Source organism: Streptomonospora salina (assembly GCF_014204715.1).
GTDB lineage: Bacteria > Actinomycetota > Actinomycetes > Streptosporangiales > Streptosporangiaceae > Streptomonospora > Streptomonospora salina.
In genome coordinates, this window is sequence record NZ_JACHLY010000001.1 from 1135945 (window position 1) to 1250156 (window position 114212).

Annotated in this window: 103 protein-coding genes, 1 tRNA gene and 1 pseudogene (2 of these 105 only partly in view); 45 read left to right on the top strand and 60 right to left on the bottom strand. The window is 72.0% G+C overall.

What is annotated here, in order from left to right:
• Positions 1-134 carry the beginning of a mechanosensitive ion channel family protein gene (locus HNR25_RS05155; RefSeq protein ID WP_184633577.1) on the bottom strand. Its footprint begins 853 nt before the window's first position, so only the first 134 of its 987 coding nucleotides appear in the window; its start codon is at positions 132-134; the stop codon falls past the left edge of the window.
• A gap of 403 nt (positions 135-537) precedes the next feature.
• On the opposite strand from HNR25_RS05155, the gene HNR25_RS05160 reads away from it, so the two are divergent.
• On the top strand, positions 538-2127 hold the full coding sequence (locus HNR25_RS05160; protein WP_184633578.1) for a prolipoprotein diacylglyceryl transferase: 1590 nt from the start codon (positions 538-540) through the stop codon (positions 2125-2127).
• Positions 2128-2349: 222 nt separating this feature from the next.
• Here the strand turns inward: HNR25_RS05160 and HNR25_RS05165 are convergent, their stop codons facing one another.
• The 5 genes from HNR25_RS05165 to HNR25_RS05185 all read right to left on the bottom strand — a co-directional run bounded on the left by HNR25_RS05165 (position 2350) and on the right by HNR25_RS05185 (position 7911).
• On the bottom strand, positions 2350-3444 hold the full coding sequence (locus HNR25_RS05165; RefSeq protein WP_184633579.1) for a hypothetical protein: 1095 nt from the start codon (positions 3442-3444) through the stop codon (positions 2350-2352).
• 502 nt (positions 3445-3946) lie between these two features.
• Positions 3947-5155 (bottom strand): C40 family peptidase, encoded by a 1209-nt coding sequence (locus tag HNR25_RS05170; RefSeq protein WP_184633580.1) that lies wholly within the window; start codon positions 5153-5155, stop codon positions 3947-3949.
• A 298-nt stretch (positions 5156-5453) separates the two neighbouring features.
• Positions 5454-6368 (bottom strand): 2-hydroxyacid dehydrogenase, encoded by a 915-nt coding sequence (locus HNR25_RS05175; protein ID WP_184633581.1) that lies wholly within the window; start codon positions 6366-6368, stop codon positions 5454-5456.
• Between the two features lie 126 nt (positions 6369-6494).
• Entirely contained in the window at positions 6495-7307 is an 813-nt protein-coding gene (locus HNR25_RS05180; protein WP_184633582.1) for a TrmH family RNA methyltransferase, read from the bottom strand.
• A 67-nt stretch (positions 7308-7374) separates the two neighbouring features.
• Positions 7375-7911, bottom strand: coding sequence for a hypothetical protein (locus HNR25_RS05185; protein WP_184633583.1), 537 nt, complete (start codon positions 7909-7911; stop codon positions 7375-7377).
• Between the two features lie 337 nt (positions 7912-8248).
• Between HNR25_RS05185 and HNR25_RS05190 the strand changes: the two genes are divergently transcribed.
• From HNR25_RS05190 to HNR25_RS05285, 20 genes are all read left to right on the top strand, one after another.
• Entirely contained in the window at positions 8249-9958 is a 1710-nt protein-coding gene (locus HNR25_RS05190; protein WP_184633584.1) for a substrate-binding and VWA domain-containing protein, read from the top strand.
• A 275-nt stretch (positions 9959-10233) separates the two neighbouring features.
• Positions 10234-12027: a substrate-binding and VWA domain-containing protein gene (locus tag HNR25_RS05195; protein ID WP_312862373.1), complete on the top strand. Its 1794-nt coding sequence runs from the start codon at positions 10234-10236 to the stop codon at positions 12025-12027.
• A gap of 280 nt (positions 12028-12307) precedes the next feature.
• Complete coding sequence (locus HNR25_RS05200; RefSeq protein WP_184633586.1) at positions 12308-12889, top strand: hypothetical protein; 582 nt, start codon at positions 12308-12310, stop codon at positions 12887-12889.
• A 68-nt stretch (positions 12890-12957) separates the two neighbouring features.
• Complete coding sequence (locus HNR25_RS05205) at positions 12958-14877, top strand: DUF2510 domain-containing protein (protein ID WP_184633587.1); 1920 nt, start codon at positions 12958-12960, stop codon at positions 14875-14877.
• A gap of 225 nt (positions 14878-15102) precedes the next feature.
• Positions 15103-15780, top strand: a complete 678-nt coding sequence (orn, locus tag HNR25_RS05210) for an oligoribonuclease (RefSeq protein WP_184633588.1) — start codon at positions 15103-15105, stop codon at positions 15778-15780.
• A gap of 74 nt (positions 15781-15854) precedes the next feature.
• Positions 15855-15927 (top strand) — tRNA-His (locus tag HNR25_RS05215).
• An 802-nt stretch (positions 15928-16729) separates the two neighbouring features.
• On the top strand, positions 16730-17881 hold the full coding sequence (locus HNR25_RS05220) for a hypothetical protein (RefSeq protein ID WP_184633589.1): 1152 nt from the start codon (positions 16730-16732) through the stop codon (positions 17879-17881).
• Between the two features lie 76 nt (positions 17882-17957).
• Positions 17958-18788: a Flp pilus assembly protein CpaB gene (gene cpaB, locus HNR25_RS05225; protein WP_184633590.1), complete on the top strand. Its 831-nt coding sequence runs from the start codon at positions 17958-17960 to the stop codon at positions 18786-18788.
• Positions 18788-20512 (top strand): AAA family ATPase, encoded by a 1725-nt coding sequence (locus HNR25_RS05230; protein ID WP_184633591.1) that lies wholly within the window; start codon positions 18788-18790, stop codon positions 20510-20512. The genes cpaB and HNR25_RS05230 overlap by 1 nt, the downstream gene beginning before the upstream one ends.
• The gene (locus HNR25_RS05235) at positions 20505-20930 is read left to right on the top strand and encodes a TadE/TadG family type IV pilus assembly protein (RefSeq protein WP_184633592.1); all 426 of its coding nucleotides are present in this window, start codon (positions 20505-20507) and stop codon (positions 20928-20930) included. The genes HNR25_RS05230 and HNR25_RS05235 overlap by 8 nt, the downstream gene beginning before the upstream one ends.
• A 60-nt stretch (positions 20931-20990) precedes the next feature.
• Positions 20991-22343 carry a TadA family conjugal transfer-associated ATPase gene (locus tag HNR25_RS05240; RefSeq protein WP_184633593.1) on the top strand — a complete coding sequence of 451 codons (1353 nt, stop codon included), beginning with the start codon at positions 20991-20993 and terminating at the stop codon, positions 22341-22343.
• Positions 22340-23272 carry a type II secretion system F family protein gene (locus tag HNR25_RS05245; RefSeq protein ID WP_184633594.1) on the top strand — a complete coding sequence of 311 codons (933 nt, stop codon included), beginning with the start codon at positions 22340-22342 and terminating at the stop codon, positions 23270-23272. The genes HNR25_RS05240 and HNR25_RS05245 overlap by 4 nt, the downstream gene beginning before the upstream one ends.
• A 28-nt stretch (positions 23273-23300) precedes the next feature.
• The gene (locus HNR25_RS05250) at positions 23301-24200 is read left to right on the top strand and encodes a type II secretion system F family protein (protein WP_184633595.1); all 900 of its coding nucleotides are present in this window, start codon (positions 23301-23303) and stop codon (positions 24198-24200) included.
• Positions 24201-24307: 107 nt separating this feature from the next.
• The gene (locus HNR25_RS05255) at positions 24308-24529 is read left to right on the top strand and encodes a hypothetical protein (protein ID WP_184633596.1); all 222 of its coding nucleotides are present in this window, start codon (positions 24308-24310) and stop codon (positions 24527-24529) included.
• Positions 24530-24551: 22 nt separating this feature from the next.
• A complete protein-coding gene (locus HNR25_RS05260) occupies positions 24552-25199 on the top strand; it encodes a pilus assembly protein TadG-related protein (RefSeq protein WP_184633597.1) in 648 nt (215 codons plus the stop codon).
• Between the two features lie 36 nt (positions 25200-25235).
• The gene (locus tag HNR25_RS26750) at positions 25236-26294 is read left to right on the top strand and encodes an OmpA family protein (protein WP_312862374.1); all 1059 of its coding nucleotides are present in this window, start codon (positions 25236-25238) and stop codon (positions 26292-26294) included.
• Positions 26295-26341: 47 nt separating this feature from the next.
• On the top strand, positions 26342-26860 hold the full coding sequence (locus HNR25_RS05270; protein ID WP_184633598.1) for a DUF4352 domain-containing protein: 519 nt from the start codon (positions 26342-26344) through the stop codon (positions 26858-26860).
• A 123-nt stretch (positions 26861-26983) separates the two neighbouring features.
• Positions 26984-27565 (top strand): C40 family peptidase, encoded by a 582-nt coding sequence (locus HNR25_RS05275; RefSeq protein ID WP_312862375.1) that lies wholly within the window; start codon positions 26984-26986, stop codon positions 27563-27565.
• 319 nt (positions 27566-27884) lie between these two features.
• Positions 27885-29465: a hypothetical protein gene (locus tag HNR25_RS05280; RefSeq protein ID WP_184633600.1), complete on the top strand. Its 1581-nt coding sequence runs from the start codon at positions 27885-27887 to the stop codon at positions 29463-29465.
• 23 nt (positions 29466-29488) lie between these two features.
• Positions 29489-29974, top strand: coding sequence for a hypothetical protein (locus HNR25_RS05285; protein ID WP_184633601.1), 486 nt, complete (start codon positions 29489-29491; stop codon positions 29972-29974).
• Here the strand turns inward: HNR25_RS05285 and HNR25_RS05290 are convergent.
• Positions 29935-30138, bottom strand: a complete 204-nt coding sequence (locus HNR25_RS05290; RefSeq protein WP_184633602.1) for a hypothetical protein — start codon at positions 30136-30138, stop codon at positions 29935-29937. The genes HNR25_RS05285 and HNR25_RS05290 overlap by 40 nt on opposite strands.
• Before the next feature lie 411 nt (positions 30139-30549).
• Here HNR25_RS05290 and HNR25_RS05295 point away from each other — a divergent pair, with 411 nt between their 5' ends.
• Positions 30550-30798 carry a GntR family transcriptional regulator gene (locus HNR25_RS05295; protein WP_184633603.1) on the top strand — a complete coding sequence of 83 codons (249 nt, stop codon included), beginning with the start codon at positions 30550-30552 and terminating at the stop codon, positions 30796-30798.
• Positions 30799-30979: 181 nt separating this feature from the next.
• Positions 30980-32533 (top strand): hypothetical protein, encoded by a 1554-nt coding sequence (locus tag HNR25_RS05300; RefSeq protein ID WP_184633604.1) that lies wholly within the window; start codon positions 30980-30982, stop codon positions 32531-32533.
• Positions 32534-32552: 19 nt separating this feature from the next.
• Here the strand turns inward: HNR25_RS05300 and HNR25_RS05305 are convergent, their stop codons facing one another.
• The 7 genes from HNR25_RS05305 to HNR25_RS05335 all read right to left on the bottom strand — a co-directional run bounded on the left by HNR25_RS05305 (position 32553) and on the right by HNR25_RS05335 (position 43202).
• Entirely contained in the window at positions 32553-33146 is a 594-nt protein-coding gene (locus HNR25_RS05305; RefSeq protein ID WP_184633605.1) for a hypothetical protein, read from the bottom strand.
• A gap of 327 nt (positions 33147-33473) precedes the next feature.
• On the bottom strand, positions 33474-35189 hold the full coding sequence (locus tag HNR25_RS05310; protein ID WP_312862376.1) for an ABC transporter family substrate-binding protein: 1716 nt from the start codon (positions 35187-35189) through the stop codon (positions 33474-33476).
• 59 nt (positions 35190-35248) lie between these two features.
• Positions 35249-37399 (bottom strand): dipeptide ABC transporter ATP-binding protein, encoded by a 2151-nt coding sequence (locus tag HNR25_RS05315; RefSeq protein ID WP_184633606.1) that lies wholly within the window; start codon positions 37397-37399, stop codon positions 35249-35251.
• 17 nt (positions 37400-37416) lie between these two features.
• On the bottom strand, positions 37417-38319 hold the full coding sequence (locus tag HNR25_RS05320; RefSeq protein ID WP_184633607.1) for an ABC transporter permease: 903 nt from the start codon (positions 38317-38319) through the stop codon (positions 37417-37419).
• Between the two features lie 82 nt (positions 38320-38401).
• The gene (locus tag HNR25_RS05325; RefSeq protein WP_184633608.1) at positions 38402-39385 is read right to left on the bottom strand and encodes an ABC transporter permease; all 984 of its coding nucleotides are present in this window, start codon (positions 39383-39385) and stop codon (positions 38402-38404) included.
• A gap of 529 nt (positions 39386-39914) precedes the next feature.
• The gene (gene mgrA, locus HNR25_RS05330; protein WP_184633609.1) at positions 39915-40994 is read right to left on the bottom strand and encodes an L-glyceraldehyde 3-phosphate reductase; all 1080 of its coding nucleotides are present in this window, start codon (positions 40992-40994) and stop codon (positions 39915-39917) included.
• A gap of 126 nt (positions 40995-41120) precedes the next feature.
• Complete coding sequence (locus HNR25_RS05335) at positions 41121-43202, bottom strand: PhoX family protein (RefSeq protein WP_184633610.1); 2082 nt, start codon at positions 43200-43202, stop codon at positions 41121-41123.
• Positions 43203-43948: 746 nt separating this feature from the next.
• Between HNR25_RS05335 and HNR25_RS05340 the strand changes: the two genes are divergently transcribed.
• Positions 43949-44422: an ATP-binding protein gene (locus tag HNR25_RS05340; RefSeq protein WP_184633611.1), complete on the top strand. Its 474-nt coding sequence runs from the start codon at positions 43949-43951 to the stop codon at positions 44420-44422.
• 223 nt (positions 44423-44645) lie between these two features.
• Here the strand turns inward: HNR25_RS05340 and HNR25_RS05345 are convergent, their stop codons facing one another.
• The 3 genes from HNR25_RS05345 to cmtR all read right to left on the bottom strand — a co-directional run bounded on the left by HNR25_RS05345 (position 44646) and on the right by cmtR (position 49111).
• The gene (locus HNR25_RS05345) at positions 44646-44792 is read right to left on the bottom strand and encodes a hypothetical protein (protein WP_184633612.1); all 147 of its coding nucleotides are present in this window, start codon (positions 44790-44792) and stop codon (positions 44646-44648) included.
• A 212-nt stretch (positions 44793-45004) separates the two neighbouring features.
• The gene (locus tag HNR25_RS05350; protein WP_184633613.1) at positions 45005-48271 is read right to left on the bottom strand and encodes an efflux RND transporter permease subunit; all 3267 of its coding nucleotides are present in this window, start codon (positions 48269-48271) and stop codon (positions 45005-45007) included.
• A gap of 492 nt (positions 48272-48763) precedes the next feature.
• The gene (cmtR, locus tag HNR25_RS05355) at positions 48764-49111 is read right to left on the bottom strand and encodes a Cd(II)/Pb(II)-sensing metalloregulatory transcriptional regulator CmtR (RefSeq protein WP_281387468.1); all 348 of its coding nucleotides are present in this window, start codon (positions 49109-49111) and stop codon (positions 48764-48766) included.
• A gap of 153 nt (positions 49112-49264) precedes the next feature.
• Between cmtR and HNR25_RS05360 the strand changes: the two genes are divergently transcribed.
• From HNR25_RS05360 to HNR25_RS05385, 6 genes are all read left to right on the top strand, one after another.
• Entirely contained in the window at positions 49265-50182 is a 918-nt protein-coding gene (locus tag HNR25_RS05360; protein ID WP_184633615.1) for a cation diffusion facilitator family transporter, read from the top strand.
• A gap of 259 nt (positions 50183-50441) precedes the next feature.
• Positions 50442-51686, top strand: coding sequence for a Na+/H+ antiporter NhaA (nhaA, locus tag HNR25_RS05365; RefSeq protein ID WP_184633616.1), 1245 nt, complete (start codon positions 50442-50444; stop codon positions 51684-51686).
• 274 nt (positions 51687-51960) lie between these two features.
• Positions 51961-53283 carry a TrkH family potassium uptake protein gene (locus HNR25_RS05370; RefSeq protein WP_246463522.1) on the top strand — a complete coding sequence of 441 codons (1323 nt, stop codon included), beginning with the start codon at positions 51961-51963 and terminating at the stop codon, positions 53281-53283.
• A gap of 45 nt (positions 53284-53328) precedes the next feature.
• Positions 53329-54000, top strand: a complete 672-nt coding sequence (locus HNR25_RS05375) for a potassium channel family protein (protein WP_184633618.1) — start codon at positions 53329-53331, stop codon at positions 53998-54000.
• A gap of 163 nt (positions 54001-54163) precedes the next feature.
• A complete protein-coding gene (locus HNR25_RS05380) occupies positions 54164-55186 on the top strand; it encodes a metal ABC transporter substrate-binding protein (protein ID WP_184633619.1) in 1023 nt (340 codons plus the stop codon).
• 226 nt (positions 55187-55412) lie between these two features.
• On the top strand, positions 55413-55646 hold the full coding sequence (locus HNR25_RS05385; protein ID WP_184633620.1) for a DUF397 domain-containing protein: 234 nt from the start codon (positions 55413-55415) through the stop codon (positions 55644-55646).
• Positions 55647-55860: 214 nt separating this feature from the next.
• Here the strand turns inward: HNR25_RS05385 and HNR25_RS05390 are convergent, their stop codons facing one another.
• The 3 genes from HNR25_RS05390 to HNR25_RS05400 form a co-directional block, all read right to left on the bottom strand.
• Complete coding sequence (locus HNR25_RS05390; protein ID WP_512700817.1) at positions 55861-56745, bottom strand: Sco1979 family transcriptional regulator; 885 nt, start codon at positions 56743-56745, stop codon at positions 55861-55863.
• Between the two features lie 208 nt (positions 56746-56953).
• On the bottom strand, positions 56954-57403 hold the full coding sequence (locus HNR25_RS05395; protein WP_246463523.1) for an ATP-binding protein: 450 nt from the start codon (positions 57401-57403) through the stop codon (positions 56954-56956).
• A 462-nt stretch (positions 57404-57865) separates the two neighbouring features.
• Complete coding sequence (locus tag HNR25_RS05400) at positions 57866-58627, bottom strand: amidohydrolase family protein (protein WP_184633623.1); 762 nt, start codon at positions 58625-58627, stop codon at positions 57866-57868.
• Between the two features lie 275 nt (positions 58628-58902).
• On the opposite strand from HNR25_RS05400, the gene fabG reads away from it, so the two are divergent.
• The 3 genes from fabG (at position 58903) to HNR25_RS05415 (ending at position 62121) form a co-directional block, all read left to right on the top strand.
• Positions 58903-59661, top strand: coding sequence for a 3-oxoacyl-ACP reductase FabG (gene fabG / locus HNR25_RS05405; RefSeq protein WP_184633624.1), 759 nt, complete (start codon positions 58903-58905; stop codon positions 59659-59661).
• A 44-nt stretch (positions 59662-59705) separates the two neighbouring features.
• Positions 59706-60911 carry an acyl-CoA dehydrogenase family protein gene (locus HNR25_RS05410; RefSeq protein WP_184633625.1) on the top strand — a complete coding sequence of 402 codons (1206 nt, stop codon included), beginning with the start codon at positions 59706-59708 and terminating at the stop codon, positions 60909-60911.
• Between the two features lie 64 nt (positions 60912-60975).
• On the top strand, positions 60976-62121 hold the full coding sequence (locus HNR25_RS05415; RefSeq protein WP_184633626.1) for an acyl-CoA dehydrogenase family protein: 1146 nt from the start codon (positions 60976-60978) through the stop codon (positions 62119-62121).
• 74 nt (positions 62122-62195) lie between these two features.
• Here HNR25_RS05415 and HNR25_RS05420 read toward each other — a convergent pair whose 3' ends face one another.
• The gene (locus HNR25_RS05420) at positions 62196-63209 is read right to left on the bottom strand and encodes a threonine aldolase family protein (RefSeq protein WP_184633627.1); all 1014 of its coding nucleotides are present in this window, start codon (positions 63207-63209) and stop codon (positions 62196-62198) included.
• A 230-nt stretch (positions 63210-63439) separates the two neighbouring features.
• Between HNR25_RS05420 and HNR25_RS05425 the strand changes: the two genes are divergently transcribed.
• A complete protein-coding gene (locus HNR25_RS05425; RefSeq protein WP_184633628.1) occupies positions 63440-64399 on the top strand; it encodes a phosphotriesterase family protein in 960 nt (319 codons plus the stop codon).
• Positions 64400-64442: 43 nt separating this feature from the next.
• On the opposite strand, the gene HNR25_RS26755 is transcribed toward HNR25_RS05425, so the two are convergent.
• From HNR25_RS26755 to dhaM, 9 genes are all read right to left on the bottom strand, one after another.
• On the bottom strand, positions 64443-65531 hold the full coding sequence (locus tag HNR25_RS26755) for a serine hydrolase (protein WP_184633629.1): 1089 nt from the start codon (positions 65529-65531) through the stop codon (positions 64443-64445).
• A 169-nt stretch (positions 65532-65700) separates the two neighbouring features.
• Positions 65701-66309, bottom strand: coding sequence for an energy-coupling factor transporter transmembrane component T family protein (locus HNR25_RS05435; RefSeq protein ID WP_376767469.1), 609 nt, complete (start codon positions 66307-66309; stop codon positions 65701-65703).
• On the bottom strand, positions 66306-67037 hold the full coding sequence (locus HNR25_RS05440; protein WP_184633630.1) for an energy-coupling factor ABC transporter ATP-binding protein: 732 nt from the start codon (positions 67035-67037) through the stop codon (positions 66306-66308). Before HNR25_RS05440 ends, HNR25_RS05435 begins: the two co-directional genes overlap by 4 nt.
• Positions 67034-67759, bottom strand: coding sequence for a biotin transporter BioY (locus tag HNR25_RS05445; protein ID WP_184633631.1), 726 nt, complete (start codon positions 67757-67759; stop codon positions 67034-67036). Before HNR25_RS05445 ends, HNR25_RS05440 begins: the two co-directional genes overlap by 4 nt.
• Before the next feature lie 374 nt (positions 67760-68133).
• Positions 68134-69255, bottom strand: a complete 1122-nt coding sequence (locus tag HNR25_RS05450) for a baeRF2 domain-containing protein (protein WP_184633632.1) — start codon at positions 69253-69255, stop codon at positions 68134-68136.
• Positions 69256-69348: 93 nt separating this feature from the next.
• Positions 69349-69756 (bottom strand): DUF2267 domain-containing protein, encoded by a 408-nt coding sequence (locus tag HNR25_RS05455; RefSeq protein WP_184633633.1) that lies wholly within the window; start codon positions 69754-69756, stop codon positions 69349-69351.
• Positions 69757-69960: 204 nt separating this feature from the next.
• The gene (locus HNR25_RS05460; protein WP_184633634.1) at positions 69961-71034 is read right to left on the bottom strand and encodes a lactonase family protein; all 1074 of its coding nucleotides are present in this window, start codon (positions 71032-71034) and stop codon (positions 69961-69963) included.
• A 112-nt stretch (positions 71035-71146) separates the two neighbouring features.
• The gene (gene hrpA, locus HNR25_RS05465) at positions 71147-75016 is read right to left on the bottom strand and encodes an ATP-dependent RNA helicase HrpA (protein ID WP_376767540.1); all 3870 of its coding nucleotides are present in this window, start codon (positions 75014-75016) and stop codon (positions 71147-71149) included.
• A 219-nt stretch (positions 75017-75235) separates the two neighbouring features.
• The gene (gene dhaM, locus HNR25_RS05470; RefSeq protein WP_184633636.1) at positions 75236-75643 is read right to left on the bottom strand and encodes a dihydroxyacetone kinase phosphoryl donor subunit DhaM; all 408 of its coding nucleotides are present in this window, start codon (positions 75641-75643) and stop codon (positions 75236-75238) included.
• Positions 75644-75716: 73 nt separating this feature from the next.
• Here dhaM and dhaK point away from each other — a divergent pair, with 73 nt between their 5' ends.
• Entirely contained in the window at positions 75717-76715 is a 999-nt protein-coding gene (dhaK, locus tag HNR25_RS05475; RefSeq protein WP_184633637.1) for a dihydroxyacetone kinase subunit DhaK, read from the top strand.
• Between the two features lie 130 nt (positions 76716-76845).
• Here the strand turns inward: dhaK and HNR25_RS05480 are convergent, their stop codons facing one another.
• Together HNR25_RS05480 and HNR25_RS05485 are read right to left on the bottom strand one after the other, a co-directional pair.
• Positions 76846-77322: a hypothetical protein gene (locus HNR25_RS05480; protein WP_184633638.1), complete on the bottom strand. Its 477-nt coding sequence runs from the start codon at positions 77320-77322 to the stop codon at positions 76846-76848.
• 87 nt (positions 77323-77409) lie between these two features.
• Positions 77410-77829 carry a hypothetical protein gene (locus HNR25_RS05485; RefSeq protein WP_221457439.1) on the bottom strand — a complete coding sequence of 140 codons (420 nt, stop codon included), beginning with the start codon at positions 77827-77829 and terminating at the stop codon, positions 77410-77412.
• Positions 77830-78488: 659 nt separating this feature from the next.
• On the opposite strand from HNR25_RS05485, the gene dhaL reads away from it, so the two are divergent.
• Positions 78489-79115 (top strand): dihydroxyacetone kinase subunit DhaL, encoded by a 627-nt coding sequence (gene dhaL / locus HNR25_RS05490; RefSeq protein ID WP_312862378.1) that lies wholly within the window; start codon positions 78489-78491, stop codon positions 79113-79115.
• A 52-nt stretch (positions 79116-79167) separates the two neighbouring features.
• Here the strand turns inward: dhaL and HNR25_RS05495 are convergent, their stop codons facing one another.
• From HNR25_RS05495 to HNR25_RS05505, 3 genes are all read right to left on the bottom strand, one after another.
• Positions 79168-80181: an LCP family protein gene (locus HNR25_RS05495; RefSeq protein ID WP_184633641.1), complete on the bottom strand. Its 1014-nt coding sequence runs from the start codon at positions 80179-80181 to the stop codon at positions 79168-79170.
• Positions 80182-80430: 249 nt separating this feature from the next.
• Positions 80431-80748 (bottom strand): hypothetical protein, encoded by a 318-nt coding sequence (locus tag HNR25_RS05500; RefSeq protein ID WP_184633642.1) that lies wholly within the window; start codon positions 80746-80748, stop codon positions 80431-80433.
• Positions 80749-80908: 160 nt separating this feature from the next.
• Positions 80909-81337, bottom strand: coding sequence for an Hsp20/alpha crystallin family protein (locus tag HNR25_RS05505; protein ID WP_281387470.1), 429 nt, complete (start codon positions 81335-81337; stop codon positions 80909-80911).
• A 178-nt stretch (positions 81338-81515) separates the two neighbouring features.
• On the opposite strand from HNR25_RS05505, the gene HNR25_RS05510 reads away from it, so the two are divergent.
• Positions 81516-81806 (top strand): MerR family transcriptional regulator, encoded by a 291-nt coding sequence (locus HNR25_RS05510; protein ID WP_184633643.1) that lies wholly within the window; start codon positions 81516-81518, stop codon positions 81804-81806.
• Positions 81807-81827: 21 nt separating this feature from the next.
• Here HNR25_RS05510 and HNR25_RS05515 read toward each other — a convergent pair whose 3' ends face one another.
• From HNR25_RS05515 to HNR25_RS05530, 4 genes are all read right to left on the bottom strand, one after another.
• Positions 81828-83186 (bottom strand): MFS transporter, encoded by a 1359-nt coding sequence (locus HNR25_RS05515; protein ID WP_312862379.1) that lies wholly within the window; start codon positions 83184-83186, stop codon positions 81828-81830.
• A gap of 264 nt (positions 83187-83450) precedes the next feature.
• Complete coding sequence (locus HNR25_RS05520; RefSeq protein ID WP_184633644.1) at positions 83451-83987, bottom strand: NUDIX hydrolase family protein; 537 nt, start codon at positions 83985-83987, stop codon at positions 83451-83453.
• A 17-nt stretch (positions 83988-84004) separates the two neighbouring features.
• The gene (tnpB, locus tag HNR25_RS05525) at positions 84005-85384 is read right to left on the bottom strand and encodes an IS607 family element RNA-guided endonuclease TnpB (protein WP_184633645.1); all 1380 of its coding nucleotides are present in this window, start codon (positions 85382-85384) and stop codon (positions 84005-84007) included.
• A complete protein-coding gene (locus tag HNR25_RS05530) occupies positions 85381-85959 on the bottom strand; it encodes an IS607 family transposase (RefSeq protein WP_184633646.1) in 579 nt (192 codons plus the stop codon). The genes tnpB and HNR25_RS05530 overlap by 4 nt, the downstream gene beginning before the upstream one ends.
• 320 nt (positions 85960-86279) lie before the next feature.
• Here HNR25_RS05530 and HNR25_RS05535 point away from each other — a divergent pair, with 320 nt between their 5' ends.
• Positions 86280-87365 (top strand): S-(hydroxymethyl)mycothiol dehydrogenase, encoded by a 1086-nt coding sequence (locus HNR25_RS05535; RefSeq protein WP_184633647.1) that lies wholly within the window; start codon positions 86280-86282, stop codon positions 87363-87365.
• A 99-nt stretch (positions 87366-87464) separates the two neighbouring features.
• Here HNR25_RS05535 and HNR25_RS05540 read toward each other — a convergent pair whose 3' ends face one another.
• From HNR25_RS05540 to HNR25_RS05555, 4 genes are all read right to left on the bottom strand, one after another.
• Positions 87465-88646 (bottom strand): MalY/PatB family protein, encoded by a 1182-nt coding sequence (locus HNR25_RS05540; protein WP_312862380.1) that lies wholly within the window; start codon positions 88644-88646, stop codon positions 87465-87467.
• Positions 88647-88834: 188 nt separating this feature from the next.
• A complete protein-coding gene (locus tag HNR25_RS05545; protein WP_184633648.1) occupies positions 88835-90034 on the bottom strand; it encodes a glycosyltransferase family 4 protein in 1200 nt (399 codons plus the stop codon).
• Positions 90031-90528 carry a hypothetical protein gene (locus tag HNR25_RS05550; RefSeq protein ID WP_184633649.1) on the bottom strand — a complete coding sequence of 166 codons (498 nt, stop codon included), beginning with the start codon at positions 90526-90528 and terminating at the stop codon, positions 90031-90033. The genes HNR25_RS05545 and HNR25_RS05550 overlap by 4 nt, the downstream gene beginning before the upstream one ends.
• The gene (locus HNR25_RS05555) at positions 90525-91502 is read right to left on the bottom strand and encodes a sulfotransferase family protein (RefSeq protein ID WP_246463524.1); all 978 of its coding nucleotides are present in this window, start codon (positions 91500-91502) and stop codon (positions 90525-90527) included. The genes HNR25_RS05550 and HNR25_RS05555 overlap by 4 nt, the downstream gene beginning before the upstream one ends.
• 577 nt (positions 91503-92079) lie before the next feature.
• Between HNR25_RS05555 and HNR25_RS05560 the strand changes: the two genes are divergently transcribed.
• Positions 92080-92910 (top strand): oxygenase MpaB family protein, encoded by an 831-nt coding sequence (locus tag HNR25_RS05560; protein WP_312862381.1) that lies wholly within the window; start codon positions 92080-92082, stop codon positions 92908-92910.
• A gap of 77 nt (positions 92911-92987) precedes the next feature.
• On the opposite strand, the gene HNR25_RS05565 is transcribed toward HNR25_RS05560, so the two are convergent.
• Entirely contained in the window at positions 92988-93908 is a 921-nt protein-coding gene (locus HNR25_RS05565) for an oxygenase MpaB family protein (RefSeq protein WP_184633651.1), read from the bottom strand.
• Positions 93909-94494: 586 nt separating this feature from the next.
• On the opposite strand from HNR25_RS05565, the gene HNR25_RS05570 reads away from it, so the two are divergent.
• Positions 94495-95739 (top strand): cytochrome P450, encoded by a 1245-nt coding sequence (locus tag HNR25_RS05570; protein WP_184633652.1) that lies wholly within the window; start codon positions 94495-94497, stop codon positions 95737-95739.
• An 87-nt stretch (positions 95740-95826) separates the two neighbouring features.
• Here HNR25_RS05570 and HNR25_RS05575 read toward each other — a convergent pair whose 3' ends face one another.
• From HNR25_RS05575 to HNR25_RS05595, 5 genes are all read right to left on the bottom strand, one after another.
• Entirely contained in the window at positions 95827-97119 is a 1293-nt protein-coding gene (locus tag HNR25_RS05575; RefSeq protein WP_376767470.1) for a cytochrome P450, read from the bottom strand.
• Positions 97116-97751: a GTP-binding protein gene (locus tag HNR25_RS05580; RefSeq protein ID WP_184633653.1), complete on the bottom strand. Its 636-nt coding sequence runs from the start codon at positions 97749-97751 to the stop codon at positions 97116-97118. The genes HNR25_RS05575 and HNR25_RS05580 overlap by 4 nt, the downstream gene beginning before the upstream one ends.
• On the bottom strand, positions 97732-98097 hold the full coding sequence (locus tag HNR25_RS05585; protein ID WP_184633654.1) for a DUF742 domain-containing protein: 366 nt from the start codon (positions 98095-98097) through the stop codon (positions 97732-97734). Before HNR25_RS05585 ends, HNR25_RS05580 begins: the two co-directional genes overlap by 20 nt.
• Entirely contained in the window at positions 98094-98516 is a 423-nt protein-coding gene (locus tag HNR25_RS05590) for a roadblock/LC7 domain-containing protein (RefSeq protein WP_184633655.1), read from the bottom strand. Before HNR25_RS05590 ends, HNR25_RS05585 begins: the two co-directional genes overlap by 4 nt.
• Positions 98517-98642: 126 nt before the next feature.
• On the bottom strand, positions 98643-100142 hold the full coding sequence (locus HNR25_RS05595) for a sensor histidine kinase (protein ID WP_184633656.1): 1500 nt from the start codon (positions 100140-100142) through the stop codon (positions 98643-98645).
• Between the two features lie 878 nt (positions 100143-101020).
• Between HNR25_RS05595 and HNR25_RS05600 the strand changes: the two genes are divergently transcribed.
• From HNR25_RS05600 to HNR25_RS26760, 3 genes are all read left to right on the top strand, one after another.
• Positions 101021-101353 (top strand): hypothetical protein, encoded by a 333-nt coding sequence (locus HNR25_RS05600; RefSeq protein ID WP_221457440.1) that lies wholly within the window; start codon positions 101021-101023, stop codon positions 101351-101353.
• A gap of 464 nt (positions 101354-101817) precedes the next feature.
• Positions 101818-103149, top strand: coding sequence for a cytochrome P450 family protein (locus HNR25_RS05605; RefSeq protein WP_184633658.1), 1332 nt, complete (start codon positions 101818-101820; stop codon positions 103147-103149).
• Complete coding sequence (locus tag HNR25_RS26760; protein WP_184633659.1) at positions 103122-104276, top strand: cytochrome P450; 1155 nt, start codon at positions 103122-103124, stop codon at positions 104274-104276. The genes HNR25_RS05605 and HNR25_RS26760 overlap by 28 nt, the downstream gene beginning before the upstream one ends.
• 241 nt (positions 104277-104517) lie before the next feature.
• Here the strand turns inward: HNR25_RS26760 and HNR25_RS05615 are convergent, their stop codons facing one another.
• Together HNR25_RS05615 and HNR25_RS05620 are read right to left on the bottom strand one after the other, a co-directional pair.
• Positions 104518-104685 carry a hypothetical protein gene (locus HNR25_RS05615; RefSeq protein ID WP_184633660.1) on the bottom strand — a complete coding sequence of 56 codons (168 nt, stop codon included), beginning with the start codon at positions 104683-104685 and terminating at the stop codon, positions 104518-104520.
• A gap of 516 nt (positions 104686-105201) precedes the next feature.
• A complete protein-coding gene (locus HNR25_RS05620) occupies positions 105202-105393 on the bottom strand; it encodes a hypothetical protein (RefSeq protein ID WP_184633661.1) in 192 nt (63 codons plus the stop codon).
• A 291-nt stretch (positions 105394-105684) separates the two neighbouring features.
• Between HNR25_RS05620 and HNR25_RS05625 the strand changes: the two genes are divergently transcribed.
• Positions 105685-105879, top strand: coding sequence for a hypothetical protein (locus HNR25_RS05625; RefSeq protein WP_184633662.1), 195 nt, complete (start codon positions 105685-105687; stop codon positions 105877-105879).
• Positions 105880-105900: 21 nt separating this feature from the next.
• On the opposite strand, the gene HNR25_RS05630 is transcribed toward HNR25_RS05625, so the two are convergent.
• The 5 genes from HNR25_RS05630 to HNR25_RS05650 all read right to left on the bottom strand — a co-directional run bounded on the left by HNR25_RS05630 (position 105901) and on the right by HNR25_RS05650 (position 110735).
• The gene (locus HNR25_RS05630; RefSeq protein ID WP_184633663.1) at positions 105901-108360 is read right to left on the bottom strand and encodes an ATP-binding cassette domain-containing protein; all 2460 of its coding nucleotides are present in this window, start codon (positions 108358-108360) and stop codon (positions 105901-105903) included.
• Positions 108361-108503: 143 nt separating this feature from the next.
• Positions 108504-108920 carry a VOC family protein gene (locus tag HNR25_RS05635; RefSeq protein ID WP_184633664.1) on the bottom strand — a complete coding sequence of 139 codons (417 nt, stop codon included), beginning with the start codon at positions 108918-108920 and terminating at the stop codon, positions 108504-108506.
• A gap of 5 nt (positions 108921-108925) precedes the next feature.
• Positions 108926-109375 carry a helix-turn-helix transcriptional regulator gene (locus HNR25_RS05640; RefSeq protein ID WP_184633665.1) on the bottom strand — a complete coding sequence of 150 codons (450 nt, stop codon included), beginning with the start codon at positions 109373-109375 and terminating at the stop codon, positions 108926-108928.
• Between the two features lie 75 nt (positions 109376-109450).
• Entirely contained in the window at positions 109451-109837 is a 387-nt protein-coding gene (locus HNR25_RS05645; RefSeq protein WP_184633666.1) for an SdpI family protein, read from the bottom strand.
• A gap of 7 nt (positions 109838-109844) precedes the next feature.
• A complete protein-coding gene (locus tag HNR25_RS05650) occupies positions 109845-110735 on the bottom strand; it encodes a VanZ family protein (RefSeq protein ID WP_246464069.1) in 891 nt (296 codons plus the stop codon).
• Positions 110736-111136: 401 nt separating this feature from the next.
• Between HNR25_RS05650 and HNR25_RS05655 the strand changes: the two genes are divergently transcribed.
• A complete protein-coding gene (locus HNR25_RS05655) occupies positions 111137-113041 on the top strand; it encodes a hypothetical protein (protein WP_184633668.1) in 1905 nt (634 codons plus the stop codon).
• Between the two features lie 90 nt (positions 113042-113131).
• Here HNR25_RS05655 and HNR25_RS25670 read toward each other — a convergent pair whose 3' ends face one another.
• From HNR25_RS25670 to HNR25_RS05665, 4 genes and pseudogenes are all read right to left on the bottom strand, one after another.
• Positions 113132-113635 carry a hypothetical protein gene (locus HNR25_RS25670; protein WP_246463525.1) on the bottom strand — a complete coding sequence of 168 codons (504 nt, stop codon included), beginning with the start codon at positions 113633-113635 and terminating at the stop codon, positions 113132-113134.
• 35 nt (positions 113636-113670) lie between these two features.
• A pseudogene (locus HNR25_RS27020) lies at positions 113671-114018 on the bottom strand (N-6 DNA methylase); the annotation flags it as partial.
• A complete protein-coding gene (locus HNR25_RS26410) occupies positions 114002-114124 on the bottom strand; it encodes a hypothetical protein (protein WP_281387474.1) in 123 nt (40 codons plus the stop codon). The pseudogene HNR25_RS27020 and the gene HNR25_RS26410, both read right to left, overlap by 17 nt.
• A gap of 66 nt (positions 114125-114190) precedes the next feature.
• Positions 114191-114212, bottom strand: the 3' end of a protein-coding gene (locus tag HNR25_RS05665) for a hypothetical protein (protein WP_184633670.1). It continues 143 nt past the right edge of the window; 22 of the gene's 165 nt are visible here — the last part of the coding sequence; the start codon falls outside the window, past its right edge — the gene reads right to left on this strand; it ends in the stop codon at positions 114191-114193.

Below are 114212 nucleotides of genomic sequence, written 5' to 3' on the forward strand. Positions count from 1 at the left end.
GAGATGAAGGCTCCGGAGTTCTCGGCGAACCACGAGACCACGGGTCCGGCCCCCTCCAATGCCTGCGCCACGAGGGCAGGAGGCCCGTCCGCGAGGAGCGCCGCCCCCGCATTCCCTGTGTGCTCTCCTGCCATGTTCGCTCCTTCGATCAGCGGGGTTGCGCGGGGCCGCCCGTCCAGCGCACGAGGGGCCGCGCACGGAGGTCGGCCGGGCGACGGGCCGGGCACCGGCGGTCGGGCCCGAGGCATCCTCGGCCATCGTGCCATAAGGCCATCTACCAGCCAAAAGAATGTCACAACCGGGCAAGATCCACCCGTTCCGATCGATTCTTCCGCGTTCGCCGCCTACACGCACCGCCGATTCCGGTCCGAAAAACTCCACTGCGGGTCCGTGTGTGTCGAATCCGGCACCCGACACGCCCAGAAACGCTTTGTGAGCGGATGATCACGCAATGTGCGATTTTATGGAGTGGTGGCATGCAGCGTTCACGCACGGCCACCTGATACGCGCTTGGCGAATCGATGGAGAGGTCCGAGCATGCGCAAGCATCAGAAGCGATGGATCGCGCTGGCCGGTGCCACCACCTTGTCCGTGGCGGGCCTGGTGGCGGGCGGTACACCGGCGACGGCGGAGCACCGACACGGCGACGACCCGCTCGCCTGGCCGGTCGTCCAGCAGAGCGCCTCCACATACCGCCTCGACGGGTTCGAAGTGGCGTACCTGCCGCCGGGTCTGGACCGGTACGGCGTCCACGCCGACTCGTCGACGGGCCGCGCCGGCGAGCGCGTCTCGACGATCACGTGGGTGCAGGGTCCCGACTCGGTCTACGGCAAGGTCGCCGTGATCCGGTCGGAGGACGTCACCGACCTGGAGGACCTGCGCACGGCCCGCTACGGCCGCCTCGACGACGACGCGTTGGAGAGGATCGAGCACAACGGCTCCCCGGCGTATCTGTCGCAGAAGACGGGCGAACTGTTCTGGGTCCCCGAAGAGGGCGTGGGTGTCGAGGCCTACCTGCAGCCCGACCGCTGGGACCCCGACGAACTGGCCTCCATGGCCGAGGGCGTGCGACGGGCGCAGCAGGCCGGATCCGACGGAGCCGCATCCGACGAGGGCGGGGCCGATGAGGCCGCATCCGACGGGGCGGAGTCCGGCGAGGGCGCGCCGGAGGGCGCGGCCGAGGAGGCCGGAGTCCAGGACGAGGCCGGCGCCGGCGAAGCGCCGGAGGCCGCCGAGGAGGCGGCGGACTCCGAGGACGCCCAGAGCCCGGCGTCCGACGGCGCCGGGGAGGCGGCCGGGTCCGGGCAGGATTCCGCGGATTCCGCGGAGGAGGCCGCCGAAGGCGCCCAGGACCAGGAAGCCGCCGAAAACGCCGAAGAGGCGGCCGCAGGCACCGGGCAGGACGCCGAGACCCTGCCGGCGGACACGGAGTCCGAGGCGCCCGAGGACCGGCAGGAGTCCGAGGCGCCCGAGGCCGACGGACCGCAGAGCGGGTCCGGCTCCCAGCAGCAGACCGGCGAGCAGGAGGGCGCGGACCCGGTTCCCGGCGCCCAGGACGACGAGGCCGCCGAGGACGCCGGAGAGGCGGCAGCGGGCACCGGGCAGGACGGCTCGGGCACGGAATCGGGCGAAGAGTCCGATGCCGGGACGCCCGATGCCGAGGCACCGGACGCGCAGGAGGTCGCCGACGGCGTCGAGGGCAGCTTCGTCCCCGGCGTATCGGTCACCGACGTGCGCAGCTGCCTGGCCGAGGAACTGCTGGGTGAGGACGCCCAGGCCCAGCCGGCCGAGGTCGCCGCGGACGACGCCGCGCTCCTCGAACTGTGGCGCACGGCAGACGCCGAGGCCCGCACCGAGGCCGCCCGGACCTGCGGTGAACGGTTCGAGGCGGCTCCGGAACTCGTCGAGGAGATGATGGCCGATCTCGCCGCCGAAGCCGAGGAGGCGGAAGGCGCCGAGGAACCGGCCGAGGCCGCGGACGCCGGCGCCGGCGGCGCGGCGGCGCAGGAGACCGCGGAGGAGTCCGACGCGTCCGGAGCCACCGGGGAGGCCGCCGAGTCCGCGGACTCCGACGACGACCCGTCGGGCCTGTGGGATGCGATCCCGTTGTCTCTGCCCCGGTTGTAGCCGACCGCGGAGGCGGGGCCGCTGCGGCCCCGCCCGACGCCGAAGGAGCGGCGGGGGACTCCGCGGAGTCCCCCGCCGCTCGCATGCGTCCCCGCTTCTTCCGGCGCCCGCGGGTGTGCCCGCTGCGCCTGGTCCGCCGAACCGGGCCCGCCGAAACGACCTCGGGGTGCTCACCGTCCTCCGGCGCGGCGCCGGTACCGGCCGCGCGCTCGGCGACCCCGCTCAGACGTCCCAGGCTCCCGACAGCCCCAAAGCGGCGGCCTCGCGCACGGGATCGCCGGTGTCGCGTGTCGCGTACCCCCGCATCAGGTCGCGGGTGCGCAGCGCGGTCGCCGGATCCAGGCGGTGCGCCAGGCGGGCGAGCCAGCGGGGGTCGGTTCCGGTCAGCAGGTCGGACACGCTCTCGTAGTCGCCGTCCACGACGGCGGCGGTGGCCAGCAGCAGGTTCAGGTAGCCGTACTGTGCGGCGCCGGTGGCGGGATCGAGGCACCCGGCCGCCCCGGGCGGTCCGCCGGCCGCGACGAAGGGCACGTCGCGTTCGACGCAGGCGGTGATGAACGCACCGGCCTCGCGGGGGGCGGGCACGAGTTCGGGCCGGGGGCCGCCGCAGCGGATCTTGGCGCCCAGCGGCCGCGCCCCGCTGAGGACGTCGACGGCGTCGAGCCAGCCCGGCTCGCGGACCGGCTCGAAGTACACGACGCGCCCGGCCGTGCCGAGGTCGCCGCTGCGGAACAGGGAGGCGACCAGCCGCAGGTCGTCGGGGCGGGCGCGGGTCTCGTAGCGGTCGACCTGCACGTCGGGATCGTCCGGGGGCACGACGCCGCCGACACCTTCGGGAGTGTCGAGGACGAGTCCCACCTCGACCGGACCGTCGCCGTCGAGCCGCCGCAGCAGGTCGCCCCAGCGGCCGACCGGGCACAGCATGCGGTGGGACAGCATCGGGTGGCCGACGATGCTGTCGGAACGGTGCCGCTCGACCGCCTGCACGATCCGCAGGGGCGCGTGCTCGGCTCCGCGGGCGGCCTGCCGGGGGACCGCGGGGCGGCCTGCGGCGAGCGGGCCGGGCGGGCAGAGGCCGGCGTCGTCGACGAGCCCGCGCAGCAGGATCTGGGCCGCGGTGTCGGCTTCGGACCGACCCGGTGCCGGGGAGCCGCCGCCCCGGTCGTCGGAGCGGTGGCCCGCGTCCGGTCCGGCCGCGCCGGGCGCGGGTTCGTGCGGGCCGAACCGGGCGGGCCGGCGGCCGGGCGGTGCGTTCTGCGCGCCGGCGCGGGGCCGGCGCGGGGCCGTACCGTCCGGCCCTCCCCTGCGTAGCTTCATGGCCCCTCCTCACGTGCTGCGAGCCGCCGGGACCGGCTCCCCCGCTCGCCCGCGCCGACTTCCGGATCCGGGCTTCGGTCGCGCCCTCTACCGCTACTTCTACCCAGCTTCGGCGGACGACCTCCCATAGCGTGAACTACGGGCGAATTGGACAGAAAATGGCTCTTCTGCCCTGTTTACGGACTTACGCGGGACCGCACACCGCTCTTGCCAAAACGGCCGGGCACTGCTTACCTTGATCCAGAAGTCGACGGGCGCCGCCACGACCGGGCGCCCGCCCACATGGACCATAAGCAGGGCTGGTTTCGCTGGCTCCCCCTCCCTCAGTGACTTGCCCTGCGTCCTCTCCTGCGGAGTCCAGCCACCCCCTCCCGGCTGGTCTTCACGAGCAGGAGGCAAGGGGCGGTGCCGGCGCGGCGCCGCCCCTTCGTCCGTTCGCCTCCCGGTAAGCGGGCGGCCGAGCCCGCGCGCCGGCCGTTCTGCGGCGAGCGCCTCGGGCGGGTCAGCCGTGGACGCGCACGACCCCGGCCATGTTCCGGGTGCGCACGTCGGTGGTGCGCACGCTCAGGCCCGTGCGGGGCGACTCCAGCATGCGGCCGTCGCCGAGGTAGATGGCGACGTGGGAGATGTAGTCGGGCGCCGACGGGTCGTTGCGCCAGAAGACGAGGTCGCCGCGGCGGGCGTCGGCGTAGTCGACCCGCTCGCCGGCGAACCACTGGTCGTGGGTGACACGCGGGACCGAAACCCCCGCCTGCCCGAACGCCCACTGCACGAGCCCCGAGCAGTCGTAACCGCCCTCGGCCATCGACTCTCCGCCCCACACGTAGGGCACGCCGATGCGGGACTCGGCAGCCGCGATCGCGTTCTCCACGACGTCGGCCCCCAGCGCCCGGCCGGAGTCGTCGGCGGGGCGCGGCTCGGGGTCCTCGGCGAGCGGCTGCAGCGAGGCCTCGTCGCCGAGGACCTCCGTGAGCCCCTCCTCCAGTTCCCACAGGTCGGCGTCGGGCGCGGAGACGATCAGCGCGTTGCCGCGGGGGAATCCCAGCCGCTCGGCCAGGTCGCGGGAGATCAGCGCGTCGATCCCGGCGACGCCGGAGGTGGCGTGGGTCCACACCTCGCGGGTGACCTCCCCGCTGGCGCCGGCCAGCTCGACCTCGCTGCCCACGTCCAGCCCGCGCTGCTTGCCCGCGTCGTCGGAGAGGGCGATGCGGCCCTCGGCGACGCCCTGCCAGATGTCGTCGGACTCGGCTGAGGGCTCGGGGGCGTAGTTGCGGAAGCTCGACGGGTCCACCCCCAGCACGGCGGTGCTTTCGCCGCCGACCTGCATACGGGCGGCGTCGACGGTCTCGACCGCGTCGACGCCGTCGAGTTCGGCGGCCTGCTCCGCACGCCGCTCGGGGATCGACTCGGGCAGGACGGCGAAGTACTCGCGGGAGCGGGCCTGCTCGAAGTCGGCGACCTCGGCGTCGGCGCGCAGGTCGGCGGTATCGGCCACGGGGGGCGACGCGGTGCCGCCGGAGGGGTCGGCGCCGCTGCCGGAGGGGCGCGGGCCGGGCGCGTCCTGCGGTGCGCCGGCTCCGGCCGCCCGCTCGTCCGCGGCGGACGGGGTGTCAGGGGCGGGGGCGGCCCAGACGGGAGCGGCGCCGAAGGCCGTGAACGCCACGGCGAACACCGCGGTCGTCCCCGCACACGATCTCCACCGTCGACCCACGCCTGCCCCGCTTTCCTGCTGTCGACTGCCGACCCTCGCCGCCGCGTCCGCCCCGGCCGGCTACAAGCATGATGTTCGCCGCCGAATCATTTCAAGCGCCCGAAAGGTGAACGGTTCCTAGCCGCACGCCGCCTCCGAGGTCAGCGCCCGAATCGCACGGATCACGGTTTCTCCCGCCGTCCCACGATGCGGGAGGCGCCGAAACCGCGCGGGACCGTTGCGGTCCGGGCGGTTCCCGCGGGTGTCCGTTCCCGCGGGTGTCCGTGCGCGGGCGCGCGGAAACGCCGGCGGCGCCGGGCTAGCGCCCACCCGGCCGCACCACGTTGGCCCGCGGTTCTCCCGCCGCCCAGCGGCGCAGCTGGTCGTCGACGAAGCTGCGGGCGCGCGGGTAGAAGGTGTCGGAGCCGCCGGCGACGTGCGGGGTGATGCAGGTGCCCGGCGCCTCCCACAGCGGATGGCCGGCGGGCAGCGGCTCGGGGTCGGTGACGTCCAGCGCAGCGCGGACCCGTCCTTTCTCGGCCAGCAGTGCGGAGGTGTCCAGAAGCGGACCGCGTCCGACGTTGACCACCAGGGAGTCGTCGGGCATCAGCGCCAGCTCGGCGGCTCCGATCAGCCCTTCGGTCTCCGGGGTGTGCGGGGCGGTCAGCACGACGACGGAGGCGCCGGGCAGCAGCCGGTGCAGCGCGCCGACACCGTGTACGCCCTCGTCGGGGCGGGCGCGGCGGGCCACGCGCACGACCTCGCACTCGTTGGGGGCGAGCCGGTCCTCCAGGGCGGCGCCGATGTTGCCGTAGCCGGCGATGAGCACCCGCGTGCCGGCCAGCGAGCGGGTGAAGTGCGGCTGCCAGCGGTGGGCGGCCTGGTCGGCGGCCCAGCGCGGCAGGTCGCGCTGGGCCGCGAGGATCAGCGCCAAGGCGTGCTCGGCGGTGCTGGCGTCGTGCAGGCCGCGGCCGTTGCACAGCTCGACGCCCGCGGGCAGGTACTCCAGGGCGCCCTCGTATCCGGCGGTGAGCAGCTGGACGGCGCGCAGGCCGGGCATGCGCGCCATGAGGTCCAGGCGCTGGTACTGAGGACGGCCGTAGGGCACGACGTAGAAGGCCACCTGCGCGAGGTCGGCGGCGGGTTCGCCGGTGCCGTCGTAGACGTCCCCGCGCACACCGGCCGGTGCGTTCTCCAGGTTCTGCTCCCAGGGCACCAGCACGCGATCGGCCATGTCTCCCCCATTGCTCGTCTGCTCGTCCGGGCCGGCCTCGTTCGGACCGCTCCGGTGCGGACCGCGCCCGCACGCCCACGTGTAGCATGCCCGCGTCGAGCAGCCCCGGCGTACCCGCAGTGCGCATCAGGCCGAGCGCATCAGTTCGTAGCAGGCGATGGCCGCGGCGGCGGTGACGTTGAGCGAGTCCACGTCGCGCCCGGCCATGGGGATGGCCACGCCGGTGTCGGCCTGGCCGAGCCAGCGCGACGACAGGCCGTCGCCCTCGCTGCCGAGCATGAGGGCGACGGGCGCCTCGCCCGCCTGCGCCAAAGCCTCGGGCAGCGGGCGGGTGCCGGGTCCGGGGGTGAGCGCCAGCAGGTGGAAACCGCGCCCGCGCAGTTCCTCCAGCCCGCCGTACCAGTCGCCGAGGCGGCTGAAGGGCTGGGTGAAGACGGCTCCCATGGAGACCTTGATGGAGCGGCGGTAGAGGGGGTCGGCGCAGCGCGGGGCGAGCAGCACGGCGTCCACGCCCAGGCCGGCGGCGCTGCGGAAGATCGCGCCGACGTTGGTGTGGTCGAGGACGTCTTCGAGGACGACGACGCGGCGCGCACCTTCCAGCACGTCGCCGGGGTCGGGCAGGGGGCGGCGGTGGAAGGACGCGAGTGCGCCGCGGTGCACGTCGAATCCGGTCAGCCGCTCGGCGGTGGCGTCGTCGACGACGTAGACGGGGGCGTCGACCGCGGCGGCCAGCTCCGACAGGGCGGCCAAGCGGCGGCGGGTCAGCAGGAGCGAGCGGGGCGTGTAGCCGGCGGTCAGCGCCCGCCGGACGACTTTCTCGCCTTCGGCCATGAACAGCCCGTGCTCGGCCTCGATGCTCTTGCGCAGGTTCACGTCGCGCAGCCGGAAGTAGTCGGCCAGGCGCGGGTCGCCGGGATCGGGCACCTCGATGACGTCCATGGCCACCGATTATCGGCCGTCGGGGCGGGCGGCGCCGACGGGGGCCGGACCGCGCGAGCCGACCGGGTCAGTCCAGGGGTGCGGTCACCGGACGCAGGCGCTGCCAGCGGGCCTCCTGGCAGGAGTCGGAGCGGTCGACCTCGGTTTCGATCTCCTGGCCCTGCCAGGTACCGGTGATCACCGCCTCTTGGGGGCCGTAGGATCGGTCGGTGCACACGGCGTCCGCGGCGACCTCGGCGAAGGGGTTGTCGGCGCTGCCGACACTGGACCCCTCGGCCCATTCCGCGGCCACACGCGCGATCTCGGAGCAGGCGGCGGGATCGGCGCCGGAGTCGCCCCCGCAGGTGAGGTTCTGCACGTAGGCGCGCCCTTGGTCGACGACCTGGATGCGCAGGTCGCCCACCGGAGGTTCGGGCGAGGAGGAACCGGCCTGCTCGCTGACGGTGTTGTCGACCGACGACTCGACGGCCGCTTCGGGGCCGGGTGCCATGAGCGAGCCGCCGACGGCGATGCCGTAGGACAGGGCTCCGCCCAGGCACAGGGTTCCCAGGATCGCGGTCCCGACCGAACCGAGCACCCCGCGCCGGGGGTTGAGCTTCACCATAGTCGCCACTCTAGGAAGTCGACTCACTGCACAGGGCGGCCGCGGGGAAAGCCCCCACCAGGCCCCTGTCTTTCGCGATACCCCCCGATCGCGCCTTTACCACCGGGGAGCCCGACACTCTCCGCCTCCCCGGGCGGTCGCGGGCGACGTCCCCCGCCGCATGGGCGCCCCTGGCACGATACAGGCCGCTCGGTCGGCCACGCATATCAACCATGTCGGATGAGAGCGCCTGATCCGGGCATTCGGTTCGATCCCACCGAAGGGATATGGCACTTCTCTCCCGCGTTACCAACGAGTAGGGTCGCGCCCAAGCACCGCTCCACCCCCCGGAGGCCACGTGCCCTACGGCCGACACCGCATGCCCTCGCCTACCCGCATCGCGCTGGGGTCCCCGTTGGGGATCGCCGCCGCGGCGCTGGTGCTGATCGCCGCGGTCAGCGTCGCGGTCCCCGCCGCGCTGCGCTACGCCGGCTGCGGCGAGACCCGCTACCTGCGCGTCGCCGCGGCGCTGAGCATCGCACCGCCGCTGCAGGAGGCCGCCGACGAATTCAACGCCGACGGCGGCACCTACGGCGGCGTGTGCGTCTTCGCCCAGGCCTCCGAAGTCCCGCCGCACCGCGTGATGACCGCGCTCTCCGGCGGGCGCGGCGGCTCCGCCGTCGCCCCGCACGTGTGGGTGCCCGAATCCTCCGCCTGGGTCGAGCTGGCCCGCATCTCCGAATCGGGCGCACGCACCGTCGACACCGACCCCCGCTCGCTGGCCTCCACGCCGGTCGTGCTCGCCGCGCCCGAGGGCACCGAGGGCCTGCCCGATCCGGATTCCGCCTCCTGGGAGTCGCTGCTTCCCGGACAGCGCCCCGGCGGACCGCGCCCGCTGGTGATGGTCGACCCCAACCGGGGTACGCCCGGCATGGCGGCGATGCACGCCGTGCGCCGGCACCTGGGCAGCGGCGACGACGCCGACACCGCCATGACCGACTTCGTGCGCGACGCCCAGCCCGAGACCGCCTTCGGCGAAACCGACCCGGCGGGGATCTACCCGGTCCCCGCGGGGCGGGCCCCGCTGTCGGTCCTGCCCGAGCAGGCCGTCGCCGAATACAACTCCGCCGACCCGCGCACGCCGCTGCAGGCGCTGTATCCCGACGAGGGCACGGTGAGCCTGGACTATCCCTTCGTGTCCACCAGCGACGATCCGGCCATGCGCAGCGCTGCCGAGGACCTCTGGGAAGTGCTGCGCACCGCCCCCTACCGCGAGCGGCTGCGCGAACTGGGTTTCCGCGATCCCGACGGCACGGCCCCGGACGCGCTCACCGGCCGCGCGGGCATCCGCGCCCCGGCGCCCGAGACCCACGGCGACCTGACCGGCGATGCGCTGCTTTCGTCGGTCGAGGACTGGAACCGGCTGTCGATGCCCACGCGCTCGCTGGTCCTGGCCGACGTCTCGCGGTTCATGCGCGCCGACCTCGGCGGCGGCGACACGACGCGGCTGGAGGTCACCCGCGAGGCCGCGCTGCTGGGCCTGTCGCTGTTTCCCGACGACACCGAGCTGGGGCTGTGGATGATGTCCGGCGCCTACGGCGACTCCGGACGCGACGAGGTCGAAGGGCTGGCGCGGCTGGGCGCCGCCGACCGCGGCGAGCAGACCACCCGCCGCCAGGAGCTGCAGGACATCGCCGAGGGGATCGAGGCCCGGGGCGACGGTCCGCAGCTGTACGACAACATCCTCGCCGCCTACGACCGCGTCTCCTCCTCGTACCGCGAGGACCGCATCAACAGCGTCATCGTGCTCACCTCCGGGCGCGACGGCGGATCCAGCGCGATCTCCGGCGAGGAGCTCGTCGCCGAGCTGCAGGACCGCTTCGACCCCGAGCGACCGGTGACGCTGTTCGTGATCGCCTTCGGGGACCAGCCCGAGCGCGACGCGCTGGCCGACGTCGCCGCCGCCACCAGCGGCACGCTGTCGGTCGCCGACGACCCCGACGAGATCGGCGACATCTTCCTCAGCCTGGTCTCCCGCCGGCTGTGCGTCCCCGACTGCGGCGGCTGAGCCCCCGGTGAACGCCCGGCGACCACCGAGTAACCTCGCGATCGATGACGATCGAATAACGGTGTTACGTGCGGTATCACCTCTTCACCTTGTGCGACGACATGCGGATCCACCGCCGCCATCCCCGGCGCCACGGGGAGATTCGCGCCCGGATGCGGGGTCGACGGACACCCGGAATCGGATTCGGCACCCTTTAGATGCTCTTTAATCCGTGTTCTGGAGTTCAGTACGGTTCGGTCCACACGCCCCACCAGGTACCAGGTACCAGACACCCCGTGAGGAACACTTTGGGACGCCACAGCGGAAACACCGACGACGGTCGGGACCGTCGGGAACACCACCCGGCGCCCGGCCGCAGCCGGCGCCGGCGCCGGCGCGGACGCGCCTTCATCCTGTTCGCCGCCGCCTTCGCGATCATCATCGGGCTGGGCGTCACCGGATGGTACGTACTCGACACCAGCGCCGGCTGCGGCGGCCAGGACGTCCGACTCGACGTCGCCGCCAGCCCCGAGATCGCGCCCGCCCTCCAGGAGGTCGCGGCCGAGTTCAGCGACGCGAACGAAGGCGTCGACGGGCGCTGCGTCACCGCCGAGGTGAGCGAGGCCGAGTCGGCCAGCGTCACCTACGGCATCACCGGCGCCGGCCCCGCTTCGGGCGACGCCGACTCCGACGTGTGGATCCCCGACTCCTCGATGTGGGCCAACCTGGTCAAGAACGACTCCGAGGACGTCGCCTTCTCCGACACCGGCACGTCGGTGGCCTCGTCCCCGCTGGTGCTCGCGCGCCCCTCCGAGGCCGAGATGCCCGACGAACGCCCGTCCTGGGACGCGCTCGTGCCCACCTCCGCCTCCGACCTGGAGGCCGAAGGCGACGAAGTGCACCTGGTCGACCCCGTACGCAGCTCCTCGGGCATGGCCACCCTGTCCCTGGTCGCCGACGCGATCGGCGACGAGGAGGACGACGGCCGGCCCCAGCTCGTCGCGGCGCTGCAGACCCTGCAGGCCTCCTCCTCGCCGGACCAGGCCGCGGCCTTCGAGAACCTGTCCGAGGATCCCGAGGCCTCCCGCCTGCTCGTCCTCTCCGAGCAGGCCACCTGGCGCTACAACCGCGAGCACTCCGACGCGCCCGCCCAGATCAGCTATCCCGAGGGCGGCACGTACACGCTGGACTACCCCTACATCGACCGCAGCAGCGACCCGACGGTCTCGCAGGCGGCCGAACTGTTCCGGGAGAAGCTGACCCGCAGCGCCGCCCAGAAGATCATGCGCAGGAACGGTTTCCGCACCGCCGACGGCGAAGCCGACTCCCAAGTGCTGGCCGAGGACGCCGGCTTCCAGGCGGCGCTGCCCGAGCAGCTGCCCACCCCCTCGGCCGGAGACATCCAGCGGATCACCCAGGCCTGGAACCGCCTCAAGCTCGACTCGCGGCTGCTGACCATCGTCGACGTCTCCGGCTCGATGCTGCAGACGGTGCCCGGCACCGAGATGAACCGGATGCAGCTCACCGCACAGGCGTCCATCCAGGGCCTCGACCTGTTCCCCGAGGGCTCCGAGCTGGGCATGTGGCGGTTCTCCACCACGATCAACGACGACCTCGACTACGAGGAGCTGCTGCCCATCCGGGAGCTGACCGCCGAGGTCGACGGCGGCGCCACCCAGCGGGAAGCCCTGAGGCAGCAGTGGAACTCCGTCGAGCCGGTCTCCGACGGCGACACCGGGCTCTACGACACCTACCTCGCGGCCTACCGGGAGATGTCGCGCACCTACAAAGCCGACCGGGTCAACGCCATCCTGATGCTCACCGACGGCAACAACGACGACGAGAACGGCATCAGCCTGGACGAGCTCGCCACGAAACTGGAGGAGGAGTCCTCGCCCGTCAAACCGATCCCGATCTTCACGATCGCCTTCGGCCCCGACATCGACCCGGAACCGCTGAACCGCATCGCCGAGCTCTCCGGCGGCGCCTCCTACACCACCGAGAACCCCGCGGAGATCGGCGACATCTTCCTGAAGGCGTTCTCCAACCGGCTCCAGCCCGCCGGCGGCGAAAGTGAAGACGAAGGCTGACCTGCACCGACATACGAACGGCGCGTCGGCCCCGCATCCGCATCGCCGCGGGTGCGGGGCCGGCGCGCGCCGCCCGGGTCAAGCGCGACCGATACACCATCCTTGCCCACCGCGCGGACCCTATGGACTTCGCTCTCCGCTTCGCGTACTCAAAGGGGATCGGTACGCGATGGAGCGGTGAGAGGCGGCTGCTGTGGTCGATGCATGGATGCCGGGAGTCAAACGAATCCCCTGCACCAGCCGGGCGGGGGCGCACCTCCAGGGGGGAGCGCCCCGGGCCGTGTGGCTGACGACCGAATCGGACCCGGCGGCCCTGACAGCCAGTTCCGTGGCCAAACGCCTCGTGGGCGAAGGCCGCACCGCCCACCTCGTGTGGAACCCCCGCACCGGCGAGACCGTGCAGCTGCTGCCCGCCACCGCCCCCGCCGGCGGCGAGCTGACACCGAACCTGCCCGACCGTGCCTGCGAAGGACGGGCATGCATCACCATCACGGTGATCGGATGGTCCGATGCCCCCTTTACGGACGCGCCGCTGCGCGAACTCGCGCCGATACTGAGCTGGTTGGACACCTGGGAGGTACCCAGACGCTGGCCGGCGGGCACACCGCCGGCGGGGCTGCCGAGTCCGCGCGAACGCGCCCGGGGCGAGCGCCTGTGGGCGCGCGGCGGACACTTCGGCCATTCCCAAGTCCCCGGGGCGCACGCGACGACGCCCGGCGCCGTCAGCCCCGACGTGCTCCTGGGCCGCGCCGAAGCGCTGCCGGAGCCGGCGCGGTCGGTTCCCGCCCCGCCGCCGGCGCTGCCCGTCGCCGGGTTCGACCCCGACGGGGACCGGCGCTTCGCCGGGGCGGCCAGCGGCTGAACCGGTGGCGCAGGGCGGCCGGGGGACGGCGGTCGGCTCCGGTCCGCGCCGCCGTTAGTCTGTCCGCCATGGGTGGACAGATCGAGCCAGGCTGGTACGCGGATCCGCAGGGCGGACAGGGCCTCGTGCGCTGGTGGAACGGCGACGAGTGGACACAGCATGTCCACTCCATCGCCGAACTCCAGGGGGCCGGTGCGGCCGCGGACGCCGATGACGAGGCGACCGCCGATCTCAGCGGCGCGAACCGCCCGGCGGACGACGAAGCGACAGCGCCCGACCTGGGCCCTTCCGCTCCCTCGGCGGCGGACGACGACCCCAGCACCGTGCGCATCGACCCCGGACAGCGGCCCGGCGCCGCACCGCACGCCGCCGACGACGAGCCCACCGACGACCCCGCCGCCGACGGCTCCACCATGCGTCTCGATCCCGGGGCCGCATCCGGCCACCCCGGCGGCGCACCTCCGCCGCACCGTCCCGCCGACCCCGGTTCCGCCATCGGCGACGACCCCAGCACCGTGCGCATCGACCCCGGACAGCGGCCCGGCGCCGCACCGCACGCCGCCGACGAGGAACCCACCGACGACCTCGCCGCCGACGGCTCCACCATGCGCTTCGCCCCCGGGACCGCATCCGGCCACCCCGCCGACGGCCCCAGCGCTCCCTCGCCCGAAGGAACGGCCCGCCTGGATCCGGAATCCACGGCCGTGGCGGGCGCGGGCGGCGGCGCGCCGCAGGGCGGCCCCGCCGACGGGGTCCCGGAGGCCCCGCCCGCGGGTTCGACCATGCGCATCGACCCGTTCCAGGACAACGACGAGCCCACCGACGACCTGGCGGGCGCGGGGCGCGGCTCCGGCCAGGGCGGCGGCGAGAGCGGCGCGGCGCCCAGCACCGCCGTCTTCGACCCGAACGATCCGGCTTTCACCGCGGCCGCGGGCACCGGGGCGGGGGAAGCCGGCGGTTACCCGGCCGGAGCGGCCGGAACCGCCGGTACGGAGGGCGCCGGCGGCGGAGAGAAGCGCGGCGGCCTCGGCAAGCTCTTCGGCGACCTCAAGGAGGGCTGGTCGGAGATCTCCGAGGAGCGCCGCCAGCGCAAGGAGGAAGAGGAGCGCAAGCGCGCCCAGGAGCAGGCCAAGCAGGCCCAGGAGGAGGCGCGCCGCGCCGCCGAGGCCCCGCAGCAGCAAGCCCGGCAGGAGCAGCGGGCTCCGCAGGACCAGGCCCCGCAGAGCCCGAGCGGGCCCGGTCCCGGCGCCGGCGACGCACCGGCGGGCGCTGCGCCGGGACCGGACGCTCCGGGGACGGCCTCGCCGGAACCGCAGCAGGCTCCGGGGACACCCCCGTCCGGGCCGCAGCAGCGGCCGTCCGGAGCCCAGCCGTCCTGGGGCGCTTCCGGCGGCGCCGCACCGGGCTCCGCCTACCCGCCGCCGTCGCCTCCTTCGGGGCCGCAGCAGGGCTACAACGCTCCTCCGCCGCCCTACGCCGGGCCCTCCGGCCCGCAGCAGTGGGGCGGCCCCCAGCCGGGCGGGCCCCCGAACCAGGGACCGCCTCCGCCGCAGGCCCAGCAGGGACCGCCTCCCGGCTACCCGCCCCAGGGCGCGCAACCGCCGCCCGGACCGTCCGGATCCGGGCGGGACCACCGGCCCGACCAGTACCCGATGCAGCAGGGTTACCAGGGCGGCCGGCAGCCGGCCGGGTACCCGCCGTACGGCCAGCAGCCGCCGCCCGGCCCGGGCGGCTACTCGGCGGGCGGCCCCGGCGGCCCCCAGCAGTGGGGCGGCCCGTCCGGCGGACACCAGCAGCCGTGGGGGCAGCCGCCTCCGCAGCCCCCGCAGCCTCCGCGGCAGAAGCGGAAGAAGAGCGGCTGCGGCGGATGCCTGGGCGGATGCCTGTTCATCGTGCTGCTGCTGATCGTGGCTGTCGGCGCGGCCGGCTACATGCAGTACACCGGTTCCTACGACATCCTCGGCGAGATCTTCGGCATCTACCTGTGAGCCCTGCGGGGCACCGCCCACGGGCGCGCCCCGCAGGAACCCGCCGGGACCCGTCCGGAACGGGCCGCCCCGGAGGCCGCGGCGAAGGGCGGGCCCCGCGACCGGTTCCCGGAGAGTCCCGCAGCCCCCGACGGCGACCGCCCCGCTCGCAACCCGAGCGTGCCCCGGCGGCGAGCAGGCGCCCGCACGGTCGGACGGGCTCGGAAACGACCTAAGCTGGCCGGTATGAACGACTGCTTGGTGTGGATCGACTGTGAGATGACGGGGCTCGACCTCGAGAACGACGCGCTGATCGAGGTGGCCTGCCTGATCACCGACGGCGAGCTGAACCAGCTCGACGAAGGGATCGACGTCGTCGTCAAACCGCCCCAGGCGGCGCTCGACCAGATGGGCGATTTCGTCACCCAGATGCACACCACGTCGGGGCTGCTCGACGCACTCGACGGCGGGGTCACCCTGCAGGAAGCCGAGGACCGCGTGCTGGAGCACATCCAGCGCTACGTGTCGGAGCCGAAGAAGGCGCCGCTGTGCGGCAACTCCATCGCCACCGACCGCGTCTTCCTCGCGCGCGACATGCCGCGCATCGACGACTTCCTGCACTACCGGATGGTCGACGTGTCCAGCATCAAGGAGCTGCTGCGCCGCTGGTACCCGCGTATCTACTTCGCCAGCCCGGAGAAGCACGGCGGCCACCGCGCACTGGCCGACATCACCGAGAGCATCCGTGAGCTGCGTTACTACCGCGCTGCCGCATTCGTCTCCCCGCCCGGCCCCGACAGCGCCACTGCGCGCTCCGTCGCGGCCGACGTCGTCGCAGGCGGGAACGGCCGCCAGGAGCAGCAGAACCCGTCCGGCGACGCCTCCGGCAGGTCCGGCGCAGACGCCTCCGGGACCGGGAACTGACCGGAGCACCCCTGCGCGTGGGCTAGAATCTATTCTGAACGCAGACACGGGACGGATCCCGGTCCGCGCTCATGGTGGGTGTAGCTCAGTCGGCAGAGCACTTGGTTGTGGTCCAAGAAGTCGGGGGTTCAAGTCCCCTCACTCACCCGGAGAGGAAAGGCCCCGTTCCGCGGAACGGGGCCTTTCTCATGCCGCGGGCGGATGCGGGCGCCCGCCCCGGCCGGTCAGCCGGCGGAGCGGTGGCGCACGTGGGGGCCTCCGGGAAGCCCACCACCCGGTTCGGGATCCCGTCGCAGACACGGTGAAGGTCCTGCCCCGGGCGCGGCTCCGGATCCGGCGATGCCGTCCAGGGACATACTCAGGTTGGCGTCGGCCGTACTCGGGGCCGTCCCTGACGTCGTGTCGTCCGGTCCGGCTGCCCGGAGGCAGCCACCGGGGTCGACCTCCGCGCCGCCCGTCCGCCCCTCCCCCGCCGCCTCCCTCCACAGGAGGCCGGCCGCACCGCCGCCGATCGGGGCCGCGCAGCTACGATACGGGGCCGGTCGGATCCGCTCCGCTCGGGCGTGAACCGTCCCGCCCCCGTCCGTCCTGTCGGCGGCACCACCGCGAATCGGAGGGCGGAAAAAACGAAATAGTACGCGCGGAACCGCCGACTCCGCGTTTTATCGCGGTCGAATGGAATCGAACGCGTTCACCGGATGATCATTTCCGGCGGCGCCGCCGCAGGCGGCGGCCGAGGGCGCTCCCGTGATCTCGGGATCCCCTTCGGCGGCGGCGCGACCGCCGATCCACAAGAGAGCGGACTCTTCCCCATTGATCTCAGGTGCACCGTTACTATATGCCGGGACCGTGCCACCGTGACCGTTCACCGTCCCGCGCAGAAATAGCGATCCCGACACCCCCGCCCCCGTCCTCCCCGACCGCCCCCCGCCTCCCGGGAGCATGTCACGTGACCCATGACCAGCCCAGGTCCGCGAGCGTCGTCGCGCTGCTCGCCGATGTCCCGACCACGGGACACCTCGGCGCTGCGCAGGCGCAGCGTTTCACCCTGGACGGTCATGACCCGGCCGAGCGGTCGGGCCCGTTCCTCGACTTCGCCCGCGGCCACGCCGCCCGAGGCACGAAGGTCGTCGCGCTCTACCCGCGCTGGCGCGGAGAACGCGCGCAGCGGGTGGTCGCCTTCGCCCGGGGCGCACTGCGCGAGGACACGGTGGCCGCCGTGGGGGTGGACCTCGCGCCGCTGGCGCTGTCGCTGATCGCGGACCAACTGGCCTACCTGTGCCCCTACCTGCCGCCGGGGGTGGTCGCCGGCCTGGCCGACGAGCTTCCCCGCCACACCCTGGCCGGCGGGTGGCTGCGCACCGTCGCCAACCTCTCCACCATCCCCATTTCGGTGAACCAGCACCTGGGCTCGTTCGCTCCCGGCGTCACCTACCTCGCGCTGTGCTCTCCGGTACCGCAGGTGGTGCGGGCGCCCAAGGGCGAGGCCGGCACCCGGTTTCCGTTCCACCCGCAGGAGCCCGTGCACGTGCTGCACTCCAGCGGCGGCGACGTCGACACCACGGCGTTCGAAGGGCAGGTCCTGCCGGTGCTGCAGGCGGCGGCCGTGCGGCGGCTGCCCGCCCAGCCCCTCGGCCCCCGCTACTGGGGCTCGGCCAAGTACGCCGAGTTCGTGGCTTTCAGCGCCCATCCGCGCGCGCTGACCGAACCCGCCCGCCGGGTGCGGCCCGCCGCCTGCACCTGGTGCGGCGAACCCACGATCGTCGCGGTGTGCCGGTTCTGCGGCGCCGCCAACACGGTGCCCGAACAGCCGGCCCGCGCGGCCGAGCCCGCGCCTCCGCCCACCCCCGCAGCGGCGCCCGCACCCGCACGGCCGCCGGCACCCCCGGAGCGCCCCGCAGCGGCGCAGCCGCAGCCGCCGCCCGCAGCCGACGACGACCCGCCGGTGCCCCAAGAACTGCCGCCGCTGCCCGAGGACTCCGCCCGCCCGGCGCCCGGCCCGGACGCGCCGCCGGGGCCTGCGGGCCCGGCCGGCGCGCCCCCGCCCGGTACCCCCGGGTGGAAGCAGGATGTGCCCTCCGTCCCCCGTTCCCCCGAATGAGCGCCCATGGCCCGCCCCGGCCGGCGCCGACACCCGTAGCGGCCGCGAGGCCCCGTCCGCGTAGAAACGGAGCGCCATGAACCCTCGTCAACGGCGCGGCATCCTGCTCATGATCGTCGCCGCGATCGGCGGTATCGCCGTGTTCCTCACGGTGGTGTCGTACATGAGCATGCTCAACGACGAGCTGGGCAGCTCCCGCACCGCCCTGCGCCTGACCCAGGACGTCCAGCCCTACGACGAGCTCTCGCCGGACATGGTGGAGCAGTACGAGGTCCCCGCGCGGTACTTCGACGCCGAGACGTTCATCGGCGACTTCACCGAGCTCCGCGAGGAGGCCGACCGGCTGCCGGTGGCCTCCAGCGCCCTGCGCGAAGGCGAACTGCTGCAGCACAGCATGGTCATCGCCGCCCCGGACCTCGAAGAGGGCGAACGCGAGATCGCCATCATGGTCGACGCCGAGACCGGTGTGGCCGGCAAGGTCGACCGCCAGTCGCGGGTGGACGTCTACGCCACGTTCAACCCCGGTGAGGGCCAGCCGGAAGCCTGCGCCTACCGCGTGCTGACCGACATCGAGATCCTCGACATCGGCGACGTCGGCTCCACCATCGACGAGAACACCGGCGGCACCAACGACGTGGTGCCGGTGACGTTCCGGCTCAGCCCCGACCAGGCGCTGAACCTCACCTACGCCGAGGCGTTCTCCAGCAGCCTGCGCTTGGCCGCGGTCAGCCCGCAGGGCTCCGGTGACCCCGGCGGCCTGGAGTTCTGCTCCGGCGACCAGCTCGACGCGATCGACGCGCAGTCCGACGGCTCCGGCTCCTCCGAAAACGCCGACTCCTCGGGCCTGCCGGGCGACGCGCAGGAGGACGCCCCGCTCCCGCAGTCCGAGCAGACCGGGGGCGAGTGATGAGCGGCTACCAGGTGATGCTCGGCGTCCCCGCCGGCGAGGTCGAGGACGCGCTGCGGTCGCGCCTGGACGAACTCCTCGACACCGAGGTCGTGGGCGTGCACCGCACCTCCGAGGAGATCGCCGACAGCGTCGGCCAGGTCCCCACACTCGACGTCGTGCTGGTGCACGAGCACATCGGCCCGCAGCCGGTGTTCGACCTGATCCGCGAGCTCTCGCGCAGCCGCCCGCAGCTCGCGGTCATCCTCGTGGTCGACCGGATCGACTCCGACACCTTCACCGACGCCATGGAGGCGGGTGCGCGCAGCGTGCTGCCGGCCCAGGCGGGAGTCGAACAGGTGTCCCAGCGGGTCACCGCCGCCGCCGACTGGTCGCGCACCCTGCGCCGCCACCTGGAGGCGGCGTCGCTGGACGTCCCGATGGACGGCCGCAAGGGCTCCATCGTCACGTTCAGCGGCGCCAAAGGCGGCGTGGGCACCACCACCGCCGCCGTCCACCTGGCGCGCGCGGCGGCCCGGTCGGGGCGCATGGTGTGCCTGGTCGACCTCGACCTGCAGTCGGGCGACATCCCCGGCTACTTCGACCTCAAGCACCGGCGCAGCATCGCCGACCTGGTCGAGGCCGCCGACGACATCAGCGCCTCCATGCTCGCCGACACCCTGTACGTCCACCCCGAGGGCCTGCACATCCTGCTCGCGCCGCACGACGGGGAGCGCGGCGAGGACGTCACCGGCCGGGCCGCCCGCCAGATCCTGGGGGCGCTGCGGTCACGCTACGACCTCGTGCTGGTCGACTGCGGCGCCGCCACCACCGAGGCCGGCGCGATGGCGGTGGAGCTCGCCGACACCGCCGTACTGACGGTGACGCCCGACCTTCCGGCGCTGCGGGCGGCCCAGCGCGTCGTCGCGATGTGGGGCCGGCTGCAGATCCGCGACTCCCACGAGACCACGGCGCTGCTGATGCGCCACAGCCGCAAGAACGAGATCCAACCGGACTTCGCCCGCAAGCTGCTGGCCACCCCGATCCTGCGCACCGCCGTTCCGGCGGCCTACCGGGCGGTGGAGGAGGCGTCCAACACCGGCGACCCCGCGCGCCTGACCGACGAGGGCCTGGTGCGCTCCTTCGCCCAGGCCGCCGCCGAGCTGGGGCTGCTGCAGCGGTCCGAGACCCCCGACGGCCGCGACGGCGCCGCCGAGCCCGGCCCCCCCGGCACACCGGGGGCGGCCACCGGACCCGGCGTGGCCGGTGCGCCGGGCGCGACCGGCCCGCACACCGATACGGGCGCGCGCCGGGGCCGCACCCGGCGGCGGCGCGGCGACTCCGGAGCGCTGTTCGTGGAGTTCGCCGCCACCCTCCCCTTCGTCGGGCTGGCGCTGCTGGTGACCTGGCAGATCCTGCTGGTGGGGCTGACGGGCATGTTCGCTTCGCACGCCGCCAACGAGGGCGCCCGCCAAGCCGCGATCGACGCCTCCGACCACGAAGCCGTCGCCGAACAGGCGGCCAAGCGCGTCAGCCCGCCGTGGAACGCCGACGGCACGCTCGACGTACAGGTCGTCGGCACTGACGCCGGACGGGCGGTGCAGGTCAGCATCGCCACCCCGGTGTTCCTGCCGGGCGTCGACGGCCCGTGGGACATCAGCAGCCGGTCGCTGGTCGTCCCCGAGGACTCCGGCGATCCCGCTGCACAGACCGCGCCGCCGGCCGGGGAGGACGACGATGCCTGAGCCGCGACCGGGCACCGCCCCCGCCCGGCCGCACGGGCGCGCAACGGCGCCCGGCCGGTGCGCGCACCGGCGCCCCCGCAGCGACCGCGGCTCCCAGATCCTGGAGTTCGCTGCCTACTTCCCGCTGTTCATCCTGGTCGCCACGATCGCGCTGGAGACCTTCTTCGCGTTCGTCGCGGCCGAACGCATGGAGCACGCCGCGCGCGCCGCCGCCCGCGCGGCTGGCACCCGGGGCGTCGCCGGCGCCGAGTCCACCGCGCGCGCCGCGCTGCCGTCGTGGCTGTCGGGCGCCGACGTGGCCGTGGGCGGCGACGGCCGAGGCGGCTACTACACCGAGATCACCGTCGACTTCCCCCTGATGTTTCCCACCCCCGGCTTCGACCTCGACCTGTCGCGGCGCGTGGAGATGCCGCTGTGACCGCCCCGACCCCGCGCACGCGCCCCGCCTCACCACCGCCGTCCGACCGCAGGTAGCGCCATGGGACTCAAAGACCGCCTCACCGACGACCACGCCCACGAGCACCAGACCGACCAGATCGCGCACTGGCGCCAGCGGCTGCTGCGCGAGGTCAACCTCGACGACATGGCCACGCTCAGCCTGGACCAGCGCCGCACCCGGTTGGAGAAGGTCGTCGGCCACATCATCTCCCGCGAAGGCCCGGTGCTCAGCGACCGCGAACGCAGCGGCCTGGTGCGCCGCGTCGTCGACGAGGCACTGGGCCTGGGGGTGCTGGAGCCGCTGCTGGCCGACGAGAGCATCACCGAGATCATGGTGAACGGCCCCGACAACGTCTACGTGGAGCAGCGCGGGCGGGTGCACCGCATCGACACCGCCTTCACCAGCGAAGAGCAGCTGATGCAGACGATCGACCGGATCGTGTCGCAGGTGAACCGGCGGATCGACGAGTCCAGCCCGATGGTGGACGCGCGGCTGCCCACCGGCGAGCGCGTCAACGTGATCATTCCGCCGCTGTCGCTGAGCGGGCCGATCATCACCATCCGGCGCTTCCCGAAGCCGTTCACCGTCGAGGAGCTGGTTGCGCGCGGCAGCGTCGACGGCACGACCGCGGTGCTGCTGGCGTCGCTGGTGCGGGCGCGGTTCAACGTGATCATCTCGGGCGGTACCGGCACCGGGAAGACGACGTTCCTCAACGCGCTGTCCAGCTTCGTCCCGACCGACGAGCGGGTGGTCACCATCGAGGACTCCGCGGAGCTGCAACTGCAGCAGGAGCACGTGATCCGGCTGGAGTCGCGCCCGCCCAACATCGAGGGCACCGGCCAGGTCACCATCCGCGACCTGGTGCGCAACTCGCTGCGGATGCGCCCGGACCGGATCATCGTCGGCGAAGTCCGCGGGCAGGAGACGCTGGACATGATGCAGGCGATGAACACCGGCCACGACGGGTCGCTGGCCACGGTGCACGCCAACTCCGCCGAGGACGCGGTGTACCGGCTGCTGACGCTGGCCTCGATGTCGGAGGTGCGGATCCCCTTCGAGGCGCTGCGCGACCAGATCAACGCGGCGGTGGACGTCATCGTGCACCTGAGCCGCTACCCGGACGGATCCCGCCGGGTGTCGCAGGTGGGGGTGGTGGCGTCGCGGCGCGACGAGGAGTTCCGGTTGGAGCCGCTGCTGCGGTTCGTGCCGCCGGCCCCCGAGCACGGCGGAGGCGACACGGCCGAGGGCGAATTCCACCGCTACCCGCTGCCGCACCGGGTGGCCGCGCGCATCCGCGCGGCGGGCGAATCGGTGCCGGCGGCGTTCGGGGTGCAGGCGGACGGCGGCCACCGGCCCGCCCCCGCGCCCACGTCCGGGGAGGTGGCGCCGTGATCTACACGACGGTGATCCTGGTTTCGGCGGCGGTGGTGATCCTCCTGTTCGTCGCCGGGCTGGTGCTGTTCATCGACGGTGCGGTGCAGCGGCGCCAGCTGGCGTCGCGCAGCGCGCTGCACGAGGCCGAGCGCCGCGCCAACACCCCGCTGGCGCGGCTGGACGTGGCGCTGCGGCGCACCGAGCCCGGCCGGCGCGTGGAGAACCGGTTGGCGCGGGCCGGGGTGAAGGTGCGGGTCGCCACGTTCGTGGTGGGGATGGCGGCGGCAGCGGTGCTGGCCGTCGTGTTCGTGTGGCAGGCGCTGGCGCCGGTGTTCGGGCTGGCGGCGGCGTTCGGGGTGGGGTTCGCGTTCTTCGCCTACCTGAAGCGCCAGGAGGAGCGCCGCAAGGAGGTGTTCACCGCCCAGCTGCCGGAGCTGGCGCGGGTGCTGTCCAACGCCACCCAGGCCGGGTTGGCGCTGCCGACGGCGATCGACATGGCGGCCGAGGAGCTCGACGACCCGGCGGGGTCGGAGCTGCGGCGCGTCGCGGAGTCGATGAAGCTGGGTCTGCCGTTCGAAGAGGCCGTGAACGAGCTGCGCGAACGCATGCCGTCCCGGGAGATCGGGGTGCTGATCTCGACGCTGCTGGTGTCGTCGCGGTCGGGCGGTGCGCTGGTGTCGGCGCTGCGGTCGATCTCGCAGACCCTGGAGGAGCGCAAGGAGTCCCGCCGCGAGGTGCAGACCATCCTCACCGAGACCACGTCGACGGCGTGGGCGCTGCTGGCGATGGGAGTGGGGGCGCTGTTCCTGGTCAACATGCTCCAGCCCGACGCCATCCGCACGATGACCGAGAGCGCAGCGGGGACGCTGGTGCTGGCGGTGTCGTGCGGGCTGTTCTTGACCGGGTTCGCGCTGGTCCGGCGCATCACCACGCGCATCGACCTGTGACGGCCGTCCCCCGAGCCTGGGAGCTCTCATGACGTTGGTGTTCATCCTCGCGCTGGGCTTCGGCGGCGCCGCGGCCGTCGCCCTGTTCTGCTGGGGGCTGTACCTGTTCACTCGCACGAGCGAGGTGGCCGGCGACACCGCGCCCGCGGCGCCCCGGCGCAAACGCGAGACGGCGTTCATTCTGAACCGGGTCACCGAGCTGGTCGGGCGGCCGCTCCGGCCGGCGGTGCGCGAACTGGTCAGCGAGGAGCGCCAGGAGTCCATCCAGCTGCGCATCGACGCCGCGGGCCGGCCGGAAGGGCTGACGGTCGACCGGTACTTGCAGCGCAAGACCGGAGAGGTGCTGCTGTACAGCGGCATCGCGCTGCTGCTGGTGGTGCGCGACCAGGCGATGCTGGGCCTGCTGGTGCTGGCGTTCGTGTTGCTCAGCGACGCGGAGCTGCTGCTGAAGAAGCAGAAGCGCCAGGACGACATCCAGCGCCAGCTCCCGGATTTCCTGGATGTGCTGGCGGTGAGTGTGGGGGCGGGGCTGGCGTTCCGCCAGGCGATCGCGCGGGTGTGCGACTCGATGCCGGGCACGCTGTCCGACGAGTTCCGGCTGGTGCTGCGCCAGATGGATCTGGGCACGAGCCGCAAAGACGCCTTCCAGGCGCTGCGCCGACGCAACTCCAATGAAGCCCTGGGCAAATTCGTCACGGCCATCCAGCAATCCGAGGAACTCGGGGCGCCGCTGTCGCACACCCTGCTGACCATCGGCCAGGACATGCGCCGGCAGGACGCCCAGTACATGCGGCGCAAGGCCCAGCGGATCAACCCGCGGGTCACGGGGATCACGGCGGCGACCATGCTGCCGGGGCTGCTTCTGCTGGTGGGCGGCGCGATGATCTTGGGATCGGGGGTCGACTTCGGAGGCGTCTTCACGGGATGAGTCATCCACAATCGGCAGCATCCTCTACACAACAGCGCTCGCGCTGCGTAAATTGATGACGACCGCCGGGGCTACCCTGACCCCCGCACAGCTTCCGGGAGGGCTGAATGCGAAAGCTGATGGTGAACCTGCACATGCATACGCGGGATTTGATCTTGAGAAGGCTGGCGCAGACCAAGCATGATCACGGCGCCAGCATCCTGGAGTACGCGGCGGTGATCGTGCTGGTGGCGGGAGTCGCTATTGCGCTGTTGCAGTTGCAGGTGTTCGACAATCTTGTTAACAGGATCCAGGTCAGGGTCAATGAGGTACTGACTGCAATGGAATAAATATACTCCCGAGGAAAAATATATGCGACGCGTTACCGGAAAGGCGCATTGCGATCGAGGACAGGCGAACCTGTTTCTTCTTATAGGTCTAACCCTGTCACTCGTAGCAATCATGCTTCTTTTCGTGCGGGTCGGCAACGCCAACGAGTTGCGAACCGAGGCGCAGGCAGCAGCTGACGCTGCGGCGTTCGCAGCTGCCGGTATCGCTCGGGACTCGGTAGCGGAGAGAATATCGAACAATGAGCTTCCTTATAGCCGCCTGTACGATCCCGGGCGCGGACGCAGCGCCGCAGAGCACTATGCCGATCAGAACGGCGCCGTACTCGACAGCATCCGCGCAAGCGATGACAGCCAAGGCAACCTGGGGAACATCGTCCGCGTCGAGGTTCACAGCGCACGCTGCCAGGAAGAGCTCAAGGGCGACAGAAGCCGCGCATGGACAGATATTCAATGCGATGAACCGGACCCGGACAGCAATCATACCGGAAATGCTGCTGCTATAGTCAAAGTAACGATTCCGGACTGTCAATACGAATTCGGAGGAATCGAAATTGCCGGACTATCCTGCGACGGAATATCGGTCGAGAGCTTCGCCCATGCGCAACAACTGATCGACGTCGCCCTCGTCGAAGAGGAAGGTCAGTACATCTACAATCCACCAGGTTTTTAGAAGTTCCTTCGATACCGTATCCCGGAAGGCCGCAACGTGCGTTTTCAGAGCTTTAGAGGCCTAACCCCGGTCAGACTTCCTGCAAGGGCTATCGCCTTTGTGCTGGGGATGACGCTGATGACGTCCTGCGTCACCTCCGACGGAGGACAAAATACTCCTGACGACAGCGGAGACGACCAGGTCGACCAACAAGACTCTGAGCAGCCATCTGGAAAAGACCAGCCCCCCGAAGATCCGGTTGCACAATCGATTACGTCATCAACGAAGATCGGCACTAACTTCCGCGTCGAGGTGATTTCACTTGACAAGCATGATGATGACTTTGCCGTCGTCAGGTTCTCGATGGCAAACCTCAGTGACTCTGAAGACGCATATACCCTGACACCACCAAAGGACAGGGACAACCCCTCTGACTTTCAGTCGATGACACTGATCGACACAAGAAACCAGACGAAGCATATACCCCTATTCTATAAGAACGGGGAATGCTTTTGCGGAAAATGGAACAAGACAAGTCTCGCTCCAGGCGATCGCATGACCACGTGGCTGGCCTTCCCAGCACCTCCGGATGACGTCGACTCAATGACGCTTCTGACGGCCGTAACTCCTCCCATCTTGGATATCCCGATAACGGATGCCACTACCAACCAGCCCGCGGACGGCGAGCTGGCCGACCCACGAATCTGGGACCTCCACAGCTTCTCCGAGGAAGTAGACGGCACCAAGAGCCGAGAAGAGACACCCGATCAGATGGCTGTTTCACTCTCCTCCGACGTTCTCTTCGACCTCAACGAGTCAGATCTCAACGAGGATGCTGATCAGATCCTTGAACAGGTCTCCAAGGAGATCGATAATTCTTCCGCCACAAGCGTTAGCATCGATGGTCACACTGATAACACCGGCACTGACTCGGTCAATATCCCTCTTTCCGAAGAGCGTGCCGAGGTTACCAAGAATCGAATTTCGAGACTTACGTCCAATTCGGACATCACATACGAAGTTGACGGCCATGGATCCACAGATCCTATCGCATCGAACGACACCGATAAAGGTCGAGCAAAAAACCGCCGCGTCACTATTACATTCAACAAATGAGGGAAAACATGAGGCCCTCTCATCTTAGACGATTCGCTTCCATGCTCATGACAACACTCGTGGCGACCGTTTTTGTGTCGAGCGCGTCGGCTGATTCGGAACAGGATCCATCCCCCGCACTCCCCACAGAGGAAAGCGCGCCATCACCCGTCGCCACCGCAGAAAGCAATGAGTCGAAAGAAGATATTGAAGATACTTCCGTGGATATTCTATCCATCGAAAAATCTAAAGGAAGCCGGTTTACAGCACTGACGGCTCGCATTACCAACAACGGACTCGACAACCTTCCCATGAGCGCTTTCGACAATGATGTCTACGACTACAGAGAAGCACAGCCCAGCGGAATCAAACTCGATGTAGCCGGACAGACGCGCCACCACCCGATTATGGACGCCGAGAAATACTGCCTTTGCTCGGGCTACGCATCACGAACACCCTTCGTCCCGATCATTCAACCAAACGAATCAGTCGACTACTGGATGCTGTACAACCTGCCCGCCGACACGCAACAGGTCACCGTCGAAATCCCCGGGTTCGATCCCATCGAGGACGTTCCTGTCGAGTGAAGGTCTTCTGACGTGAGGAGGGTTGTCCCGGTGTCGGTAGCGAAAAGGGCGAAAAGAGCGCTCGCGCGGCTGCACGGGCATGGGAGTGAGCGCGGGGCTTCGATTCTGGAGACCGCGGCGTTGGTGTCCATCGCCGCCGTCATCGTGATCGGCCTGTCGACGACCTCGATCGGGGACGTCCTCCACGACGCCACCCGGAAATACGTCTGCCGCGTCGAAGGCCCCGAGTGCGGGGGCGACACCTGGGTCGAGGAGGAACGCCCGGAGAAGCCCGAAGAGTACTCCTGGAACCTCGCGAGCGCCTGGGACGGCGAAATCCAGGGTGAAGGCAGCGCCCGCGTCGCGATCGAGTTCGCGCTCGCGCAGCAGGGCAAGCCCTACCAGTGGGGCGCGTCCGGGCGACGCGCCTACGACTGCTCCTCGCTGATGCAGGAGGCCTGGCGCGAAGCCGGCGTCTCCCTGCCGCGTACGACGTGGGATCAGCAGGACGCGCTGCAGCAGGTCCCCAAGAGCGACCTGCAGCCCGGCGACCTCATCTTTCTACACACCATGCCGGAGGACTACCCGCCGCCGAGCCACGTGGGCATGTACATCGGCGACGGCCAGATGGTGCACGCCGGCGACCCCGTGAACGTCACGCAGGTCATCGGCAATCCCCGCTGGGAGTCCATCTGGGTCGGCGCTGGCCGCGTCCCACAGGGCTGACTTCCGCTCACCCCGATCTGATCCACCCGCCGTCCACGCACCGCCCGCCCGGATGCCCCTCCCACACCCCCCGGCCTTCGAGCCCCGATCCCGATGCCTGACTCCCGACCCCTGCCCCCGCCCCCTGATCTCCGATCCCTGATCGCCGCCCCCGTCCCGGCCCCATCCCCGACCTCCTCCTGACCGGATCCGCCCACCTCCGGGTGCCGTATCGCCGACTCCGTGCCGCGCGGCCCGCTTCCCGCCCCACGGACGACGCCGCCCAGCCCCGGCTCTCGCTTCTGCACCGCATTCCGCGCCCCTTGTTGCGAGGCCGACCATGGCTGCCCGTGCCCGCCCACGCTCCCGGCACCCGCTACTCCCCCGCCCGCCGCGCCGCCGGCACCCCCGCCGCCCGCTGAGCGCCGCCGCCGACGATCGGGGGGCCGCAGCCCTCGACTACGCGGCCGTCGTCGTCCTCGCCTGCGCGCTGGCCACCGGCCTCGCCGGCACCACGGATTTCGGACAGCGGATCGTCGCCGAGATCCGGCGCGCCGTCTGCGGCGCCCTCGACCTCGGCGACTGCGCGGGGCGCCCCGGCGACGCCGACGGATTCGTCCCGGAACCCTGCACCACCGACACGCAGCAGGTCAGCTCGTCGGTCGGCGTCTCGGTCGCGGCGAGCCAGGACGGGCAGGTGCGCATCGCCGAACGTGTGAACTCCGACGGCACGGCGGAGGTCGCGCTGACCCACCGGTTGGAGGGCGCCGCCGACGCGCCCAGTCCGCTGCACTGGGGCGCCGAACTGGGCCCGCTCGCCGAGGCCGAGGCCGGGCTCGCGGCAGGCGTGCACGGCGGCGCCTCCGCCACCCGCGTCTGGACCTTCCCCACCGAGCGGGAAGCCGACCGCTTCCGCGAACGGGTGGCCCGCGCCGAACACCTGGAGAACCTCGGCTCCGACAGCGGGGCTTTCGACGCGCTCGGCTCCCGGATCGTCGGCTTCGCAGCCGACCGGTTCGGCGCCGACGCCGTCACCCTGCCACCTCCCGACCGCCGGGACGTGTCGGTGAGCGGAGGGCTCCACCTGTCCGGCGAGGCGGGCGCGTCGGTGGGCGTGCGCGGCCGGGGCTCCTCCGGCGGAGGCGACGCCGATCCCGACACCCCGGGTACCGGCGCCCCGACTCCCGAGAGGCCGGCCACTGACGCCCCGGGTATCCAGGACCCCGATACCTCCGACGACGCCGTCAGCACCGGGCTCGACCTGCTGCACGTGGTCTCCGCCGGCGCCGAGGGCGACGCGGTGCTCACCGAGTCCCGCGACGAGCGCAGCGGCACCGTGTCGCGCACCGTGGGCTTCGAGTTCGCGGAGTCGGGCGAGGTCGGCCCGCTGGTGCCCGAGTCCGTGCTGACCCCCGACGACGCGCGCACCGGCCTCACCGGCGCCTCCCTGACGACCGTCCGCGACAGCGGCACCGGGGAGTTGACCGGGGTCGCGATCGAGACGGTCAACGCCGACGGCGACGGCGGACACGTCGTGGGCACGGCCCGCCTGGAGGTGACCGACGCGAACCGGGCGGCGGTGCGCCGCCGGCTCGACGCGGGCGAGCCGCTGCTGGCTCTGACGTTCCTGTCCACCACCGGCCGCCCCACGGACACGGCCTCGCCCCGCGCCGGAGACAGCGACCGCGTCGGCGAGTTCGACCGGTTGCTGTTCCGCGAGGGCACCTACAGCTCGGTCCGCTACGCGACCGCCTCCGACGGCCGGGAGTTCAGCGCCGACGCGACGCTGAGCGGCCTGTCGTTCGGCGGAGCCACGGGGTGGAAGTCGGCCACGCGCACGGCCACGGGCGCCCGCTACCTGGCCAGACCCGGGCCGGGCGGCCGCCGCGAGCTCGTCCCGTTCGAGGACTGCGCCGGATGACCCGCCCCGCACCGGAAACACCCGTGGGAAGGGACGGAGCCGCGATCATGGACCTCGTCCGCGCTTGGGCGGCCGGCGCCGGCGTGTGGTCGGCCTGGGCGGTGGTCAGCACGCTGCTGCACCTGTGGCTGCTGCCGCTCGGCGCGCTCGACACGTGGCATCTGCGGGTGCCGTGGGTCGCCCTCACCACGCTGACCGGCTACACGCTGGTGGCGTTCGCGGCCGGCCGGGCCCACCGCCCCGGCACCCGTAGCGGCGCGCCCGTTCGGCCCGGTCGCCGCGCTGCGGCGGTGTGGACGCTGCCCGCCGCCGGCGCGGCCCTGGAGGCGGGAACCGCTTTCACCCCCGGGGCCGCGCCGGCCGACTTCGCCGCGCTCGCCGTCGCTACCGGCGCGCTCGCGGCGGGCACCGCGCTGGGATCGGCCGCCGACCGGCGCCTCCGCCGCCGGGGCGACCGGCCCGGCGGGGGTCAGTCACCGCGGTCGAGCAGGCTGCCCAGGCGCCGCTGAATCTCCAGCGCCGTCTCACGCACGCGCCCCAGCCAGAACACGCGGTCCTCGGTGGCCGCCACGAGCTCGTCGACGAGGCTTTCCAGTTCGGCGCGCTCGTTCGGCGACAGCTCGGACCCGTCCCGCTGCCGGGGCACCACCGGTTCGGCCTCGTCCGCACTCATCGGCCCACCTCCGCGAACGCCGACGTGGCGAGGAGGTCGAACTCCGCCTGCCAGTCGACCGGGCCGATGCGGACGCGGTCCAGCACGGAGGCGGCGTAGGACCGCACCCGCGGCGCGCTCCGCGCCCGCGCGGCCGGGACACCGGCAGCGGCGGCGGAGTCCGCAGGCACCGGCGCATACGCCCGCACCCGCGGCGTCACCCGCCGGGGCATACGACGGGACACACGAAGCGCCGCATTCTCGATAAGGTCGAGCATGTCATCAGCTCCTCGATAGCTGGTGGCCATGCCCTCGGACGCCTGGCCGCGTCGCGAGGGCTCTTCTATGAAAGCGTAAAGGAACCCTACTACCCACGTCTACCCCCGTGGGTAGCTATGGTGGGGAGTGGCCCCGCAACTACGGTCAATGGTCATGACGATCGACCGGGAAGGCCCTGTTCCGCCCTATCTCCAGATCGCGGCCGTTCTGCGCACGCGTATCGCGGACGGATCGATCCCTCCCGGTCGCCGCATCCCGAGCCTGGTGGAGCTCGAAGCGGAGTTCCAGGCCGCGCGGGACACCTTGCGCAAGGCGATCCAGGTCCTGAAGGACGAAGGGCTTGTCGAGACCGTCCAAGGAATGGGCATCTTCGTCGTCTCCGACGGGCCGAAGTCCGACTGACACGCGCGCCCCGTACACGCACCGCCCCACCGCTCCCGCTGCCCACCCCCCCCCCCCCCCGCCTACCCTGCGTCGATCTTGTAGCTACGGACACTGGAAACCGGTTTCACTCACCGTAGCTACAAGATCGATCCCGCTGGTGCGGTGACAGCGGGAGGCGGTGGTCTTCTAGCCTGATGCCATGTCCCCGAAGAAGCGCAACAAGAAGACGACGGGCGGCGGCGCCCAGCTCAGCGGCAACCCGCAGAAGCGCGCCGAGCAGCTGGCCGAACGCGAGGCCCGCCAACCGGTCTACGACGAGGACGACGAGCCCGCTCCGGCTCCGGCGATACCCGGCGGGATGCCCGCGGCACCCACCTGGGACTGGGGCCTGGACGCGCAACCGGGGACGCCCGACGGCCTGCCGGGCTTCGGCGGGTCCGACCACGGCGGCGAGATCGTGCCGCAGCCCGGGTGGGCCGAGTCCCACGAGTACGCGGTCGCGCTCGCCCACCGGGCCGAGGTGCCCGACAGCCCGCGGGCGCTGGACGACCTCGCCTGCGATCTCGTCGGCCGCGCCTACCTCGACGGGCTCGGGAAGGCCGACGACACGCTCGCCGCCCTCATGGAGGCTGCCGCATCCGACCGGCTCGACGAGGAGGAGCTGTTCGACCGGGCCGAGCAGAGCTACGGCTACGGCACCGATCCCGTCGGGTGGCTGGATCTGCTGGCCGAGCGCGCCGCGCGCGAAATCACCGACCATGCGGAGCCCCGCTGGCAGGGCCCTTGGATGCTGCTGCGCGGGATGATGGCGTGGGCGCCCTACACCCCCGACGCCACCAGCGGCAGCCCGTTGGAAGCGTGCTCCATGGCGCTGATGGAGGCCGGCCAGCGGCTCGTCGACGACGGGACGCTGCCCCGCTTGCCCGACCCGCTGCAGGAGCTGCGGCCCCAGCCCACCGCCTGGCCGCTGGTGCTGCACGACGCCTACGGCACCCGCACCGCGCTGCTGGCCCCCTTCGCTTACGGCGACGACCGGCGCGACCCGCACTGGTACTGCTGGGACGTCGACCGCTGCGCCGGTGAGCTTGTGGTCGGCGCGGGGGTCTTCGCCTCCGCGGAGGACGCCGCGGCCGAGTGGCGCGCCGCCGTCGGCGGCAGCGCCCCCGCCGACGCGCAGCCGCAGCGCTGCTCCGGCCGGGAGGCCTCCGAACTCCTGGAACTCGCGATGGACACCCACCTGCTCGCCGGGATGCGGTCCGGCGGCGAGCCCGCGGCGCTGGTCGCCGAGCAGTTCCGGTCGGCGGCCCGCGCCGAGGAGCTGTCCGTCGCTTTCGAGGACCGGCTGCCGCTGCCGCAGGAGGAGCCCGGTACCGGCACCGGAACCGGCGACGCCTTCCGCTCCTGGTACGCCGATCGGCACGGCGGCGAGGTCGACGCCGACACCGCCGCCGCGCTCGCCGGGGTCTGGGGGCCGCAGGACGGCCCGGACTCTCTGCTCTACGCCTGCTCGCCGCACCGCATCCGCCTCGTGGCGCTGACCGTCAGCGACGACGCCCCGCCCGGCGGCGCCGCGGCCGCCCTGGAGCTCCTGCCCGCATGGGTGGAGTGGTGCCTGGAGCGGTCCGGCCTCGGGGGCGCACCGGCCGAAGCGGCCCGCGCTCAGGCGCGCACCATCGGCGAGCAGGCCGCGCGGGACGCGTTCGATCCCGACGACGCGGACGTCGAGACGGACTTCCGCCCGGAGGAGATGTAGCCCGGTCCCCCGCGCGGACTTAGGAGGAGCCCGTCGCTTCGGACTCCTGCGACCCGGACTCCTGCGACCCGGACGCCTCGGGGGCCTCGGGGGTCTCGGGGGTCCGGGATCCGGCGCCCTCAGCGTCCCGCCCGCCGTTCTGCTCTCCGGCCCCGCTGCGCTCGGTGCGGTCCCAGTAGGTGCGGGCCACGCGGACGCGCTTGCCCGTCGCCGACTCCACCACGGTCGGGGCCTGGAGGCGGCGCATCAGCACGAAGGCGAGGGCGGCGCCGGCCAGGGCCACGGCCGTCCAGCTCGCATACAGCGCCCCGTTCACGCCCGAGCCCGCGAGCAGCCGCCCCGTGTCGACGGCGGTGCCCACCGCCGGTGCCGCCAGGACCGCGACCGCGTTGCGGCCGAGGCTGTGCCGGTCGGGCGGGCGGTGGACCAGAGCCGCGGCGACCACGGAGAGGAAGTAGGCGGCGAACCCGATCCCGCCCAGCCACAGCAGCGCGCCGGTGAAGGTGCCGGCGTGCTCGGCCGGAGCCAGCAGCCGGAAGGCCAGCGCTCCGGCGTTGGTCAGCATGAACCATACGACGGCGCCGATGATCCACGCCCGGATGAACTCCACCATCGCTTCCCCGCTGATTCGTCCTCGGTGTCCGATCGCCGCCGGGGCCGATCCCGGTCACGCACCGCCGTCGCGTGGACGCGCGGTGCGGCGGATCTGAGTCTAGACCCGGCGGCGTGCGGATCGGCAGGGTCGCGGCGCCGCGATCGGGCAGCGCGGGCGGGGGCGCGGGTCGGTGTGCGGGGCCGCGGTCCCGTATGCGGGGGCGGAACCCTCCGGCGGCCGGCGGCGCGCACACGGCACTGCCCGCGCACCGCGCCGCCCGCACACGGCGCTGCCCCCGCCCGGTGTCCGGGGCGGGGGCAGTCCTGTGGGGCACGCGGCCGCGCGCTACTTCACGTAGCCGATGTCGGTGTAGGTGTAGGAGGACAGGCCGTTGGCGCCCCAGTTGGCGATTTCGCTGTCGACCGCGAAGATGCCGGGACGCTGGAACAGCGGCACCGCCATGCTCTGCTCCCAGAGCAGCTCGTCGAGCTCGTTGGCCTTGGCGTTGTACTCCTCGGGATCGCTGAGCTTCGACAGTTCGTCGAAGCCGTCGTTGATCTCCTCGGTGCTGAAGTTGTGCAGGTTGTTGCCCCAGTTGGGGTTGCCGTCGTCGTCTTCGCCGACCGGGCCGATGAAGTTCTCCGCGGAGTAGCCCGCGTAGGGGTTGGTGCTGGAGTAGACGAAGGTCGTGGCGTCGTAGTTGCCGGGGACGATGTACTCGGAGAAGTACACGTTGGTCGGCACGCTCTCGACCTGGACGCCGACGCCGACCTCCTTGAGCTGGGCCTTGGCGATCTCGGCCTCGTCGGCGGTGTTCTGCAGGCCGCTGGGGATCACCCACTGCAACTGGAACTTGTCGCCGTCCTTTGTGCGCAGCCCGTCCTCGGAGTCCCGGGTCCAGCCGGCCTCGTCCAGCAGCTCGGCGGCCTTGTCCGGGTCGTATTCACCGTAGCCTCCGCTGTTGTCCTGGAACCCCGTCTGCGTGGAGCGCAGGAGGCGGTTGACGGTCGGGTCGGTGGTCCAGTCGACGCCTTCCAGCGTCGCCGAAGCCATCTGCGCCCGATCGATGGCGTGCACGAGGGCGTTGCGGACCGTGACGTCCTCGGTGACCCGGCCCTCGCCGCCGTTGAAGGTCAGGTGCCGGTAGGCGTTGTCGATGGCCTTGGTCAGCCGCACGCCTTCGGAGTCCTTGAGCTGGTCGTAGGCGGCGGCGTCGTAGCCCAGGTGGTACCCGTCGATCTCGCCGTTGTTCATGACCCCGCCGAGCGCGTCGTTCTCGTAAGCGCGGAAGACGATGGAGTCCAGCTTGGCCTCGTCGCCCCACCAGTCCTCGTCGCGGTCGACGGTGACGCTCTTGGCGGTCTCGTCGATCTCGGCGTCGCCGAAGGGCCCTGCGGTGACGGGGATCTCGGTCTTGTAGGCCTCGTTGAACTTCTTCGGGTCCTTCATGTACTCAGCGGGGTACAGGACGTCGAAGAGGCGGGGCCATTCGGAGAACGGCGTGGAGAAGTGGAAGATCGCTTCGTACTCGTCCTCGCCCTTTTCGACGTTTTCGATCCGCTCGTAGCCCGTGGTGTCGCCGAGGTCGAACTCGTCGGAGTTGTCGCGGTGGGCGCCGACGGTCGCGACCTGGGCGGCGTAGTCCTCCCAGGTGATCGGTTCGCCGTCGGACCATTCGGCGTCGGGGTTCAGCTCGAAGGTGACCGTGGATCCGCCGTCGTCGGCCTCGCTGGAGAGGACGTAGTGCTCGTCCGGGTGCGGCTCGCCCTGCTCGTCGAAGTAGTGGGCCTTGGGCATGACCGCGTCGAGGACCGACTTGCCGTGCGCCTCGTTGCCCTGGGTGTGGAACGCCTGGAACTGCGGCGGGTACGCGTTGATGCCCCAGACGAACGTGCCGCCGTCCTCGAGTTCGGAGCGGTCGGTGCGGTTGATGTCGATGGCCGGGATGTCGGCGAGGGTTTCTTCGTTCTCGTTGTCCTCGCCGCCTCCGCCGCAGGCGCTGGCCGCCATGACCAGGGCAGCGATCGGAGCGCCGACCTTGGCGGCGCGTGTGGTTCGCACGGGGGTTCTCCTCACTGGTGCGGTATCAGGGGATCCGGTGGGTTTGGGTGCGGGTCCGCTCACGGCGACTCCTGCGCGTCCGCGTAGTGGCAGGCGGCGGCCTGGTCGGCCGCCCCCTCGACCCGGTGGCGCAGTTCCGGCTCGCTCTCCCGGCACACGGAGCGTTCGTCCTCACCGAGGACGGCGAACTTCTGGCACCGGGTGCGGAACCGGCATCCCGACGGCGGATCGGCCGGGTTGGGCAGGTCGCCTTGGAGGACGACGTGCTCGCGCCGCCGCTCCTTGTCCGGGTCGGGCAGCGGGATCGCGGAGAGCAGCGCCTTGGTGTAGGGGTGCGTGGGCCGCCGGTAGATCGACTGCACGTCGCCGATCTCCACGATCTTGCCGAGGTACATCACCGCCACCCGGTCGGCGATGTGGCGCACCACGGAGAGGTCGTGCGCCACGAACAGGTAGGAGAGCCCGAGCCGTGCCTTGAGTTCCTCCAGCAGGTTGATCACACCGGCCTGGATGGACACGTCCAGTGCCGAGACCGGTTCGTCCAGCACCAGCAGTTTCGGCTCCAGTGCCAGGGCGCGGGCGATGCCGATGCGCTGGCGCTGCCCGCCGGAGAACTCGGCGGGCGAGCGGGTGACGGCCGAGCGGTCCAGCCCCACCAGCTCCATCAGTTCCAGCACCCGCGCGCGGGTCCGGGCGGCGGAGTAGCCGTGGGTGCGCAGGGGTTCGGCGATGATCTCGAAGACGCGCATGCGCGGGTCCAGCGAGCTCATCGGGTCCTGGAAGACGACCTGGACGTCGCGGCGCACCTCCATGCGCTCGCTCTTGGAGGATCCGCCCGACCGTTTGCCCAGCACCTCCACGGTGCCCTGCTGCGGTTCGTCCAGGCTCAGGATCTCCATCAGGGTGCTGGATTTTCCGCACCCGGACTCGCCCACGAGCGCGAGCGTCTCGCCTTCGCGGATGTCGAAGGTGAGGCCGTCGACGGCGTAGACGGTGCCCACGCGCCGTTTGAACAGCGCGCCGCGCATCAGCGGGTGGTGCTTGGCCAGGTCTTCGACGCGCAGCACCGTCGGGCGGTCGTCCCGCGGTATCCCGGAGGCCGGGTCCTCGGCGATCTCGGTGACGGGGTAGACGTCGTGGGCCGTCCACGCGTTGGCCTCGATCTCGCCGGCGCGGATGCAGGCCGCGCGGTGGCCTTCGCCGCCGACCCGTTCCAACGGCGGCTCGGCCGCGTCGCATTCGTCGGCGGCGATCGGGCAGCGCGGCGCGAACGGGCAGCCGGGCGGCATGTCGGTGAGGCTGGGCGGGTTGCCTTTGACCGGGATCAGCGGGGTCTTCTCGTCCTGGTCCAGGCGCGGCACCGACCCGAGCAGGCCCATGGTGTAGGGCATGCGGGTGCGGTAGTAGACGTCGTCGACGGTTCCGGTCTCCACCAGCCGGCCCGCGTACATCACCTGCACGCGGTCCACCAGCCCGGCGACCACGCCCAGGTCGTGGGTGATCATCACGATGGCGGCGCCGGTTTCGCGCTGGGCGGCCTTGAGCACCTCCAGGATCTGGGCCTGGATGGTGACGTCCAGCGCCGTGGTGGGCTCGTCGCAGATGATGACGTCGGGGTCGTTGGCGATGGCGATGGCGATCATGACGCGCTGGCGCATGCCGCCGGAGAATTCGTGGGGGAAGGACCGCCGGCGGCGCTCGGCGTCGGGGATGCCGACCAGGGTGAGCAGTTCGACCGCGCGTTCGCGGGCCCGCTCGCGCGTGGTCCGGGGGTTGTGCACCCGGACGGCTTCGGCGACCTGGTCGCCGACGGTGTAGACGGGGGTCAGCCCCGACAGCGGGTCCTGGAACACCATGGAGATGGCGCGGCCGCGTTTGTGCGCCATGGCGGCGTCGTCGAGGCCGAGCAGCTCCTCGCCGTGCAGCCGGATGGAGCCCCGCACCCGCGCGTAGTCGGGCAGCAGCCCGATGGAGGCCAGGGAGGACACGGACTTGCCCGATCCGGATTCGCCGACGATTCCCAGGATCTCGCCGCGGCGGACCTCGTAGCTGACGCCGCGCACGGCGGTGACGTCGGCGTTGCCGCGGCCGCCGGGGAAGGCGACCTCCAGGTCGCGGACGTCCAGGACCGGGGGCCCGGTGCCGCCGGGCCCGGGGGACGCGCCGGTCTGCTGCTGCTCGGCGGCGGCGGTGCCGCTGGTTGCGGTCATGGCGGTTCGATCCCCCTCTAGGTCCTGCTCTTGGAGTGCGGGTCCAGCGCGTCGCGCAGGCCGTCGCCGACGAGGTTCACCGCCAGCACGAGCACGATCAGCAGACCGGTGCAGAACCAGAACGTCCACGGGAACGCCAGCGCTTGGCGGGAGCCTTCGGCGATCAGCGAGCCGAGGGTGACGTCGGGGGGCTGGATGCCGAATCCGAAGTAGGACAGCGCGGTCTCCAGGATGATGGCGGAGCTGACGTTGATGGTGGCGTCCACGATCAGCAGCGAGGACATGTTCGGCAGGATGTGGCGCAGGATGATCCGGCTGTGGCTGACTCCCATGAACCGGGCGGCCTGGACGTACTCGCGCTCCTTGAGGGAGATGGTCATGCCGCGCACCATCTTCGCGGTGACCATCCACATGAGGCAGCCCAGCAGCAGGACGAAGATCAGCCACCCCTGGTCGCGCAGCAGGGGGTACAGGATCGCCAGGATGAGGAACTGCGGCAGGACCAGGAAGAGGTCGGTCACCCACATCAGGACGCGGTCGGAGGCACCGAGGAAGTAGCCGGCGAAGGCGCCCACGAGCGCGGCGATCACCGTGGTGAACAGCGCGGCGCACAGCCCGATCAGGATGGATTTCTGCAGCCCCACCAGCGTCATGTGGTAGATGTCGCGGCCGGTGCTGCCGGTGCCGAACCAGTGGTCGGCGCTGGGCGGGCTGCGGAACGCGGCGAAGTCGCGCTCGGCGAAGCCCCACGGGCTCAGCAGCGGGCCGAGCCAGGCGACGGCGATCAGGGCGAGGATGACCGCCAGCCCGACCACCACGCGGCGGGTGGCGAGCAGCTCCTTGACCAGCGACGACCACCGGCCGGATATATCCGTGGCGGCCTCGGTGGTGGTCGCCTCGCGCTCGGCGGACAGGCTCATGGGAGGTTCTCCAGCACGGTGGGCGGGGACGGGCGGGACCGGCGCGGTGCGGCGCCGGCGGGCGCAGGGGTGGGGCTCACGGTCAGCTCACCCGTACCCGCGGGTCCAGCCAGGCGTAAAGCACGTCCGACAGGAACGACGCGGCCATGACGCATACGGCCATGAAGAACGTGACCGCCGCGACCGCGTTGACGTCCTGGGTCGCGATGGAGTCCACGACCCAGGCCCCCATGCCGTGCCAGCCGAAGATCTTCTCGGTGAAGGTGGCGTTGGCGATCAGGATGCCGAACGTGAAGGTGAAGTAGGTGATCGTCGGGATCAGCGCGGTGCGCAGGGCGTGCTTGATCATGGCGGCGCGGCGGGTGAGGCCCTTGGCCATGGCGGTGCGCACGAAGTCGGACCCGAGCACGTCGAGCATCATGTTGCGCTGGTAGCGGCTGAACACGGCGAACAGCGAGAGCGACAGCGCCAGGGTCGGCAGGATCGCGTGCTGGACGCGGTCGGCCAGGGTTCCCCAGAACCCGGCTTGGAGATTCGCGCTGTACTCGCCGCCGTACTCCAGTAGCTTCATGCCGGTGGCGTCGTTGAGCCATACCGCGCCGAGCTGCAGCATGACGGCCACGACCACGGCGGGTACCGCGAGCAGGACGAACGCGGTGACGGTGGTGCTGCGGTCGAACTTGCCGTACTGGCGTACGGCGGCGTAGGCGCCCACGGCCACGCCCAGGGTCGCGCCGATCACCGTTCCGGCGACGATGAGCCGGAGCGAGACGCCCGCCTTGCGGGCGATGTTCTCGTTGACGCTCTGGTCCTTGATGGTGCGGCCGAAGTCGCCGGTGGCGACTCCGCCGATCCAGTCGGCGTAGCGCTCCGCCAGCGGGACTTCGTCGTTGAGGTTGAGCTTGTTCAGCTCTTTCTCGATGGCCTGGTCGCTGGGCGGGGGCTGCTTCTGCTCGAAGTAGCCGCGCGGGTCGAGCGTGGTCGCGGAGATCAAGTAGGCGATGCTCGACGCGAGAAAGATCAGGACCAGGTAACTCAGCAACCGCCTGATCAAGAACTTCGCCAACTGATGCCCCTACCTGTGGTCCCGGCGGACGGTCTCGGAACAACCGCGGTGAATCGTCGTGCCCCGCGTGCCCACCCAGACACGTCGTGGCCGCACAGACGCAGTCGGCGCAAGGGAGGGGTGCCGGTTCATGCCGGAGGGTCGACTCGCGACGGTGACCGCATCCCACTTACATCCGATTCACGGTCAGTGATCCGAATTCACACGAGTTTGGGCCGTTTCGGGACACTGCGGGGTTACCGGCGCATCAAGAAAAGACAACGGGACGTCGGTTTCCTCGATGGCGCCGAGTCGCTGGGGAGGATAGTAACGCGCTTCGGTACTCTCGGTGGCGGGAATGCGACGTCAGGCGACTTCGGGCGCCGCGCATCCCGGATCCGGCGCGGGCGGCGGTCGCGGCCGGGCCGCCGGGCTCCATGCCGCGCCGCCGGGCGCCCGAACGCCTCGGCGCGCACGGTACGCCGTTGCGGAGGCCGGCGCTCGTCCCGGAGCCGCCCGCCGTGCGCGGGCCGGATTTCCGGGCGGCCCCTCACCGGTCGCTGGAAGGCTTCCAGATGTTGACGCCCAGATCCACCGCGTGCCGGTCGATCTCGGCCAGCTCCCCGTCGGTCGGCGCCGGCGCCCGCACCGCCGCCAGGCTGTCCTCCAGTTGCGCGACACTGCTGGCGCCGATCAGCGCCGAGGTCGTCCGCCGGTCCCGCAGCACCCAGCTGATCGCCAACTGCGCCAGGGTCTGCCCGCGCCCGCGCGCCACCGCGTCGAGCGCGCGCACCCGCTCCAGGTTCTCCTCGGCCAGCCACTCCCGCGAGAACGAGCCGGCGCGGCCGGCGCGCGACCCTTCCGGGACCCCCTGCAGGTAGCGGCCGGTCAGCAGCCCTTGGGCCAGCGGCGAGAACACGATGCAGCCGGCACCCACGCGTTCGAGGGTGTCCAGCAGGGCCTGGTCCTCGATCCAGCGGTTGACCATCGAGTAGGAGGGCTGGTGGATCAGCAGCGGCACGCCCATCTGCCGCAGCAGCTCCGCGGCCTCGGCGGTGCGCTCGGCCGAGTAGGACGAGATCCCGGCATACATCGCCCGGCCCGACTTCACCGCGGTGGCCAGCGCCCCCATCGTCTCTTCGAGCGGAGTATCGGGGTCGAAGCGGTGGCTGTAGAACACGTCGACGTAGTCCAGCCCCATGCGCGCCAGCGACTGGTCCAGGCTGGCCAGCAGATACTTGCGGGATCCGCCGCCGCTGCCGTACGGGCCGGGCCACATCCCGTAGCCCGCCTTGGTGGAGATCACCAGCTCGTCGCGGTAGGCGCGGAAGTCCTCGCGCAGGATCCGGCCGAAGTTCAGCTCGGCCGCACCCGCGGGCGGACCGTAGTTGTTGGCCAGGTCGAAATGGGTCACGCCGAGGTCGAAGGCGCGCCGCAGGATGGCGCGCTGGGTCTCCAGCGCGCGGTCGTCGCCGAAGTTCTGCCACAGGCCCAGCGACACCTCGGGCAGGTCCAGTCCGCTGCGGCCGGTGCGCCGGTAGGGCATCCGGCCGTCGTAGCGCCCGTCCTCGGCCCGGTACACACCGGCGGCGGGGACGTCGAGTCGGGGTATGTCGTTCTCTCGCACCATGAGCCCCATGATCCCACCCCGGCACCCCCGACACGCCGGGTTCGGATGCCCGCTGCCGGTGCCCGCACGCCGCTGTGCGGGCACCGGCAGCCGGAGGGGTCCGAACCCGGAGGCGGCCGGGATCCGTCAGCTGCCGATGTCCTTGCCGCGGCCGTGCCAGATCGCGACCACCGACGGGCGCGGGAACCCGTCGTGGTCGGGCCAGGTGCTCTGCGGGTCGTCGTAAGCGCCGCCGTCACCGGGGTGCTGCGGTGCGATGAACACCGTCTTCTGGTCCTCGGTGATCAGCGGGCCGCAGCACTCGGCGCCGTCGGGCACCCGGGCGAACATCTTCAGCTCGCCCTTGTCTCTGCCCTCCACCGGAACGGCGAACAGGCCGTCGTTGCCCCACTCCATGCCGTCGGTGGCGATCCACAGGTTGCCGCGCTCGTCGAATGTCAGGTTGTCGGGCGAGGAGATCGCCGTGACCTTCGACTTGTCGTAGCCGGCGAAGTAGGTGCCCTCGTCCTCGGGGTCGCCGCAGACGATCGGCACGTCCCAGCGGAACTTCGTGGCCGCCGCGTCGCCGCGCCGCTCGGTGATCTCCAGGATGTGGCCGAAGCGGTTGGGGCCGCGCGGGTTGGGCTCGTCGGCCTGGCCGGGCTCGCGGGCGCTGTTGTTGGTCAGCGCGCAGTAGATCTTGCCGGTGGCCGGGCTGGCCTCGATGTCCTCGGGGCGGTCCATCTTGGTGGCGCCGGCCTCGTCGGCCGCCAGGCGGGTGTGCACGAGCACCTCGGCCACCGAGAACCCCTCGACGAAGCTCTCGGAGTCGCTGCACAGCGGAATCCACTCGCCCCACCCGTCGAACGCGCCGTCGGAGGGCAGTGCGCCGGAGCCGTCGATCTCGTTCTCGGGGCTGTCGCCGCGGAACGTGGCGACGTACAGCGTGCCCGAGTCGAGCAGCGTGCTGTTGCCGCGCCGCGAGCCCTTGCGGTAGCTGCGCTTGCTGACGAACTTGTAGATGTAGTCGAACCGCTCGTCGTCGCCCAGGTAGACCGCGATGCGGCCGTCGCGGGTGATGCGGTGGTTGGCGCCTTCGTGCTTGAAGCGGCCGAGCATGGTGCGCTTCTTGGGTGTGGAGTCGGGGTCGTAGGGGTCGACCTCGACGACGTAGCCGAAGCGGTTGGCCTCGTTGGGGTGGCGGGAGAGGTCGAAGCGCTCCTCCACCCGGTCGAAGCGGCGGTTGCCCGAGCGGGTGTCGCCCTCGGTGGGGATGCCGTAGCGGGCCATCGCCGGCTTGGCGCCGTCAGGGGCGCCCTCGCCGCCGACGAAGTACTGGTGGAAGTTCTCCTCGCAGGTGAGGATCGTGCCCCAGGGCGTCATGCCCCCGGCGCAGTTGTTGAGCATCCCCAGCACCCGCGTGCCGTCGGGGTCGGCCTCGGTGCGCAGCAGGTCGTGGCCCGCCGCGGGACCGGTGAGCTCCATGGGGGTGGAGGGGGTGATGCGGCGGTTGAAGCGGCGCCAGCCCTGGGACAGCCGCCAACCGCCGGTGCTCTTGCCGCGGCCGCGGCCCCGGCCGCGGTCCTCGTACTCGCGGCGGATCTCCACGACCGATCCGCCGTGGGCGGCCATGGCGGTGGCGATCTGCTCCGGGTCGGCGTCGCCGCCGTCGGTGTAGCCCGCGAACATCAGGGCTTCGTTGGTGTATTCGTGGTTGACCCACAGCAGGCCGCGGTCGCGGTCCAGCGGCTGGAAGGCCACGTAGTCGCAGTTGTAGCCGAACTGCTTGGCCTGGGCGTCGGCGGTCTGGGCGGTGAAGTCGAACTCGGGGGCGTCGGGCAGTACCGGGTCGCCCCAGCGGACCACGACGCGCTGCTCGTAGCCGTCGGGGATCGCCACGTCGTCGCCGGTCCCGGGCCGGATCCCGGTGAACTTCAGGCCGGAGCGGCCGTGGCCGTGGCCGTGGCCGTTGCCCGGCCGGGCGAGAGCCGGCGCCATGCCGCCCAGCCCGGCGGCGGTCGCGCCGGCACCCACGGCACCCGCCCGCAGGACGTTGCGACGCGAAAGCGCGGCGGTGGCGACCTCGCCGAAATAGGTGTTGTCGCTGGTGTTGGGTGCCTGGTGGAAGCAGGCGTCACCGCAGCGGAAGCGGCAAGTCTGGCGGGACCGTCCGCCGCCGACCGGGCCGATCAGCGGCAGCGAACGGCGTTGTGGCGCGGATTGCGGCACTGGGTCCTCCTGTGGAGTGCGGGGATGACCGGCGGCCCGGTACGCGCGGCGATCGCGGAACGCACGCCGGACCGTGCGGGGCGGCCGGGCGGGCGGGGCGCGCCCGGCCTCGACGACCATGGCGAACGCGTCGATCAGCGGTGTGAATCCGTCGTGAACGACCCGCCAATTCCGCGGCACAGCTGCGGCACGCGGACCGCGGCGCCGCCGGGCGGCTCTCCGGCGGGCGGTGGCGGGTCCCGCTGGGACGTGCGGCGGGTTCCTGGTGTCGCATCGCGGGTTTTCTTACCCGCTCCCGACTAAGAGTGACCGTCCGAATCCAGAACCGTTCACCTCCAAAACCGACCGCAGGGAACACACGGTGCGCGGCGGATTCCGGGGGACATACCACCCCCACCTGTGCCGCCCGAGGCCGGCCCGCGTATTCTGGCGAACGACGTGACCTCAGTGGCTGTGAGGTTTGACTCCACCGATCCCCGCACACCGCACGACAACGATCCGAAGAGCGATCCCTTCGCGCCCGTGTCCTGTGCGTCGTGACCCGTCGACGGGCACGAACGCGTGCGGCAGCAGGCGCCGCTCGACGACAAAGCGGCACGTTCGCGGCGTGGCGCGCCCCAACGTCCCAGGGGAGTGAGACCCGCATGCCCGAAACGCCTACGGCGGGACCGCAAGGCCGAATCGGCCCGCGTACCCCGCACGTCGAAGCGGGCAGAGACCGTCCGTCCACCGTTACGGCCGAGACCATGGAAGAGCCTCAACCGCCGTCCGCGCCCGAGGCGCACGGCCCGCTCGCGCGGCGCCGGTTCCCCGGGCTCGCCAGTCAGATCCAGCACGCGCGGCGCTTCGTCGAGCGGGCGCTGGGAGCGTCCCCGGAACTGACCACCGCCACTCTGCTCACCAGCGAAGTCGCGACCAACGCCATCGCGCACAGCGCGTCGGGGATGCCCGGCGGAAAGTTCGAGGTGGCCGTGGACCTCGCGGCGGGCTGGGCGCGGGTGGAGATCCGCGACCTCGGCAGCCCCGAGCGTCCGCGGGCCCAGCACCGCGACCCCTACGACACCAGCGAGCACGGGCGCGGCCTCGACCTGGTCGACGCGCTCGCAGCCGCGTGGGGCGCCGAGCCCCGGCCCGACGGACTGGGCCGGCTGGTGTGGTTCGAGCTGGTGTGGCACACCGAAGAGGGATCCGAGGACGCGCCGGCGTCGCCCGCCGAGTGAACGCGCGTCCGGTCGCGGCGCCCCCGGGTACGGGACTCACCCGCCCCGGACGGACCCCCGAGGGCCGCTTTCGGGCGGTCCGGGGCGGCCGTCCCGCGCGGGCGCGCCGGCCGCCGTCCCTGCGACCTCCCGACATGACGAAGGGCCTCCCGCTCGGGGAGACCCCGGATCGTCTGGCGCTCGGTCTGCAGGTCGGGCGGCTGACTGGGCGAACGCCCATGGACTAGGCGTCCTCCTCGGGTTCAGTGGCGGTGCTGGGCAGGCGGTATTTCTCGTAGAGCTCGCGCGCGTAGTCCTTGGCTTCCTGGGACGGCTCATCGCCCAGTTCCTCGCGGACGAGCGCGTCGAGGTCGTTGTCCTTGCTTTCCATGCCTGCAGCTTGCCTTTCGTGGGGGCTCGATCACAAATCAGCGCTCCGGCTCGCCCCCAAGAATACGTTGCCCGGAGGGCACCGAGTGGGTGGCGGCGGGAGACGGGCGGGCGTTGCCCGGAGGGCACCGAGTGGGTGGCGGCCCGACGTGCGGCGGCCGCCGCGGGTGGTTCCCGCGGCGGCCGCACTGCGTCGGGATGCGGGCCTGAGACTCAGGCCGTGGAGTCGCCGCCCGCGTCGGCGCCGGCCTCGGCCGGCTCGTCGGCCTTCTTCTCTTCCTCGTTCGCGGCCTTCTCGCGGGCCTTCTCCATCGCCGCTTCGCGCTTGGCCCGGCGCTTGGCCTGGCGGCGCTCCTTGCGGCCCTCGGCCATGGTGTACAGGACCGGCACGAGCACGAGCGTGAGCAGCGTGGACGTGATCAGGCCGCCGATGACCACGATGGCCAGCGGCTGGGAGATGAACGCTCCGCCGCCGGTGATCCCCAGGGCCATCGGGGTGAGAGCGCCGACGGTGGCCAGGGCGGTCATCAGGATGGGGCGCAGCCGGTGCCGCGAACCCTCGACGACCGCCTCGCGCAGGTCCATACCGTCGTCGCGGTACTGGTTGATCAAGTCGATCAGCACGATGGCGTTGGTGACGACGATGCCGATGAGCATCAGCATGCCGATCAGCGCCGCCAGGCCCATGGGCTGGCCGGTGAGCAGCAGCAGGCCGATGGATCCGGTGGCCGCGAACGGGATCGAGACCAGCAGGATCAGCGGCTGCATGAGGCTCTTGAAGGTCGCCACCATGATGAGGTACACGATGGCGATCGCGGCCAGCATGGCGATTCCCAGTTGGGCGAACGCCTCGGACTGGTCGGAACTGACGCCGCCGATGTCGGCGGTGGCGCCCTGGGGCAGGTCAAGCCCGTCGAGCTTCTGGGTCAGCTCGGCGGTGACCGCACCCAGGTCGTCGGCGGTCGGCGAGGCCGAGACGGTCGCGCTGCGGACGCCGTCGGAGCGGCTCAGCTCCGGCGCCTGCATGACCTCGGTGACCTCGGCGACCTCGCCCAGCTCGATCTCGCCGTCGGCGCCGGGAAGCGTCAGCTCCTCAAGGTCGGAGACGCTGGCGGGCTTGGGAATGTCGCGCACCACGATGTCGTGGCGGGTGTCGTCGATGGTGGCGGATCCGACGTCGGAGCCGCGGAACGCCTGGGAGACGGCCTGGCCGATCGCGCCTTCGGTGAGACCTTCCTCGGCGGCCTTCTCGCCGTCGACGTCGACGTCCAGGGCGGGCTTGGACGCGGTGATGCTGTTCTCGACGTCGGCGGCGCCGGGGATATCGCTGACCGCGTCCTCGACCGTGTTCGCGGCCTCGTCCAGCGTTTCGCGGTCGTCGGCACGGACCTCGACCTCCAGCCCGGTGCCGCCGGTCCCGCCGGCCGCGGCCACGGTCAGCTCGGTGTCGGTGTCGACGTCCTCCATGGCCTGGCGCAGGCGCTCTTCCAGCACCTCCTGGTCCTGGTCGGGGTCGGCGGTGACGGTGTAGCTGGTGCTCGTGCCGGCGCCGCCGCCCATCATCGCGGCCATGCCGCCGCCTCCGCCGCTGCCGACGGAGGCCTGGTAGGACTCCACCCACGACAGGCCGTCGAGGGCCTCCTCGACCTTCTCCGCCTCCTCGTCGGCGGCCTCCAGGGAGGTGCCCTGCGGAAGCTCCTGGGTGACGGAGTAGGTGTTCTGCCCCTGGTTGCCCAGGAAGTTGGTCTGCAGGCCGCCGGCGGCGACGACGGTCGCCGCCAGGATGAGCAGCGAGGCCGCCAGCGTGATGATGCGGTGGCGGGTCGACCAGCGGATCACGGGCAGGTACATGCGCTGCAGCGGAGTGCGCAGTTCGCGCCGGTGCTCCTCGGCCTTGATCCGCTCCAGCTCCTCGGGCGGGACCACGCGCGGGCTCATGAACCAGTAGGCCAGCACCGGGATGATCGTCAGCGACACCAGCAGCGAGGCGCCGAGGGCGAGGCTGACGGTCATGGCGAAGGGCCGGAACAGCTCACCGGTCTGGCCGCCGACGAAGCCGATCGGCAGGAACACCGCCATGGTGGTCAGCGTGGCCGCGGTGATGGCCGTGGCCACTTCCTTGACACCGGTGTAGACGGCGGTGAACTTCTCCTCGCCGTAGGCCATGTGCCGCTTGACGTTCTCCAGCACGACGATGGAGTCGTCGACCACGCGTCCGACCGCGACCGTGAGCGCGCCCAGGGTCAGCAGGTTGAGCGAGTAGCCGAACGCCTGCACGCCCAGCATCGCCACCAGCAGCGAGACCGGGATCGACACGGCGGTGACCAGGGTCGAGCGGATCGACAGCAGGAACACCAGGATCACGACGACGGCGAAGAGCAGCCCCAGGCCGCCTTCCTCCGCCATCGCGACGATGGAGTCGTTGATGAAGGGCGCCTGGTCGAAGACCACGGTGATCTCGGCGTCCTCGCCGAGCATCGGCTCGATCTCGTCGATCGAGTCCTGCACGGTCTCGGAGATCTCGACGGTGTTGCCGTCGGGGGTCTTGGTGATCATCACGCCGAGGCTGGGGACGCCGTTGGTGCGGGTGATGCTGGAGGCCTCGTCGGTACGCAGCTCGACGTCGGCCACCTCGCCCAGGCGCACCGGCTCGGGCTCGGATTCGGCACCGGGCATTCCCGCTCCGGCACCCGCGCCCGCGCCGGCACCGGCTCCTGCGCCGCCTTGGGCGGCGCCGCCGGACGTGACCCAGACGTCCTCGACCTCCTCGACCGACTGCAGCTTGCCGCCGGTGGTGACGGTCAGCGACTCGCCGTCCTGGGTGATGTCGCCGCCGGGGGTGAGGTTGCCGCTGGCTTCGAGCGCGCCGGTGAGGTCGTCCGAGCTCAGCTCTTCGTCCTCCAGCGCGTCGTCGTCGGGCGTGATGACGACGGAGGAGTCGCGCACGCCGGTGACCTGGGCGGCGCGCACACCGTCGATGGACTCCAGTTCGGGCACGACCTGCTCTTCGAGCGGGTCGGCCAGTGTCTGGGAGTCGCCGTCGCCGGCTCCGGCGGCCAGCATCACGACGGGGATGTCGTCGGTGCCGAAGGCCATCACGGCGGGGTCGACGTCGTCGGGCAGCAGGGCTTCGGACTGGTCGACGGCCTGCTGCACGTCACGGACGACGGCGTCGCTGTCGTCGCCGTAGTCGAACTCGGCGGTGACCTGTACCGATCCGGTCTGGGAGGTGGAGGTGTAGCTGACGACGCCGGGGACGCCCTGCACCGCCTGCTCCAGCGGTTCGGCGACCTCGCTCTCGACGACCTCGGGCGAGGCGCCCTGGTACTGGGCGTTGACCATCACCATGGGCACGTCGAGCGTGGGCATCAGCGCACGCTGGGTGTTGACGGTCGCGAGCGCACCGAAGACCAGGGCGGCCAGCGTAATGAGCAGGATCAGCGCCCGGTTGCCGAGGGAAAGCCGTGCTAGCCGGTTCACGCCGTCCTCCTAACCCGCTGCGCGCCAGCTCGGGGGAATGGGGCGGGTGGGACGCCAAGAGGGCTCTTGGCACGTTCGGACATGAGAGTCGTACTCCTCGGGAATGGCTATTCGCGCTGCAAACGGCACCGGTCGGCTGCGGCGAGCGGCGGACGGTGCGATGACTCGTGGGCACGGGAAGGGCCGGGTGCCGTGCGGTCTTCGGCACGGGGACCGCACGGGTCGCTGGGCACGCAGAATCCACGATACGTCGCGACTTGGCCCGAATTCACCGTGAGTGAGCCAACATCAGGTTGTTGTCAGGGATCTGTCAGGGACCTGTCAGGGTCTCCCTGAGCCGCATGAGCGGGACCGATACCTGCACAGGAGGGGACCGGCGGGTGGCGCGGGAGCGGACGGGCCGCATTCGGCCAGCCGCGGGGGGAACCGCCCGGCCGTGTACGCAGTGCGACCGGGAGTGCGCCCGGGAAGCGGGCGGAGCCGTGGCGGTGATCAGCCGGCGGGCACCGGGGTGCTCTCGCCCGGGGGGACGTGCTCGTCGGCGACGCCCCACACGACGCGGAGCAGGTCGTCGAGCGCGTGCACGAGGGAGCGGTCGACCAGTTCGTAGCTGACCTGGCGGCCGCGCGCGGAGGTGGTCACCAGTCCGCATTCGCGCAGGCAGGCGAGGTGGTTGGACACGTTCTGCCGGGTGAGTCCCAGGTGGTCGGCCAGGTGGGCCGGGTAGTCGGGACCGTCGAGGAGGGCGAGCAGGAGGCGGCAGCGGGTGGGGTCGGCCAGCGCCCGGCCCAGGCGCTGGATCGCGGCGAGGCGCTGCTCGGAGGTCAACATGAAAACCATTTTACAGCAGTTGCTGTATCGACAGCCTAGGCTGTATAAACAGTGCGGGCTGAACAGTCCGCGCTCCGGGCCGCGCCGGCCGGGATCGACCGGCGTTCGGCCGGCAGGGATCGAGACGCCGTGCGCAGCGGTCGCGCACGCAGGGGGAACGGCATGGGCATCGGACACGGGCATGGGCACGGCGCCACTACCGCGGCCACGGCCAACCGCGGCCGCCTGACGATCGCGCTGGCGCTCATGCTGGCCGTGGCCGCGGTACAGATCGCGGGCGCCGCCGCATCGGGCAGCCTGGCGCTGCTCGCCGACGCCGGCCACACCGTCACCGACTCCTTCGGCGTCGTGCTGGCACTGTCGGCGATCTGGATCGCCAACCGCCCGGCCAGCGCCGAGCGCACGTTCGGGCTGCAGCGGGCCGAAATCCTGGCCGCCGCGGTCAACGCCCTGGCCCTGTTCGCGCTGTGCGGCTTCATCGCCTACGAGGCGGTGCAGCGCCTGTTCGACCCGCATCCGGTGGCCGGCCCCTGGGTGATGGCCGTAGCGGGCGCGGGCCTGGCCGCCAACGTCGCCGCCCTGCTGGTGCTGCGCGCCGGACAGGGCCAGAGCCTCAACGTGCGCGGCGCCTACCTGGAGGTGATGGGTGACGCCCTGGCCTCGGTCGGCGTACTCGTCGGCGGCACCCTGATCTGGCTGACCGGCTGGGAGCGCGTCGACTCCCTGATCTCACTGGGCATCGCGGCGGTGATCGTGCCGCGCGCCTGGGCGCTACTGCGCGAGGCGGTGCACGTGCTGCTGGAGTCCACCCCGCGCCACGTCGACCTGGAGGAGGTGCGCGACCACCTGATGCGCCAGCCCGGGGTCATCGACGTCCACGACCTGCACGCCTGGACGATCACCTCGGGGATCCCGGTGATGTCGGCGCACGTGGTGGTCGAGGAGCGGCTGCTCGCCGACGCCGGCCGCCTGCTCGACGACCTCCACGCGTGTCTGTCCGGACATTTCGACGTCGAGCACTCCACACTGCAACTGGAGCCCGACGGGCACGTCGACCACGAAGGAGCGCGCCATGCGTGACGCACGTCACTTCCGGCGCGGACCGGTGCTGGTGAGGGGCCGCGAAAGCGCGCGGAAAAACCACCCCTACGGCCCCTGACCTGGACAAAACGCCTGAATATCTGGCAAAGTCATCGCTCGGGCTCAGGCGATCTCGGCCATGCGCCCCAGGGCTTCACATCGCCGGCCGCGCGCGCCGCAGAGCGCGCCCAGGACCGCGACCGGCGACCGAGAGACGGCGACGAACGGTGCCAGCCAGCCTGTGGGGGAGAAACGAGACATGCCCGACCGCCTGCGGAGAATCGGCGACGTCCTGCGTGCAGACGTCGTCAGCGGATTCCTCCTCATCGCCGGCGCCGTGGTCGCCCTGATCTGGGTCAACTCCCCCTGGGGCCACTCCTACGAAGCCATCCGCGCCTTCGCCTTCGGTCCCGAGAGCCTGCACCTGCACCTGTCGCTGGAGCAGTGGGCCGCCGACGGGATGCTCGCGATCTTCTTCTTCGTCGTCGGCAACGAGTTGAAACAGGAGTTCGTCCACGGCGAGCTGCGCAACCCCCGCCGGGCGATGCTGCCCATCGTCGCCGCGCTGTGCGGCATGGTCGTGCCCGCCGCGATCTACGCCGCGATCAACATCGGCCAGGGCGACGCGCTGCGCGGCTGGGGCATCCCCATGGCCACCGACATCGCCTTCGCCGTGGCCATCCTGGCGGTGGTCGGGCGGTTCCTCCCGCCGGCCCTGCGCACCTTCCTGCTGACGCTGGCGATCGTCGACGACCTCGGCGCCATCGTCGTCATCGCCGTCTTCTACACCGACCACCTCTCCTTCCTGCCGCTGCTGGCGGCGCTGGCGCTGCTGGCCGTGTTCGGCTACCTGCAGCGCGGCCGCGGCGCCGCGGCCGCGCTGAACCGCTCGTCCGTGCCCAACTGGGTGGTCTACATCCCGCTGGCGTTCGCCGTCTGGACCCTGATGCACGCCAGCGGCGTACACGCCACCATCGCCGGTGTCGCCATGGGCATGCTCATGCGCACCACCGAAGACCCCGGCGAGCACCACTCCCCCAGCCACTCCACCGAGCACGTCATCCGCCCGTGGTCCAACAGCCTGGTGCTGCCGTTCTTCGCGCTGATGTCGGCCGGCGTCGCTTTCCCCGGACTGGGCACGATCTTCACCGACACCGCGGCCGTGGGCATCATGGCCGGCCTCGTCGGCGGCAAACTGCTGGGCATCCTCGGCGGCGCCTGGATCACCACCAAGGTCACCAGCGCCGAGCTCAACCCCTCGCTGAGCTGGATCGACATCTGCGGCATGGCGCTGCTGGCCGGCATCGGCTTCACCGTTTCGCTGCTGATCACCGAACTGTCCTTCGCCGACCACCCGCACGTGCTGGAGGACGCCAAGGCCGGTGTGCTGCTGGCGTCGCTGATCTCGACCGTGCTGGCCGCCGGCGTCCTGGGGATGCGCAGCGCGCACTACCGCCGGCGCGGCGCGGGCGCCACGAGCGCGACCGGCGCGGGCCTCAACTAGGGTCGGTGCGACACGCCGCGCACGCTCGGCCTAGGCCGCCGCGCCGCCGAAGCGGTTACATGGGACGCGGTGCGCACCGCCGGACGGCGCGCACCCGTTCCGCACCGGCCGCGGTCGGCTTCCCCGATACCCGTCAGCGGCTCCGAGGCGCTACAACAGGACGACCATGAACGCGAACGCGACGCCCCCGCTCCGATCGCGCGTACGCAGCCTGCTTGCCCGCCGGCTGCGCCGCGTGTCCCGTCCGCGGATGCCCGGAGAGCTACGCAGGGTTATGGCGTCCAGTCCCGCGCGGATGTTCGTCGTCCTGTTCGTCGTGGTGGACCTGGTGGGCGCCGGTGTGCTGATGCTGCCCGCCGCCCACGCCGACGGCGACGGGCTGACCGCCGTCGAGGCGCTGTTCACCGCGACCACCTCGCTGGCGGTGTGCGGGCTGAGCGTCATCGGGATCGGCTCCCAGCTGACGGTCTTCGGCGAGATCACCGTGGCCGTGCTCATCCAGGTCGGCGGCCTCGGCATCATGACCGCGGCCTCGGTCCTGGGCGCGGTGGTGATCCGCCGCTTCGGAATGCGCATGCAGCTGGGGGTGCAGGCCGAGAACCGCAGCCTGCGCGTGGGCGAGGTCCGCGGGATCGTCGGCCGCGTCGTACGCGCCAGCCTGCTGTGCGAGGCCGTGCTCGCGCTGATCCTGGTGCCGCGGATGTGGCTGGGCCACGGCATCGGGCTCGGCGACGCCCTCTACAGCGGGCTCTTCCACGCGATCTCGGCGTTCAACAACGCCGGGCTCTCGCTCTACGACCAGTCCATGGCGCGCTTCTCCGGCGACGCCCTCATCCTGATGCCGATCGCGCTGGCTACGATCCTGGGCGGCCTCGGCTTCCCGGTGCTGCTGGAGCTGTCCCACCACCTGCCCCGTCCGCGCGGCTGGACCCTGCACACCAAGCTCACCGTGACCACCACCCTGCTGCTGTTCGCCGGCGGCATGGTTGCGGTCACGGCCCTGGAGTGGAGCAACCCCGCCACGCTGGGCCCGCTGTCGGTGTCCGACAAGTTCGTCGACGGCGCGTTCCACGGCATCATGCCGCGCAGCGGCGGGTTCAACACCCTGGACGTGGGCGCGATGGACCAGTCGACGCTGCTGATCACCGTCATGCTGATGTTCGTCGGCAACGGCAGCGCGGGCACGGCCGGCGGGATCAAAGTGGCCACCCTGGCCGTGATCTTCCTGGTCGTGTGGGCGGAGATCCGCGGCCACCCCAGCGTGCACGTGTACGGCTACAAGCTCTCGCGCGGCGTGGTCCGCCAATCGCTGAGCCTGCTGTTCCTGTCGATGACGGTCGTCGTGGCCACGACCGTCGCACTGCTGGTGGCTACGGAGTTCCAGCTCGACCGGGTGCTGTTCGAGGTAGTCTCGGCTTCCGGAGTCGTGGGCCTGTCGACGGGGATCACCGCCGATCTGCCGGCGGCGGCCCAGTCGTGGCTCGTGGTGCTCATGCTGGCCGGGCGCATCGGCCCCATCACGTTCGCCTCTGCGCTGGCGCTGCGTGAGCACACCCGGCGCTACGACCTCCCGGAGTCGCGGCCGATCATCGGTTAGGGCGCTCTCGCACCACGAGGGCCGCAGATGAGGAGACGAAAGACGATGGCGCAGCGCAGCAGGCCCCACGACAAGCGCGTCCTGGTCATCGGGTTGGGGCGGTTCGGCAGTTCCCTGTCGCTGGAGCTGGTCGCCCACGGTTGGGAGGTCCTGGGCATGGACTCCAACCCCCGCCTGGTGCAGGCCTATTCGGAGTCACTGACCCACACCATGGTCGCCGACGCCACCGACGACGAGGCGCTGCGCCAGATCGGCGCACACGAGTTCACCCGCGCGGTGGTGGGCATAGGGACCCACCTGGAGGAGAGCATCCTGGCGGCGTCGCTGCTGGTGGACATGGGCGTGCCGCACATCTGGGCCAAGGCCACCAGCCGCCGGCACGGACGCATCCTGCAGCAGATCGGGGCCCACCACGTGGTGCTGCCCGAGCACGACATGGGCGAGCGGGTGGCCCACCTGGTGTCGGGGCGGATGCTGGACTACGTCGAACTCGAAGAGGACTTCGCCCTGGGCAAGACCCGCGCTCCGCGGGAGCTGATCGGGCGTCCCCTCGGCGAGACCAAGGTGCGTACCAAGCACGGCATAACCGTGGTGTGCATCAAGCGCCACGGGGAGCAGTTCACCTACGCCACCGCCGACACGGTCCCGCAGAAGGGCGACGTCATCGTGGTGGCGGGCAAGACCGACGACGTCGAGAAGTTCGCCGAGTTCGCCTGACGGGGCGCGGCGCCCGCGCCGCCCGACCGTCCGCGCCGCGCGGCGCCGCAGCCCGGCGGGGCGCGTGCGCGGCGCGTGCACGCCCCCTCGACCCGGACATGACGCCCCTACCCCCACATGCCCCCGAATTGACAACCATTTTCATTTTCTTCAAGATGAGTCCATGGGACGACGGAGCTACGCAAAAGCGGCCGCGCTGTGCGCGGCGGGGGTACTGGCGGTCTCGGGCTGCGCCGGCGACGGCCAGGAGGACGGGTCGGACGGGTCGGACGGGGTGAGCGTGGTTACCGGCGCCTACCCGCTGCAGTGGCTGGCCGGACAGGTGGGCGGCGACCGCGTCGAGGTCGAGACCCTGGCCGAGCCGGGCACCGACCCCCACGAACTGGAGCTCAGCCCGCGCCAGATCGGCAGCGTGGGCAGTGCCGACGTCGCCTTCTACATCGGCGGCCTGCAGCCCGCCGTGGACGACGCCGTTTCCTCCCAGGGCGGCGAGAACGCCCTCGACGTCGCCGAGCTGGTCGAACTGCGCACCCTCGAAGACAACGCCGGGTCCGACGGCGGCGACCACGGCCACGAAGAAGGCGGGCACGAGAGCGGGCACGAGGACGACCACGGCGGGGACGAGGCAGCCGACGACGGCGACGGCCACAGCCACGACGCCGGCGAGCCGGACCCGCACATGTGGCTCGACACCGAGCGCTTCGCCCGGGCCGCCGAAGGCCTGGCCGAGCGGCTCGGCGAAGCCGACCCCGACCACGCCGCGGACTACGCGGACAACGCCGAGGCGGTCACCGGCCTGCTCGACGGGATCGACACCGAATACTCCCAGGGCCTCGCCGAATGCGAGAGCCGCGACATCGTGGTCAGCCACAGCGCCTTCGGCTACCTGGCCGCCCGCTACGACCTCCACCAGATCAGCCCCGCCGGTCTGGACTCCCACTCCGAGCCCTCTCCCGGGCGCCTGGCCGAGATCTCCGAGACCGTGCGCGAGTCCGACATCACCACCGTGTTCACCGAGCCGCTGACCGACTCCGGCGCCGCCGAGACCATCGCCGGGGAGGCCGGAGTCGACACCGCCGTGCTCGACCCCGTCGGGGGCGTCACCGACGCCTCGCCGGGCGAGGACTATCCCTCCATCATGCGCGCCAACCTCGACACCCTCGGCGAGGCGCTGCGCTGCTCCTGACGCCGCCCGGCGGCGCCGCGACCGCGGCCCGGATCTCCCGCACGCACGCGGGCGGATCCGGGCCGCAGCCGTTGCGACCTGCGGTGACCACGAGAAACCTGAGCCCAGGGGGCGGACAGGAAGATGCACGTGCGCTATCCTGCTCAAAGTATGGTGCTAATGCACGTGCATCGGACAGTGCATCGGCCTGTGCATCGAATCGCTCCCCAGAGAATCAGGAGTCTCCATGAGCGCCTACAACGGCATCGCGGCCACCGAGCTCCACGAGGTCACCTGGCAGAAGAGCCGCCGCAGCAACTCACAAGGAGCCTGCGTCGAGATGGCCCGGCTGACCGACGGCTCGATCGCGATGCGTAACTCGCGCTTCCCGGACGGCCCCGCCCTCGTCTACACGCAGGCCGAGATCGACGCCCTCATCGGCGGCGCCAAGGACGGCGACTTCGACAACCTGATCGGCTGAGACCCGCACACCGATCCGGCGCGGTGCCTCCGGGACCCACCCGGCGGCACCGGCCCTCGACATTCCGGAGCCCCGCAGCCCGCCGCTCACCGCGGTCCGCGCGCTGCGGGGCTCCGCGCCGTCCGGCCCGTTCTCCCGCCGGCCGAGCAGGCACCCGCGCCGGTGGCACCGGACGGGTCCGGGAGGGACCGGGGCTCCGGCGCTCGCCGGTGCGCTACACCAGGTCGTCGATCATGCTTTTGAGGATCTCGGTGGTGTTGTTGGGCTGCTCGGCCATGACGCTCAGCCGCTCCATCGCCATGGTGTAGGCGTCGATCTCGGTGCGGCGGTCCAGGCACACCGAACCCGTGAGCTGCTCCAGGTAGATGATGTCGGACAGCCCGAAGTCGGGGTAGCGCAGGATCGTGAACGACCCGGCCTCGGCGGCGTGGGCGCCGACGCTGAACGGCACGATCTGCACCGTGACGTTGCGGCGCTCGCTGAGCTCGATCAGCCGCTCCAGTTGGCCGCGCATGACCTCGGTGTTGTCGGGGCCGCCGACGGGGCGGCGCACCGCGGCCTCGTCGATGATGGCCCACAGTTTGCAGCCGGTCGCGTCGTCGTCGATGTGGCGCTGGCGCCGCATGCGCACCGCGACCCGGTCTTCCAACAGCTCTTCGGAGATGGGGCGCCCCGCCCTGATGACGGCGCGGGCGTAGTCCTCGGTCTGCAGCATGCCGGGGACGAATTGCGCCTCGTAGACGCGGATGCGGGTGGCGGCCTCCTCCAGGCCGACATAGACCTGGAACCAGTTGGGCAGGGCGTCGCCGTACTCCTGCCACCAGCCGGGCTTCTTGGAGTCGCGTGCCAGCTTGACCATGGTCTGGACGCGGTCCTTGTCGGTGACTCCGTATAACTTCAGCAGATCCTCGACATCGCGGACCTTGAAGCCCACACGGCCCAGTTCCATCCGGCTGATCTTGGATTCGGACCCGCGGATGAAGTGGCCGGCCTCGCCTCGGGTGAGTCCGCGGGCCTCACGGTACTTACGCAATTCGGACCCGAGCAGCATACGGCGCACCGTGGGACCGCTCCCCCGCTTCAGACGAGCTATGTCCACAGCCGCTGCCTCCCTACTCGTCGCTCCCCGCGGCCCAGACGGTGTCCGGGGGCCGCTGCACCGCGCGGAACGTCCGCGCTATCCCCCACGATATCGCCGATCCCGCCGCCAACTCGATGGCCCGCAACGGGAATCCGCCGGGAATGCGCGCGAGTTCGCCCGCGCGGGGTCCGCATCGGCGGAGGAGGCACTCCGCAAAGAGGACACGTCAGGCGAGACGCGCCCATACGTGCTTTCCAGAGGGCAATACGGGCAGAACCCCCCATCCACTACAAAAGGATGCAACGAGGTGCAGACCCCGGCCGCTTTCGAAGCGGAAATCGGGATCGCGCCGCTGCGGCATGCGGTCGCTGCGGTCGCGCACCGCGCAGACCAGCTCCGTTCCGCGCCGGAGCATACTCACCTGTACCGGGTCGTGATCGCCGTCGACGACGTTCACCGGGCCCCTGCGGCGGCCGTGGCGCAACGCGTTGGTGACGAGTTCGGAGACGACCAGCTCGACGTCGCAGGCCCGGTCGGCCATCCCCCACCGGCGGAGGACCCCGCCGCAGAGCTCACGGGCGCGGGCCGCCGCCCCCGGGTCCGCTGCCAGGCTCCAGGCGAGCGTGTCGGTTCCGGCGGCGTACGGGTCCGCCGGCGCCTCCACCGCGCCGTTCAACAGAGCCGACGTCCACCACGCTCTGGGAGAAGGAGCCGCGACGGGCCCCGGACACTCCCCGTTTCCGAGTCTTGCCATTGATTCGCGGGCTGGCTGTCCGGTCACCGCGATCCCCTCGCAGTCGTGTGATCGGGTCCCGCGAGCCGGGGCGCCGGCGTGCGGAACCTCCTTGCGCACGCACGCGCATGAGTCATATGCACGTGCATTCTCCGCTTGCAGGCATCCTAGGACACCGACCGGCGCCGTATCAGAGAAAGCGGGGAGTTCGGCACAGACATTTCTCAGGGAGACCGGCAACCCGCCGCATACCTGCGCGGACACCGGTGCACGGGACGCCGGCGGCGGTGCGCGCGCCGCGCCGGGCGGCACGGGCGCAGGGCCGGGGAGCGGATCGGGGATCGACGCGGCGAGCGCGGGGGCTCGCAGGCGCGGCAGCGGGGGTGCCGCCCGCGCCGCGACGGCTCACCGCCGGCCGGAGGCGGGCAGGCCGTAGAAGTCGCGGGCGTTGGCGGCGAAGGCGGCTTCGGCCTGCGCCGGGGTCAGGCTCTGCGCCACCAGCTCCAGGTCCGCGGGGTCGAACGGGCGCGGCGCCCGGGTACAGGGCAGGTCGGTGCCCGCCATCAGCGCGGCGGGGTTCTTGTCAGCGACCGCGCGCAGGGCGGCGGGCACGTCCAGGTCCCCGCGGCCGAAACCGGTCGCCTTCACCCGCGCTCCCGATCCCACCAGCGCCAGCAGCGCCGACAGCCCCTCCTGCGACAGGCCGAGGTGGTCGATGCCGACCCGCGGCAGCGGGGCGATGCGCGGCGCCAGCGCGCGCAGCTCGCGGGAGTCGACGTAGAGCTCGGTGGGCCAGTTGAGCAGTTCCGCCGCGCGCCGCCCCAGCTGCACCAGGGAGTCGAAGTCGTCGACGGTCCCGCGGTACAGGTTGATCCGCAGACCGCGTACGCCGGCCGCGTGCAGGTCGCGCAGGTGGGAGTCGGAGGTGTCGGGGGGCAGCTGCGCCACTCCGACGAACGACGGCCCCAGCTCGCGCAGCGCTGCGACCAGGTGGTCCTGCCCCGCACCGGAATAGGATCCCGCCACGACGGCGCCGCCGGTGACACCGAGGTCGCGGGACCGTTCGCGGTAGTCGTCGACGGTGAAGGGGTCGGGCCGGTACCCCGCGTTACCGGGGTGGTCGAAGCGGGGATCGATGATGTGGAGGTGGGCGTCGAACAACGCCATTGCCCTCGTTTCGGCCGGGAGCAGGGTCTTCCGCACAGGTGGGATTCGGGCCGGAGCACGCTGTGCGGTCCGCTCGGCCCGGCGACCACGCTAGTACCTCCCGCGCGCGACCGGGTCAGAGGCGCCGCCCCCGGGCGGCCGCCCCCGGGCGGTGCAGGGCTGCGCTGGGCCGCGCCGCGCCGTCTCACCTGCACGCCGCCCCACATACCACCCAGTCGGTATGAAGCGGATAGGATCGACTCGATGTGTTCCGGACCACCGACTCGGAGGTAGCCATGTCCCAGAACCAGCGTGTCGCGATCGTCACCGGCGCCGCTCGCGGCATCGGTGCGGCGACCGCGCGCAGGCAGGCCGCAGACGGCCGCGCCGTGGCCGTCGTCGACCTCAAGGAGAGCGACGCTCAGGCCACCGTCGACCAGATCACCGCCGACGGCGGCACGGCCCTCGCCGTCGGCGCCGACGTGAGCGACGCCGACCAGGTCTCGGCCGCCGTCGCCCGCGTGGCCGAGCGGCTCGGGCCGCCGCAGGTCCTGGTGAACAACGCCGGCGTCATCCGCGACAACATGCTGTACAAGATGTCCGAGGACGACTGGGACACGGTCATGAACGTGCACCTGCGCGGCAGCTTCCTGATGTCGCGCGCGGCCCAGGAGCACATGACCTCCCAGGGGTGGGGCCGCATCGTGTCCCTGTCGAGCACCTCGGCGCTGGGCAACCGCGGCCAGGCCAACTACTCCACCGCCAAGGCCGGCCTGCAGGGCCTGACCAAGACGCTGGCGGTGGAACTCGGCAAGTACGGCGTCACCGCCAACGCCGTGGCCCCCGGCTTCATCGAGACCGACATGACCAAGGCCACCGCCGAGCGCGTCGGCATGGACTTCGAGGAGTTCAAGGCCGCCGCCGCAGCGCAGATCCCGGTCCGCCGCCCCGGGCGGCCCGAGGACATCGCCGCCACCGTCTCCTTCCTCTCCGGCGACGACGCCGGATTCGTCTCCGGCCAGGTCATCTACGTCGCCGGCGGCCCGCGCGACTGACGAACCGCCCACTACCGGCTCCACCTGCTTCAATCGGAGGTTCCATGACAACGGATCCGGCGGGGGCGTCGCTCGACGCGTCCGCACTGCGCCGGCGGGTCGCCGACTTCGTCGCCGAGCACGACCCCGCGACCACCGACCAGCACACGTTCCTGGCGGCGCGCTTCGACGCCGGCCTGGCGTGGGTGCACTTCCCCGAAGGCGAAGGCGGCCTGGGCGCGCCCCGCGCCCTGCAGCCCGTCGTCGACGAGGAGTTCGAGCGCCTCGGCTTCACCCCCGTCGGCCGGGAAGGACTGGTCATCGGCCTGGGAATGGCCGCGCCCACCATCCTCGCGTTCGGCACCCCCGAGCAGCGCGCCCGCTACCTGAAGCCGCTCTACACCGGCGAAGAGATCTGGTGCCAGCTGTTCAGCGAGCCCGGCGCCGGCTCCGACCTCGCCGCGCTGGGCACCCGCGCGGTGCGCGAGGGCGACGTGTGGACGGTCAGCGGCCAGAAGGTGTGGACCTCACTGGCCCACCGCGCCCAGTTCGCCATCCTCGTCGCACGCACCGATCCCGACGTGCCCAAGCACAAGGGCATCACCTACTTCATCTGCGACATGAACGCCGAGGGCGTGGATGTGCGCGCCCTGCGCCAGATCACCGGCGAAGCGGAGTTCAACGAGGTCTACCTCGACGACGTCGCCATCCCCGACTCCCAGCGCGTCGGCGGCGAAGGCGAGGGCTGGCGCGTCGCCCAGACCACGCTGATGAACGAGCGCGTGTCCATCGGCGGCCACCCCGAGCCGCGCGAGGGCGGGCTCATCAGCGTCGCCGCCCACCTGTGGCGCGAACGCCCCGACGTGCGCACCCCCGGCCTGCACGACCAGCTGATGCGGCTGTGGGTGGCCGCCGAGGCGGCGCGCCTGACCAAGGAGCGGCTGCGCCAGCAGCTGGCCATCGGCCAGCCGGGGCCCGAAGGGTCGGCGGCGAAGTACTCCTTCTCCCGGCTCAACCAGGAGATCTCCGGCCTGGAGCTGGAGATGCTCGGCGGCGAGGGCCTGACCTACGACGACTGGACGTTCCGCCGCCCCGAGGGCGTCGAGTTCAGCAAGCGCGCGCCGGGCTTCCACTACCTGCGCAGCAAGGGCAACTCCATCGAAGGCGGCACCACCGAGATCCTGCGCAACATCATCGCCGAGCGGGTCCTGGGCCTTCCGCCCGAGCCCCGCACGGACAAGGACGTGGCATTCAAGGACCTGCCCAAGTGAGCGGCGGGGCCGACGGCAGGCACCAGACGGCGGCGCGCCGGGCGCGCGCGGATCGGGGAGCGCGATGAGCGAGAATCGGCTCGACCTGCTCTACAGCGAGGTCGAAGAGGAACTGCGGGCGAGTGTGCGCTCGCTGCTGGAGGACAAGAGCCCGCCCGAGTCGGTACTGGCACGGGTGGAGGACGACCGGGTCGCCGACACGGCGCTGTGGAAGGAACTGGCCGAGATCGGCGTCGCCGGCCTGCCCGTTCCCGAAGAGCGGGGCGGCGCCGGGGCGAGCCTGCGCGAGAGCGCGGTGGTCGCCGAGGAACTGGGGCGCAGCGTGGCGCCGGTGCCCTTCATGGGCAGCGCGGTGCTGGCCACCACGGCCCTGCTGGAGTGCGGCGACGCCGCCGCCCAGGACGTGGAGGCGCTCGCCGGCGGCGCGTCGACGGGCACCCTGGCCGTCGGATTCGCCCGCATGCCGGGATCGGGCTTTCCGGACACCGTCCGGGAGAGCGGCGGAACGCTGCACGGGTCGGTCGGCGGCGTCGTCGACGCGCTGACCGCCGACCTGCTGATCGTGCCGGCCGTAGACGAGCAGGGGCCGGGGCTGTACGTGGTCGCGGCGTCCGACGCGGCCGTCACGCCCGTGGTCAGCCTGGACCTGACGCGGCCCGTGGCCGACGTCGCGCTGGACGGCGCGGTCGGCCGGCGGATCGCCACGGGCGCCGACGCCGAGCGCGCGGTGCGCCGCGCGCTGGTGACCGGCGCGGCGCTGCTCTCCGCCGAGCAGCTGGGCGTGGCCCAGTGGGCTCTGGACGCCACCGTGGACTACGCCAAGACCCGCACCCAGTTCGGCCGCCCGATCGGCTCGTTCCAGGCGGTCAAGCACCGGCTGGCCGACCTGTGGATCTCGGTGTCGCAGGCGCGGGCGGTGGTGCGCAGCGCGGCGAGCGCGGCAGCGGACCTGCGGGAGCCGGGGGCCGGCGCGGCCGAGGCCGAGGAGGCCGAGATCAACGCGTCGCTGGCCCAGGCGTTCGTGTCCGCCACGGCGGTCACGGCGGCCGAGGAGGCGCTGCAGCTGCACGGCGGCGTCGGCTTCACCTGGGAGCACCCGCTGCACCTGTTCCTCAAGCGCGCCAAGAGCGATGCGCTCGCGCTGGGCACCGCCGACCGGCACCGGCTGGCGCTGTCGGGCACGGTCGACCTGCCCGCACCGACCGGCTGAGGAACCGGCCCCGAGGTGACGCGCGCGGGCCGCGCCGACCGCCCCCTGGAGGCGGCCGGCGCGGCCCGCGCGGCTCAGCCGGCGGCGGCCGCCGCCGCGGCGATGCGCGTCGCGGCCGCGTCGACGTCCTCGTCGGACACGTCCAGGTGGACGACCAGGCGCAGCAGGTCCCGCCCCAGCGGTACGCATCCCACGCCTTCGCGGGCGAACAGGCCGGCGAACTCCCGCGCTCGGTCGGCGGGCGTGGTGACCAGGACCATGTTGGTGCGCGCCTCGGCGGCCAGCGGCGGCGTCTGGGCGATGCGCTCGGCCAGCGCCTGCGCACGCCCGTGGTCCTCGGCGAGCCGGCCCACGTGGTTGCGCAGCGCATACAGCGCGCCCGCGGCGACGATCCCGGCTTGGCGCATGCCGCCGCCCAGCAGCTTGCGGGCCCGCCGCGCCTCGGCGACGGTCGGCGCGTCGCCGGCCAGCGCCGAACCCACCGGCGCGCCCAGGCCCTTGGAGAAGCACACCGACACCGTGTCGGCACCCTCGGCCACGCGCGCGGGCGTCTCGCCCAGCGCCACGGCGGCGTTCCACAGCCGGGCGCCGTCCAGGTGCAGCAGCATGCCGCGGTCGTGGGCGAAGGCGGCGATCCGCCGCTGCTCGGCGGGCGGCACGACCAGCCCCGAGAAGGTGTTCTCCAAACAGATCAGCCGCGGCCGTGCGCGGTGCACGTCGTCGGCGCCGCCGGCCCATTCCTCCAACAAGGCGGCGTCGGGGTAGCCCGAGGCGCAGTCGTGGACGCGGGGCAGCACCCGCGCCAGCACCGAGGCGGCGCCCTGCTCGTTGGCGACCACGTGACCGCTGCGGTGCGTCCAGACCTCGTCGCCGGATCGGGTCTGCACGTACACCGCGATCTGGTTGGACATGTGCCCCGACGGCACGTACAGCGCCGCTTCCGTGCCCAGCAGCGCGGCGGTCTCCTCCTCCAGCGCCCGCACGGTGGGGTCCTCGCCGAACACGTCGTCGCCCACCTCGGCCTCGGCCATGGCCCGCCGCATCGCGGCGGTGGGCCGAGTGCAGGTATCCGAGCGAAGATCGATCATCCGGGGCGCTCCGTTCTACCCGATGCCGGCAGGGACCGGTCCCCTACTCTAGGATTCCCTCGCCGGCACCCCGGGGCGGGGCGCCACCCGACCGCCTCTGACCGGTACGGCGCGTTCCCGGGCTCCCGGCCCGGCCGCGGGGCATGAACGGGCTCAGGCGGGTAAGTTCTCCACCACCCCCGGCGGCCGCCCGGCCGGCGCCACGCTCGACGACAGGGAGCGGCACAGCAATGCACGAGGTCCCCACCCTCCACGGCCCCGTCGCGTCCACCGACCTGGGCCGAACCTACATGCACGAGCACATCTTCACCCTCACGGCCGACGTGCAGCAGAACCACCCCGGCGAATGGGGCGACGAGGAGGAACGCGTCGCCGACGCCGCGGAGCGGCTGGGCGCCCTGGCCGCACAGGGGGTGCGCACCGTCGTCGACCCCACCGTCATCGGTCTGGGCCGCTACATCCCGCGCATCCTGCGTGTGGCCGAACGGGTACCCGAGCTCAACATCGTGGTCGCCACCGGCGTCTACACCTACGACAGCGTCCCCGCGTTCTTCCGGCACCGCGGCCCGGCGATCGGCCGTCCCGACCCCATGGTGGACATGTTCACCGCCGACATCACCGACGGAATCGCCGGCACCGGGGTGCGCGCCGGCATGCTCAAGTGCGCCATCGACGGGCCGGGGGCCACACCCGACGTCGAGCGGATCATGCGTGCCGTGGCCGCCGCCCACCACCGCACGTCGGTCCCCATCACCGTGCACACCCACCCCGGTTCCGGCACCGGTCTTGAGGCCAAACGGGTGCTGTGCGACGAGGAGGGCGTCGACCCGCGCCGCGTCGTCCTGGGCCACAGCGGCGACACCACCGACACCGACCACCTCAGCGAACTGGCCGAGGCCGGGTTCGTGCTGGGCATGGACCGCTTCGGGCTCAACGTCGAGACCACGTTCGAAGCCCGCGCCGAAACGCTCGTCGAGATGTGCCGGCGCGGATTCGCCGACCGCATGGTGCTGTCGCACGACGCCGCGTGCTACATCGATTGGATCGATCCGGAAGTGCTGCCGCTGCTGCCGCAGTGGCACTACCTGCACCTGGGCGAGGAGGTGCTGCCCTACGTGCGCGAGCGCGGGGTGACCGACACGCAGATCGAGACGATGCTCGTCGACGTTCCCCGGCGGCTGTGGGAGTGACGGGCGCCGGGTCCGGGAAGCCTGCCGCGCCCCGGGGACGCTCCTAGGGATGTCGGTCCAGGGCGGTCCCCAGCTCCTCGATCACCAGGCCGGCGGCGTCCTCCACGGTGGCGACCCCGGTACCGTAGTCGGGCGCCCCGTCGGTGAGGACCGCCGCCAGGTACCGGCGGCCGTCGCGCTCGACGCTGCCGGTGCTGTGCACGTTCCACGGTCCGCCGCCGGGGGCGGGCGCCCAGCCGTTCTTCAGCTCGGCGGTGCCGGGGCCGGCGGCCGCGCTGATCCCCCAGGCCTGCTCCGGCGCCACCGCGCCCATGAGCGAACGCAGGTAGGCGCGGCTGCGCTCGTCGAGCGGGCTGGCGTCGGTGAACACCGCACGCAGCAACCGGAGCCGGTCGGCGGCGGTAGTGCTGCTCATGCCCCAGGCGCCGTTTTCGTGCGGGCTGGTGTCCGCCAGGCCCAGGCGCGCGGTGGCGTCGGCGAAGCCGGAGGTGAAACCGTTGCGCCGGAAGGCGGTGTCGGCCGCGTCGTTGTCGCTGTGGCACAGCATCCGCTCGGCCAGCGCCTGTTCGCGGTCGGTGAGGAAGCGGTCCTCCCGCTGGGCGTCGAGCAGCATGTGCACGACCATGTCCAGCTTGACGACGCTGGCGACGCGGAACTCGGCGTCGGCGGCGTAGCCGAAGGCGGCTCCGGTCCGCAGGTCCTGCACCGAAACCGCCACGCGCCCGGGGCCGCCGGAGAAGCGGTCGTCGAGCAGGGCGCTGATGCGGGCGCGCTCCCGGGGGCCCAGCGCGGCGGCCGTCTCGATCGGGGGGACGGCGTCCTCGTCCGGGGCGGGCGGGACCGCGGTGCCGGCGGCGCGGGGGTGGTCCGGGGCGACGGCGGCCGGGACGGTTCCCAGCAGGACGAGGGCCGCTACGACAGCGGCGCCCAGGAGGGCCGCCCGCCGGGCGGGCAGGGCGGAGAGCGCGCGGGAGGTCAGCGCGCGGACCGGGGGGCCGTGCCGGGCAGCCGGTCGCGTCCGCGCCCGCTGAGTCCTCCGGAGACCGCCGCGCCCCGGCCGGGGGCGCCCGTCGCCGGCCGCGCCGTGCCGGGGCGGGGCCGTGGTCCGGGGTCCGGTGGGCCGCCGTCGCACCGCTCGTCCTCCACCGTCGCAGAGCGCCGAGCACCCCGGAACGTCCGCGGTGGGGAGCGTGCCGCCGGGAGGGCCGCCCCGGGTGCCTGGGATGCCCCGAATATGCCATTAGTGGGGGCGTGACGCTATACCGGTTCGGTTGCGGTTATCTGACCCGGTACGGGGGAGTTCAGTCGATACCGCGCGCGGTCAAGGCCTCGCCCAAGGAGTCGGCGGAGCGCAGCAGCCCCACGATCACCGGCACCACCATCGCGTCGGGGCGGCCGCGCAGGCCGCGGGCGAGGTAGGCCTCGCGCGAGGTCCGCCACGCGGAGGCGACCATCGGGATGCAGCGGATCGTCAGAGCCAGCACCAGCGCCACGCGCCGCGGGTTCGCACCCACCCGCGCGAGCGGGCGCGCCAGGCGCTCGAACAGCTCCAGCATCTCGGTGACGCGGGTGGAGGCGGTGACCGCGGCCGCCAGCAGCGCCGCGGCCAACAGTTGCCCGCACACCCGAACCGCCGTCGCCCCGTCCCCGACCAGCCACTGGAACAGCACGATCGCGGCCACGAACGGCGCCAGCGCCCGCAGCGTGCGCAGCGCCGGCCCCACCCCCAGCCCGCACAGCGGGTGCACCAGCGCGGCGGCGGCCGCCGCAGCCACGGCGACACGGGCGTCGGCGGCGGCCACGACGGCGACCACCGCCGCAACGAGGGCGGCGATCTTGGCGCCGGCGGGCAACCGGTGCAGCACCGCGCGGCGCCTTCGCGGCGGGACGTAGATCCCGGCCATGCTCACGGCCGCGATCCGCCTTCCGGTGCGCGCGGGCCGGACCCGGCGCCGGTGTCCGGGCGCATGAGCGCGGTGTAGTGGGCGACCGCCTCGTCGGGGAGGCCGTCGAAGACCACGCGCCCTTCGTCCATCACCAGCACCCGGTCGAACCCGGACAGCGCCTCCAGGTGGTGGGTGAGCAGCACAAGCTGCTGCGGCAGGGCGCGCAGCGTCTCCTCGATGACGGCGGTGTTGCGCAGATCCAGCAGTGTGGTGGGCTCGTCGCACACCAGCACGTCGGGTTCGGTGACCAGGACCGAGGCCAGCGCGAGCATCTGGCGCTGGCCTCCGGAGAGCAGGTGGGCGGGATGGTCGCGGTGGCCGGCGAGGCCGTGGCGCTCCAGCACGGCGTCCACGCGCGCCCGCTGCTCGCCGGCGGTGAGCCCGCTGCGGCGCAGGCCGATGGCGACGTCCTCGGCCACCGTGGGCATGACGATCTGCGCCGAGGCGTCGGAGAAGACGAACCCCACCCGGCGCCGGATCTCGCGGGCGTGGCGGCGGGTGTCCCGGCCGTCCAGCAGGACGCGCCCGGAGTCGGGCAGCACCAGGCCGTTGAGGGTGCGGGCCAGCGTCGACTTGCCGGAGCCGTTGGCGCCGACGACACCGATGCGGTGTTCGCCGAGCTCCAGGTCGACGTCGCGCAGCACCGGGCGCCCGTCGTAGGCGTGGCTGACCCGCTCCAGGCGCAGCGTCATTCCGCGCGGTCCCCGGTCCCGCCGGCGTCGGGGCTGCCGGTGTCGGCGGCGGTAGCGGCGTCGGTGGAGGCACCGGTGTCCGTGTCGGCGGTTCCGGCGGTGTCGGTGAAGACGTCGGCGTCGGCGTCGGCCTCGGCGACCGGGCGTCCGGCGGGCGGCACGGGGTAGGCCCGGTGCACGGCCGCGGCGATGCCGGCCGCCAGCGCGGCCTTGGCGAGGTCGCCCGGCAGGAACACGCCCACGGCGGTGATCGTGGCCAGCAGGCCGTCGCCGAGGGCGACCGCGCTCCAGGGGACACCGACCAGGTAGACCACGCCGATGCCACCGGCGATGTTGGCGCCCAGGCCGTACCAGAACCGGTAGCGCGGCAGCATGTAGTGCACCAGCAGCCCGATGGCCAGGGCGCCGACGACCCACCCGAGCATGTACCCGCCGGTGGGCCCCACGAAGGGAGCCGGCCCGCCGCGCCCGCCGGGCAGCAGCGGGAGCCCGGCCGCTACCAGGGCCAGGAAGGTCAGCACGGACAGCGTCCCGCGCTTGGCGCCGAGCAGGCTGGGGGCGAGCATCACGCCGAGGGTCTGCAGGGTGATCGGCACCGGGCCGACCGGGATGGCGACGGGCATGCTGAGCGCGGCCAGCAGCGCTGCGAACACCGCGATGAGGGCGATGTCGCGGGCGGTGAGGCCGCGGCGGCGAACCCGGCTGTCAGGGGCCTGGGGCATGGGGGAATCCCGTCCTCTCACACTGATCACTGCGGTGCCTACCACCCCCATTGTCCGTTATGCCGGACAGTGGTCCTGCGGCCGGTCGCCGACCACGCGGCCCCGCTCCCCCGTGTCGGGTCGGTGTCGGGACCGAGCGTCCGGTGCAGCGGTCGCGCACGGCGCTGCGGGAGCACGTGAAAGCCGCACTGTCGCCCGGCGAGCGGCGGAATCCGTCGCCGCCCCGCTCGCCGGGCCACGCGCCGCGGGTGCACGACCGGCTACGAAGCCGTCAGGCGTCCACCCGCGCACGGTGCGTTGCCGAGGTCCGGCGCGTGGGCCGCCCCGGCGGGTTCCTCGACCGCCACCGGGCGATCGACGCCCCCGTCGCTGGATCAGTGGTCCAGCGACGGGTCGGAGAAGCGGAGGATCGCGCCGATGCCTTCCTCGGCCGTCGCGTCGCGCTGGGGAACCAGCACGAGGTCCGCGGAGGTCGCGGCGGCCGCGCGCAGCACGCCGGGACCGGCCAGATCGTCGACCGGCTCGTCTACGCCCATGTCGCGCAGCTCCTCCTTGTCGAGGGCGATCTGCTCGCCGGAAGGCCCCACCCAGACCCGCAGGTCGGTCTCGGCCAGTCCGGTCGACCACAGCAGGGTTTCCACCTGGCCGCGCTGGAGCGCCCGCACCACCGGCGCGAAGCCCTCCACCGCCCGGTCGCGGGTGGTGCGGCCCTGCTCGAACGACGCCTGCACCGCGGCGACCCGGGCCCGGTCGCGCTCCTCCAGGCGGCTGCGCAGCTCCGTCTCCAGCGGTGCGGCATCCGATCCGGCCGCCCTCGACCCCGACTCCAGATCCAGCGCCCGCGGCTCCAGCCAATCGGGCAACCGGTCGCGCATCTCGCCGCGCACCTGGATCTCGCCGGCGATCGCGACGATTTCGGCGCCGCACCTCTCGGCCTCCTGGGCGACCGCTCCGGCCACCCGCCCGGCGTTCTCGGCGACCTGGTTGTCGACGGTCCGCTGCATCTGCTTATGGTGGTAGCCGCCCTCGCGGACCTTGTGCACGGGCCAGTCGTCGCCCTCCACGAGGTGGGTGACCGTGCGCCCGTCGCCGTAGACCGTCCGGACGTCACCGCCCATGCTGTCGACGACGGCGAGCACATAGGGGATCCGCGTGCGCTGGCTGTAGATGTAGATCAGCGGATCGGGGAGCGGCCCGACCCGGGCCACGTAGTCCTGCGGCGGTTCGGCCACGACCGTGGCCATCAGCACGCGGCCGTCGGCGGCGAAGACGACGTGGCCGTGGGGGCCGGACACGCTGCCGGTGCGCCCGACCACGCCGTCCATGGCGCTGAGCGTCGGCTCGTCGACGCCCCGGGCGAGCAGGTCCTCGCGCGCCTTCTGCCACCGGACGTGGACTTCGTGGTCGGCGTCTTCGGCGTCGCGGGAGTTGTTGATGTTCAGCGAGGCCACCGGCCCCGTCGTGCCCTCGACAGAGGTGAGAAAGCTGAGATCCATGGTTTTCGGCTCCGCTCCAGGCGTGGTTGGCAGGATGCGCGGCCGCGTCCGCCCGGCCGGCGGCGGGGGAGATCGCGCTGCGGTCGTCCGGTGTCAGCTTCCGGGCGCACCGCCGAACAGCGCGGCCAATCCCCGAGGGAGCTGAGCGATGGTGTCTTCGGTCTCCTCACGGGGAAGCCGTTCGCGGAGGGTGGTGAGCACCGCGCTCACCGACAGTTCGACCTCCGCGGGATCGACCGCCGACACTCCCCCGCTGGCCTTGTCCAGGAACGCGCCCTTGTCGAAGGCGACGGCCTGCCCGGACGCTTCGCTCTCGGGCTGCAGCGCGGGCGGCGGATTGCGCGCGAGATCGTTGAACTGCCCCCCGCTGAGGCTGCGCTGCAGCGCGGCCAGCGTCGCCTCGGTCAGGCGCAGTGCCTCGCCGCGCGAGGCGATCCCGGCGTGCTGCTGCACGCGGGCGAGGAACGCGTCACCGGCGTCGCCGGTCTCCGGCTGTACCACGAGGTGCCTCCGTGTGACGTCGAAAGGGCTGTGCGGCCCCACTAGTCACATACGGACACCGGTAAACGTCCGCCCCCGCCCCGATGCAGAGACCTGAGCAGGCGCGTCGACGCCGCCGGCCGCCGTCCGGTCCCCGTCGCGAGCGTGCGGGGCCCCGGAGGGGCCGCCGCCCTGCGACGGGCCCGCCCGCGGCGGCGCGTGCGGCTACACCGGCAGGACGCAGGCCGGATCGCCGACGGCCAAGCGGTGGCCGGTGTCCTCCGGGACGCCCCGGTCGTCCAGGCGCAGCGACGACAACTCGGCCGACTTCTGGTTGGCGACGACGATGTGGCCGTCGGTCAGGGCGAAGTGGCGCGGCCAGGCGCCCCCGCACGGGGTCTCGGCGATACGGCGCAGTCCGGTTCCCCCGCCGGTGATCTCGAAGGTGGCGATGGTGTCGGCGCCGCGGTTGGAGACGTAGAGGCGCTCACCGTCCGGCGACAGCGCGATCTCGCCGGGGTGGTTGGGGCCCTCGTGGCCGCTGGCGGCCGCGTCGGCGACGGGAGCGGCCCGGGCCCGTTCGGCGTCCCAGGACAGCACGTGCACGCGCGAATCCAGCTCACCGGCGACGTAGACGCGGCCGTCGGGGTGCAGCGCCATGTGGCGCGGCCCGGTTCCCGGGGGGAGGTGGGCGGCGACCGCCAGCGGACCCACCGGGCCGACCGGGCGGACCGCGGCGGGGTCGAAGGTGTGGCAGCGCAGCTCGTCGGTGCCGAGGTCGGCGACGAGGATGTGGCGCCCGCCGGGGGCGATCGCCGCGGAGTGGGCGTGGGGGCCCTCCTGGCGCTCGGGGTCGGGCCCCGCGCCGGTGTGCGCCAGCACCACGTCGGGTTCCCGGACGGCGCCCGTATCCGCCGCCAGAGGGTGGACGCTGACCCTGCCGTCGGCGTAGTTCGCGGTGACCACACGGTCGCCGCCCGGGTGGGCGAGCACGTGGCAGGGGGAAGCCCCGCCGGTGGGCACGCCGCCCAGCGCGGTCAGCACGGGAGCGCCGCCGTCATCGGTTTCGACGGCGAAGGCCTCGACCGTACCCCGCCCGACCTCGTTGACCGCGTACAGCACCCCGCCGCGCGGGTGCGCCGCCAGGAAGGACGGCCCGGCGGTGCGCGCCGCCGCCGCGCCGCCGTGCAGCCGCCCGGTCGCGGGATCCAGCCATGCGCGGTGGATGCCCTCCCCGGTGGCTTCGGGGTCGGAACCGGGGGTGTAGGTCCCGATCCACAGCAGGCGGGGTGCGCTCATCAGTGCCCTTTCGTCGGTTTCGGGTGCCGGTGCGGGTGCGGGTCCCGGCGCGGTGGACGTCGGCGCAGCGGGCCGCAGAACCCGGCCGCCGCCGCGCCGGCCGCCTGCGGCGTCAGCCCTTGGCCGCCTCGATCGCCTTCAGGATGCGCTTCTCCGAGACGGGGTAGGCCGTACCGATCTCCTGGGCGAAGAGGCTGACGCGGAACTCCTCCAGCATCCAGCCGATCTCGCGCACGTCGGCGTCCTGCGCGCGTACCGGCCCGAGTTCACCCAGGAGCTTGTCGCGGGCTCGGCGCATCTGCTCGACCTTGGACATGTCGACCTGGTCGCGGCGGGCGTTGTCGGCCAGCTTCGTCAGCCGGTGCTCCGCGGCCTTCAGGTAGCGGTGCAGATCGGGCAGCCGCGCCAGCCCGGCGTCGGTGACGAACCCCGGATGCACCAGGCCGGCGATCTGGCCCTGCACGTCGTTCAGCGACGGCAGCACCGCCAGGCTGGTGCTGCCCTTGAGCTTGCGGCCCAGCGCGTGGGCGGTCTGCAGGATGCGGGCCGCACCGGTGACCGCCTCCTCCATGGTGTCGGCGAGTTCGGCGCGCACGTGCTCGCGCAGCCGCTCGAACGCCGCCGGGTCCCACTGGTCGCCGCCGGAGGCGGTGACCGCGTCCAGCCCGCCGCGGGCGGCGATCAGCGCGTCGGCCGCGCAGTCCTGGCAGTCGGAGAACAGCGCCTGCACACTGCCGTGCGGGTTGTTGCTCAGCGCCAGCTTGGTGCCGTTGTCCAGGCCGCGCTGGATGACCGCGGCCGGCGAGGGCACCTGGAGCAGCAGCATCCGCCGCACGCCGCGCCACATGGCGTGGCGCTGCTCGGCCTCGGTGTCGAAGAGGCGCACCGCGGCGCTGTCGCCGTCGTCGACCAGCGCCGGGTAGCCCTTCACCGTCGGACCGGCCGACTTGCGCTCGAAGATCCGCGGGATCGGACCGAAGTCCCACTCCTGCACACCGGAGCGCTCGATGCCGCGGGCCTCGGCGGAGATGGCCTTCTGCAGCCGCGGTTTGAGCCGGGACCGCAGCGCCGCCAGGTCCTTCTCCTCCGCCAGCGTGTTGTGCCGGTCGTCGACGGCGCGGAAGGTGATGCGCAGGTGGTCGGGCACCCGCTGCCGGTCGAAGTCGCCGGGGGCGATGCGCTCGCCGCTCATCGCGGCCAGCGTGCGGGCCAGCTCCGCGGTCAGCGGCTCGGCGTAAGGGGTCATCCGGCCCAGCACCGTGCGGGCGGTGTCGGGAACCGGCACGAAGTTGCGCCGCAGCGGTTTGGGCAGCGACCGGATCAGCGCGGTGACCAGTTCCTCGCGCAGGCCCGGGATCTGCCAGTCGAAGCCGTCCTCCGACACCTGGTTGAGCACGGTCAGCGGAACGATCGCGGTGACGCCGTCGGCGTCGGTCCCGGGTTCGAACTGGTAACTCAGCGCGAAGGCGAGCTCGCCCTGGCGCCACTGGTCGGGGTAGTCCTGCTCACTGACGCCGGCCGTGCCCTCGTTGATGAGCATCGACTTCTCGAAGTTCAGCAGGTCGGGCTGCTTGCGCCGCACCCGCTTCCACCAGGTGTCGAAGTGGGCGGCCGAGACGGCTTCGGCCCCGACCCGCTCGTCGTAGAAGGCGAACAGGGTCTCGTCGTCGACCAGGATGTCGCGCCGGCGCGCGCGGTGCTCCAGGTCCTCGACCTCCTCCAGCAGCCGCCGGTTCTCGTGGAAGAAGCGGTGCCCGGTGTTCCAGTCGCCCTCGACCAGCGCGTGGCGGATGAACAGCTCGCGGGAAGTCTCGGGGTCGACGGATCCGTAGGCGACCTTGCGCTGGGCGACCAGGGGAACCCCGTAGAGGGTGACGCGCTCGTAGGCCATCACCCCGCCCTGGTTCTTCTCCCAGTGGGGTTCACTGTAGAAGCGTTTGACCAGGTGGGAACCGAGCTTCTCGGCCCACTCGGGTTCGATGCGCGCGACCATGCGACCCCACAGCCGCGACGTCTCGACCAGCTCGGCCGCCATGACGTAGCGGGGCTGCTTCTTGAACAGCGACGAGCCCGGGAAGATCCCGAATCGGGCGCCGCGCCCGCCCAGGTACTCGTTCTTCTCGGGATCCTTGAGGCCGACGTGCGACAGCAGCCCCGCCAGCAGCGACATGTGGATCTCGCGCGGCTTGGGCTCGGCGGAGTTGAGCGTGGCGCCGTCGGCCTTGGCGACCTGCTTGAGCTGGCTGTAGATGTCCTGCCACTCGCGGACCCGCAGGTAGTTGAGGTACTCGTTGCGGCACATGCGGCGGAACCGGTTGCCCGACAGCGCGTTCTGCTGCTCCTGCAGGTAGTTCCACAGGTTCACGAACGCCATGAAGTCCGACTCTTTGTCGGCGAAGCGGGCGTGCTGCTCGTCGGCGGCCTGCTGCTGGTCGGCAGGGCGCTCGCGCGGGTCCTGGATCGACAGGGCGGCCGCGATGATCATGACTTCGCGCAGGCAGCCGTTGTCCTCGGCCTCCAGCACCATCCGGCCCATGCGCGGGTCCACGGGGAGCTGGGCGAGCCGGCGGCCGACGGCGGTGAGGCTCTGGCCGGCGTCGGGTTCGCCGGGGGCCAGCGCCCCCAGTTCCTGCAGCAGCTGCACGCCGTCCTTGATCTGGCGCCGGTCGGGGCCCTCCACGAACGGGAAGGCGGCGACGTCGCCCAGCCCCAGCGAGGCCATCTGCAGGATCACCGAGGCGAGGTTGGTGCGCAGGATCTCGGGGTCGGTGAACTCCGGCCGGGAGAGGAAGTCCTCTTCGGAGTACAGGCGGATGCACACGCCCTCGGCGACGCGGCCGCAGCGGCCTTTGCGCTGGTTGGCCGACGCCTGGGAGACCCGCTCGATCGGCAGCCGCTGCACCTTGGTGCGGTGGCTGTAGCGGGAGATGCGGGCGGTGCCCGGGTCGATGACGTAGCGGATCCCCGGCACCGTCAGCGACGTTTCGGCGACGTTGGTGGCCAGCACGATGCGCCGCCCGCGGTGCGGCGCGAACACGCGCTGCTGCTCGGCTGCCGACAATCGCGCGAACAGCGGCACGACCTCGGTCTCGGGCAGCTTCTGCTTGTGCAGCGCGTCGGCGGTGTCGCGGATCTCGCGCTCGCCGCTGAGGAACACCAGGATGTCCCCGGGCGCCTCGGTGCGCAGCTCGTCCACGGCCGCGCAGATCGCCTGGGTCTGGTCCTCCTGCTCGCCCTCCTCGTCCTCGTCGGCGGGGCGGTAGCGGACTTCGACGGGGTAGGTGCGCCCGGACACCTCGACGATCGGGGCGTCGCCGAAGTGGCGGGAGAAGCGCTCGGGGTCGATGGTGGCCGAGGTGATGATGACCTTGAGGTCGGGCCGGCGCGGCAGCAGCTGCTTGATGTAGCCCAGGAGGAAGTCGATGTTGAGGCTGCGCTCGTGGGCCTCGTCGATGATGAGCGTGTCGTAGCGGCGCAGCATCCGGTCCTGCTGGATCTCGGCCAGCAGGATGCCGTCGGTCATCACCTTCGCGAGCGTGTCGTCGCCGGAGCGGTCGGTGAACCGGACCTTGTAGCCCACGGCCTCGCCCAGCGGGGTGTCCAGTTCCTCGGCGATGCGCTCGGACACGGTGCGCGCCGCCAACCGGCGCGGCTGGGTGTGGCCGATCGCGCCGTACACGCCGCGCCCCAGCTCCATGCAGATCTTGGGCAGCTGGGTGGTCTTGCCCGAACCGGTCTCCCCCGCCACGATGACGACCTGGTTGTCGCGCACGGCCGCGGCGATGTCGTCCTTGCGGGCGCTGACCGGCAGCGCTTCGGGGTAGTCGATGTCGGGTACGGCCGAGGCGCGGCGTTCGACGCGGGCATGGGCGGCGTCGATCTCCGCGGAGATCTCGGCGGCGATCCCGGCGCGCTTGTTCTCGGTGCGGACCTTCTGGAGCCCGTCGATACGGCGGCGCAGCCGGTGCCGGTCGGCCAGCATCAGCGGGGACAGGCGCCGACGGAGCTCACGGATGTCGGAGTGTTCGGAGCCGGAACGAGAGCCGGAGGGGGCCGCAGACGACGTTTTCATACCGCCGTCCAGGATAAGCGGAGGCGCCAAGAGGTTTTCCCGCAGGATCCCGCCGGCGCCGGGACGGCCGCCGGTGCGGGCGCCTCAGATGCCCGGGGACGGCCCCCGGCCGCGCGGGTGCCGCGCGGGTCAGTCCGGGAACTTGGGCTGGCTGCGGGCGTCGCGGGCGGCCTCGGTGACGGCGGCGAGAGCGGCTCCGGTGGAGGCGGTGACGGCCGCCGCCACGGCGCCCTCGACGAACGGCGCGTCCACCAGCACGAGGTCGTCGCGGGACTCGTCCTCCAGCACCGTCCGGGCGGTGAGCACCGCGCTGCCGATGTCGGCCAGCACGACCACGCCGGCGCCGGAGTCGGCCTCGGCGATCGCCGCACCGATCCGCTCATAGGAGGTGCCGATCCCGCCGTCGTCGGTCCCTCCGGCGCTGAAGACGCGCCCGCCCGCCGAGCCGAGCTGGGCGATCAGTTCGTGCAGCCCTTCGGCGAGTTTCCCGCTGTGCGACACGAGCACGATTCCGACAGTGGCGCCATCGTTTCCCATGGGGACCTAGGCTACTGCCGGGAAGCGTCCCAGGGCGCACATCACCGCCGAGGCCACCGCGGGAGCGAGCCGTATGAAGAAGTTCCTCAACACCGCCGACACCTACCTCACCGACGCGCTGGCCGGTTTCGCGGCCGCCCACCCCGAACTGTCGGTCAACCTGGAATCCGGGGTGGTCACGCGCGCCCGCGGCGCCGTCGCCGGCAAGGTCGGTCTGGTCTCGGGCGGCGGATCGGGCCATGAACCGCTGCACACCGGGTTCGTCGGCGAAGGCATGCTCGACGCCGCCTGCCCCGGCGAGATCTTCACCTCGCCCGTGCCCGACCAGGCCACCGAGGCGGTGCGCGCTGCCGACAGCGGCGAGGGGACGGTGCTGGTGGTGAAGAACTACACCGGCGACGTGATGAACTTCGAGATGGCCGCCGAAACCCTCGGCGACGAGGGCTTGCAGGTCGAGACGGTGCTGGTCGACGACGACGTCGCGGTGGAGGACTCGACCTTCACGGCGGGACGGCGCGGCACCGGCGCCACGCTGCTGGTCGAGAAGATCGCCGGCGGGTCGGCCGCGCGCGGCGACGCGCTGGCGGAGGTCGCCGAGGCGGGCCGGCGGGTCAACGCGGCGTCGCGTTCGTTCGCGGTGGCGCTGACCGCCTGCACGACGCCTTCGGCCGGGCGCCCCGGATTCGACCTGCCCGAGGACGAGATCGAGGTGGGCGTGGGCATCCACGGCGAGCCGGGCCGGCGCCGGGAGAAGCTGCGTTCGGCGGGCGAGATCGTCTCCGACATGGTCGACGCGGTGCTCGACGACCGCCCGCTGGAGAGCGGCTCGGAGGCGATCGTGGTGGTCAACGGGCTGGGCGGCACTCCGCTCAGCGAGCTGTACCTGGTCTACGGCGAGGTCGCGGCTCTGCTGGAGGAGCGCGGGATCACCATCGTCCGCAACGCCGTCGGCGACTACGTCACCAGCCTGGACATGGCCGGCTGCTCCATCACGATCTGCGAGGCCCAGGAGGACTTCCTCCCGCTGTGGGACGCGCCGGTGAACACTCCGGGGCTGCGGTGGGGGGTCTGACCCGGCCCGCGGAGAGCGGCGCAGCGGGCGAACCGCTCCGGGCGGCGGAGGTGAGCGCCGCCCGGAGCGCGTTTCGTCGACGAGGTCCGACCTCGTCACCGCTACGCGGCCGGGTCACATCCGAATACGGTCAACTACAGTACTTCCATTCCAGCAATTCAGCGTAACCGACCTCGCCGGTACGCGGATTCCGCACGTATCCGCTATATTGGACGCAATTCCCACGCGCCCACTCCGAAGCCGCGGAGTAGTGGCTGTATCGACCGGGGGCCTGCGCTCCGGACCCGTTTTCAACGAAAAGCTGCGCATTGGTGAACGAAACGGCGCCGTGCGCCTCCCCGAGCTTCCTCGTGACGACACAATTATGCCCGCTTTTCGTTCCGGAGTCGTTCCAGAGCAGGTAGACCCGGCCGATGAGGTCGCCCGATTCCGTGATGTCTTTGTCTTCAAGTACCTCGTAGTCCCCGTCCCAACCGCAGCCCACGCCGGATGTGACGGCGGAATGCAGGGTATGCGCGGCCGCGGGAGGGGCCGTCAGGCCCAAGCCGAGGGCGACGACGGAGAGCGCGACCAGGATACGGCGCACGCGTTTACGGAGAACAGACACGACGCGTTCCTTCCGGTGCCACCCGGTTCCGAGAGCCCGCAGAGAGCCGCGACCCGTGCCCGAGAACACCGGAACCGGCCTTGGCGGTCAACTGCAGTACTGCCACGATTGGTCGCCGCCGATCCCCATCGCGCCGGTCTCCGGGTGCTCCACCCAGCCCCGGTAGTTCACGCAGTGGCCGCGCGCCCAGTCCGTGACCGCCGAGTAGTGGCCGTAGTCGTCGTCGTGGTCGGCGGGCGGATTGTCGCGGCCCTGAACGCCCAGTGCCGCGGAGGCGTAGCTCGCGGTGCCGTGGGCGACGCCGAACTTGCGGGTGACCACGCAGTTGTGCCCGCTCCTCGTACCGGCGTCGTTCCAGAGCAGGTACACCCGGCCGAGCCGCTCCCCGAAGGCCGTGACGTCGCTGTGTTCCAGCACTTCGTAGTCGCCGTCCCAGCCGCAGCCCACACTGGACGTGACAGCCGAATGCAGCGTATGCGCGGCCGCGGGGACGGATGTCAGGCCCAATGCCAGAACGACGGCGGAGAGCGCTATCACGCCGCGCCGGATATTCCGTTTCAGAAGACCAGTCAACCCCTTTTCCTTTCGCTTTCCCACTGTTTCGACACATCGCCCTGCCGGCTTCTCTTTCCCGCACCGCCTCCTGCCGAACGGTTCGCGCCGGTGGACACCGCCCGGCTCCGCATTCGGAAAATCGCCGATACAGCCCCGGAGGGACGACGAATCGGGGAATCCGAGCACGGCAGACGCGCCATCCTCATTTCCGCGCACCGTGCCGGTTCGCACTCGCTCCAGAGAAACGGACATCGACCACAAGAATAGCGAAGCCGTAGCCGCCTAGAAACCCCAGAATGATCACTGCGCACTGAATGGGCTTGCCCCGGCCAGGCGTGACCAGTAGCAATGCATGTTATTTTCGCGATGTCCGGATGCGGCCGGAGGGAACATGCATGCACGCGAGCCCCACCCGACCCGCGGCTGTCGCGGCGCGGCCGGCCCACCGGCGGGTGCCGCATGGCGCCCGAGGTCGCGCCGTGCAGACCAACGGTGACCGCGGGACGTGCCTCCGCAGAATCGTTCCGGCGCCAATGGTGGCTCCCCGCCTCCGTGGGGCATGCTGTGCGAGGGACGCGCAGAGCGGATGCGACGAGGATTGGACGGCACCGGTGGACATCGAACTCGCCCGCACCTGGGTGCGGGGCATCGGCGCGGCCGTCGAACGCGAGCGGGAGCGGCTGGGCGAGCTGGACGCCGCCGTCGGCGACGGCGACCACGGCACCAACATGCACCGCGGCTTCGACGCGGCCGTGGCGGCGGTTGCGGCGATGGACCCGGACTCGGTCGGCGCGGTGCTGACCACGACCGGCACCACGCTGGTCTCCAAGGTCGGCGGCGCCTCCGGTCCGCTGTACGGCACGGCGTTGCGCGCCGCGGGCAAGAAGCTGGACGCGGAGCGCGCCGAACCGGCCGAGGTGGGCGCCGCGCTGACCGCGGCGCTGGAGGAGGTGCGCCGCCTCGGCGGCGCGCAGCCCGGCGACAAGACGATGGTCGACGCGTTGGCGCCCGCCGTGGACGCGTTCGTCCGGGCGGCCGACTCCGGCGGCCGGCTCGGCGCGGCGGCGCGCGCCGCCGCCGACGCGGCCGAGGAGGGCATGCGGGCCACCGAGCCGATGCAGGCGCGCAAAGGCCGGGCGTCCTATCTCGGCGAACGCAGCATCGGCCATGTGGATCCGGGCGCGGTGTCCACGGCCCTGATGATGCGGGCGCTGGCCGACGCGGCCGCCGAGTGCTGAATCGGCGGGCGCGGAGCCGGGGCGCGGTCCCCGGCGCCGGCTCCGCGGCGCATCAGTTCAGGCTCCGGGCGTCGTTGGCGAGGTCGTGCTCGTCGACGTAGGCATGGAGGCGGCCCTGCTCCAGCGCCGCGAACAGGCCGTCGTTGACCGGGGTGTCCAGCCGCAGCACGTTCTTGCCGTCGATCCATGCCGGCTCGTCGACCGCCAGGGTGACGAAGACGGCGTTGTCCGGCCCGGCATCGAGCAGCCGCAGCGCGGCCGCCTGCAGCGTCGCGGCGGTGACCCGGTCGTCGACGGCCAGTGACTCGCCGGCGGCGGTGAGGAACGCGTCGAGCCGCCCCGGGTCGGAAGCCAGGTCCGAGGCCGCCTTCTCGGCGATCGCGTTGAGGAACACCTGCTGGCGCGCCACCCGGTCGATGTCGCTGCCGGAGAGGCCCTTGCGTTCGCGGACGAACCGCAGAGCCTCCTCGCCGTCCATGTCGTTCTCGCCCTGTTCCCAGTGCCAGCCGTTGGTGGGGTCGCGGATTTCGCGGGGCAGGTCGAGCGTGACGCCGCCGAGCGCGTCGACCATGCGCTCGAACCCCGCGAAGTCCACGGCGGCGAAGTGGTCGATCGCGACGCCGCTGAACCGTTCGACGGTGCGCACCAGCAGCCGGGAGCCGCCTTGGCGGTAGGCCTCGTTGATCTTGTCCGTGCCGTGGCCGGGGATCGGCACCCAGGAGTCGCGCGGGAACGAGACGGCGAACACGCGGTCGGCGTCGGCGGGCATGTGCACCAGGATGATCACGTCGGAGCCCGATTCGCCGCTGCGCCACTTGCCGGCCGTGGCTTCGCCGCGCAGATCCGATCCCACGACCAGCCAGTTCTCTCCGGGGTCGGCGTCGGCGGAGGCGCGGTCCTCGGGCAGCGCGCCGGAGATGCGGTCGATGCCGGCGTCGTAGGCTCCGGTGCGCCACACCACGGCCCCGGCGGCGGCCGCGACCAGCACGAGCAGGACGATGCACACGGACGCGGCCACCCGCCGGGCCCGGCTGCGGGCCCGGTGCCTGGTGTGCGACGGTGCCATAGGGCGTCTTCGATCGGTTCGGTACGTATGTACTGCGCCTCGACGATCAGCTTTCCCGCACCGCTCGGCGTCCTCACCCGCTGCGGCCGGTTTTCGGTGTCACCGCCCCGGCGCCTCCGGCCGGTGCGGCCGGTACGGCGCCGCGCGCAGGGGTTCTCCGCCTCGGTGCCGCCGCGGCCGCGGCGGCGGGCTCCACGGGGCCGCGGCGGGTGCGTTCCCAGCGAGGCCGCACCGTATCGGTGCAGCCGCTCAGGCGCCGAGGAGCTCGGGCTCGCGTCCGTGCGCGTTCCACAGTGCGCCGGCCAGTTCCTCGTCGAGTTCGCTGACGGTCGCCGCGGGGGGCGCCGGGACCGGTCCCGCGCTCCGGGCGCCGCCGACCACCCGGGCGGTGGCGGTACGCAGCCGTTCCAGTCGCGTACCGACCTCGGCGGGGTCGGTGGCGACGGCCGTCTCGTAGGCCTTCAGCGCGTGCAGCAGGTCCAGCAGGCGCAGGTGGGCGGCGTCGGTCTTGGCGTCGCGCAAGGCGTGATCGACTGCGGCGCGGGTCTTGCGCAGGCTGATGTTCATCGTGCTCGATGTTCCTTTCCGTGACGGCGGGACCGTATCCGTGGCGGCGGGCTGCCGCCGGCGGGGCGGGCCCGGGACACCGGGGACGGGCGAACGCGTCGGGCAGGGCCGCGCGGCGGTGCGCCGGCCCTGCCCTCGCGGCTGCCGCGGGGGTATGCGCTCAGGCGTCGATCCGGCGCGCCTGGCTGCTCCCGCTGACGTTGATCTTGCGTGGCTTGGCCTGTTCGGCCACCGGCACGCGGAGCGTGAGGACGCCGTCGACGTACTCGGCCGAGATGTTGTCGGTGTCCAGCGTCTCGCCGAGGAACAGCTGCCGGGAGAACGTGCCCGAAGGGCGCTCGGCCACGACCGTCTCTCGCCCTTCATACGCGGTGTCGGCCCGATCGGCCGTGACGGTCAGCACGTTGCGCTCGACTTCCAGGTCGATGGACTCGGGCCGGACGCCGGGCAGGTCGAAGTCGACCACGAACGAGTCGCCGTCCCGGTAGGCGTCCATCGGCATGCCGCCTGCGGGCTGGAGGCCGTCGTCGAGCAGGCGCTGGGTGATCCGGTCGAAACCGCGGAAGGGGTCTGTACGCATCAGCATCATGGTCACCTCCGTAGTCGCTTACAACCTGATGCGAGGAGACGCAGGTTTTATACCACAGGTGCGGGAGAATAAACATCGATGCACGCAGAAGAAGATTCGTACCTGGGGATGAGGAAACATGGCCTCCCGCACCCTCCGGGGTGCCGGGGGCGCCCCCTGCCGCGGAAGGACCCCGCCGATGACCGCAGACGGCCGCCCCGGACCGGACCGGGCCCTGTACACCATCTCGGTGGCCGCCGGCCTCGCCGGGATCTCGCCGCAGTCGCTGCGCCTCTACGAGCAGCGCGGGCTGCTCCACCCCGCGCGCACGGGCGGCGGCACACGTCTGTACAGCGACAACGACATCGACCGGCTGCGGCGCATCAACCGCTTGGCCGAGGAGGGCGTCAACCTCGCCGGGATCTCCCGCATCCTCGACCTGCAGGAGGAGAACACCCGGCTGCGCGGCTCCGGCGCCGAGGAGAGCTGAGGCCGCAGACAGGGTGTGACCTCAGCCCTCCTCGGCGGCGGAGCCGCCCGGGTCGTCGGCCGACGCGCCCTGCCGGCGCCGCGGGCGCCGGGCGAAGGGCGCCGCGACGGCGATCAGCGCGGGCAGCACCGCCAGCGCGAGCACGGGCGGCAGGTAGGAGCCGGCCAGGTCGCGGCCCAGCGACAGCAGCAGCGGAGCCACCGCGGTGGAGGACACCGCCACCGACTGGGTAAGCCCGCGCAGCGTGCCCAGGCTCGCGGTGCCGTAGTAGTACGGGAACGCCGCGGCCTCCACCGAGCGGGCTCCCGCGGCCCCCGCGCCCAGGGCCATCCCGTAGGTGACGGCGGTCAGGCCCGGACCGACGACCGGCAGCATGCACAGCGCCGCCGTCTGCATCGCCATACACCCCATGATCAGCAGCTTCGGGGAGAAGCGGTCGGTGGCGGCGCTGAAGCCGAACGACGCCAGCAGCCCGGCCGCGGTCTGGGGCAGGAAGTTGGCCGCGGCCTGGGCGGGGGTCAGCCCTTGCTCGCCCAGGACCGATACCTGGTGGAAGAACACCGCCGTGGTCACCAGGCCGCTGCAGGCCACGGCGCCGGTGATGATCCAGAACATCGAGGTGCGCATGATCGCGCGCAGCGGCCAGGCGGTCTCGGCCGCCCCGCCGCCGTCGGCGTCCTGCGCCCCGGTGCCGCCGTCGCTCGCGCGCGCGCCGCGCAGCCCCCACACGGCGATGGGCAGCACGATCACCCATACCGCCAGCGCCTCGCCGAAGACGGCCGCGCGCCAGCCGAGTTCGGCGATGATGCGCTCGGTGGCTACGGGCACCAGCGAGATCCCGGCCGTGCCGAGGGCCGTGGTGGCGCCGATGGCGGTCCCGCGCTTGCGGGTCACGGCGATGGCGACGGCGGTGGTGGCCACCAGCGTCATGCCGCCCTGGCCCAGCGCGCGGGCGCCCACGAAGGCCACGGTCAGTCCGACGATGCCTTCGACCAGCGACAGCAGCGTCAGAAAGCAGCCGAATACCAGCGCGACCGCCGCCAGGACGGGCCGCACGCCGAACCGGTCGACGGCGCGGCCGATCCAGGGCAGTGCGGCCGCACCGCACAGGGTGCCGATCATGTAGGCGGTGGACACGGCCGAGCGGCTGACGTCCAGGTCGCGGATGAAATGGTCGATCAGCACCGACATCCCGGCGGTCTGACCGGGGCCGCTCATCGCGAGGACGAGCCCGCACAGCGCGACCGCCGCGATCGGGCGCCGCGCGCCGCTCGCGCCGGTGGCGGTGCCGGAACCGGCACCGGAGTCGGCGGGCGGATCGGCGCCGGGGCCGGTCGGGGAACCGGAGCCGGTCTCAGGGCGTGCGGACAGCGGGGTCACCTGCTTTCGGGATGCGGCGGGCGCCGGAGGGGTGCGGAGGCTCCGGACCGGCCCCGGGAACCGGGGCCGGGGGATCATCGGATGTCTGTGGCGGTTCGGTGCGTGCGCGCTCGCGGCGCCGCCCCCGAACGCGCCGCCGTCGTCGGGGGGGGGGGGGGCGCCCCGGCCCGTCACACTCCGATCACAAAGGAATACGGTATCCCACCCCCGGTTCCGAGTCGCGCCCGCCCCGAGCGGAGCGGCCCGGGGCGGGCCGCGCGCCGGTCAGGGCACCAGGCCCACGTGGGCCAGCGCCTGGCGCAGCAGCACGCCCTGGCCCCCGGCCATCTCCTGCTGCACGTTCTCGCTCACGGCCTCCTCCGGGGAGAACCACACCAGGTCCAGCGCGTCCCGGCGGGGTCGGCAGTCGCCGGTGACCGGCACCACGTAAGCCAGCGACACCGCGTGCTGGCGCGGATCGTGGAAGGGAGTGATACCGGGCGTGGGGAAGTACTCCGCAACGGTGAACGGCTGCGGCGAGGACGGCACGTGCGGCAGCGCGACCGGCCCCAAGTCCTTCTCCAGGTGGCGCAGCAGGGCGTCGCGGATGCGCTCGTGGAACAGCACACGCCCCGACACCAGGGAGCGGCTGAAGGTCTGGTCGGGCGCCACGCCCAGCAGCAGGCCGACGCCGGTCACCGTCCCCGATTCGTCCACGCGCACGGGCACGGCGTTGACGTAGACGATGGGCAGGCGTCCGCGCGCGTCCTCGATCTCGGTGTCGGAGAGCCAGCCGGGCGAGGTGTCCGTGGTATCTGTCATGGCCCGAGTTCTACCGTTCAGGAAACGTGTAAAAACGTGCCCTGAGCCGTCGCCTCGCGGCGCGGCGTCGGCCCCGCCCCTTCGGGCGGGGCCTTCCCGTGGCGATACCCATAGCCGGCACGGCCGGTCTTACGCGGGTTTCCAGCGGGCTCGTTCATCCTCGCCCCGCAACTCGGGGAGGAGGCGGCCTCGGCGAGGCCGGCGAGATTGCGGGCGGCGTTGGCGTCGCGGTCGGCGACCACCCCGCACGCCTCGCAGGCGAACGTCCGCTCCGACAGGCGCAGCTTGGCTTTCACCGCACCGCAGTCGTTGCAGGTTTTGGAGCTGGGGAACCACCGGTCGGCCACCACCAGGCGGCGACCGTACCAGGCGGCCTTGTAGGTAAGTTGGCGCCGCACCTCGCCCATGCCGGTGTCGGAGACCGCGCGGGCCAGGCGCCGGTTGGCGACCATCCCGGACACGTTCAGGTCCTCGATCACGATGGTGTCGAACTCGTCCACCAGTCGGGTGGTGAGCCGGTGGAGCCCGTCGCGGCGGGCGGCGGCCGCCTTGGTGTGGAGGCGGTCGGCGGCGGCGCGGGCTTTGCGCCACCGGTTGGACGGTTGCTGCCCGGTGCGCCGGTCGGGGCCCCGGCGCCGGGAGGCCCGCCGCTGGGCGCGGCGGAGCCTACGCTGGGTCTTGTCGAGGTGTTTGGGGTTGTCGACGGTCGCGCCGGTGGACAGCACCGCCAGGTGCTTGATTCCCAGGTCCACGCCCACGGTCCCGCCGTCTGTGGCCGGGACCGGTGCTGGAGCGGTCTTCTCCACGGTGAAGGACACGTGCCACCGCCCCCGCTGGAAGCTCACGGTGGCCGCCAGGATGCGAGCGCTGCCCCGGTACAGGTGGCGCGCGAGCTTGCGAGTGGACTCATGCGTGCGCACCGCCCCGATCCGGGGCAGCTTCACGTGCCGGTTGTCGGTCCCGTCCAGCCCGAAGGCGCCGGTGGTGATGCGGAAGGATTTACGGGAGCGTTTGGACTTGAACCGGGGGAAGGCGACCTTCCTCCCGGCGCGCGTCCCGGTGCGGGAGGCGTTCCAGTTCTTCAGCGCGGCCGCGAGATCGGCCACCCCGCAGGCGTAGGCCTCTTTGGAGTTCTCGCCCCACCAGGGGGCCACCGCGTGCTTGGCGGCGTTCCACTGTTTGCGCAGACCGTAGGCCGACCAATTCAGACTCGGGGTCAGCTCCGCCTCGGACACGCCGTAGGAGCGCTCCGCCTCGCGCTGGCCCAGGTTGGCCTTGACGCGGGCCAGGCCCCAGTTGAAAGCGAACCGGGCCGCCCCGCAATGCGAGGCCAGCGCCTGTTCCTGCTCAGCGGTAGGCTCCAGCGCGAACAGATACGCCTGGTGGTGCGTGCTCACGCCGGAGACTCCGTCCCGGTGCGGGCGGCGTCCACGGCCGCCTGCGCGCGGCGCCGAGCCGACCGGCGCCCGTACAGCCGGGCGCACATCGACGTCAGCACCTGGGTCATGTCGCCCACCAGGTCGTCCTCGACCTCGGCGTCGTCGAGGACGACCAGCGACCGGCCCGAGGCGGCCAGGGCCGACTCCACGTGCTCGGTGCCGAAGCGGGCCAGCCGGTCGCGGTGCTCGACCACGATCGTGGCCACCGACGCATCACGCAGCAGCGCGTGCAGCTTGGGCCGGTTGCCGTCGAGGGCGGAACCGGTTTCGGTGACGGTGGCGTCCAGGGTGATGCCGCGGCGTCCGCATTCGGCGGCGACCCGGCCCGCCTGGCGTTCCAGGTCGGGTTTCCGGTCGGTGCTGGAGACGCGGCAGTAGGCGGCGGTGCGGCCGCCGGTGGCGACCGGCTCTTCGACGAGGATGGTGCCGGTGGCCAGTTGGCGGGCGGGCACGGGCAGGGTGCCCGCATGGAACCAGTTCAGCGCGCTCCGGTACGAAACCCCTTGCGTGCGCGCCCACTCCGTCAACTTCACAGGGGATACCCTACTATAGGGTTACTCGTTTTTACACATTCAAGCGGACAGTTCCCAACCTCACCCGTCCCGCGGGCACCATCGGGTGGCACGGCTCACATCGGATCCGGGGCGCTCCCCGCACCGCGAGCCCGACCGGGTCCGGTCGGCCCCGATCGACACCGCCGGAACCGATCGGCGCGACGCGGTTCTCATCGCGCGATAGAGGTGGTAGACGCAGCCGGAGCGACTGGCCACCATGGCCCCACGGAGCGGTGCGCTGCCGCAAGCGGCGGCCCACCGCTCCGCCGGCCAGAGGGCGGCAACGGAGAGAGGGCCATATGACGCAGGAAGTGCGCGGGGTCGTCGCGCGGACCGAGAACGCACCCGTCGAGACGGAGACCATCCTCATCCCCGACCCCGGCCCCGGAGAAGCCGTGGTGCGCGTGCAGGCGTGCGGAGTGTGCCACACGGACCTGCACTACAAGCTGGGCGGTATCAGCGACGACTTCCCCTTCCTGCTCGGCCACGAGGCCGCGGGCGTGGTGGAGTCGGTCGGCGCGGGGGTTTCCGACGTCGCGCCGGGCGACTTCGTGGTCCTCAACTGGCGGGCCGTGTGCGGACAGTGCCGCGCCTGCAAACGCGGCCGCCCCTGGTACTGCTTCGACACCCACAACGCGCGGCAACCGATGACGCTGACCGACGGCACGCCCCTCTCCCCCGCCCTGGGCATCGGCGCCTTCAGCGACAAGACGCTGGTCGCGGCCGGCCAGTGCACCAAGGTCGACCCCGGAGCCGCACCGAGCGCCGTCGGGCTGCTGGGGTGCGGAGTGATGGCCGGGATGGGCGCCGCCATCAACACCGGCAACGTGGGGCGCGGCGACAGCGTCGCGGTCATCGGCTGCGGCGGGGTCGGCGGGGCCGCGATCGCGGGCGCCCGCCTGGCAGGGGCCGCCACGATCGTCGCCGTGGACCTCGACCGCCGCAAGCTCGACTCCGCACGCGGAATGGGCGCCACCCACACCGTCGACGCCCACGACCGCGACCCCGTCGACGCGGTCCGGGAACTGACCGGCGGGTTCGGCGCCGACGTCGTCATCGAGGCCGTGGGCCGCCCCGAGACCTACCGGCAGGCGTTCTACGCCCGCGACCTGGCGGGCACCGTGGTGCTGGTGGGGGTGCCGACCCCGGGGATGACGCTGGAACTGCCGTTCCTGGACGTCTTCGCGCGCGGCGGGGCGCTGAAGTCGTCGTGGTACGGCGACTGCCTGCCCAGCCGCGACTTCCCGATGCTCACCGACCTCTACCGGCAGGGGCGCCTGGACCTGGACGCGTTCGTGTCGGAGACGATTCCGCTGGACGGTATCGAGGGCGCGTTCGCCAAGATGGAGCACGGCGACGTGCTGCGCTCGGTCGTGCTGGTGTGAGGCCCCGGCGGAGCCGCGCCACCGCTTCCGCGGGGCGCGGCGCCGCCGACTCGGACCGGGAGGGGACCAGGACGCGCACCGGCCCGGTGCACCGAGCGTTCAGGCCGGGCGCCCGGCGGTGCGCACGCCCGCCGCCATCCGGGCCACCAGTTCGCGCAGGACCGGCCGCGGCGTGGCGAAGTTGAGGCGGGCGAACCCCCGCCCGGGTTCGCCGCAGTCGGGGCCGTCGACGAGGACGGTGCGGGCCTGCTCGTGCAGCACGCGGCCGGGGTGCTCGCCCAGCCCCAGCCCGCGGAAGTCCAGCCAGGCCAGGTAGGTGCCTTCGGGCGGGGTGAAGCCGACCCCGGGCAGGTGCTCGGCCAGCAGCGCGGCGAGCTCGTGCCGGTTGCCGTCGAGGTAGGCGACCACGTCGTCCAGCCAGTCGCCGCCGGAGGTGTAGGCGGCGGTGGCGGCGGTCATGCCGAAGTTGCCGGCGCCGTGGGCCAGTACCGGTCCGATGCGGGCCATGACCGCGGCGTCGGCGGCGTTGCTCGTGATGAGCTGCGCGCACTTGAGACCGGGGACGTTGAAGGCCTTGGACGCCGAGGTGGCGGTGAGCGTGTGGCCGGCGGCCTCGGGCGACACCGCGGCGTAGGGCACGTGCCGGTGTCCCGGGTAGGTCAGGGGCCCGTGGATCTCGTCGGCGAAGACGCGGCCGCCGTGGCGCTCGACGACCTCGCTCAGCGCTGCCAGCTCGTCGGCGGTGAACACCCGGCCCAGCGGGTTGTAGGGGTTGCACAGGGTGAGGAGATGGCCGCCGGCGCGGAAGGCGGCGTCGATCGCGTCGAGGTCGAAGACGTGGCGGGTGCCGTCGAAGGCCATGGGGACCTCGACGATGTCGCGGCCCAGTCCCTGCGGAACCGTCAGGAACGGCATGTAGGCCGGGGTGGGCAGGATGACGGGGCTGCCGGGGCGGGAGAAGTGCTCGACGGCGGTTTCGAAGCCCTTGACCACGTCGGCGACCGGGTGGACGTCGGCGGGATCGACGTGCCAGCCGTAGCGGTCGCGCTGCCAGTCGGCGCAGGCGCGGCGCATCGCCGCGGCGATGCGCGGCGGCGGGTATCCGAGGTCCCCGGCGTCCACGGCGGCGTGCAGGGCGCCGGTGACCGCCGGCGCGGTGCCGAAGTCCATCTCGGCGATGAACGCGCCGAGGGTGTCCTCGCCGTGGAGGGTCCACTTGATGCCGCCGCGGGAGCGGAGGTCCTCGATTGTCACCGCGTCCAACGCGCGCTCCAGGCTCACGGGCCGTCCTTTCCGGGCAGGGGCCCGCGGCGGGTACCGCCCGGTCGGCGCGTGCGTGAGCGCCGGGCGGGGCCGCGGGCAGGCGGACACGGCTGCGGGCGGCACCGCGGGGATGCCGCCCGTCGTCTGCCGTCCACTGTAGGCCGACCGGCCGCGGCGGGTGCGGTCCGGTCCGGCGCACCGCGCGCTCAGCCGGCCGCGGCGGCCTTGCCGGAGGTGCGCACCAGGTCGCTGAAGAGCTCTTCCCACATCATGTGGACGTTCTCGGGAGCGTAGCCCTGCGAGGTCGTGAGCGCCTCGGCGCCCATGCTGTCGCGCAGCTCCCGGTCGTCCATCATCGTCGAGATGGCGTCGGCCAGCGCGTCGGTGTCCTTGGGCGGAACCAGGATCCCGTCCTTGCCGTCGGTGATGACATCGGCCGGCCCGGTAGGGCAGTCGAAGGTCACGATCGGCAGGGCGTGGGTCATCGCCTCGATGACGACCATCGGCAGGCCTTCGAACCGGGAGCTGAGGATGTAGAAGGCCGACTTGGTGAGCTCGTCTTCCATGCGGTCGGTGTGGCCCATCAGGAAGACGTGGTTGTAGAGGTGGTGCTTGTCGATGAGCGCCCGCAGCTCGTTCTTCTTCTTGCCCGTCCCGTAGATCCGCAGCTGCCAGTCGGGGTGGCGCTCGGCGACCTTCTTGTAGGCCGGGATGAGCATGTCGAAGCCCTTCTGGGGGGCCAGCCGTCCCGCGGCGAGGGCGATCTTGTTGGTGTGGTCGGAGTGCTCCTGCTCCGTCGAGTGCACCGCGTTGGGGATCCGCACCAGGCGGGTGCCGGGCAGCAGCTTCTTGTAGTCGTCCAGGTCGCGGCTGGTGAGCACGGCGACCGCGTCGAAGCTCGGGTAGTACCGGGCGATCGCCTTCTGCACGTCCGGGCGGTGGGTGCCCAGGTTCATGTGCTCCTGGGCGACGCGGATCAGCCGCGGGGAGGCGTAGCGCGCGGCGAGGATGTTCAGCGCGGGGCGGGTGGTCACCAGGATGCCGTCGCCGACGCTCTTGAGATAGCGGACGACCTCGCGCTCGACGTGGCGGTTGAACGCCTCGTAGCCGAACTCCCCCTCCGGGACGATCCGGCCGCCCTGCTTGCGCAGGCGTTCGCGGCGGGCGGCGCGGTAGCGCCCCACCGGTCCGGGCGCGGGCTCGTCGCCCTTGGGCGCGCGCACGTCGACGACGGTGGTCAGCCGCACCCGCTCGTCGAGGTCGAAGTTGGGCTCGTCCTTGTGCCGGACGGTGCTGACGATCTCGACGTCGTAGCCCAGCCCCGCCATGGTGGCGGCCTGGGTGAACACGGTGCGGATGGTGCCGCCTGTGCCGTAGGCGTTCAGCAGCAGGTAGCGGATCCTCATGGCGATTCCTTGCCGGATGAGCCGGACGTGCCGGGCGTGCAGTCGATCGAAAGGTCTTCGCGGGCGGTGTAGACGGGCCGCACGCGCATCCGCACGCCGTCGTCCTCGACTTCCTGGGCGGGGAAGACCATGACCTTCTTCTTGTCGCGGATGTCGTCCAGCCGGCGCCCCAGCCGCATCCGGCCTTCGGCGTCCGAGTCCGGCCGGTCCTCGGGGACGGCGTAGAGGTCCCACTTCATCCCGTCGCCGGAAGGCGAGTGCCCGGGATCGACGGGGACGAAGTCCGCCAGCGGGACCGAGACTTCGAAGCGGCCGCCTTCGACCTTGAGTTCGTGGTGGACCCGGATGTCGGTACCGCGCACCGCGGACAGCAGGTACCAGCGGCCGGATTCGGGGTCGGCGAGACCGTGGAAGTCGCCGACGATGCGGATGCGGCCGTCGCGCGGCCAGACCTCGCCGACCTCCGCGCAGGGCTCGGGGGTGGGGGCGTTCACGTCGCGGCTGCCCCTTCGCGCTCTCCGGTGTCGCCGGTGTCGCCGGTGTCGCCGGTGTCGCCGTCGAGGTAGCCCCAGCGGCGGGTGATGTCGCGCAGGGCCTCGGGGACCTCGTCGGCCGTCGGCAGCGTGCGGCCGCTCTGGACGGAACCGGAGCGGACCTTGTCCTTCCAGTCGCCCAGGCCCTTGGCGAAGTCGCCCTTGACGCTGTCGCCGTACTCCAGCATCGACGGCTCGTATCCGATGCCCAGGTATGCGCAGATGCTGCGCAGCTCGCCGTCGGGATCGGCGGTGAGGTCTTCGTAGCGCACGGTGTGCACGTCGGTCAGGCCCTCGCGCGCCCGCTCGGTGGCGTTCATGTAGCGCAGCGCGTCCCTGGCGGCCTCGTCGGCGGTGCGCTTCTCGGGGTCGGCCTCGTGCCAGGACTCGGCGATGGAGACCGGGTGGCGCAGCAGGCAGATGAAGCGGGCGTCGGGCCAGCAGGCCGCGATGCGGTCCCACACGAAGGCGTTGCTGGGCGTCTTCTCCACCACGAAGTCCTTGCCGGAGCGGGCGAGCTCGCGGTGCAGCACGCGGTCCCACAGCAGGTGCTCGATGTCGCCGCGCTGCAGGCCGCAGGCCTCCATCGCGCGCTCGGAGAGCTTGGTGCGGAAGTGCGCCTCCAAGCGGCGGATATGCAGCTCGTGGGGGGCGTGCAGCTGGGAGTGGGCGTTGAGGAGCAGCCGCAGCAGGGTCGATCCCGAGCGCACCGGCGAAACGACGAAGACCGGGCGGTCCAGCAGGCGGTCCAGCTCCGGGTTCTCCGGCGCCCGGAAGGCGACCTTCTCCTTGGCCGGCTTCTTGGCACTGGAGGAAGCGGCGGCCGGGGTGGACGTGGCGGCGGCCGCCTGCTTCTTCCGAGGGGCCCGGCGCAGTTCGACGCCCACGGTCGCGCCGAGCGCCGAGTTCATCTTGCGTAGAAGATCCATGCTCATGGAACTTATGGCTCTTTTCGACTGGAAACAAAGGGAACGGACTCTGTCGCTCGGCGCCGCACCCGGTCGGCCGCCGACGTCGTATCGGCCGGCCGGGCGGGTCCCGGCGAAGCGGTGCGGCACGGACGCGCGGACGTACCGCACGTGCGGAGGGCCCGAAGCCGCACCCGGGAGCGCCGGAAGCCGGAAGCGAAACAGCGGAGGCCGCGCACCGGCCGCCCGCCTCGGCCGCGGTGGTCGCCGACCGGATCCCGCCGGGCCGCGGAGCCGACGATGCGGACACTGCCACGATAACCGCCCCCGAGCGGCCGATCGAGCATCTCGGGTCGCCGACACCCCGGAGGGTCGGACCGCAGCCCCCTAAAGGGTGGGGCGTGGCATGTCAAGGCCGCATAAAGCCACAGGCATGCACGCGGCCGCACGTCGGTGCACACCCTGCGCCTTCGCTGCACATCAGGCCGGATCCGGCCAGGACGCCGGCCGGAGGTGCGGGGTCCGGCCGCCGCGACCGCTCGGCCGCCGCGCAGGTGGTCCCGCCGCGCACGGAACCCGCGGCTCGGCGCCTAGCATGGGCGCTGTGGGAGGACAGCACGCGCGCGCAAGCGAGGACCCGGCCGCCGGCGTCTACCGCGAGGCCGCGGCTCTGGGGGCGGCCGCCTACGCCATCCTGCTGCAGATCGCCGAACCGGGCGTGGGGCGGGGCGTACGCGACCACAGCGACTTCGCGCAGCGCCCGGTCGACCGGCTGCGCGGCACTCTGGTGTTCGTCTACGCGCTGATGTTCGGCACCGGTGCGGAGGCGGAGCGGGTCGCGGGCACCGTGCGCAGAGTCCACCGGCACGTCGTCGGCCCCGACTACAGCGCGCAGGACCCCGAGCTGCAGGTATGGGTGGCGGCGACGCTCTACGCCTGCAACATGCACGTCCACGAACTGGTCTTCGGCCCGATGGCGCCCGCGGACAAGGACGCGGTCTACACGGCGTCGTCGGTGTTCGCCACCTCGCTGGGCTGCCCGCGCGAGCGCTGGCCCGCCACCCGCGCCGACTTCGAGCGCTACTGGACCGAAGCGGTCGCCTCCATCAGGGTCGACGACACCGCGCGCGCCGTCGCCGGCGACCTGTTCCACCCCGCCAACCCCGCCGTGCGGGCACTGGTGCGGGTGCAGCGCTTCCTGGCCTCGGGGCTGCTGCCCGCCCACGTCCGCGACGGGTTCGGCCTGGAGTGGGGCCCGCGGCACCAGCGCCGGTTCGACCGGCTGGTCACCGTGGTCCGGGCCGTCTACCCGCGCCTGCCGACGGCCGTGCGGACGCTGCCGCGCGACTTCTATCTGCGCGACATGCGCCGCCGGTTCGCCCGAGCCGACGCGGGCCGGCGCAGCGGCCCGCCCCCGCCCGCCTCCGGAACCTAGGCTCCGAGGACCGTCGGGACCGGGCCGCTGGCGAACGCGGCCCGGGGGTGGCACCGAATCTCCGGGGCGCGTGTCCGTCAGTCTGCGCGGGTGGGTTTGCGCAGCCACTTCTCGTCGATGCCGACGGGCTCCGGGGCTCCGACGCCGGCCAGGTCGCAGCCGTGCGGGAAGCCCGGGTAGGTCCGGTTGCCGGGGTCGGCGGCGAGCCTGGAGGTGCGGCGCGGCGGCAGCTGCGACACGACGCCGGCCCGCATGCGCAGCGCCGTCCGCACGACGGGGGGCAGCCACCGCGGCGGGTGGGAGAAGCCGAACGCCTCCAGCATGGGGTCGTCCAGCAGCGCCCGCACGCCCGCGTCGGCGGCCGGGCGCAGCGGGGCCGGGAACCAGCTGCGGAAGACGTCGAGCGTCGCCTGGCCGACGCGGGCGTTGGTGTCGGCGTAGCGGAAGTGCTCGCGCTCGTAGGCGTTCTTGAATTCGCGGAAGGCGTCGAGGTCGGCGGGGATGTCGCGGATGTTCATCCGGGTGCCCACCTCCCGGTAGTAGAGGTAGCCGGCCCGGAGCTCGGCCTCGGTCAGGTCGCGCCAGCCGTACCGGGCGATCCAGTCGATGGGCTCGAAGACGAAGGTCGACAGCACGTAGAGCATGTCGCCGTTGGAGATGTCGTAGCGGTTGTGCATCCGGTTGATGTTGCGCAGACTCTGGCGGCCCCGCTCGGAGTCGACGCCGTGCTCGGTCATCTCGTTCATCAGGATCGAGGTGTCGTCGTAGCGCTTCTGGCCGCAGCGGGAGAACTCGCCGGTGGCGTCCAGCAGGGCCGAGATGGAGGGGACGCAGTAGGTGCGGTACAGCGCGAGTTCCAGGGCCCGGTTGTAGTCCCAGGGCAGCTCATAGCCCACGGAGATCCGGTAGATCTCGCGGAAGTCGGTCTCGGGGTCGAGCTCGTCGATGCGGCGCATCCAGCGGAAGCGGTCGCGGCGGAGTGCCGAGGGCAGGGGCATGGCGTGTTCCTTCACGGGGTGCGGGACGGGTGCGGCCGACTGCGGGCTGCCGGGCGGTTCGCCGGGACGGTACCCGGCCGAATCGGACGTCGGCTCACCGCCGACTGTAGAACGCGGACTTCCGGTCGATGTAACGGGCACCCGGAAATGCGGTATCGGTGCACCCTGGCGTGCGGTCGGAATCGGCGGCACAACGGCGGATCACTCGTCGGCGCACCCGCCCACCGCACATTCCAGGACCCTGACCTGCTGATTCTCTAACCTGCCGCCCTCGCTTCGCCCTCGCTTCCGGCGACGGGGACCGGGCGGGTTCCCGCGGCCGGGGCGGTCGGCCGAATCGCCCGCAGGGCGCCGGATCGGGCGTTCCGTGCAATCAGAGCATGACCGAAACGAATTCTACCCGTCCCGGCCCACCCGAGACGGAAACCGATTCCCCCGATTCGGTGAGTGATAAACGAGTGAACTGCTGTGATGTAGCACTTTGGGCGGGACCTCACATTCTCCGCTCTTACGTCTGGATCATGGCGAATCACATCCCTACCCTGGGACGAGCCGACCGCCGCCCCCTCATCAGTGAGGCGCATCTATGACCACAGTTCCGGACACTCCGGGCATTCCTGACATCGTCTCTGCGGAGTTCAACGCCGATCCGTATTCCGCCTACCGGATCATGCGCGACGAGGCCCCCCTGATCTGGCACGAGCCGATGCAGAGTTACATCGTTTCGCGCTATGAGGACGTCCAGCGGGCGTTCAAGGACGGAGTGTTCACCACCGCCAACTACGACTGGCAACTGGAACCGGTGCACGGCCGCACGATCCTCCAGCTCAGCGGCCGCGAGCACGCGACACGGCGGGCCCTGGTGGCACCGGCCTTCCGCGGCGGCGAGCTGCGCGACAAGTTCCGCCCCGTCATCGAGCGCAACGCCCGCGAGCTGATCGACACCTTCCGCGAGGACGGCTCGGTCGACCTGGTGTCGCAGTTCGCCACGCACTTCCCGATCAACGTCATCGTCGACATGCTGGGTCTGGACAAATCCGACCACGACCGGTTCCACAAGTGGTACACCAGCATCATCGCCTTCCTGGGCAACCTCACCCAGGACCCCGACGTCGCGGCGGACGGCTTGCGCACCCGCGAAGAGTTCGCCGCGTACATGATCCCGATCATCCGGGAACGCCGCGAGAACCCCGGCGACGACCTGCTGTCGACGCTGTGCCAGGCCGAGATCGACGGCACCTCGATGAGCGACGACGACATCAAGGCGTTCTGCAGCCTGCTGCTGGCCGCCGGAGGCGAGACCACCGACAAGGCGCTGGCCGCGATGTTCGCCAACCTGCTCAGCCACCCCGACCAGCTGGAGGCGGTGCGCCAGGACCGCTCGCTGATCCCCAAGGCCTTCGCCGAGACGCTGCGCCACAGCCCGCCGGTGCACATGATCATGCGCCAGCCCGCCGAGGACGTGGTCTTCAGCGGCGGCGAGGTCCCCGCGGGCAGTACCGTGACGTGCCTGATCGGTGCGGCCAACCGCGACCCCGAGCACTACGCCGACCCCGACGCCTTCAACGTCTTCCGCGAGGAGATCGACGCCTCCACCGCCTTCACCGCAGCCGCCGGGCACCTGGCCTTCGCCTTGGGCCGGCACTTCTGCGTCGGCGCGCTGCTGGCCGAGACGGAGGTGGAGGTCGCGGCGAACATGCTGCTGGACGCGATGCCCGACGCCCGCCTGGCCGACCGCTACTCGGCCCAAGAGCAGGGCGTTTTCACCCGCGGCCCGGCCGACGTGCCGGTGGAGTTCACGCCGCGGAGCGCGGTCTCGGCCGGCGTCTGACCTCGCGACCGCGCCGGAACGACTCCGGGGGCCGCTGCCCGCAGCGGCCCCCGAAAGTCCGTGGTGCGGCGGTCCCCGCGCGGCCTCCTACGGCGTCCGCTCGTCCATCGGGATCGCCGGGGTGAAGTGCACCGGCAGCGTGTACAGTCCGCGCATCCACACCGACGGGCGCCACTCCAGCTTCTCCTCGGGCACGTCCAGTTCGATGTCGGGCAGCCGGTCCAACAGCACCTCGACCGCGTTGCGGGCGATGACCTCGGCCAGCTCCGGGGCCGGGAACGGGCACCCGTGCTCGCCGTGCCCGAAGGACATGTGCGCGCGGTTGGCGCCGGAGTCCAACTGCTCCTCGGGCTGCACCCGCGGGTCGGCGTTGGCCGCCGCCAGGCCCAGCACCAGCAAGTCGCCGCGGTTGATGCGGCGCCCGCCCAGTTCGCAGGCCTGCGCCGCCCAGCGCCCGATGAAGTTCTGGGTCGGGGTGTCGCGCCACAGCACCTCGTTGAGCGCCTGGACGGCACTGCTGCGCCCGCCCTGCAGGCTGACCGAGAAGCGGTCGTCGACGAACATGTGCCGCAGCGTGTTGGCGATCCAGTTTCCGGTGGGCGCCTGGGCGGCCGACATCACGACCAGCAGGTCGATGACGATCTCGTCGTCGGTGAGCCCGGCGGAGTGCTCGATCAGCCGCGTGGGCACGTCCTGGCCGGGGCGGGCGTGGGAGTCGGCGACCAGCCGCTGCATGCGCTCCTGCACCCGCCCGTGCGCCTCGGCGGCGTTGCCCGTGACGTCCAGCGAGTCGAGGATATCGTTCACCAGGCCGGGGACGTCGGCCAGCGGCAGCCCGAACAGCTCGGCGACGACGCGCGCGGGGATCTGGTGGGCGTATTGGGCCACCAGCTCGGCCTGGCCGTCGCCGCTGAACCCGTCGATCAGCTCGTCGGCCACCCGCTGGCAGATCAGCGCGAGCTCGGTGCGGTCGACCTCGTCCAGCGCGTCGCCGAGCGCGCCCGCGCGGCGCTGGTGCTCGTTGGCCTCGGCGAACATCACCGAGGGGGTCCAGCCGACGTAGGGCATCAGCGGCCAGTCGTCGGGGATGTGGTCCCACATGTTCCAGCGGCGGCAGTCGCGCGCGAACCACTGCGGGTTGCTGGTGACGTAGTGGACCTCGCGGTAGCCCATCACGAACCACGCCGGAATCTCGTGGTCGAGCAGGATCGGGGCGACAGGGCCGTAGCGCCACCGCATGTCGTGGTAAAGGGTGGCGGGGTCCACGGCGATGTCGGGACCGAAGAACCGCACGGCCTGGTCGTGATCGGGGTATCCGGTCAAGGCGGGCGCGGGTGCCGGCTGCCGAGCGGGCTCGGACGAGGCGGGGTCGTTGGTCACGGCGTGCCCTCCCTGGCGGGCGACGGTGCGTACACGGTGTTGAGGTGGCGGACCAGGCTGATCAGCACGGCCTTGCAGTCCTCCCTGCTGCGGGCGTCGCACTCCACGAGCGGAACCTCGGCGGACAGGTCGAGCGCCTCGCGCAGCGCCTCCAGGGCGGGTCCCGGCTCGAAGCGGTTGATCGCCACGACGAACGGCGTCCCGTGGGCCTCCAGGCGGTCGATCGCATACCAGGACTCCTCCACGCGCCGGGGGTCCACGAGCACCACGGCGCCCAGGCTTCCGGCGAACAGCTGGTCCCACAGGAACCAGAACCGCTCCTGCCCGGGCGCGCCGAACAGGTAGAGGATCTTGTCATCGGTGATGGTGATGCGGCCGAAGTCGAAAGCCGCCGTGGTGGTGGTCTTGCTGCGCACGCGGGACGGGTCGTCGACGCCTACGCTCGCTTCGGTCATGACCTCTTCGGTGCTCAGCGGCCGGATCTCGCTGACCGCTCCCACCATGGTCGTCTTGCCTACGCCGAATCCGCCGACCACGACGATCTTGAGGGCGTCCTGGGCGTCGGCCGACAGCGGGGCGGGTTCCTGGTAGCCGGAGGGCGGACGGGCGGTTTCAGAGGCGTTGGAGTGCATCGAGCACCTGCTTCAGGGTCTCGGGGGCGGGGGTGTGCGCCTGCGCGTCCGAGGAAGCCGACGTCGGGTGGCGGACGGTGATCCGCCCCATGTCCAGCAGGTCGCGCAGCAGGATGTTGACGACGCTCACCGGCATTCCGAGGGCGGCCGAGATCTCCACGACCGCGGTCGGCCGTTCGCACATCCGCAGGATCCGCATGTGCTCGGACTGCATGCCCGCCTTGGGGTCGCACTCGCTGACGATGAGCGTCACGCTGTCGAAGACGCCCTCGTCCGCGCGGCTGCGGCCCCCGGTGACGGTGTAGAGGCGATCGGGATCCTCGTGGTCGATCGGTCGGGGGTTCATGAGGCGGGACCACCGCTGTACTGCGGAGGCCGCGGATCGGCGGTGAGGTAAGAGCCGATCTGCTCGACCAGCTCGTTCATGTTGTGGCCGACGACGCCGACGTCGGTGTCCTCCTCGGCCACGACGGCCAGGTGGGCGCCTGCGCCCGCGGGGACGATGAGCAGGACCCCGCCGGCGAACTCCACCATCGCCTGACCGGAGGTGATGCTGCCGTCGCCGAAGTCGGCGGAGGCGCTCAGCGACAGGCTCTGGATCCCGGCGGCGACGGCGGAGAGCTGGTCGGCGCGGTCGTCGTCGAGCTGGGAGGTGAAGACCATCTTCAGCCCGTCTCTGGACAGCACGAGAGCGTGCCGGGCGCCCGGTGTCTTCGTGAGCAGGTTCTCGAGCAGCCAGTCGAGGCCGCGGTCTGCTGTGCTCATGGGGATCTGTGCCACTCCTTGTTCAAGTCGAACGGGCGCTGCGCCGCCCGAGGGAAACGCTCCGCGGCCGCGGGCTCCGCACGGGCGCCGTCCCGGCGCCGTCGGGACCGCGATCGAGGCGGCCGATCACGGGGTGGTGTCGTCCGGGTCGGTGTCGCGCCCGCGGGTGCCGGACCGGCGGAAGGCGGCGAAGCGGGTGCCGGGGTCGCGGCGCTCGCGCGTGGGCTCGGTGCGCTGCTGGTGCTGCTGGCGTTCGGCCTCGGCCAGGGTCTGTCCGCGGCGCCGTCGGGGCAGTTCGTAGCCGCCGGTGGGGTCGTCGCCGGTAGCACCGGGCGCGCCGGTGTCGGTTCCGATGCTGTGGGCTCCGGTGCTCTCGATCGAGGCGCCGTCGCCGGCCCCGGTCGCGACCGCCCGCCCGGCGGCCGTGACCGCCGGGCGGGCGGTCGCGGGAGCCGGGGGCGGCGGGGGCGCGGATACGTCCTGCTGTGTGCGGGTGATGAGGTGCTGGGGTACCAGCACGACCGCGCCGGTGCCGCCGCGCGAGGACGGGCGGAAGTTGACGGTCAGTCCGTATTTGGCGCCGACCCGGCCGACGACGGCCAGGCCCATGCGGCTTCCCGGCAGGTTGGTGAGGTCGTGGGGCTCGGAGACCAGCTGGTTGGCACGGCGGCGTTCACGGGGGCGCATGCCCAGGCCGCTGTCCTCGACCGTGATCATGACGCCGGTGTCCTCCTCCTCGACATAGACGTGCACCTCGGTGTTGTGCGCGGAGAAGTTGGCGGCGTTGTCCATCAGTTCGGCCACGGCCTGCATCACGCCTTCTGCGGCGTAACCGACGACGGCGGCGGTGCTGGTGGTGTGGATCCGCACGCGGCGGAAAGCGTAGATGCGGCCCATGGCGCCGCGCAGGATGCTTTCCATGACGATGGGCTTGGTCCAGCGGCGTCCGGAGCGGCCACCGCTGAGCAGGGCGAAGCTGTCGGCGAGCCGACCCATCTGGGAGACCTGGTGGTCGAGTTCCAGCAGGTCGCCGAAGATGCCCTCCTGGTCGCCGTAGCGGTTCTCGTATTCGCGCAGCTGCGCGAGCAGGTTGGTCACCTGCGCCTGGACGCGTGCGGCCGCGCCGGCGCAGGACGCCATGGCGGCGGCGCCGCGCCGTTCGGCCTGGCCCAGGGTCTTGCCGAGCTGCACGACCAGGGAGCGCAGGGCTTCCTGGGAGGGCTGGGCGGTTTCGGCGATCGCGGCGTCGGTGGTCGTGCCCTGGCGGATGCGGCGACGCAGGTCGGAGAAGCCGTCGTGGGCGAACTGGCGCAGTTCGTGCTCCAGGCCGGCGGTCGTGTGCTCGGCCTGGGCCACGCGCTCCTCGGCGCGCTCCGCGCGTTCGCGGACGACGGCGGCGCGGCCCGCGTGGTAGGTGGCCACGGCGACCGCTCCCGCCAGCAGGGCGCCCATCACGGAGCCGACCGCGGCCAGCAGTACCTGCGCTTGGGCAGGCACCGAGGCGACGACCCAGTACCAGGCGACGGTCAGGACTACGGCCGCGCAGAAGAATGCGAGTACGGCTTGCAGAATCGGCGAGCTCGGCGAGCGCTGTGCAGGATTTCTTTCGGATACACGTGCTGACATCGATCAGGTCCTCGTCGGCGGTGGGAAGCGGGACCCGTCCCGCATCGAACCCCTGATCCGTTGCACGGCAGGACGAGCAGGCCCGGGGAAGCCTGTGCGACGGCCAGTGGGGTGATCCGGAACTTACCGTAGCCCACTCCGGACACGCAGGGTCAATCGAAGCCAACCCCTCATTCGGCACCGATTCCTACGTTCCAAACCAGACAACCTTCGCTTTAGCGACATTTGCTGCCGACAATTCGGGCGCGCGGTAGCCGGATAACGCGTGTCGTCGACGAATCGCGCACACGGAAGCCGAGCAAAAAAGGACAAAACACTCATATCGCCCTCATTTCCCGATGTCCGCTGCGGGTCGCGGATCCGGCGGAACCAGTATGAGGTATCGCACCCTCCGCGGTTTTGACCGTATCGGCGGCGGGCTGGCCGTGAGCAGCGGTGCGGATCCGGCGGTGACCGGCGCCTCGCCGCCCCTTCGGCAGCCGCGTGGGACTCGCCGAGCGCACCGAGCCCCGCACACGCCCCCGGACCCGCGTCCGTGGAGCATCCGCCTGCGCCGCTCCCCCGCGGCCGTCGGCGCCGCGGCTGCACCTGCATCGCCCTGCGCCGCCGACCGCCGATGCGCCCGCCCACCGGGGCCGCCGCGGACCGCACAGCCCGCGCCGCCCCGGCTCGGAACCGGCGCTGAGCGCTACGCCGCCTGTGCCGCCGCGGCGCGGTCGGCCGCCCACCGGCGGAACGTGCGCGCCGCCCTCCGCGCCCGGCGCCGGCCCCCGGAGGCGTCCCGATGACACTCGCCGTGCAGCACGCCCGCCTGCTCTTCCTGGAGCCCGCCCGCGCCCCATCGCCTTGGGCTTCGCGCCGCCTTCCCGACCGTGCCGATGCTGTTCTTCGTCGTTGCCGACGGAGCGATCGCCGGCGACCCGCAAGCGGCCACCCTGGCGACGGCGCAGATCACCGTCGTCGCCGTGATGAACGCCTGCCTGCTGAACTTCGGTGTCGGGGTGGCCGAGGAGCGCGCCCGCGCCTGGGACCCCTACCTGCGCACGCTGCCGGCAGGTCCGGTGCCGCGCATGGCCGACACCACGGCACTGGCGCTCTGGGCCTACCGCCGCCCGGAGTGGCCCTCGCCACGCTCACCCCTGTTTCCGACGGCCCCGCCGCCGTGTTATAAGCGCCCTTTACACCGCGTTTCATTCGACCGGTACCCATGAAGTCTCGGTCGAATGAGCGACTCCGGGATCAGTGCTCCAGCTGCGCACCACCGGCGTTTTCACCGGTGATTTCGCTCCGCCTGCGCCCCGGATGCGGCCCCCGCTGCGGGCGCCGCGGTGCCCGCCCGCATCCCCGGCACCGCGGGCGGAGCGCGCCGCTGCAGGCGACCCGCCCGCCGCCCTGTCCCGAAGAATGGGAAAATACCCGTGTCAACCCTATTACCCAGCGCATTCTCGCTGGTCGATAGCCGAGTATTCGATCTCCGGGGTTGCGCAAAAGCCGGAGAATTCGACAGACTTCGCCGCGGTGCCGGTGCCCGGGAGAACAGAAGCCGAAAACTCCTGCGCCGATACCGACCGTCGACGAACCGCTCAGAGCGGCGCCGTCCCCACCCCGCGGCGACGCCGCCCGAGCTGCGGTTCAGGTCCCCTCCCCCTCCCCCTCCGCACGGAGCCGCAACGCGATGACGCACCCGATCCAGCATCCGACCGACGCAGTCCGGCTCGACGATCCCGAAGCGTTCGCCGATCCACAGGCACTGTGGGACCGGCTCCTGGAGCGCTACCCCGACGGACTCGCGCCCGTCTTCCTGGCCGAGGGGGTTCCGGCCTGGCTCATGCTCACGCTCGACGTGCACCAGCAGGTCATGCAGGACCCGGAGACCTTCGCCCGCGACGTCGACCACTGGCGCGACTTCCACAACGGCGTCATCCCGGAGAGGTCGCCGATGCGGGCCATCTACACCAAGCGGCGCAACGTGTGGAACGTCGACGGCTCCGACCACAAGTACTACCGCGACATCGTCGTGCGCGCCCTGTCCAACATCTCCCACAACCAGGTCATGGCCCACGTCGACGAGGTCGTCGACCGGGTCGTCGACACCTTCTGCACCGAAGGCCGCGCCGACCTGGTCACCCGCTACTCCAGCGTGGTCCCGCTGCTGGTGCTGTGCCGGCTGTACGGGATGGACGCCCAGGAGGGCGTGGCCGTGTGCTCGGCCCAGCGGCGCGTGTGGGACGGCGCCGACGACGCGCTGCACGTCCACGCCCAGATGCAGCGCCGCATGACCGCCCTGGCCCAGCGCCGCCGCGAAGAGCCCGGCAACGACCTGGTCTCCGAACTCGTCGCAGCCGGGCTCGACGACGAGGAGATCCGCGACCACCTCACCTTCATCACCGCGGCGGCCCACGAGCCAGCCGCGCACACCGTCGCGCACGCGATGTGGCTGCTGCTGGGCCGCAAGAACGAACTGGTGCAGCTGAATTCCGGGCGCACCGTCCGCGAGGCGGTCAACACCAGCCTGTGGCACGCGCCGCCGATGCACACCCTCATCGGCCGCTTCGCCACCCGCGACACGTCGGTCGGCGGCTACCGGGTGGCCGCCGGCGACTGCCTGGTCATGGGTTTCGGCCCCGCCCAGCAGCTGCTGCGGCGCGACGAGCGCCTGGACACCGAGACCAACCGCTCCTACATGATCTTCGGCATGGGACCGCACTCCTGCCCCAGTGCCGGCCGCGACCTGGGTCTGGCCATCGCCGAGAAGGCCGTGCAGCGGATCGACCGCCGCCTGCCCGACATGGTCCTGGTCGACGAGCAGTGGCAGGGGGTGGCCGCAGGCCGGCTCAGCGGCGTGGAATCCCTGCGCGTCGCCTTCACCCCCACCGATCGCATCTACGAAGGAGCCCCGTGGCAACTGAGCGCATCGCAATCGACCCCCGAGACCTCGACAGAGACGCGACCGCACACGCTCTCCATGCGGCTGGGCCAGTGGCTGCGGTGGATCTGGCCGGGGTGAACGCCCTGGCCGTCACCCACCACGAGGCGCTGCGCACCGTGTTGGCCGACCGCACCGGGACGTTCGTGCGAGGCGGTGCCCAGCAGAACTGGCGGGCGGTGCGCGAAGGCGAGGTCGACCCCGGCAGCGCCCTGGTGCGCCTGGTCGGCGGCTCCATCGGCAGCCTGCTCACCGCCAACGGCGCCGCGCACGCCCGGCTGCGCAAGCCTATGCAGACGCACTTCACCCGGCGGCGGGTGGAGGCGCTGCGGCCGCGGGTGGAGAAGCTCGCCGACGACCTGCTTGCGGACATGGCCGCGGACGACAGCGTGGACGTCAAGGACCGGTTCGCCTGGCCGCTGACGGTCGGCGTGCTGGTGGGCCTGCTGGGCGTCGACGACGAGGACGCCCCCGTCCTCGGCGACATCGCCCGGCGCGTGTTCGAGCTGAGCGACCCCGGGGTCTACGCCGAAGCCAACGCCTTCCTCAAGGACCTGGTGGTCAAGCGGCGGGCCGACCCGGGCGAGGACCTGGTCAGCGCGCTGGCCGCCGCCGACGACGCGGCCGAGGAAGCCGACCGGCTCGGCGACACCCAGATCGCCGCCAACCTCGTCCTGCTGGTCATCGCGGGCTTCGAGACCACGATGGGCACGCTGGCCAACGGTGTGCAGGCGCTGCTGGCCCACCCCGACCAGCTGAGGCGCGTCACCGGCGGCGACGTCGAGTGGGCGACGGCGGTCGAGGAGGTCCTGCGCCGCTACACGTCGGTGAGTCTGCTGCCGGCGGTGTTCTCCACCTGCGACACCGAGGTGGCGGGGGTGCCCGTGCCCGAGGGCGAGATGCTGCTGCTGGCCTACGGCGCCGCGGCGCTGGACCCGGAGCCCTGGGAGGAGCCCGCCGCCTTCGACGTGGGCCGCGACGCGCGCGGCCACCTGGCGTTCGGCCACGGTCCCCACCTGTGCCTGGGGGCGCCGCTGGCGCGGTTGGAGCTCAACGTGGCCCTGCCGCGGCTGTTCGCGCGCTTCCCCGACCTGGCCCTGGACACCGGGCGCGGGGCCGAAGAGGCCGCGGTGCCGGTGGAGAGCTGGATGATGCACCACCCCCAGCAGGTGTGGGTGCACCCGAAGGGCGCACCGGCCGCCGTCTGACGGCGGCCCCCGCTCGGGCCGGCGCGTCCGGCCCGGGTGGGGACCTGTTCGCCCGTCGCCGGGATGCTCCCGCCGCCGGCGCCGGCCCCGCACGGAAACCGAGCGCGAGGTTATGCCCGATTTCCGGTTCTGTGTCGGTGAAACCCGCGCGCTCGTTGACACCGGTGAGGAAGACGTCCGGGTCAGGCGGCTTCGTAGCGGGTGAAGCGCCGGGCGCCCAGCGGGTGCCCAGTCGGCCACGCTACATCACGATTGTCGCGACAAGCGCTCCGAGCGCAGCCACGAAGAGCACCACGGTGATGGCGTTCTCAGCGGCCGACACCCGGATTGCCCGCTTGCCGACCACATACCTCCTTGTCACGATAACGGCACCGAAAACGAGAATCGGAACGGCAAGCAAAAAATTCACTGGCACTCCTTCCGTTGGACTGCTACCCGCACAGCCGGTCGCTCCTGCGGCGCTGCGGCCCAGATCGACTCCACCCCCGGTTCGGACACAATTAGTCAGAGCCGATCCAACAACGTCGAACAGAAGCGACTAAAAACCCACCGCCAACTTTCCGTGCCAAAGAAGCCGAATTATCCAAAATTCAACCGCAAGAGATTTTAACAAGCACGAACGTAAACCACAATGACCGTTATGCCCGGATTTTAGTTCCCCGCGCCCCCGAAATCGTTCAGCCTCGCAGCGCAACGGCTGGTGACGAGGAGGAACCGGACCGTCACAACTGAGGCCGGCCGGGCATGGCCGAATCCGGTCATACCGGGTGGAAGCGGGACTGATTCATCGTCGCCGGCGATGACGGTGGCGGCGGGTTCGCGACGCGACCCCGGCGGCCGGGCGGGCCTCAGGCGCCTGCAGCAGGAGCCCCCGGCCGCGGCGGGCGAGGCGGCGGCCGGAGGCGCGGGGCGCTCCCGCGGCCGGTCAGCGGTGCTTCTTCGGGTCCATCCAGTCGCCGATCTTGCCCGGCGGGGTCCAGCAGCCCTCGGGCGGCTGCGGCGGTTTCGAGGACGTGACGCGAATGCGGAAGGAAGACGTTCGGGTCACCCGGCGGCGCCGCTTGGGCACCTCGGACAGCAGGCGCTTGGGATCGAGGTTCCACTCGCCTGGATTCATCAGCTGCCTCCACACCGACCGACGCCAGCGAGCACGCGGCGCATAAAGGAACTATTCGGACTTCTCGAACTACAAGGTAGCACCGCGCTTCGGCGCACGACGGGATTCCCGCCCGCCCCCAACCGCATCCGCGCCGAACGTGCCGTCGGAGCCGCTTTCGCCATCGGGACCGCCCCTGCAGACGCGCTCGCTACACGAGTCCGGACCACCGGGCTCGGAACTCGAAGCGGTATTCCCGCGTCTCAGTGGGAAGATAGCTGCGAGTACGGCTGAGTGCAGGAAGGAGCCGATGTGATCAAACCGGTAAACGTGTGGGAGGCCGTCATGTGGGCCTCGGTGGCGGGGATGCTGGTATGTGCGCCGATCACGGCGCTGGTGCAGCAGGATCCGACCGGCACCTGGGTCACGCTCATCGCCGCGATGACCGCCGCCATCGCCGCGGGCGGCGAGCGCCACCGCGTGCTCCAGGGGCGCGGCCGCGACTGACCCCGCCTTTCCCCTCCCCCGTCAACCCCCCACGTAGGCCGCCAGGTGCTCGCCGGTGCGGGTGGAGCGGGCGGCGACCAGGTCGGCGGGCGTGCCCTCGAACACGATCCGGCCGCCGTCGTGGCCGGCTCCGGGGCCGAGGTCGACGATCCAGTCGGCGTGGGCCATGACCGCCTCGTGGTGCTCCACGACGATCACCGACTTGCCGGAGTCCACGAGCCGGTCCAGCAGGCCCAGCAGCTGCTCCACGTCGGCCAGGTGCAGGCCCGTGGTCGGCTCGTCGAGGATGTAGACGCCGCCCGTGTCGGCCATGTGCGTGGCCAGCTTGAGGCGCTGGCGCTCGCCGCCCGACAGCGTCGTCAGCGGCTGGCCCAGGGTCAGATAACCCAGCCCGACGTCCTCCATGCGCTGCAGGATCTTCGCCGCAGCGGGCACCTTGGCCCCGGCGGCCTCCCCAGCCCGTCCGCCCCGATCGGCCTGCCCTCCGGCGAAGAAGGCGTGGGCCTGGGCGACCGGCATCGCCAGCACCTCGCTGATGTCCTTTCCGCCGAGGCGGTACTCCAGCACCTCGGCCTGGAACCGCCGGCCGTCGCACTCCTCGCACGGCGAGGCGACCGACGCCATCATCGCCAGGTCGGTGTAGATCACACCGGCCCCGTTGCAGGTGGGGCAGGCGCCCTCGGAGTTGGCGCTGAACAGCGCCGGCTTCACGCCGTGGGCCTTCGCGAACGCCTTGCGGATCGGGTCGAGCAGGCCGGTGTAGGTCGCCGGGTTGCTGCGCCGCGACCCCCGGATCGCCGCCTGGTCGACCGACACCGCGCCCGCGTCCTCGGGTACGGACCCGTGCACCAGCGAGCTCTTGCCGGAGCCGGCGACGCCGGTGATCACGCACAGCACGCCGAGCGGGATGTCGGTGTCGACGCTCTGCAGGTTGTGCGCGCTCGCGCCGCGGATCTCCAGCTTCCCGGTCGGGCTGCGCACGGTCTCCTTGAGCCGGGCCCGGTCGTCGAGGTGGCGGCCAGTGAGCGTGTCACTGCCGCGCAGGCCCTCGACGGTGCCTTCGAAGCACACGGTGCCGCCCCCGGTGCCCGCGCGGGGGCCGAGGTCGACGACGTGGTCGGCGATCGCGATGGTCTGCGGCTCGTGCTCGACCACCAGCACCGTGTTGCCCTTGTCCCGCAGCCGCAGCAGCAGGTCGTTCATCCGCCGGATGTCGTTGGGGTGCAGGCCGATGGTGGGCTCGTCGAAGACGTAGGTGACGTCGGTGAGCGAGGACCCCAGGTGCCGGATCAGCTTGGTGCGCTGGGCTTCGCCGCCCGACAGGGTGCCCGAGGGCCGGTCGAGCGAGAGGTAGCCCAGCCCGATCTCCACGAACGAGTCGAGGGTGTGGGCCAGGGTGCCCAGCAGCGGTGCGACGGCCGCCCGCGGGTGGCCGTCCCCGCTGCGGGCGCGGGAGGCGTCCCCGGGGTCGGAGAGGCCGCGTACCCACGCCGCCAGGTCGCTGATCTGCATCGCGCACGCGTCGGCGATGCTGACGCCGTCGATGAGCGAGGACCGGGCCGCTTCGCTGAGCCGGGTGCCGCCGCACTCGGGGCAGTCGGTGAAGGTGACCGCCCGGTCGACGAACCTGCGGATGTGGGGCTGCATCGCATCGCGGTCCTTGGACAGCATGGACGTGCGGATCTTGGGGATCAGCCCTTCGTAGGTGAGGTTGACGCCCTCGACCTTGATCTTCGTCGGCTCCTTGTAGAGCAGGTCGTGCAGTTCCTTCTCGGAGAAGTCGCGGATCGGCTTGTCCAGGTCGAGGCCGACGCCGCGCAGCAGGCGCCCCTGCCAGCCGTCCATGCTGTAGCCGGGAACCGTGAGCGCACCCTCGCCGAGCGACAGGCTGTCGTCGTACAGCGCCGCCACGTCGAAACCGGAGATCGAACCGCGGCCCTCGCAGTGCGGGCACATGCCCCCGGTGCGGGAGTAGGTCACCTTCTCGGCCCTGCCGTCGTTCTGCTTCATCATCCCCGACGCCTGGACCGATGCGACGTTGAACGAGAACGCGTTGGGCGAGCCGATGTGCGGGTCGCCGATCCGGCTGAACAGGACGCGCAGCAGCGCGTTGGCGTCGGTGGCGGTGCCGACGGTGGAGCGGGCGTTGGCACCCATCCGCTCCTGGTCGACGATGATCGCGGGCGTCAGCCCGTCGAGGACGTCGACGTCGGGGCGCGCGAGGTTGGGCATGAAGCCCTGCAGGAACGCGCTGTAGGTCTCGTTGATCATCCGCTGCGACTCGGCGGCGATCGTGGAGAACACCAGCGAGCTCTTACCCGACCCGGAAACACCGGTGAACACCGTCAACCGGCGCTTGGGGATCTCGACGGCGATGTCGTCGAGGTTGTTCTCGCGCGCGCCGTGCACGCGGATCAGGTCGTGGCTGTCGGCGGGGTGCGGCGCGGACGCCTGCGTATCCGCGCTCGGGGCCGTGGTCATCGTGGTGCCTCCGTCCACTCGTAGGAAACGCCGTCGTTTCGGCCGCAAAGGCCGGACCGCCCGGACCGCCCCGGTCCCGGCCGCAGGTGCGCGCCGGCCGGGCGACGCGCACCGCGGTGCCGCCGGGTGCTACCGGGGGCCGCTCAGGGCCGCTGCTGGATGCGGATCAGGTTGCCCGCGGGGTCGCGGACGGCGCAGTCGCGCACGCCGTAGGGCTGGTCGGCGGGCTCTTGGACGATCTCGGCGTCGGCGGCCGCTTCCAGCCGCGCGAAGGTGCCGTCGAGGTCGGACGCGGCAAGATTGAGGCCGGCATAGGTGCCTTTGGCCATCATCTCGGCGATGGTGCGGCGCTCCTCGTCGGTGATGCCGGACCCTTCCACCACCGGGGGCTCCAGCACGATGGCGGTGTCGGGCTGTCCGGCGGGGCCCACCGTGATCCAGCGCATCCCGCCGTAGCCCACGTCGTTGCGGACCTCGAAGCCGAGGGTGTCGCGGTAGAAGGCCAGGCTGGCGTCGGGGTCGTCGTGCGGAAGGAAGCTCGCGTGAATGCTGATATCCATAGTGGTCACGCTAGGTCGGGCGCCGCGGCCGGCGCTTCTCGATTCCTGACCGGCCGGGTGACCCGTTTGGCCACGCACGGCGGCATGCCCTCCGTCGCTCGTGCCGCCCGGTCCCGGTAGACGCTGGGCGGCACCCCGACCAACTCGGTGAAGCGCGTACTGAACGTACCCAGCGACGAGCAGCCGACCGTGAAGCACACGTCGGTGACGCTGAGGCCGCCGCGGCGCAGCAGCGCCATCGCCCGCTCGATGCGCCGCGTCATCAGGTAGGAGTAGGGCGACTCACCGAACGCCGACCGGAACTCGCGGCTGAGGTGCCCGGCCGACATGTGCACGCCGCGGGCCAGTGCCGCGACGTCCAGCGGTCGGGCGTACTCACGGTCGATCCGGTCGCGGACGCTGCGCAGCCGCGCGAGGTCGCGCAGGCGCTGCGCTGCAACAGGTTTACCGGTCACATCCTCGAGGATGCCACCTGCCGCCGACGTTTCCCAGCGCCGGCGGCAGTGCCCTGCACCGCCGCCGGCGCCGGGTCAGCCCGGATCGGCGTCGCGCCCGGCCCTGTCGGCGACGACCCCCGCGGTCACGATGAGAGCGAGGACGGCCGCGAACCCGACTCCCGGAACGATCAGCAGCGCCCCCGGGCGCGGCACGCCCGCGACAGCCGCGGCGACCGTGCCCGCGACCGTCAGCGCGCCGGCGGCGTAGCCGCTGTAGGCACACGCCCGCAGCCACGGCGCCGCGGCCGCGTGGCTGGCGTCCCAGGCGGCGTCGGAGGACGTCGTGGCCCGCGTCCGCAGCCCGATCGCCGAGTTCCGGGCCAGCGAACCGTTCGCGGTCGCGTACATGATGAAGTGGGCGATTCCGGATGTCTGGGCGAGGCCGACCGCGGCGATGGCGAGCGCTCCGAACTGGTCCATATCCGCCTCACACGTTCCCTCGATCGCAGGCGCTTCCGTGCCGCGCCTCGCCCGTGCGCTGGACCGGACTCGTCCCGCCGGCACCCGCCCGGTCGGCATCGCGCGGGGCTCTCCCGCCCCTGCGGGCGGCGAGCGCCGAGAACCCCATCACCGCGCCCGCGCCGAGGACACCCCCGGTGCCGTTGACGATCAGGTCTCCGGTGCCGGCGACGCCTCCCGTTCCCAAGATCAGCTGGGAGGTCTCGACGCCCGCCGACAGCAGCGCTCCGGTGCCCAACCGCGCCGCGGCCGGTGTGAACGCCGCGGCCGCGACGATGCCGACCGGCACGAACAGCAGGAGGTTGACGACCAGCTCCTCGTAGACGAGGGAGGCGCTCTCGGCGGGGGCGTAGTCGTCGGGGTCGACGCCGTAGCTCCCGGTCTGCACCAGGAACTCCCGCTTCTGCTCGCCGATCGGTTCCCCGTCGCCGCCCAGCCACACGGCCTGCCCGCCGATCTCGAACCGATAGGCGTACACGTTCCGGTCGGCCTCTTCCTCCTCGGCCACGACCTCCCGCGCCTGTTCCCGGGTGAGGTCCTCGCGGAGGCCGACGTAGAAGCTCCGGTCCCGGGCCGTCTGCACGACGGAATCGTCCGGCGGCGCGAACTCCTGCAGGTAGCCCGCAAGCGGGTTCCACTCGACGCGGGTGGTCCGCTCCCCCGCTGCCGCCCACCCGCCGTCGGCCGGTTGGACGAGCACGGCGAAGTACACCGCGGCGGCGCACACCAGGCACACCCGAGCCGCCACCGCCGCCGCCCGCGGCCGCGGCCGCATCACACGCGCGACCGCCCACGCGGCGGCGAGCAGAACGCCGACGGCCGCCGCGACGGTCACGGGGTCGACGTAGAGGAGAACCATCCACACGGGCGGGACCACCTGCCGATCTGGTCCGGGGGATCGCGGGGTCGGGAGAGGATCGAACGGTCACAGGCCGGCGACGTGTTCCGGCTCCCGTCCAGCGAACCGCGACCGGTCTGCGGTTTCGTCAGGCTAACAATCCCCCGAATCCGGGCGGTCAACAGCCCGTGAACCGGTTCAGGCCGTGCGGGAACCCGCGAGGCGCGCCCGGCTCGGCCCGAGGAAGGCGGGTCGAGGCCGAGCGCACCGGGCCGAGGACGCGCCGTGGCCCGTGCACGGCAAGCGGAGCGCCGGAGCACACGGTGACAGATCGGTACCTGGCTTCGCGGCCACCTCCCGCTCGGGCGCCACGCATGGTAAACAGCCCGGAAAATCCATATGCGCAGCCGGGAGTGACGCCCATGACACCGGGTTACCGCGCCATCTTCACCGTTCCCGCGGACGTCGACGCCGTCGCTTTCGCCGAGCGCGAGTTCCGCACCTGGTTACGCGGCCAGCCCTGGTTCGGCGACCACGAGTGGGAGGTCGGCGGGCACTACCGGGTCGGCGACGGCGTCGAACTCTCCACGGTCGGCCATAACGACGGCGAGCGCGCGCTCCTGCGGCTGCGCACCGCCAACACCGCCAACGGCCGCGTGTCGACGACCACGCTGACCGCGGCGCGGGCCCTCCACAGCCGCGGGAAAGGCGGCCAGCGGGTGTGGATCGACGTCGGCTCCCGGCCCGACCCCGCGGCCGGGAACGAGACCACCTGGACGACCCCGGCGGTGCCCAAACTGGCGCGCGGCATGCTGGCCGCCGTCGACGCCGTCGACGGCCGGGCGGCCGTGCGCCCCGCCCCCACCCGTGTGGCGGGCAGCGATCCCGCGGCGGTCGACGACCTGTACGCGGTGATCACCGACCCCGACCGTGCGGTCCCCGTCGTCGTGGCCGGGGCGATCGCCGGAGTGGCACCGCAGCGGTGGGGCGAGGCGGTGGCCGGCGTCCTCCACCAGTCCGCCGGGTTGCAGGCGGGCTACTGGCTCGACGAGCAGGCCCAGGCCGAGCTGGACGCGCTGCTGCCGGACTCCCACCGCGTGCCGCCGGGAACGCTGCGTACGTTCCTTCCGGACGTGCGCCGGGAGGACCCCGCCGACGGCCGTCGCCACCGGATGCTGTCCACGACCGCCATCAACCAGGCGCTCGAAGGCGAGCGCATCGACGCGCGGCTGCAGTGGGTCATCGGCAACGCCATGCGGGCCCACGCCCTCAAGCGGAGCCTGCCCAAGGAGCTGCGCAGCGCCGACCGCGCCCTGGTACGCGCCGAAGGAGCGCTGCCGCCGACCTCCTCCCCCACCGCTTGGGCTCCCCCGGCGCCCGCACCGGCGGATCCGGCCGAACAGACGGATCCCGCTCTGCCGGCCGGGCAGACCGATCCGGCCGGGAACGGCGCCGGCGGACACGTGCCCGAGCCGGTGGACGGCCCGCTGCCGCCCGGAGTCGAGCGGCTGTTCGCCGACCTGTTCGGGTCGGCGGCCGTCACCGCCGAACGCGTCGCCGATCTGGAGCGGCTGGCCGCCGCCGGGCGCGACGCCTCCAGCGAGCAGGAGAAGCTCCAGCGGCAGTTGGACAGCGCGGAGAGCTACTGGATCGCCGCCGACGACGACCTGGCCGCCGCCCGCGCCTCCCTCGAAGAGACCGAGACCGAGCACGCCATCGCCGTGGACGAGCTGAGCCAGGCCCGCGAACGGATCCGGTGGTTGCAGACCCAGCTGGTCAAGCACGGCGCCGCCGAGGCCGCCTACTCCCAACCGTCCGAGGACGCACGCGGTCAGCGCCCGCAGTCGCTGATGGACGTACTGGAGCGGCTGCGGTCCGGCGAGTTGCGGTACGTGCGGTTCACCGGCGACGACAAGCCGGTGCAGGAGCTCGCCAACAACGAAGGCCTGGGGGCGTGGGCCGTCACCGCCTGGGACGTGCTGCTGGCTCTGGACGACTACGCCCGGTGCAAGGACGACGGCGCGTTCAGCGGGAACGTGCACACCTACCTGAGCAACGCCCCCCAAGGCTTCCGTACGGTCGGCCCGCAGACCCACGCGGCCCGGGAGAGCGACACCGTCGGCAAGCACCCGCGGATGCGCCGAGCGCGGATGCTGCCCGTTCCGCCCGAAATCTCCGCCGAGCAGCGGATATACATGGACGCCCATTTCCGCATCGGGTCCTACCGCAGCATCAGCCCCCGCCTGTACTACCACGACGCCACAGCGGCGACCGGCACGGTCTACGTGGGCTACCTCGGCCGCCACCTGGAGAACACGCAGAGCTGACGCGGCTTCCGCCGCTTCCCGCGGACGCCGCTGATTCCGAGTCGCCGTCGAGAGTGTCCGCACAGACACCCTCGACGGCAGACAACCGCACTAGTCCACCGACCGACGGAATCCGAGCTGGGCGAGCCGGTCGTTCATCGCCGCCGAAGCATCTTCGCTGCGCTGCTGGAGTTCACTGAAGGAGACGGTGTAGCGGTCCGCAACCTCCGGAAAGGAGTCCACCAGCTGTCCCCGTCGGGCGGAAACGACTTTGGTGAGACGGATGCGCAGAGCGTGCCCCAAGCCGTCGAGGCGGCCGACGGCATGCACCGATCCGGTGATGTAATCGTGGTCTCGGAGTATTTCGGCGTACTCGGCCCACCATTCCGCGAACGCTCCGCACCGCTCGTACTCGTCCAGCGGTGCGTGCGGCAGCAGGAGTTCGAGGAACCGCTCCAGCAGTTCGGAGCGCTCGGGACGCTCCCGGCTGAAGTCCAGGTAGGACTCGTCGCGGTCAGCGAACAGGGAAGCCGGATCGATACCGAAGGCGTGGAACATCCCAGCCTTCGCTTCCACCTCCGAACGCGGCTCGCCGCCGTACACCTCAGCCTGCACGTCCAGCAGCCCGCCCCCTGAGAAGGCTCCTGCACGTACCAGCCGATGGTGAGGTTGAAGTCCCGTTCCGCGATCTCGGCGGCCGGCACCGCCCGGGAGAAGCTTTCCATTTCGGCACCGCGCTCGCACACCCGAGCGATCTTCTCGATGCGGCGCGGCTCCAACCGGTTCCGCGTGCGCCCGCTGACCACTTCCTGACTCGCGTCGACGACGCGTATCCGTCCGTCGGGGCGAATGCCAGGGCGCTCGGAGCCACGGAGAACGACCAGGCAGGCCGGGATCGCGGTGCCGTAGAAGACGTTGGCGCCGATACCGATCACGGCATCGATCCGGCCGTCCTCCACCAGGCCGCGCCGGGCGCGTCGGTCACCGCTCGGCGGCACTGCGGCGCGCGGCCCGGTGGGCGACGACCGCGGCAGTGGTGAATGCGAGCAGGGCCGCGAACCCGGCTCCCGGGACGATCAGCAGCACTCCCGCCCCTCGCTCCACGGGCCCTCCCCGGTCGTTCTCCCTACCCGCAGCCCGCTCCCGGTCTTCGGCTACACCGGTCTTCGCCTACACCAGGATCGTAAACAGC

Excerpts from the sequence above, each read along its gene's own strand:
- HNR25_RS05160 (WP_184633578.1), top strand. The coding sequence starts at position 538 with ATGCGCAAGCATCAGAAGCGATGGATCGCGCTGGCCGGTGCCACCACC.
- HNR25_RS05165 (WP_184633579.1), bottom strand. The coding sequence starts at position 3,444 with ATGAAGCTACGCAGGGGAGGGCCGGACGGTACGGCCCCGCGCCGGCCC.
- HNR25_RS05175 (WP_184633581.1), bottom strand. The coding sequence starts at position 6,368 with ATGGCCGATCGCGTGCTGGTGCCCTGGGAGCAGAACCTGGAGAACGCA.
- HNR25_RS05180 (WP_184633582.1), bottom strand. The coding sequence starts at position 7,307 with ATGGACGTCATCGAGGTGCCCGATCCCGGCGACCCGCGCCTGGCCGAC.
- HNR25_RS05185 (WP_184633583.1), bottom strand. The coding sequence starts at position 7,911 with ATGGTGAAGCTCAACCCCCGGCGCGGGGTGCTCGGTTCGGTCGGGACC.
- HNR25_RS05205 (WP_184633587.1), top strand. The coding sequence starts at position 12,958 with ATGGGTGGACAGATCGAGCCAGGCTGGTACGCGGATCCGCAGGGCGGA.
- orn (WP_184633588.1), top strand. The coding sequence starts at position 15,103 with ATGAACGACTGCTTGGTGTGGATCGACTGTGAGATGACGGGGCTCGAC.
- cpaB (WP_184633590.1), top strand. The coding sequence starts at position 17,958 with ATGAACCCTCGTCAACGGCGCGGCATCCTGCTCATGATCGTCGCCGCG.
- HNR25_RS05230 (WP_184633591.1), top strand. The coding sequence starts at position 18,788 with ATGAGCGGCTACCAGGTGATGCTCGGCGTCCCCGCCGGCGAGGTCGAG.
- HNR25_RS05235 (WP_184633592.1), top strand. The coding sequence starts at position 20,505 with ATGCCTGAGCCGCGACCGGGCACCGCCCCCGCCCGGCCGCACGGGCGC.
- HNR25_RS05240 (WP_184633593.1), top strand. The coding sequence starts at position 20,991 with ATGGGACTCAAAGACCGCCTCACCGACGACCACGCCCACGAGCACCAG.
- HNR25_RS05250 (WP_184633595.1), top strand. The coding sequence starts at position 23,301 with ATGACGTTGGTGTTCATCCTCGCGCTGGGCTTCGGCGGCGCCGCGGCC.
- HNR25_RS05255 (WP_184633596.1), top strand. The coding sequence starts at position 24,308 with ATGCGAAAGCTGATGGTGAACCTGCACATGCATACGCGGGATTTGATC.
- HNR25_RS05260 (WP_184633597.1), top strand. The coding sequence starts at position 24,552 with ATGCGACGCGTTACCGGAAAGGCGCATTGCGATCGAGGACAGGCGAAC.
- HNR25_RS05270 (WP_184633598.1), top strand. The coding sequence starts at position 26,342 with ATGACAACACTCGTGGCGACCGTTTTTGTGTCGAGCGCGTCGGCTGAT.
- HNR25_RS05280 (WP_184633600.1), top strand. The coding sequence starts at position 27,885 with ATGGCTGCCCGTGCCCGCCCACGCTCCCGGCACCCGCTACTCCCCCGC.
- HNR25_RS05290 (WP_184633602.1), bottom strand. The coding sequence starts at position 30,138 with ATGAGTGCGGACGAGGCCGAACCGGTGGTGCCCCGGCAGCGGGACGGG.
- HNR25_RS05295 (WP_184633603.1), top strand. The coding sequence starts at position 30,550 with ATGACGATCGACCGGGAAGGCCCTGTTCCGCCCTATCTCCAGATCGCG.
- HNR25_RS05300 (WP_184633604.1), top strand. The coding sequence starts at position 30,980 with ATGTCCCCGAAGAAGCGCAACAAGAAGACGACGGGCGGCGGCGCCCAG.
- HNR25_RS05305 (WP_184633605.1), bottom strand. The coding sequence starts at position 33,146 with ATGGTGGAGTTCATCCGGGCGTGGATCATCGGCGCCGTCGTATGGTTC.
- HNR25_RS05315 (WP_184633606.1), bottom strand. The coding sequence starts at position 37,399 with ATGACCGCAACCAGCGGCACCGCCGCCGCCGAGCAGCAGCAGACCGGC.
- HNR25_RS05320 (WP_184633607.1), bottom strand. The coding sequence starts at position 38,319 with ATGAGCCTGTCCGCCGAGCGCGAGGCGACCACCACCGAGGCCGCCACG.
- mgrA (WP_184633609.1), bottom strand. The coding sequence starts at position 40,994 with ATGGTGCGAGAGAACGACATACCCCGACTCGACGTCCCCGCCGCCGGT.
- HNR25_RS05340 (WP_184633611.1), top strand. The coding sequence starts at position 43,949 with ATGGAAGAGCCTCAACCGCCGTCCGCGCCCGAGGCGCACGGCCCGCTC.
- HNR25_RS05345 (WP_184633612.1), bottom strand. The coding sequence starts at position 44,792 with ATGGAAAGCAAGGACAACGACCTCGACGCGCTCGTCCGCGAGGAACTG.
- cmtR (WP_281387468.1), bottom strand. The coding sequence starts at position 49,111 with ATGGTTTTCATGTTGACCTCCGAGCAGCGCCTCGCCGCGATCCAGCGC.
- HNR25_RS05360 (WP_184633615.1), top strand. The coding sequence starts at position 49,265 with ATGGGCATCGGACACGGGCATGGGCACGGCGCCACTACCGCGGCCACG.
- nhaA (WP_184633616.1), top strand. The coding sequence starts at position 50,442 with ATGCCCGACCGCCTGCGGAGAATCGGCGACGTCCTGCGTGCAGACGTC.
- HNR25_RS05370 (WP_246463522.1), top strand. The coding sequence starts at position 51,961 with ATGGCGTCCAGTCCCGCGCGGATGTTCGTCGTCCTGTTCGTCGTGGTG.
- HNR25_RS05375 (WP_184633618.1), top strand. The coding sequence starts at position 53,329 with ATGGCGCAGCGCAGCAGGCCCCACGACAAGCGCGTCCTGGTCATCGGG.
- HNR25_RS05380 (WP_184633619.1), top strand. The coding sequence starts at position 54,164 with ATGGGACGACGGAGCTACGCAAAAGCGGCCGCGCTGTGCGCGGCGGGG.
- HNR25_RS05385 (WP_184633620.1), top strand. The coding sequence starts at position 55,413 with ATGAGCGCCTACAACGGCATCGCGGCCACCGAGCTCCACGAGGTCACC.
- HNR25_RS05400 (WP_184633623.1), bottom strand. The coding sequence starts at position 58,627 with ATGGCGTTGTTCGACGCCCACCTCCACATCATCGATCCCCGCTTCGAC.
- fabG (WP_184633624.1), top strand. The coding sequence starts at position 58,903 with ATGTCCCAGAACCAGCGTGTCGCGATCGTCACCGGCGCCGCTCGCGGC.
- HNR25_RS05410 (WP_184633625.1), top strand. The coding sequence starts at position 59,706 with ATGACAACGGATCCGGCGGGGGCGTCGCTCGACGCGTCCGCACTGCGC.
- HNR25_RS05415 (WP_184633626.1), top strand. The coding sequence starts at position 60,976 with ATGAGCGAGAATCGGCTCGACCTGCTCTACAGCGAGGTCGAAGAGGAA.
- HNR25_RS05420 (WP_184633627.1), bottom strand. The coding sequence starts at position 63,209 with ATGATCGATCTTCGCTCGGATACCTGCACTCGGCCCACCGCCGCGATG.
- HNR25_RS05425 (WP_184633628.1), top strand. The coding sequence starts at position 63,440 with ATGCACGAGGTCCCCACCCTCCACGGCCCCGTCGCGTCCACCGACCTG.
- HNR25_RS05440 (WP_184633630.1), bottom strand. The coding sequence starts at position 67,037 with ATGACGCTGCGCCTGGAGCGGGTCAGCCACGCCTACGACGGGCGCCCG.
- HNR25_RS05445 (WP_184633631.1), bottom strand. The coding sequence starts at position 67,759 with ATGCCCCAGGCCCCTGACAGCCGGGTTCGCCGCCGCGGCCTCACCGCC.
- HNR25_RS05450 (WP_184633632.1), bottom strand. The coding sequence starts at position 69,255 with ATGGATCTCAGCTTTCTCACCTCTGTCGAGGGCACGACGGGGCCGGTG.
- HNR25_RS05460 (WP_184633634.1), bottom strand. The coding sequence starts at position 71,034 with ATGAGCGCACCCCGCCTGCTGTGGATCGGGACCTACACCCCCGGTTCC.
- hrpA (WP_376767540.1), bottom strand. The coding sequence starts at position 75,016 with ATGCTGGCCGACCGGCACCGGCTGCGCCGCCGTATCGACGGGCTCCAG.
- dhaM (WP_184633636.1), bottom strand. The coding sequence starts at position 75,643 with ATGGGAAACGATGGCGCCACTGTCGGAATCGTGCTCGTGTCGCACAGC.
- dhaK (WP_184633637.1), top strand. The coding sequence starts at position 75,717 with ATGAAGAAGTTCCTCAACACCGCCGACACCTACCTCACCGACGCGCTG.
- HNR25_RS05495 (WP_184633641.1), bottom strand. The coding sequence starts at position 80,181 with ATGGCACCGTCGCACACCAGGCACCGGGCCCGCAGCCGGGCCCGGCGG.
- HNR25_RS05500 (WP_184633642.1), bottom strand. The coding sequence starts at position 80,748 with ATGAACATCAGCCTGCGCAAGACCCGCGCCGCAGTCGATCACGCCTTG.
- HNR25_RS05505 (WP_281387470.1), bottom strand. The coding sequence starts at position 81,337 with ATGATGCTGATGCGTACAGACCCCTTCCGCGGTTTCGACCGGATCACC.
- HNR25_RS05510 (WP_184633643.1), top strand. The coding sequence starts at position 81,516 with ATGACCGCAGACGGCCGCCCCGGACCGGACCGGGCCCTGTACACCATC.
- HNR25_RS05520 (WP_184633644.1), bottom strand. The coding sequence starts at position 83,987 with ATGACAGATACCACGGACACCTCGCCCGGCTGGCTCTCCGACACCGAG.
- HNR25_RS05535 (WP_184633647.1), top strand. The coding sequence starts at position 86,280 with ATGACGCAGGAAGTGCGCGGGGTCGTCGCGCGGACCGAGAACGCACCC.
- HNR25_RS05545 (WP_184633648.1), bottom strand. The coding sequence starts at position 90,034 with ATGAGGATCCGCTACCTGCTGCTGAACGCCTACGGCACAGGCGGCACC.
- HNR25_RS05555 (WP_246463524.1), bottom strand. The coding sequence starts at position 91,502 with ATGAGCATGGATCTTCTACGCAAGATGAACTCGGCGCTCGGCGCGACC.
- HNR25_RS05565 (WP_184633651.1), bottom strand. The coding sequence starts at position 93,908 with ATGCCCCTGCCCTCGGCACTCCGCCGCGACCGCTTCCGCTGGATGCGC.
- HNR25_RS05570 (WP_184633652.1), top strand. The coding sequence starts at position 94,495 with ATGACCACAGTTCCGGACACTCCGGGCATTCCTGACATCGTCTCTGCG.
- HNR25_RS05580 (WP_184633653.1), bottom strand. The coding sequence starts at position 97,751 with ATGCACTCCAACGCCTCTGAAACCGCCCGTCCGCCCTCCGGCTACCAG.
- HNR25_RS05585 (WP_184633654.1), bottom strand. The coding sequence starts at position 98,097 with ATGAACCCCCGACCGATCGACCACGAGGATCCCGATCGCCTCTACACC.
- HNR25_RS05590 (WP_184633655.1), bottom strand. The coding sequence starts at position 98,516 with ATGAGCACAGCAGACCGCGGCCTCGACTGGCTGCTCGAGAACCTGCTC.
- HNR25_RS05595 (WP_184633656.1), bottom strand. The coding sequence starts at position 100,142 with ATGTCAGCACGTGTATCCGAAAGAAATCCTGCACAGCGCTCGCCGAGC.
- HNR25_RS05600 (WP_221457440.1), top strand. The coding sequence starts at position 101,021 with ATGCTGTTCTTCGTCGTTGCCGACGGAGCGATCGCCGGCGACCCGCAA.
- HNR25_RS05605 (WP_184633658.1), top strand. The coding sequence starts at position 101,818 with ATGACGCACCCGATCCAGCATCCGACCGACGCAGTCCGGCTCGACGAT.
- HNR25_RS05620 (WP_184633661.1), bottom strand. The coding sequence starts at position 105,393 with ATGAATCCAGGCGAGTGGAACCTCGATCCCAAGCGCCTGCTGTCCGAG.
- HNR25_RS05630 (WP_184633663.1), bottom strand. The coding sequence starts at position 108,360 with ATGACCACGGCCCCGAGCGCGGATACGCAGGCGTCCGCGCCGCACCCC.
- HNR25_RS05635 (WP_184633664.1), bottom strand. The coding sequence starts at position 108,920 with ATGGATATCAGCATTCACGCGAGCTTCCTTCCGCACGACGACCCCGAC.
- HNR25_RS05645 (WP_184633666.1), bottom strand. The coding sequence starts at position 109,837 with ATGGACCAGTTCGGAGCGCTCGCCATCGCCGCGGTCGGCCTCGCCCAG.
- HNR25_RS05650 (WP_246464069.1), bottom strand. The coding sequence starts at position 110,735 with ATGGTTCTCCTCTACGTCGACCCCGTGACCGTCGCGGCGGCCGTCGGC.
- HNR25_RS05655 (WP_184633668.1), top strand. The coding sequence starts at position 111,137 with ATGACACCGGGTTACCGCGCCATCTTCACCGTTCCCGCGGACGTCGAC.